The sequence below is a fragment of the Crocinitomicaceae bacterium genome (genome assembly GCA_016708105.1).
GTDB lineage: Bacteria > Bacteroidota > Bacteroidia > Flavobacteriales_D > Crocinitomicaceae > JADJGJ01.
In genome coordinates, this window is the sequence record JADJGJ010000001.1 from 922743 (window position 1) to 1038085 (window position 115343).

The window sequence follows — 115343 nt, forward strand, 5'->3', positions numbered from 1 at the left end:
AGCTGATCACCATTTTCAAGGAGGTACTCTAACAACGCAATGGTTGCATTGATCTCTTCTTCATGTATTTTTCTTGGTTGACTCATTGGAACCATTTCAATTCATTGGAACGAAAATCATTTCTTCAATTTGGTTCAACATTGTGATGCTACCGCCTTGTATTTTTGCTTCAAATTTTTTAGGATCCCATTGCGTATAAACTTCCCATGCAGTGAAGCCGGCAGCTTTTGCATCGGCAGATGACATCATAGAAAGATCAATTACTTCATTGAAAAAATCTTCTTGTTTGGGAATTAGTTCAAAGCTCAGATTTTCTCCTTCAATGATGATATTTTGCATTGGTAATACAAAAAATCCGGCGGCATATTCTGTGCGGTCTGCATCAAATAAATCAGTGACGCCATAATATCTTCCACTATACGTATCATCACTGTTTTTATTCAGAATGATATAGTGGTTATGAATCAGATCAAGTGAATTGTAAGGGTTGACATATTCATACGTTCCGGTATGATCAGCAACCGGAGCAACTGTCTGTGCTGTATCTGTTTTTATTGAATCAGTTTTTTCAGTGGTTGTGGTATCTGATCCACCTGAACATGAAAACATGATTGCGGCAGTTGATATGAGCAGAATTTTGTACATAAATATTTTGATTAGGTTTTTAGTGAATACAAATTTAAGACAAACCAATCAATTGATGACTGACATCATCTAATGCAGCATGGATAGGATTTTAGCTATTGATTACAGGACGATAAGCAGTGATTTATTTACTAATCTTCAGCCAGAACAATAATGTAGTCATCCACGGTGAATGTGACTGATTTTGATTTATCAGGATTCATGTGTACGCCAAAATTGTGTTCTGAACTTTGGGCCTCTGCTGTAATTCGATATCCAATTACAGTTTCATTCAATTCAGTGCAACTTGCTGCTACGGTGTAGAAATTAACAGAAATACCCGGTTTAATATAACGATTTACAGGCTTGAGATAAATTTCAGAACCTTCAGCTTCAAAAAGAACATCGTACACTTTTTTGAGTTCTTTGTTTTCACTCAACTGAGATAACATGAGTGAAATTAGATTGTCGCTGACAATAAAATCATCTGCTTTGGCTACAACGCCTAGTTCACGATTCTGAATATCCAACATTTCAGAAACAATCGCATAGTCTTTATTTGCCTGCTCACTCAGATTGCGCAAATGAAGAAGACAAATTAGTGTTTTTGCATCACTTTCCTGAATGTCAATATGTGTATAGCTGAGCAAAATGATGTGATTGTAGGTTTCAGTTTTTAAATCAATCAGTGTTTTAGAATCGTTGATATCTCCTTCAATATGCCTGATGGATTGGCGAGACAAATTCTCTTGCAAGTCTTTTAAATCATCAGCAAAATCAACTCCCTCTGAAACAATGAGTACTTCAGATCCTTTGGCCACATAATTGTCAAGTTCTTCAATGATACGTTTTCCTTTTTGGTTCCAGCCAAGTATTAGGGTACGTTCAATTTCAGGTTCACTTGGCGCCTGACGTTGGAATGAATCAACTGAAATTTTATAATCTGTTTTACCGCTAAGCACTACCGTATCATCATCTTCAGAAATTGCGATAACCTGATCACCTTGCTGATAAACATAGTCCATAGCAGGATTCATCAGTACATTTTCATCTTTCGTAAACACACCTAACACAGCTGAAGTCTCATACATCAGGATAGATTCTTTATAAGTTTTGCCAATCAATTTTGGTTCATCCTGAAAATAAATTTCATCCCCTTCAAATTGTAAGAGATCACTGTACACAACACTCAAACCTGATTGTCTGCAAGTTTGTGCGGTAATGCGTGAAATAAGATCAGATGAGAGAACGAATATGGTTTCATCATTACCAACCAATTCTGCCGCTTCCATGTTTTTTGGATCTTTTAATTCTGCCACAATGTGGTAAGCATCTTTTTTGCGATTTTTTCCGTTTGTAATGGCAAGTACGGATTTAATTACATAGGTGTCCGTATTTTCTTCTTCACCGGCAAGTACAATGATTGAACGCGCTTCATTAGGTGATACTACTTCAATTGCGTTTGATGATAAGGGAGAACCGCTGCGCACAATAATACGTGTGTTTTTTAGATTGGGAATGCGTTGTCTGATTTCATCATCCATTTCTACTTTGTCACGGTTAGCAAGTATGACAATGCTTGGTCTTTTTTGGTTTGAGTTGGCTTCAATCACTTCAGTCAGAATAGAAAATATTTTTTCAGACCAACCTAAAATGAGTGTGTGATTGCTTTCCAGAACTTTGGATTTCCCTTTTTTTAATTCGCCCAACTTGGCATCAATGCCTGATGAAATGGTACCAATTAAAATAGAGAGTAAGAAGAGAGATCCAAGTGTTGCTACGAAACGCACTGCGCGGAAAGCCCAGCCTACATCACCTGCCATGGCTCCCTGATCTAAGGTTGACATCAGAATTTGCCACGCACCTTCAACAAAACCTAATCCCTGTTGATCATCCGGTGTTCCTTTGATACCTGCAATGGCAATGACAATACCCAAAATTACAACAACGAAGAAGGAGAGAATAGCCAGCCATTTGATAACACCCATTGGGCCTCTTGACATGGTGTTCTCAAAATAGTAACGAATGCGTTGTTTCAAAGGATATTTAGCCATACTTCTGATTTTCTGTCTTCAAATTTGCAATTTTTTTCGCTGATTCACAGTCTTATCATGCTAAATATCTCATGATCTGAAATCAGAATTTGATGCTGTACTGAAAGACAATACTTCGCATTTGCTCTATTTTCAACGGACGCAGAGAGAATGTTGTGTTCAGAATGTTCTTGCCAACCAAAGCAAATTTATGTTGAATATTTTTTCCAATGGCATACGAAATTCGCAAATCATGTATGTAACTTCCGGTATTATGCTCTTTGTAAAAATCACTGAAATAAATAGGCTGAATGGTGCCTCCTGTATTTTGTGTCACGGTTTCAAAATCAGAAATTGCTTTGTCAAGATTTTCCATTTTACTGAAATATTTGATCGTATATCCAATTGAGAATCCGTAAAAATTTAATTCAACATCTGCTTTAAAGGTATGTCTGAAACGATACTTCAAAATATTTGTTGTAGTATCTTGACTGGTTTCTCTGAAGCTGAAATTGGTTGGATCAATGGGGTTGAAATCTTGGGCAAATACCAAATCAGGCTCTAGTGTAATTGGATTAATATAGTTGTATCCAACTGTGGTTACAAAATCAACATGTTTTCCAATTTTCCCCATGCCGTTGAGGGTAATATCAAATCCGGTGACTTGTGATCTTCCGGTGTTGAGGAATTTAAATCCGGCAACGGGGCCGCCATCAAGCATTCCATACGTTGGATCCCAGAAACCAAATAAATATTCAATGGTATTTTCATATTGTTGAATGAATGCGGCAATGTCAAGTTGAGCGAGATATTTTCCAATTTTAATTCCTTGGTTAATTCCTACCTCTGCATTCCAGCTTTCTTCAGGTTTGAGATCAGGATTTTCATAAACCCCAAATGAACCAACGGCGGTGCGTATATAGCGTTCAGTAATGGTTGGAAAACGATAGCCCTGCCCATACGACGCTCTTAAAAAAGTTGCCTGACTCAGTTTTAAATTAACTCCTGCTCTAAATATTGGATTCCATGCCGTAATCGTATCGTTGAGTTTATAGTATTCTCCTCTTGCTCCTAATGAAAAATTAAGTACATCTTTCATCTCTTTTTGTATTTCAGCATAACCAGATAAATTAAAAAGATAATTCGTAGGATCTCCGTTTGAACCGCCGTAAATTAACGCATACGAATTGTTGTATTGTGAAGTAACACCACCAATAAAATCAAATGAGCGATCTTTTAAAAAATTAAATTCTTTTTTGAATTGGTAATCGGCATAATATACTTGTGATTGGTTTGACTGATTCATAGACATTTTATTATCAGCTGAAAGATATCGCATACGCAAACTGTGTCTCACACCAATTTTAGAATGGAAAGTGACAAAGGGATCAATATTATAAATGAGCTGTTCTTGCAATAAAACCGCACCGGGGTATGCTCTGAAAATTCCCGTTGAATCATCTAGCCAAGCAAGTACCATGTTGGTGTTTTGGTACATGAAGTTTCCATTAATTCCATACTGCAATCCTTTAAACCTAACTGAACGTTGCCGAAGATTAAAATTGAGCCGATATTTTTCTGATCTCATCTGTTCGTTAGTAAATTCTTCCGTTATTGTATCTACAACTTCAGGTCCTTTTATTGGGCCACCAATATAACCGTGGTCTAAATTCAGGTTGCCGCCAATTACCAAATCTGTATTTTTTTTGATGATACGACTGTGTAAAAAATTTACTCCGTGAATGTAAGGATAGTCACTCCACCATTGAGCAGAATCATCGTCAGGTATTGAATAAAAACCAGAATACACATTGATTTTTGTCATGGGTTTTTCTTTTGGATACGCCGTGCGAATATGAATAGCTCCGCTAAGCGCAGATGATCCTGAAAGCACAGATGAAGCTCCTTTTGTAACTTCAATTTGTTCAATATTTTCAACCGGAACAAATCCCCACTCCGGTCTTCCGGCATCACCGGATAACATAGGCATGTCATCAACTAATACTGCAACTTTACTTCCAACACCAAAAGTGAAACCGCTTCCTCCGCGTATTTGCGGTTCTCCATCCATGATATTTAGTCCCGGTGTTTGATCTAAAATGGTTTCTATGCTGCGTGTATTTTTATTGTCAATGATAGATGGTTTAATCACCTGCATAGAAAATGTTAATTCTTCAATGGGCTGATCAAATTTGCCAACAATGATTTCAACTTTATCTAGTGTTTTTGGATACATGGAGATGTTTAATTCTTTCTTTTCATTTGCTCCAACTTCAACAGCAATGGTATCATTCAACATGCCGGTGAATTTTACAATGATTTCATGTTGACCTGCATCTATGTCTATTTTATAATTGCCGTCAATATCTGTCACGGCGCCAACTGATGGATCTTTTTTCAAAATAACATAAGCACCAATGAGCGGTTCATTTGTATTCCCATCAATCACTTTTCCAAAAATTTGTGATTGGCTGAATGCATTTGGGGCAAACAATAAAATGCCTGTCAGCATGATCAGTTTTTGAATGCCGGACATTCGTTGAATACTATAAAATTTAAACATGGTCAGATGAAAATTTTGAATTAACTCCAATTGAATTTGATTTTGATCTTTCTCAACTTTAAAAAAAAAGCTATTCGCTCAATACAGAACGAATAGCTTTAATAATCTTCAAATATTATAGTTGAATTTTACCGGTGATAACTCGGTCTCCTTTGATAATCTGGTAAACAAATACACCAGATAAATTCACAGGGTGTAAAGTGTTTTCAGCGTTCACGAAAGAGGTATACACTTCTTTACCATCAAGGGTGAATAATTTGAATGTTGTATTTGAGTCAAAATCACTCAAACTGATTTTTATTCCGTTACTTGTTGAGTAAATGTTGAATTGCAGATTATCTTGATCAATACCGGCAGCTGAAGGAACCATGATAGTTACCTCATTTGAAATTTGAATGTCACCTGCAAAATCACTTTCACAAATGATATAATAAGTTCCTACTGAAGCAAAATTTGGTGTGTAGGTTGTTCCTGTTTCGGGTGTTCCAAAAGAAACATAACCAGAACCGGATGTGGTAGAATATTGCCACTCACGTGAACTTGCTGCTGAAGGTGATTCAGTTGCTGTCATGGTTGTACCATTGGTGTTGGCAAGAATGTTTTGAGTTGCAGATGGAGAAATAGTAACCGAATTTGAACCCGGATCAGTAACCACAATTTCAACTTCATTAGATGTCACTACTTGTGTTCCAAAATCAACTTCACATACCACATAGTAAATTCCGGCAGCTGCAAAATTTGGAGTATAGGTTGTTCCTGTTTCAGGTGTTCCAAATGAAACATAACCAGAACCTGATGTAGTAGAATATTTCCACTCTTGGGTAATTGGACTAACAACCGCAGCATTTGGTGTTGCGTTCACGGTAAGTGTTGTACCATTCACACCCATATCAATATTTTGTGTTGCAGATGGTGTAACATCTACCAGCAATGGATTATAAATTAATTCCAAGTCATCAATGTACATGGTGCTTCCAACTTCAGCTTGTGTAGAATCTCCTGAGGTAAGAACTACCAGAATGTAGTCAGGCGTATTATTATTGAAATAGTTGAACGGCACTGAAAATCTTACCCAAGTGGTGGTTGAAGTGGTTACATTATATCTTGCTTTACCAACCCAGTTTGGTTGTGGAGCAGTTGCTTCAGGTAATTTTCCGGTTTGGGTATCATCATGCAATAACACTTCTACTTTTCCTTTGTCAGTTGAGGTAGGTGTATATTTAAACCAGCCAACCAAACTGTCAGGACGATCCGTGAAAGGGGTATTCCAGTCTGCATTGCTGGTAATAGTAGAAACGTAACCCAATTCAGGATCAAGATCGGCATGTACTTGGCCGTTTGTCATGATTCCGTTTGGTACAACACCAAATGTTAGAGGCCCATTCACTAATTTTATACAGTAAGTTCCAGAATGAGGAGTACCTGTTTCCTGAAATGCCACAACAGGCGCAAAAGTTGTCCATGCATCAGCTGTTTTAAGGGAACTCCATTCAATGGGTTCGTCTTCAGCGCCGGCTACATCTTGCCAAGCTCCTTCAAAGCCTGGGTTTTCAATTTGTCCTTGGGCAAAAGAAAAGCCCGAGAGTAACGCAGTTGTTACAATGAGTAAAGTTTTTTTCATAGTGTTAAGTTTAGCTTAAGGTGGAGCCAAAAATACGGATTGTTTTGAAAATAGCCAATTTTAACTGCTTGGCTGCATGTGTTATGCATTCACAGAATATTAGCCTTTCACGCGATTGCGAAGCGCCAATACAGTATTGAAGGGATTGTCTACGATAAACATGTTGATGATCCATGCCGGAATACTTCCTGCGGGATCACTTAGATATTGATAACGCACCACGGTTGTTTCTCCTTTGGTAGTGAGTTTCCAGAACCCTTTGCCTCGTGTCATGCGAACATACCCTTCTTCTTTTGCCTTATATTTTGAACAAACATCCAAATTAATGGTGGTTATTTTTTCTGTCTCATTATGTTCAACTGTAATATGACATTCACCATCACGGTCATCTGATGGCCAAGGAATATCAAGTTTTGAATAACAATAATATTCTGTATCACTCACTTTTTTGCAGAGTTGTGATTCAATAATATCAGGATACCATTCAGGATATTTTACTACATCAATCAAGGTGCTATAAATGGTTGATCGCTTTGCTTTGAAGACAGAGATTACTTTGAACTCTTCCACGTCCCAACCATCTACTTCACGGGTGTACACTTTGATACCATCTTCATCTTTTGCCAGTTCCCAATCGGTATCAGCAAAAAGTGCATGACTGAACAGCATGCAAAGGAAGAATGAATAACTATTTATTTTCTTCCAAAATCGGCGGGAATTTCTCCCCAGACTTTTGTTTCCCATTTCAGAATTTTATTTTGATATGTATTTTCTCTCAACCATTTTTCAGCTCTATGAATCAAGTTCATCACATCTGCACCCGGTGTTTTGTTGGTCAGACATTTTTTTATTTTAACCCATTTCATGGCAATTCTTGAATCAGTATAAACAGGCAGGGTGTGTAATTTTTCATCCCGTTGTTTACTCAGGTATGCCAATGCGTGTACTAACGCAAGAAATTCTCCAATATTATTTGAGCCGTTTGGATAAGGACCTACACTGAAAACTTTTTCGTTATTAAAAGTCCATACTCCTTGATATTCAAATTGACCTTTGTTATTGCACGCAGCATCTACACATAAACTCAGCTCAACGGGTTTGCCAATTTTTTCTAATTCTTCAGGGCTGAGATTTTTTGTTTTTTTAAAATTTCCTTCGCGGTATTTTTCAGGGCCTTCTAGAAAAGCTTTTTCGGCAAGTGCTCTGCTTCCAAAAGTTTTGTAAAGTGCTTTAGGGAATCCCGAGATAGATTTTTGAGCTTGTGTCCAGTCTTCATAAATTCCCGGTTTGAATCCATACCAAACAACATAGAAATAATTTTTTTCAGTGCGTTTAGTGTTTTCAAATTTTTCAGGATGCTGCATAGCTTCGCGTGCTTCAGCAAGAGAACCGAAAGATTTAAATTTTGCTGCAGGATATCCTTTGATTTCACGTTGACATGCATCCCAGTTATCATAAATACCGGGTTGATGTCCATCCCATACCACGTAATATTTTTTTGCTTTTGCCAAGGTTGCTAAGTTAGGTTATTTGCAATGAGAATATCAAGGGAACGTTTTTGGTTTCTTATAATACTTGCTTAAGTATCATAAAATCAGTAAAATAAAATTTAACAAAATTTAAGGAAACAAAAATATTAAAAAATGTTTCCCATGTAAAAATCTGTATATAACTTTGTTGCCGTGGAAGAGAAAAAACGTGAAATTATAGAAAAAGCAACCGCCATTTATCTCAAATACGGGATAAAAAGCATGACCATGGATGAAATGGCAAAGCAGTTAGGCATTTCTAAAAAAACGCTGTACTCATTTGTATCAGACAAAAATGAGCTGGTTGAGTTGTGTGTTTTATCACAACATGAAGGAGAGGTTTGCCGTATGGCAGAAGTTAGTCGTCAAAATGAAAATGCCATTGATGAAATGCTTGGTATCAGCAAATCAGTCACTGATACCTTAAAAAAAATTCACCCATCAATCTTTTTTGATTTGGCTAAATATCATCCCAATGCCTTGCGCATGATGAATGAGCAGAAAAGAAATTTTATCAGAGGTTGTGTGATGGATAATTTAGAGCGCGGTATTAAGCAAGGATTGTATCGCAACAATCTCAATACTGAAGTCATTTCTACTATCTATCTGGCAACGCTTGATCATATTATGCTTGGTGATCTTTTCCCTGAATCCCTGAATAGCATTGATAATATTTACCGTGAATTTTTCAGATATCATGTCAGAGGAATTGCAAGCAGCAACGGAATTGAATACTTAAATGAATTAATTAAAAACGATGAAAATTTCTAGACCCAAATTAGTTTTAGCCACCATGGTTATTACTACGCTGAGTGTGTATGGTCAAGACCAGACTAGTTTTACACTCACTGAAGCCGAAACGTATGGCGTAACCAACAATGAGAAAATGAAAAATGCCATGTTGGATATTGAAGCCGCCCAGAAAAAAATATGGGAAACCACTTCTATTGGTTTGCCTCAGGTTAGTGCCAACGGTCAGTTTCAAAATCTGGTTGATATTCCTACCCAAGTGGTTGATGCAACACTGTTCAATCCAATGGCTCAGCCGGGTGACGTGATGGAGTTTCAAATGGGACAAAAATATAGCACTTCACTTACCTTTAATGTGAGTCAGCTGGTTTTTGATGGCTCATATCTGGTTGGTTTGCGCTTTGCAAAATTTTATGGTGAAATGGCACAAACTGCGTTCACGAATACTGAAAACCAGGTTAAAGTAATGGTTCGCGAAGCATATTACAATGTTTTAGTTGCTGAAAAAAATCTGGCACTGGTTGATTCCATGATGGTGAATACTGAAAAAATGTGGAGTGAAGTGCAGATACTTGAAAAAAACGGCATGATCAAAAAAGAAGAAGTTAGTCAGCTTGAACTTGCCTACAATCGCATTCTTGCAACCAAACAAAATGCCACCAGACAAGTGAGTGTTGCCAGAAATTTGCTCAAGATGCAAATGGGTTATGATTTGGATAAAGAATTGACTTTGACTGAGACACTGGATGATGTAATGAAAATAATTCTTGAGTCAAATCCGGCATTGCAAGAATTCGCTCCTGCTCAAAATCAAACTTATATTCTGCTTGATCAACAACAACAACTGGATGAATTCAATCTGCAAAATGAAAAGTCAAAATACATGCCTTCTGTTGGTGCCTTTTTTACGCATTCACAAAATGCGTATCGCAATGAGTTCAATTTTTTTGAAGATGAACCTTGGTACCCAACTACAGTTTGGGGTGTGCAAGTGAATATTCCTATCACAAGCAGTGGTCAAAAAATGATGCGGGTACAACAGGCAGAAATTAAATTAGAACAAGATCAAAATAATATTGACAATCTTGAACGTACGTTAGAATTTCAGGACATGCAATTGAAAGCTGCGTTTTTGAATGCACTTGATTTGCTCAAGATTGAAGAAGAGAATATTCGCCTTGCAAATGAAATTTACAACAATGAAGTGCGCCGCAAAGATTTAGGAACGGGCTCTGGCCTAAAATTGACCCAACTGCAAACACAAGTTTTGACTGCACAGGGAAATTATATTGGCGCTGTGCTGCAATTATTGTCCGCAAAAATTCAACTTGATAAACTCTATAATCAATAAAAATAAACTACATCCGATGAGTTATCTCATCAAACTAATCCAAATTATATGCAACTCAAAATGAAATACCTATTTGCACTTTCAGGCATGGCGCTGCTCGCAGCTTGTGGAGGTGAAGGAGAAAAAAACGAATCCCTTGAGCTACTGATTGAAAAACGTGATTCACTTAAGCAAGAATTGGCATTGTTGAATGAGCAAATAGCAGCGTTAGATACTGCAGAAGCTGATCTGACACCCATTGTCACATCTACCAAAGTAGAACAAAAAGATTTTGTGCACAAAGTTGAAGTGCAAGGCTCTGTAGAAACTGATGAGAATGTGATGCTCACTGCAGAATCACAAGGAACCATTCGTGTAATTCACGTGCGTGAAGGTCAGAAAGTTTCCAAGGGTCAAGCACTCATGACAATTGATTCAGAAATTCTTCAATCAACCATTGACGAAGTGGAGACATCTCTGGAAATGGCCAACTACATGTTTGATAAACAGCAGACATTAATGGATGAAGGTTTAGGTGTTGAAATTGAATATGAGCAAGCCAGAAATCAGAAAAAAGCTCTGGAACAAAAACTGAAAACGCTTCGTTCACAACAAGGTAAAACGGTAGTGCGCGCACCGTTCTCCGGAGTGATTGACGATATTTTTGTAGGTCTGGGTGATATGGCGTCTCCCATGAATCCGCTATTGCGTTTGGTGAATAATAAAAACATCACCATATCGGCAAGTCTTGCTGAAAATTTATTGGGAAAAATCAACTTGGGTTCACCGGTTGAATTGGTCATTCCGGCAATGAATGATACCATTATTCAAGGAGTTGTTTCTTATAAGGGGAATTTTATTGATCCGGTAAACCGCACGTTCAGAATTCAAGTTGCAATTAAAAACAATGAAATCTTGCTGGCTAACATGTTGGCAAAAGTAAATGTGATTGATTTTTTGAGTAAAGATGCATTGGTTGTTAATTCTGAATCTGTCATGCAAGACACAAAGAATAATAATTATGTCTACAAATTAATACGTGGTGATGAAGAGCTTTATACCATTGTAAAAGTATTTGTAAAAGTTGAAAAAACTTACAACGGTGAATCATGTATCAAGCCGTTGAATGGGGCTGATTTAAAAGCCGGAGATGAGTTGGTACTTGCCGGTGCAAAAGGTATTACTGAATCAGATCAGGTTAAACTTCAATAATACATATTTGTCATGAGTAATAGTAATATTGAAAACCAAAAAGAGTTTGGTATAACCACCTGGGCGGTGAATAACCGCAAAACGGTTTACCTTATTTCGTTCATCATTTTCGTTGCAGGTTTCATGGCCTATAAATCCATGCCCAATGAAAGTTTTCCTGAATTGCAGATTCCTGAAATTTATGTGGGGATTGCCTATCCAGGAAATTCACCTGAACTCATTGCTGAAAAAATTACTGATCCCATTGAGAAAGAATTGAACTCCATAAAAAACGTAGATGAAATTACGTCGACGTCAATTGATGGGTATGCTTCTATCAGGGTGAAATTTGATTTTTCTGTCAGTCCCAAGCAAGCCTTACAAGATGTAAAAGATGCCGTTGATAAGGCACGCACAGAAAAAGATTTTCCGCGTGATTTACCGGTTGAACCCAACATTTTTGAAATGGATATTTCTGAAATGCCAATCATGAATGTCAATCTTTCTTCATCATCTCATAATATCACGCAATTGAATGAATATGCTGAGTTGCTTGAAGACATGATTGAAGATTTTGAAGAGATTAGCGGGGTTGATATTCGCGGTACGCAAGAACGTGAAATGATCATTGAAGTAGATCCACAAAAAGCAGAAGCAGTAGATGTGTCTTTTCAAGATATTCAATCGGCAATTCAACAAGAGAATCTCACCATGTCAGGTGGTGAATATTTGGATGGTAGTACAAAACGTACCGTTAAAATTGAAGGAGAATTTAAAAATGCCATTGACCTGGGTGGTGTCATTGTAAAGCAAGAAGATTATAAGCCTGTTTACTTGCGTGATGTTGCCTATGTACATTTTGGTGATGCTGATACAACCTCATACGCTCGTGAACGTGGAAAAACTGTTGTCATGCTTGATGTGAAAAAACGCAGCGGACAAAACCTGCTTACTGCTTCTCAAAAAATCAGGGAATTATTAAAAGATGTTCGCAAGAAAAAATTGATTCCTGATTCGGTTGATATTTCTATTACCAATGACCAGTCTGATAAAACTATTGACATGGTTTCCAACCTTGAAAATTCCATTGTGTTTGGGGTAATATTGGTTGTGGGTGTATTGTTGTTTTTCCTTGGAGTACGCAATTCTTTGTTTGTAGGTATTGCCATTCCAATGTCTATGCTGATGTCATTTATGATTTTGAATGCTATGGGAATTACGCTAAATACCATGGTGTTGTTTTCATTGGTATTGGCATTGGGTATGTTGGTTGATAACGGAATTGTGGTAGTTGAAAACGTACAGCGTTTGATGGAAGAAGGACATGATGGATTTTACGCTGCACGCAAAGGAGTAGGGGAGATTGCATGGCCAATCATTGCTTCAACTGCTACAACTATTGCTGCCTTTTTACCTCTTGCTTTTTGGCCTGGTATTATGGGTGAATTTATGCAGTATCTGCCTTTGACTCTGATTATAGTTTTGAGTTCATCTCTCTTTGTTGCATTAGTTGTGAACCCTGTTATGACCGCCATGTGGATGCGCATTGGTAAACCTAAATCTAATAAAAGAAGAACCAATATGCTAAGTGGTATTTTTATGACCTTAGGTTTGATTCTGATTCCAATGTCAACGGTATGGAGTAATTTATTTATTACCGCTGCAGTATTAACTTTTACTACGGTTTATTTTTTGAATCCTTGGGCTGATAAATTCTCCAACAATTTTCTACCGAAACTTGAAAATTTCTACGAAAAAGTAATTAATAAAGCCCTTGTTGGCAGACGACCACAACAACTATTTTTTGGTACTATTGGCTTGCTAATTTTTTCCGGAATTATTCTTGGAGTATTTACACCAAAAGTTCTTTTCTTCCCGGAAAATCAACCCAATTATGTAAATATTTTTATTCAGCATCCTATTGGCACTGATATTAAAGTGACTAATAAAACAGCACTTGAAGTAGAACGTATTTTGACTGAAGAAATACTTACACCTTATCTTGCCGATACTGTCGGTAAACCTACTAATGAATGGATTATTCAATCACTCATTGCGCAGGTGGGAGATGGAACCAGTGACCCTACACAAGGCCCTGTAATGGGTAACACTCCGCACAAAGCAAGAATTACAGTCAACTTTGCTGAATTCAAATATCGGGATGAATACAAAACCGGAACCATCATGGAAGAAATTTCTGAAGGATTGAAGGGGAGATTTCCTGCCGATGTTCAGGTTTCAGTAGATAAAAATAATGATGGACCACCAACTGCGCCGCCAATCAATATTGAAGTAAGTGGTGAGGTTGAGTATGATCAACTCATTGAAGAAGCTGAAAAAATCAGACTCTTTTTGGATAGAAAAAATATTCAAGGAGTTGAGAAATTGAAGCTGGGTGTAGAGACAGGAAAACCGGAATTACCAATTGTCATTGACCGTGATAAGGCAAGATTATTCAATGCGTCAACCGGGCAGATTGCTCAAGCAATTCGTACCGCTTTATTTGGCGCAGATATTTCAACCTATAAATTGGGTGATGAAACCTATGACATGGCAATTAGATTCAATGATGCAAACCGAAATGATATTGATGCGCTTTTAAATCAGCGTCTTATTTTTAGAAATAATATGGGACGATTGTTGCGTATTCCTATTCGCGCTTTAGTGAAAGAGCCTGTGCCTTCTAATACATACAGTGCGGTAGTTCATAAAGATATGATTCCGGTGGTTACCGTGTACTCAAACGTGAGTGAAGGATACAATGCCAACGAGGTGGTTGAAGAATTAAAAGCCTTGATGGACGATTATAAATCTGAATACGAAATGCCAAAAGGTGTGGAATATAAATTCACCGGTGAACAAGAGGAGCAAGCAAAAGAAATGGCTTTTCTGTCAAAAGCTTTGGTGATTGCAATGTTCTTGGTACTCTTGATTATTGTTGCTCAGTTCAACGCATTCACGTCTCCGGTGGTTATCATGTTTGCAACTATTTTTAGTTTCATTGGGGTATTTCTTGGTGAAGTAATTTTTCAAATGGATTTCGTGATCATCATGACTATGATTGGTATTATTTCACTGGCGGGTGTTGTAGTGAATAATGCCATTGTGTTGATTGACTATACCAATTTGTTGCGTCAGCGCAAACGACAAGAATTAGGCTTGAATGAATATCAACTTTTACCAATGGAAGAGGTAATTAAGGCAACCGTTATGGCTGGTAAAACCAGATTGCGCCCTGTACTGCTTACTGCACTAACTACGGTCTTAGGTCTGGTTCCTTTGGCAACAGGGTTTAATATAGATTTCATAACCTTGTACACTGAGTATGATCCGAATATCTTTATTGGCGGTGATAATACCATTTTCTTTGGACCTATGTCATGGACAATTATTTTCGGGTTGACTTTTGCTACTATACTTACTCTTGTCATCACGCCATCAATGTATCTTGTGTTCTACAAATTCAAACTCTGGATTTATAAAATATTCAAAATGAAAATGCGTACAGATATCTAACGATTTCGTTTAGGACAGATTTGATTTATTCCATACTGTCCAGAAGTATAAAAATAACAGGGGTTTGGTGAAACAGACCCCTGTTTTTATTGAAACCCCGGGTAATCCTTTAACCCAAATTAAGCAATAGAATCTTAAGGTCAATGAAGGGTTGCAAATCAAAATCATCACGTAGGCTCAGGTCGCGACCTGAGCCTACAGAACGATAATAAATTGCAACCCGCTGGTTCAATCTTCATTCAAATGATTAATTTGGGTTCAATCTGTTGTGAAATGCGCTTAATTTTTAATTAAATGTAACATTTAGTACTAATTCTCTGTTATATAGTCGTTCCTTACCAACCAAATTTTATTTGAGTCCGAACCATTAAAAAATCGACTCTGAACCAATTTGAAAAATCACCAAAAATATCACGAACTAATTTATCCATTAGTTTCTTTAAATTCCATCCGGTGGCTGCGAACATTGCATTGATTTTTGATGAACTTTCGCGCCCAAGTAATTTTCCATTCTGTGATCTGTCTTAAGATGTCCTATTACTGGCTCATGGCTGCTCTTCGACGGAATTTCGGGTCGTAATTTTTGTAAGGCGTTGTTTTTTGTAGGTTTTGTTGGTGTCATATTTCAACTCCGTAAATTGTTTTCTTCTCCACCTCTGTCATAAACAATTTCTTTGGTAAATAGTTTGATTATTTTTATTTGATTAAGCAGAGGTTCTATTGTGTTACTGTCATGCGGATTTCCAGAAAACTTTCTATCCCGATAACTAATGTTTTGGATTCACCATCAATCCAATTTTTTACCAAACTCAATTGCTTGTGCGCCTTCCTTTAGCAATACAAGTGGTAAACGGTTTGTGAAGACTGTAAACTTTTTTTATCGCCGCGTTTGTGTAATTGCTCTCCAACATAAATCAAGGCCTTTGTATTGTAGTGTTTCTTGTGGAAGCTCGCCTGTCCGTGGTTGTTGCGTTGTACCGTTTTTATTTTGCCCCCCCTTTTGGGTGGTGAATGAGTGCGTTAGCAACAAGTTGTTTACTTGTTCTAGTGTACGTTTGGCGTTGGTTAATCCCTTCTTCCTGCAATGGCATTGCACCTGTCAATAACTTTTTGCCAGTTTTGCATCCGTTGGAAAAGTGGTATTGTTTTCTTGAACAGTTGTATCAGATAACAGCATCTGATTTTTTGCTTTGTTCCGTGAAGATTTATTGAATGAACAAATATTTTTCCACCCCGGCTTCACCAATTCGTTTACGAAAATGTACAAAGTCGCTTGGATCCATGGGAAAATATGTTGAAAGTTTGATGCACCACAAAAATACTGCATGTAAGGATTCATCACCCATGCCTTAGCCAGAGTCTCATCTCCCAAATTGTAAATGTGCTTTAACAAAAGACCCAATCATAAATCTTATTGGCATTGATGGCTGACCGGTATTTGAATAATGAACTGAGAATTCTTTTCAAAATATTTCCAATCCATTTTATTTGATAACAAAACCAATTCATGACGCATATCGATAAATCCGACAACAGTGGCGAGAATAAATTTCGTTGGTTTTGATCTGAGCTTTTCCTAACATATTCTGCAAGATTTTTAGCCAATATCTAAAATATCTTGCAATTTATATCACACAAAAAGCACTAATTATCAACATTATATTATTGAATGTCAATATTTTGAAGAGTTATTAAGGAACGACTATATAGTGTGATTACATGCCACGTGAACACACAACAACTAATTCTGGCTTGATTTTCGTAGATTTGAAGCGCTGTGATGGATAAAATTTGTGTCAGATTAATTTTGTTATTACTCCTTAGCTGCCCTCTTTACGGTCAGCAGGGTAAAAACTATCCGAGTTTTGACCGGAAAAAAATTCACTTTGGTTTTGCACTTGGTGTGAATACTGCTGACTTTAATTACACTCTTCAAGTTGATTCTACTTCATCTGATTCGTTAACCGGAATCACCATTAGAAAACAACCGGGTTTTAATCTTGGAATTATATCTTCACTTAATTTTCATGAGACACTTTCTCTGAGATTTGTTCCTTCACTCAGTTTTCAAGAAAGATTATTTCAATACTCTTATATCAAAAAAGGCGAACAAGAAATGAAAGAAACCCGCCTTGAATCTACCACGCTTGATTTTCCATTAATGCTCAAACTACGCACAAAACGACTCAGTAATTTTGCTGCATATGCCATTGGAGGATTTCAGTATAGCCTCGATTTAGCATCACAGAAAGATGTTGATCAAACACTGGGTGACCCGATTGTAAAAATCAAACAACATGATTTTGCTTATCAGGTTGGCGGAGGATTTGATTTTTGGATGCCCTATTTTAAATTCGCTATTGAAATTAAACTTTCAAACGGTATAAAAAATGTCATCATTCAGGATCATACATTTTTTATGGATCCTTTGTCATCTCTAAAAACAAAAGTGTGGTGGTTTTGCATCACCTTTGAGGGATAATCTGAAATTTTCAAGTGATCTATTATTGATGGCATCATGCTGAAATCCGGTTGGGTCTCATTCCATTCTCCGGGCGGGGGCGCGGCCCGCGGGAGACGCAGACAGAAAAAATCACCCAAACCAAATGGTTAGGGTGATCAATTAATTCTAAAAAAAATGGATTAAACATTTTCCCAAGCGGGAGATCTTTTTTCTATAAATGCGTTGATGCCTTCATTTGCATCTTTTGTTTGCATGAGTTGCTGCACGTAAATATATTCCAGTACCGGAAGTTTGTTCCCCATAATGTAGTTAAACGTAGTGCGCGCCGCCTTGTTAGCGTACCTCAGTGATGAAGCACTTTTTGGAAGAATATTTACCGTGATCCATGCATCAACTGCTTCGTTCAGGGCATTTTTATCTTCATACATTTTATTGACTAAACCAATGTGTTCAGCTTCATCAGCTTTGAATGAACGACCGGTAAGTAAAAGTTCTTCAGCTCTGGCGGTACCAATTTTGAGCGGTAACATCACCGATGCCGGAGGAGGAAAAACTCCAAGCACAATTTCTGGTTGACCAAAAACGGCCGTTTTGTCGGCATAAATAAAATTGCAAACCAATGCCAGTTCCATTCCTCCGCCTAAGCATTGTCCTGAAACTTTTGCCATTGTGAGAATACCTGCATCTGCAATGGTTGTAAAAATTTTGTGGAATGTTTTGATCATCGTTTCAGCCAATTCTTTTGTATGCTCAGGCACGCTGGCACCAAAAGAAAAATGTTTGCCTTGTCCTTCAAACGTAATCAATTTGATGTTTTTATTCTCACGGCATGTATTTACCAAATCAATAATTTCAAGCATCATGACATTGTCTAAAACATTGCCTTTTCCGTCATCTAAAATAACGCGAGCAACGGCACCATCATGCGTGTATTCAACTTTAATCTTTTCCATAGTTATGCTTTGGTAGTATTATATTGAGGAGAAATTATTTGATGCATTTCTTCATTCCATTCTTTGCCTTCAGCAAGTAATTGTCTGAGCTTAATGAAATCTACTTCACGGTTTTCTTTTGGTCCGTCATTGAATGCTTTGAAACCAGCTTTGGCTTCAGTCATCATATTTAACGCTAACCATTCACGACTACTTTCTTTGTTTTTATCCCAATGCTCTAATTTGAATTTGCGCACTTCACTGATGGTTTTATTCATACAGTTAGGGAATGTGTAAAGAATTTTAGTAGCAAGTTTATCAACGGCTGCATCAAGCATGGTGAAATCTGTTTCACAACCTGCCATTAGTTCTTTTGCTTTTTTCAGTTCATCACCTGATTTCATGCTGCCAAAACAAATACGTCCAAATTCATCGGTGATTTTTTCTAACTGAATCATTGGATTTGGAATAAATTTTCCGTTTGATTTTAATACCGGAGCAATGTCTGTAATCACACCATAATAATAGGCTTGATGTGCTGTCCATGGATCACACAAAGTCAAAGAGGCCATGGCGCGTTCAATACCAACGTAGAGTGGTAAAAAATCTGTGGCTCCACCAATAGGGGCACTTCCATGTTTTGGTCCGGCTTGTCCAAATCTTGCTACATCACTTGAAATACTGAAATCACATGCCATTCCAATTTCTTGTCCGCCACCAATGCGCATGCCGTTCACTCTGCATATCACCGGTTTTTCACATTTTAAAATAGCACTCACCATGTCATTGAATAAGCGCATGTATTGCGAATATTCTTGTGGATTTCCGGCGTAGTATTCTGCATATTCTTTGGTGTTACCACCGGTACAAAATGCTTTGTCTTCAACACCTGAAAAAACAACGGTAACAACTGATCTGTCATTAGATGCTTCACCAAAGGCAAGAATAATTTCTTTCACCGCAGCCGTTGTGTATGAGTTGTATTGCTTTGGATTATTCAGCACAATCCACGCGTTAAATAATCCCGGTACCGCATTGCCTGACCAGTCTTTTACAGGTTTTTTTTCAAAAATGATCTCCGTGTATTTGTGATCAACGAGGTTGTGATTTTTCATAAGAGTATTTAATTATTAATGAATTTCAACTTTTTTATTATCCGGCTAACTAATTAAAATCGGGAACAAGAACTGAACGTTTGTCGTATTTGTGATGTAAAGTGTTTTCAAATACTTCATTGATTTGTGACATTGGAAACGTTTGTACAAAATCTTTGATTTGAAGTTTCCCTGAATCAATTAACTCAACTACTTCACTATACAATTCTGGTTTACAACCCCAGGTTCCAATTAATTTTGCATCAAAAGCCATCAGGTTGCTCAGTCTCACTTCCAGTTTGTCCATGGTGAAACCAACAATGCTTAAGGTAGAGGTAAATGTAATCAAACTGAATGCTAGATCTTGTCCAGGAGCAGTGCCTGAGAATTCAAAAATTTTCCATCCATATTTTGATGTACCCAATTCTTTTGCAAGAGTTTTTACTTTCTCTTTAATCTCTTTTTGATTTAGGCCTTTTGAATTAATGGTTGCATCAATTCCTTTGGATTTTGCCAATTCTAATTTTGTATCGTTGATGTCAATGGCAATTACTTTTGCGCCCATAATTTTTGCAATCAAAGCACCATAAACGCCAACGCCACCAACTCCGATAACGATTGCAAGATCATTATTTTCCAATTCTGATTTTTTCATCACCTGATATGGTGTAGAAATAGCATCAGCAATTACTGCCAGTTGTTCAAGTGAGTAATTTTTTAACACAGAATCAGGCACAGGGCAAAGATATTTTGCAGGCACCACAATGTGTGAGGCAAATCCACCGTGAAAATCATTCCCCGGCATCAATTGATTCTGACACATATTGCTTCGCCCTTTGTTGCATAGTTCACAATTTCCGCAAGGCAAAACGGCAGGAATAATTACCTTTTGATTAATCATATTAGCAGGACCTTTTAGAACAACGCCACTAATTTCATGTCCCAAAGTCAGAGGCATTTCTTTTTTTGTGCGCACTCCGCTATGCCAGAAACTTAGGTCGGTGTGACATACTCCGCATCCTGCAACTTTGACAAGGGCTTCACCTTCTTTTGGTTCAGGCATGGGTGATTCAACGAGTGAAAATTTCTCGTTGAGTTTGGTCATGTGCCATTGTTTGATGGTTTCCATAGTATGATTTAGATATTTGTGTTTTCAAATAAAATGGCTGTTCCTTGTCCACCTCCAATACATGCTGATGCAATACCGTATTTTACCTTGCGCATATTCATGTTGCGAGAAATTGTTAATGAAAGTCTTGCTCCGGTGGCAGCTAATGGGTGACCCAATGCAATGGCTCCACCGTTTACGTTACACACATTGCGATCAAGTCCTAACTCACGTTCACAACCAATAAACTGTGCTGCAAAAGCTTCATTGATTTCAATCAGTCCAATATCTTTTACAGATAATCCGGTCATCTCAAGTATTAATTTAATTGCAGGTACCGGTCCTAATCCCATTACATTTGGATCAAGCGCACTGGTTGCTGATGCAACAATTTTAGTGAGAGGTTTTAAATTTCTTGCTTTAACAAATGCTTCACCGGCAACAACTACTGAAGCTGCACCGTCAACAATTCCGCTTGAATTGGCTGCCGTTTGAACACCATCTCTTGCAAATACTGATGGTAATTTTGCCATAGCTTCAAGATCAGCTGGACGAACATTTTCATCTGTAATAAAATCAACTGCCTTATTCAGTAATATAACTTTTCTAGGTTTTAATCCTTCCCCTTCAAATACCGTTGAATTCATTTTGATGATTTCATCATTGTAGTATCCTGCCGCTTTTGCTGCGAGATAAGTATCAATTGAACGTTTAGCAAAAACATTCGCATCTTCTTTGGTGATTTTATGTTTAGCAGCTACATTTTCAGCAGTGCATCCCATAGGCACAGCGGCTGTATCGTTCAGCGCCTCCCATAACATATCTTTGAAATCAATTTTACCCAGCGCATAACCCATGCGATTTCCAAAACTAACTGTTGGGGATAAAGTCATGTTTTCTGTTCCGCCGCACAAGCCAGTATCTGCTTTTCCAAGCGTAATTTGTTCTGCCCCGGCAATGATGGTTTCAAAACCTGATCCGCAAATACGTTGCAACATAACAGCCGGAACTCCAACCGGAATACCGGAATACAAACCAATATGTCTTGGTAAAAAATACGAATCAGCAGATGACTGACCAATGTTTGCATAAAATAACTGATCAATGTCTTCAGCTTTTATACCTGACTTTTCAATTGCTGCGCGAGTGGCAAAAATTCCTAAATCAGTAGGTGAAACATTGCCAAGTGTTCCGCATAATTTTCCAAATGGGGTGCGAGCTCCGTTGATTAGATAGATATTATCATATACAATACCAATCCCTTTGTTTTTATCGTGATATGCTTTCATTGTTGAGTTTATTTTCTTGTTTGATTTGATTATTTTCTCTGTGCCATGTTTTGTGTGCAATTACCGCTGCTCCGAATGAAACTAAATGTTGCGGTTCATCAGGTACCAGAATCTGCAAATTAAATTTTTCATTTAATAATGATTGCAAGTATGGATGATTTGCTATCACACCACCAATCATAACAGTTGGAATGCCGGGCACCAGTTTCATTTTTGCTACTCTGTTTGCAATAGATAAATAAACACCACGTGCAATGTCTTCAATGGCAATTCCATCAAAAATCCATTTCATGATTTCTGTTTTTGCAAACACGGTACAGAATGAGTTCAATTCATTTTCATAATTTGAACGACCGGCTAAATGACTCATTTCTGAAACCGGAATATCTGCGCGTTCTGCAATCTCTGCCAGAAACGATCCTGTACCAGCTGCACACTTGTCATTCATGATAAAGTTGACTACGTTTCCGTCGTTATCACAATGAATTATTTTGATGTCTTCACCGCCAATATCAATGATGTTTTTCTCACCATGAAATTCACGCGATACACCTGCGGCGGCACAGTTTATTTCAGTTTTAATGATGTCTGATTCAATAAAATGTTTACGCCCATAACCAGTTGCACAACTGTACTTAATATCAAAGTCAGAATGAATAGCCTGCATTACTTGACGATGCAAAATTCTCTCTTTATTGAGTGTAGGAATTATGTATCTGAATACTGCATTTTGTTTGTCGTCTATGACTGTAAATTTAATGTATGCAGATCCCAAATCAACGCCAAGAAAGCATGGTCCACCTTGATATGTGGCAGCTGATTTTTTATCTTTTATGATTCCTTTTTTAATAATATTTCTGCTCACTGCACCTGCTGCACCCGGAATACGAGACGAGATATTTTTATTGGTCATAGCCTTCACCATGTTGGTAAACGCCAAATTAAGAGAGGTGCGCACGTAATGTTTTTTTCCGTACTCAACAATTTTTCCATTGAAGTAATCAATTTCTGTTTGTCGGTTGTTGATTACATCACCGGCAAGTGATGGAAAGTGATTACCTCCTTTGCGCAAATAACGCATGCAGTTGCGAATGAAATCATCAGGGAACCTTATTTTTTCAGATTCAGCAACTACCACCGCTTCGTTAATGATTTGTTCAATCAATTCTACCGTGTCAGGATCTGCCATTGCTTCAGCCATGGTTAATCTACCAACACCGCAAAGGGCACTCAGTGCGGCGTTAAGAATAGTTTTTTCCCACGTGCGTTTCAGAATTTCAAATGAATTCACGTCAACAGTAGTCAAACCTGCATCTGTAAGTAATTTTGCAAATTCTTTTGCTTGAGCTGAGCGATTATCATCAATAGAACCAAGATAATTTGGAGGGGTGAAAAAAGTGACATTCACAATATTCGGCGCAGTCAAATTTCCGGCATAATTAACCACCATGCGCAATATTTTGTCAATGCCAAAAACAGGAATCAACAATTCCTCAACATCAATTCCATTCTGTGCAGATACAATAGTTACTTTGTCTGAGTCCATGCGCAGTGCTTTTGCAGCTGCATCTTTAATTTGATATGCTTTCAGCGCAAAAACAATATAGTCAGGGTCAATTTTTGCATCAGCAAGATCATCAATAGTTTCAAAAACATGATCAAAAAATACCACTGATTTCATTTTGCCCTCAAGTTTGATACCTTCACTTTTAATGAGGTTCATCTTGATTTTATTGCGCACGCAAATACTTACTTCGCAACCTTGTTCCTTGAGTAATGACGCCATAATCATACCCACCGGTCCAATACCGATAATGGCAACTTTCAATGGTTTTTTCTGTTCCATATTATCGGCTTACTTTAAGATCTTGCAACTGCTCAACAAATGTTTCAATTTTGGTGATGCTTTGTCCTTCACTGAAAAAACGCAAATCACATAAGTCACCTTCAATTACTAATGCGGGTACTCCGGTCATTTCTTTGAGTCGTTGAGGCATCCCGAATTTTGCGTTAGAATTATTGAAGCAGGTTTTTGTATCGTGAAAAACTATACCGTCAATTTTATACTCATCAAACCAGTTTTTCAGCATTTTCATTTTTGCTTTTTCACTTCGGTTAATGAAAATTTCAGTGTATGCAAGTGCGGTAGAATTAAATGGATCATTCTCATCAAAGTGATCAAAAACCCAACTGCTGCAGTAGGTTGATGCAACAACTGCAGCTTTGTTTTGCATGAATAAATCACTCAGCATTCTGAGTTTTCCCCAGATAGGCATCCCTTCCCAAAAAATGCGGGTGGTTGCTTGTGGTAAAAATCCTTTTGCCTCACGCACGTTTGCTTCAAGTTCAGCTAAGAGATGAGTGTAATAATCTTTTGCAGTTTGCGTGCCTCTTAAAACAACAATCGGCCCCATGTGAATAGTGCCGTCAAAAAAACTGAGTGGAGCAATGTCTGCTGTAGATGTTTTCAAAACTTTTTGCCATAACAAGGTGGCTTCTTTACTTAATTTCACCACCTCACGAAAACGATCAATGTCAAATTTTTTTCCGCTTACCTGTTCACAAACCGGAATCATTTTTTGGAATTGTTTTACCACAAGATCAATTTCATCCTGACTTACTTCATCCAAATGTCTCGGAGGTTGAATACCTACAATAGGACACTTGAAATGATCGGCGTAAAAAGTAAACCAGTCTTCAACTTCTCTGCATTGATTTGTATTGTATGCAATGATGTCCGGTTTTGGAACACCTTGCATGTTGTAGTGACTTTGAAGTGGTGATTGTTTTTTTAAAAATGCTCCAATATCAGCTGTAGTATATGAACAAACATGACCTGAGTAACCGCATTTAACTGCTTCTGGAATAAAGTCCATAGCCGTGCGTGTTGCACCTAAAAGTGCTCCATGGTTTTCAGGAAAATAAACTTCAAAACCAAATGAGCGCAACAATTCAGCCGGACCAACACTGGTACACCAGGCAATTTTTTTTGAACCGGATTCTAATGAAAGAAAATATTCTCCCATCAGATTTTTCATCAGGTCAGTAGATTTTATTTTGTACATTTTTTTTCGTTTTCTTTTTCCAGCTCAATAACATAAACTTCTTCATCAACCGGTACTTTATCACCGTAGAGATTTTTTAAGTGAGCCTTGTATTTTTCAAGAACATTTTTAGGCGCCATCTTCATGCTTGGCGTCAGAGTTTTGTGATCAAGTGACAGCTCATCCATGATGATAGCAGCTGACTTCACTTTAGCAAATTTTTGACCGATAGAATTGTTCGCTATATGAAGACATCCGGTTAGACATCTTCCCAATTCATTTAAACTTCTTGGGCAAAAACATCCTTGCTCAGGCGTAAGTTCGTAATCAGGATTTTCCAATAATTTTTTATTCGGAAAAATCAATGCTACAGGATATTCTTCTCCGCTGCCTGAAACAACAGCATATTGAACGTAATGACATTTCAATTCAATTTGTTTTTCAAGATCGGTAGGAATAACCTTCTCACCATTTGACAACTTAAAAATTCTATCTTTTCTTGAAATCAATTTCAATCCATTTTCTGTAAAGGTTCCAACATCACCGGTGCGGTACCAACCGTCTTCAGTAAAAGCTCCTTCATTGGCTTCAGTGTTGTTGAAATATCCCGTCATCACATTTGGTCCAAGCACTTGAATTTCGTCGTCATCTGCAATTCTAAGACTCACACCCGGAATTGGCATACCAACCACACCTGCTTCACGTTTCAAATTTGGATCTGTTAGAGTACAACAAGGGGATGTTTCAGTGAGACCCCAACCTTCAATTACGGTGATTTTTCTTTTTTCAAATTCCAGTGATAATTTTTCAGGTAATGCCGCAGCAGCTGTAAAAATAAATTTCAAACCAGAGTTGAAAAATTGGTCTTCAGCTTCTTTACTTTTTCTGGTGAGATCAAATAAAGACTGATAAACTTTTGGTACACTAAAAAATACGGTTGGTTTTATTTTTTTCCAATTTTCAAAAATAGATGCAGGATCTTTTCCATAGCTGCTTTCAAGAGAAAAAGTTGCACCGTTATACAGGGCTGTGAACAATTCAAATATTCCTCCAAAGCTATGATGCCATGGCAGGTATGATAAAAACCGATCTTCTTCAGTGATATCCCACAAAATATCTAATGCCGCTTGTTGTGATAAAATATTTTCATGGGTGAGTTGAACGCATTTAGGAATACCCATAGTACCTGAAGTATACATATTCAGGCAAATTGTAGAAGTCAGCAGTTGATTGTCAAGAGATGATTGCATTTTATGAACATCGTTGCGCAACGCATCAATATGAATCAAGTCAGGAAAACGTGAGTCAGTAATTTTATCAAAACAAATTATTTTTTTTATTGCAGGTATTTTACCCACGTTGTCTAATTGACTTGCACCAGCCACTGCCAGCCAGGTTGATGCTGAGTGATTGATGAGTAGTTCTGCGGTATCTTCTTTAAAATTTGCAAAGATTGGAACTGCAACACCACCACTTGCCATCACAGCAAGTTCAAGTTCAAGCATGTCTAAACCGTTGCGTGAAAACACAACCATTTTTTCTCCTTTCTCAAAACCTAAGGTCTTTAGATTGGCAGCAATATTTTCAATGTTATTGTAAAAATTTTTCCAGGTGATCCCGTGATAGTTTCCATCACTTTTTTTCTCCTGATAAACGATACGATCTGCAAAGCGTTCTGTATTTCTTTGCAACATAAGAGCCAGATTAGTTATAACCGGCCCCAGTTCAATATCTGATTTTAAAAATCCTTTCACGTTTAGGGCAAAATTTGAATGATACCTGTTGCGATAATTTCGTTGTCTTTCATCACAGTATAGTTGTATAATCCAGGTGAAGTTTTAACTGAAATATCGTTTTGATTTTCTGATAAATTACTCTGATAAATTACTCTACCGTTGAGGTCAGTGATGATTAGTTTTGTGTTTTCAATTTGTGAATCTTCTAAATTGATTTGAAAGTTTCCTGTTGATGGATTTGGAAACACGTTCAATTGAGAAATGACTTCAACATTTGAAATCTCAGTCATTGAATATCCTTCGTAATATTCTACATACAATACCGTATTGTTTTTATCTGCGTGTACAACACATACCGGATAATGAGTATTGTTATCAAGGAAAATATAATTGTTCAATGTATCACGGTTGAGTTCCATGGCATAAACCGGAACGCTCATAAATTCTGCATAAGCACTGTCACTGGTGATGACATATTCATGTAAGCGAATTACATTGCTGAAAGTTCCGGTTGGGGTAATCAATTCACCAAATGCATCTGCTGTCAACACTTTTTCTACGTTGTTCACATACGTTGTGTCTGCGTTGGCAGAATTTTCATCAAACAATAATTCCCATCGTGCGGTATTATTGAAAACATCATTGTACGTTGCAGGACAACCCACGAGCAATTCTTGTTGAAGAAGTGTTACATTTTTATTTGCGTAATCACCTTCTTCAGCTCTGAAACCAACAATCCAAAATCCGGTAATGTCGCGTCTCCAAAACATGTATCCATTATTCATGCCTTGTGTGCCAACCGGTGCCCCGCCATGTAACCCGCTGTAGAAAGCGGCAGGTCCATAAGTATAATGTGTTGATGCCGGAAAGTCTGCAGCGTATGATGTATTGATGGTACTGTCATAAGTTGGTACTTTAAAATAGTGCAGCAATAACGAACTGTAATCCCAACTTTGAGAAACTGCTGACGGTGTACCCAAATTAACAGCGGTAGTAGTATCTGCAGAAACAAAATAGGTGTAGCCTGCTTCAGGCAAATCAGTTTCAGTTACGGTGATTTGCGCACCTGCAGCGAAACAAAGCAGGTTGGCAATGACTACACATTTCCATTTCATACAGTAGAAATTTTTTAGGCAACAACCGCAGTTTGTTTGTCTTTCAGTTTATAATAACGATAACCGCCCCAGATTGCTGCACCAACTGCACCAGAATAAATTGCATCAGGATGCGGGATGAATTCAAAAGAAGCTTTTTTATTTTCTTGCGATAATTCTTCAACTGCCTGAATCATTCCAACGTTCATTCCCATACCGCCCACCAAAGCAATTGGTGTTTCAGCGTTCAATGCACCAAGTAGTTTTACAACGCGTTGTGCAATGGAAAGATTAATGCCTTTTACAATGTTTGGAGTTGAAAGTCCTTTTGAAACCAGGTTGATGACGTCAGTTTCTGCTAACACAGCGCAGATACCCGATGGTACTTCAGGGTTATCAGCTTTGAGTGAAATTTCACCAACCTCTTCAATAGCCAAACCGAGATAACGAGAAATATTTTCAATGAACTGACCAGAGCCCGAAGCGCATTGTCCTGTCATTTTATAGTCAATTACTTTTCCTTTAGAATCAACTTTTACGGCGCGCACGTAAAGACCACCCATGTCAACAACTGTTTTAGCATTAGGTGCAAAAAATATACCTCCTTTAGCATGAGTTGTCATGGAGTAAAAATGACCGGTTTTCTTTTCAACCATTTCTCCTTCACCTGTAGAAGCAAGATATTTAATGTCTTTGTCGTAGTTTAGGTTATTTCTTTCAAGTAAGGTATCAACCAATTCAACAACTACATCTTTTGGATTTCTTTTTCTGATTTTTTCAGTTTGTTTATCCACGATGGTATGTTTTTGAGTGGCATCATCGTATGCAAGCAGAACGCCTTTTACATAGCTTCCTCCTACATCAACACCCATGGTATATATTGTATTGCTCATAATTTTTTTATTAATGATTAGACAATGAAATTATGCCGGTAAAGCGGCGGTTACATTTCTGCGTGCAAACATGGCTCCGCCAAGCGCACCCATAAAAATTGAATCTGTGTGAATATTCATGGTTACTTCACCATACGACTCAGTGACCATTTGTTTTACATATTTCAACACGGCTTGATTTCTGGCAACACCTCCGGTAAATGTAAATTCATTTTTTACTCCGCCTGAGCGTGCAATCAGAGACATGGCGCGTTGTACAATTGCTTTGTGCAGACCGGCAAGAATGTTTGGACGCTCTTCACCATTATGAATAAGCTCTTTTACTTCTGCACCTGCAAATACGGTACAAGTTGAACAAATGGTTGTTTCTTTTGTAGCACTCATTGCTTCAGGTCCAAGTTCATTTAATGAAATACCAAACTCATCAGCAATATAACCAAGGTATCGTCCGCAACCGGCAGCACAACGGTCATTCATGTGGAAACTAGTTACCAAGCCGTGGCTGTCAACCTGAATTGCTTTGGTATCTTGTCCGCCAATATCAAGCACGGTACGGGTGTTTGGAAACACGGCGTGTGCACCAAATGCGTGACAAAGAATTTCAGATTTAATACATTCTTCAGGGAATGGTAACAAGGCACGTCCGTATCCGGTGCCTACCATGTTGGCAATATGAATTTCTTGCTCAGCTACCAACTCAAAATGTTCACGCAATGAAAGCTCAACGTTTTTATAATTGTTACGCACGGCATTCAATTCAGCATAATACCAATCTTCTTTTGAGCCATCTTCTTGTTCGTCTGCAAGACCTTTATATTTTTCTTCAAGTACTTTCATTGACTCAAGAATCAGTTCTTTGAAATTGTATTGTACCATTTCGTTTTCAACCGGTGTAATACTCTTATCAAAAGCCAGCATCAAGGGTTCGTAAAATTCTTTTCCTGCTTTAGCAACTTCAAGATTATATCTTTCACTTACAATATCACGGAAGAATTGATTTTTTGAACCTAAGCCACCGTGTACAAACTCATGTCTGATTTGCGGACGAATTACATTCAAAATTGATTTCAATCTGTCAATGATTTCATTTTTGTTTGGATAAGGAAAAGCTTCAGATGTTTTCACCAGTTTTTCTTCCAAAATTTCCATTCTGCGTTTAAATTGCTGATATTGAAAAACGGTACGAATGTCTTCCATGTATTTTTTAAACTCAGGTTTTGCTTCCATATCTGTTTTGATGATATTTGAAAGCAAGGTGAAACGCGCATCATAAATGGCTTCTTCACGCGCAATATCTGCAGCTACTTTGTAGTTAGCACGTGTATTGGTGATTCCTCTGCCAATGATTTGATCGTTCTCATCGATGATAACGGCTTTTGAAGTAGTTGAGCCGAGATCTATTCCAAGATAATATTTGTTCATAATTGAATTTTAGGGGTTAGACAGTTTCGGTTTTTACAATTTTTTTGCGTTGCTCCAACATTTGAAAGAATGATTCAAGACGATTTTTAATATTAGAGTAAGAGAAGTAACGCGGGTCAACCAAGTCAGATTCAATAAATCCTACAGGTATTTCCAAACGATCTTCAATTTCACGCATCATACCAAGCTGACCAGCAGAGAAAGAATTACAACTTTTAATTGAGTTGGTAACATATCCATCAGCTGAGTATTCAGTAATACATTTTGACAACAAATCAATACGTTGAGGAATGTTCAGATTGGTATAACAATTCATACAATATTCTGAAAGAGATTCCAGTGGACGCGTTGAATCATGTCTCCAGCCGAGGTCATATACACCACCAACTTTGGTATAAGATGAAGCAACGATAACTGCACCCATGTCATAGAATAACTTCCAGAATTCACGGAAACTTGTCCAGTTTGGTGGCCCTTCAACAACTAGACGATATTTTTCTTCCTTCATCTCTCCTTCCGGTGTGATTGGTCCAAGTCCTAATCTTACGCGCTCCATGATTTCTTCATAAAGTGCTTTATAGTATTCAACCGCTTCAGGTGTACCTCTGAAACCGATATTGATAGGTCCGATATAATAAACGCCGGCAAAATAAGCGTCAATAGGAGACGGTTTGTGTTTGGTGGTTTCAAATATTTTTGCAATCCAGTCTTGCGCTTCTTTTGCAAGATTCAAGTGGTATTTCAGTTTTTCTTCATCGTATTTGATGCCGGTAACTTTTTCCATTTTCGGAATCACTTCTTCACGGAACTGACGAACCATGTACTGAGTCATTTCAGGAGTCATTTTTCCGGCTTCCTGATATGGCGTATGAATCATGATTACTTCAGCATTTGGATACAATCTTTTTAAAGTTTCAAACCATTTGAGAAAGGTAAAGCATCCGGTGTAGCTGAGGAGTAGAATATCTGGTTCAGGAATTTTTTCTCCGGTAGGACCGAAGTTTCCTTTCATCATCATACCTACATCACATTTTACGTAAGTACAAACATCTTCAGAGTGAGCGTTTTTTTCAGCTTCTTTGATGTATCCTGCTGATTTTTTACGCATAGCACTTTGCAGCGCATTGATTTCAGGATAAACAGGTAATAAATCAAAGGTGCGTATAAGTTCTGACAAGTTACCGGGTACAAATGTGTAGCACACTTTTCTTCCGGTTTCTTTAGCACGTCCAAGTTCGTTGAAAAGGCCACTGACCATTTCTTTCTGTAGGATCATGCTTCTTTCTTTTTGAGCCTCCATAGTGTAGTTGAGATATTTTTTTTATTAAAAACTGATCTGAATTATGCAGGCTCTCCTTCCCAGAGTTTGATAGAGTCTGAGAATGTTCCTACTTGTTCTTTGATTACTTTATATTGATTGATGTTTTCGCTGAACTGGAATGCGATGTAGCGAATACCCATTTTATTGAATGCATTTTGGAAAATTGGCGCATCAAGCAAGCTCGGGTCACAGAAACTGGCTGATGCAAAAATTACTCCGTCAGCTCCTCTTTTCTTAACAATTTTTGCCAGGCGATGTTCTTTTGGATCATCCACATCATAAATAGAAGATGAGTATTGACTTTGTTTAATATAAGAATTTGCAATTGCCTCTAAGCCATTTGATGTGTAGGAAGCAATGTCTCCTAAAATCATTCGTGAACCAAGCATGTAATCATCATCAACCACATAGCATCCGGCATCTTCAATTGCGCGAATCAAGCCAACTGCCGGTTGCTCACAAAATGCACCAGAGATAACAACTTTGATTTTATCTTGTGGTATACCCACGTTACCACTCATGTATTCTACAACATCTTCAAGAATTGCGTTGTGTTCTTCAACCGGAATGACAGTACCTGCGCGTACAATATGATACACATCTGTGATACTAAGTCTCCATGGAAATTCTTGTCTGATATCGTAAATTTTTTCAATCAGACTGCGGTTGGTATTGTAAAGCGCAATGGATTTATTCATGTCCTCATTGGTCACTTTTTTACCCGTTAACTCAGTGACATAATCCATCACGTGTTGCATTTCTTGTTGGTAAAATACTCCACCAATAGAAGGCATGAAATTTTGAGGAAAATCCATGTATTTGACAAATTTTCCAATTTTTTGTTGTCTGAAAATACCTGATAAATTGCGAATAACATCACAAATAGAAGGAAAGATAAAACCACTCATGTGATCAAGGTGTTTATCCAATGCCAACTCCATAATGCTGCGCGGTATGTGACAGATATATGATTGATAGTAGGCATCTCCTTTGATGATTTCTTTGCGGTCACCGCCACCAAAAATTGCTACTGGTAATCCACCTGCTGCGTGAATCACTTCACGCGGAAAGTAGATAGGCATATAACCTACAACAACTCCTTTTGGGTTTTCTTTAAGCCAATTTCTTGACCTTGTAAATTTCAGATCAAATGCCAGTTCTCTGCACTCTTTCAAGATATCCTCAATTGATTTTTTCATGCGTTAGTTATTTGTTTTTTCGGTCCTTTTTTTTGTATTCTTTTTGATTCTTTGAAGTGATCGTATTCATTCACTTGTTAATCAGGTAATCAAGTTGGATTATGGACTGTTTTTAAATGCTGAAATCCACAATTCTCAACACCGGAGATAAAATTACGTCGCCTTTGTCGTGTCAAAATATGACCGAGATCATAAAACAGGGATAACTGACTTTTATTCAGATACCAGCCTCAACCTGTTTGTAAGTCTGAAATCCTTTTATTGATAAGGGTTTATAGAGTATTTTGTAAGGCTTGCTGTTGACAATAGCATGTTGTTGTCTGATATAAATCATAAAAATCAACCAGATGCAAGATTCAATTTCTTGGTCAGATATCTCAGAATTGTATAAAAATAGCGTGTTTGGCGCAGGTTGAGCCGTTAAGAACCTGTCAAAATCCTGAATAATCGTTATTTTTGTCCAAACACAAAATTCAATGGTATTACCAATTGTTGCTTACGGGTCACCTATTCTTAAAAAAGAGGCTGAAGAAATAGATGAGGATTATGAAGGATTATCACAACTCATCGCTGATATGTTTGAAACCATGTATGAAGCCAGTGGAGTAGGCTTGGCCGCACCGCAAATTGATCGCTCTATTCGTTTATTTATTGTTGATGCTTCTCCTTTTGCTGAAATTGAAGAGGGAGAAGAACCAGACCCCAAGGCAGCTGGACTTGAAAATTTTAAAAAGGTATTTATAAATCCGATCATTGAAGATGAGTCAGGCGATGAATGGCCTTTTGCTGAAGGTTGTCTCAGTATTCCTAAAATTAGAGAAGAGGTGATGCGCAAGCCAAAAATTAAAATCAGTTATTATGATGAGAAGTGGAATTTTCATGAAGATGAATTTGATGGCTATGCGGCGCGGATTATTCAGCATGAATATGATCACATTGAAGGTATTTTGTTCACAGATCATCTCAGCCCGCTCAAAAGAAGAATACTGAAGAAAAAACTCACCAATATTTCAAAAGGAGAAGTTGACGTACCTTATCGTATGAAATTTCCGAATCAACAAAGAAAAAAATAAGTTTCACAAATTAAATGCACAAAAGTATGAAGCGTTATATCATGATGAGTTGTTTTTGTTTTTCCATTGCCATGCTGAGTGCATGCGCAGGAAATGATGATGAAGTAATTTATGACGAAAAGCAAGATGATTTTATCTCACGTGTTGATTACGATGAATTTTCAAAAGAACTGGTTGATCTTGAAAATAAAATTCTTTCACAGACACCGCCTGATGAAAACTTGCTGATTGAAGCAACTACCAAATTTCAGGATTTCGCAGGATATTTTCCTGAAGATCCTAAAGCGCCTGAATATTTATTGAAAGCATCTGACTACGCATATACGCTTCAACAATATGAAAAAAGTGTAAAAATATTAGACCGTATCATTACAGAATATCCTCAATACAACCGCATGGAGGATGTGATGTTCAACAAAGCAAGTCATCTTGATTTTGAATTGCGTGACACCACTAGAGCTAAAGAAGCATATCAGCAATTCATGGATAAATTTCCGCAAAGTGATTTGGTTGATGACGCTCAAAGCAGAATTGAAAATATTGAGTACTCAGCTGAGGAACTCATTGAAAAGTTTATGAAAGAAAGGGATTCTAAACCGCAATAGTTTTTGGTCAAAGTATTTTTTAAAACGTATTATTCTATTCCTGATAAATTAAATCGGGTTGATGTAGCATTTGAGAGAGGTTATCGCAATATTCGTGTGCTCTATAATAATAAAGAGGTTGCGCACTTTCAGACAGCATCAGAGATTTTAACCTCAAAAGAAATTTTGTTGCCTGATGATGGTGTTATCAATATAAGACTTCTCAAAGAAGATGAAGTTGATTTTGAAATCTTTCTGAATGGAGTTCAAATTGATAATTCTTCTACAAGTCCGGCTAAAGTTGCAAAAAGCTTGCGGTTTCCGGTTAATATGGGGCTATTATGGTATGGTTTGGCTTTACTTTTTGGATTTTTTACTTTCAGAGAATTGATTTGGTCACTGATAAAGTATCAACCATCTGAATTTATTTTTAATCCCATCATTGTATATTTTTTCACCAGCACGGTGGTTGTTCTTCTGTTATTGACTACCAATTTATGGACCATTCAAAAAGGGAACATGGTACTCTATTATATCATGTTTATCGCGGTGGTGTTAGATACCTTTTATAGTTTTATAATTCGTCTCACTGAATTTGTTGACGCAGTGTCTGCCTATCATCTGGCAATACTTGTATTTTTTGGTGTTCTGCTTCCGCTTTCTGTGAAAATATTTATGATAATTTCATTTTATCGCAGCATAAAAAAATATCAATTGTACGCCAATACTCAGGCAAGTATGAAGCGCAAATTCAATTCTGATTTGGTAGACGTACAATGAAAATATTTCTCACATACGACTATGAATTGTTCTTTGGTAATCCGCCAGGAACAGCAGAAAAAAGTATTTTGCAGCCAACAGAAATGTTACGAGATATTGCGCACCGTACCAAGGTGAAATTGGGGTTTTTTATTGATGCCGGATATCTTGTAAAACTAAATGAATTTGCTCACCAGTTTTCTGTTGTAAAAGCTGAACGAGATGCGGTTTTTAATCAGATAAAAAATCTGGTGGCTGATGGACATGCATGTGATTTACATATTCACCCGCACTGGGAGGATTGTACTCACAATGGTGAGCAATGGATCATGAAAACAAATAGATACAAACTAGATGATTTTTCTGATTTTGAAATAGAGCAAATTTTTATTAAATATCATCAAGCACTCACTTCTATTACCGGATATTCTTCTCAGGTTTATCGTGCGGGCGGCTGGTGTATTCAGCCTTTTTCAAGAATTAAAAAAGCGTTTGATTCGGCCGGAATTTTGATTGACTCTACCGTTTTTCCGGGCGGCAAATCTATTGTGGGAAATTATAGTTATGATTTTACAAATTCACCCAAAAAATCATCGTGGAAATTCTCACAAGATGTTTGTGTTGAAGATAAACAAGGGAATTTTTTAGAACTGCCAATTTCATCTCATTACTATAATCCACTTTTTTTCTGGAAACTATTTTTACTTGGGCGTTTGGATAAGTACAATCACAAACCACTGGGTGATGGATATCCTATGTCAACACCAGGTTTGAGAAAAAAAATGCTCACAAAAGGTATGTTGTTGTCTGCTTCAACAGATGGTTATTTTGTTACACGACTTGATCAGATTATACAACAAAATACAAAAAGAAATTTTGATGAAATGGTTGTGCTGGGTCACCCTAAAGCATGTACACGCTATGCCTTAAAAAAATTAGAAGAATTTATTGAGCGCAATAAAAATATGCATCAGTTTACAACGTTCAATGAACTGATACTTGCTTCATGAAATTGATCTTATCCAAAGATATTGACCAAGAAAAATGGAACCGCCGCATTGCCAATTGGTCGGGTGAAAATATTTTTATGTACACTTGGTATCTTGATGCGGTGTGCAACAATTGGGGTGGTTTGGTTGAAGGCGATTATGAAACTATTTTACCGATTTCATTTACATCTCGGTTAGGTATAAAGCAATTTGTTCAGGCACCGTTTACAAGAGAATATGATATTGTTGGTGACCAGTACAATTGGGAGCAAGCTCTTCAGTTTTTGTCCAAAGAATTTAAAACTATCAGATTCAGAAATGGAAGCGCTGAAATTCTGAAAAACAAAAAGTTGCGCCGTCACCAGTTTTTATCTTTGTTAGCGGGTATTGATGAGGTGAAAAAAAATTACAGCACCAATGCAAAACGTATTCTAAAAAAGTGTCAGAATTTTAAAATTGAAGAGTCATTTGAACCTGAAATTCTACTTGAACTATTTAAGAAATATGTGGCGCCAAAAATTGAAACCATAACGTCAAAAGATATTCGGTTTTTACATCGGTTGATGCTTGCAGCAATTCAAAATAAGTCGGGTGAATTATTGCTTGTCAAAGAACAAAATGAGATTGTTGCGGGAGGCTTTTTTCTGAAAGATAAAAACCGAATCACCTATTTAAAGGGAGCAGGATCAGAGTCCGCAAAAAAAGCCGGTGCGCTTTATTTTCTCATTGATCAGGCAATTGTAAGGTATCAGAACTATGGTATGCTGGATTTTGGCGGATCAGATATTGCGCCGGTGGCAGAATTTTATCATAAATTTGGATCAACTGATCGGGTTTATTATGAGTATGAAATAAGTGATTTGCCGGTTTGGTTTAAAACATTAAAAAAAATTCGCCGATGAATAAGACGGTATTACTGGTTGGAAGTTCAGGTGGACTTGGCCGTGCAATTGCAAAAGAATTATCTGAGAAAGGATACACACTTGCTTTGCATTATTACAAAAACAAACCTGAACCTATAGGCTCTTCAGACAAAACTTACTACGCCGACATCACACGAGAAGATGAAGTGCGAGAAATGATTACTCAGGTAGTAAGTGACTTCGGAAAAATTGATTTTGTCATCAACAATGCAGGCATTTCTAAAAGTGAAATGAGTTGGAAAACAAGCGCTGATAGCTGGAATCAAACACTCGGAGTTAATCTAACCGGTCCGTTTTTTGTTGCTAAACACGTTTTGCCTCACATGAGAGAAAATGCTGGGGGCAGAATCATTTTTATTTCATCAGTTGTTGCTGAAGCCGGTTTTCCGGGAACGTCTGCTTATGCCGCTTCTAAGGCAGGTTTAATTGGGTTAACCAAAACTCTTGCACGTGAAGTGGCTCAAAAAAATATTACAGTGAACTGCATTGCGCCAGGATATTTTTCAACAGGGATGATTCAGGATGTAACACCTGAAATTCAAGAACAACTCAAAAAACAAATTCCGGTTGGTCGTCTCGGTGACCCGGCAGAAATTGTGGCATTAATTGAATATATCTTTTCTGAAAAATCAGCCTATCTCAACGGTCAAACCATTGGTCTAAACGGTGGCTTGATGATGCGGTAATTTTTGGATTTCATTTTTTATTGGGTTGAACTATGCGTTAGAACATTTGCCTATCTGGGAGGATTTTTTACCTTAGCAGAAATTCAAAACCCACTTATGAAAAACAAATTTTTTCCGCTTAAAGCAGGCATCCTCTCTGTTGATTCCACTGAGTATTTTTCTCAAGTGTCATTAAAAGCTTTATTTTCAAAAATCAAAAATGTGAAAAGAAATGGTGTTAGAAATATGCTGTTGTCATTGTTACTTCTGATAATAACCGGCATGATTCAACATGCCCATGCTGAATTTGAAGGGTATATCACGTATAAGGTAGTAGCAGTTCCACTCAGTGACGGAATAAAGAAGGGCGTTCTGTACAAACACATGGGTAAAACACATACTTTTTATTTTAAGAACGGAATGCACAAATGGCTCAATAAAAAAGGAGAATTCAAATCTGAAATTTATAATCCGAATATTGATTCAAACTATATTTACACTGACTACTACACGCATGATACCATTTATAAAAGCAGTGTTTTGAAAGATCAGGATTCTTTGTATGATTTTGATGAAGAAGAAAGTGTGGTTGTGATGGGAAGAATTTGTCATGGAGCTACAGTAAGATTTTTGAATAAACGGAATAAGGAATCACTCATTAGAACATGGTATTGTCCATCAACCGGCACAGAAATTAATCCTGCGCATTATGCTCATTATAAGATGATGGGTACACATAAACTGGTTGAACATTTCAAATCGTTACCATACTGCATTTTTATACAATATCCTCGCCAAGGATATGCTTTTATCTATACAGCAGAGGCGGTAATTCCAATGAAACTTGATGACTCAGTTTTCGAATATGATAAAAATAAAATCATCAAATTGAATTATGAATAGAGTTAATTGAATGCATTCATCTATCTTAACTTGTAATTAGCACTAACGGTGATAAAAAAATATGCTCGTGAAATAGTATTGATTGCAGAATATATCATTTTGCTCTGCGGTGTGTATTATTGGGATTGGTCAGTTTTTACAATCTATTTATCATTTGTAGTTGAGTATTTTGTTTTGTTCATTTTCTTCATTGCGCTGTTGTATTTTTATCCTGCAATGAGAGATAAAAAACTTGTCGTTGGTAATGTGTTATATGCCGGATTAGGATTGGGTATTGTACAAGGAGCCTTTGTGCTTTTAACGGGTATGCATATTGATCCTGAATTTGAATATTCAAGTGAAGATTTTCCGTGGATATCTGCAGTTCTTTTTTTAATACTGCCTGCAGTTTTAATTAATCTATTTTCTGTTTTGCAAAAACCGGTATCCCAAGCATATATTGACAATCAGAGATCAAGATTATTCGTCACCGTATTGGCCTTGACGGTAACGGTTGGGGCTTCGCTGCTTAGTGATTCATTCTTGGGAGAATGTAATCTATTGGCAACATTGATGCTGGTGGTCACCGGAAGAATAATAGCCGAAATCTGGATGCACCGATATCAGCAATGAGTTCCTAAGATTATTTCGTGATTAGTCTCTTTATTTTTGCGACCTTTGTACATCCTAAAAAATCATAGGTCATGGTGCATGAAATAAGCAAAACCAATTCTGTATTCAACCAGTTCATTGCTGAAATCAGAAATAAAGATATACAAGCTGATCCTTTGCGTTTCAGAAAAAATTTGGAGCGTATGGGTGAAATCATGGGTTATGAATTAAGCAAAACACTGCAGTATGAGCTAACTAAAGTTCAAACACCGTTGGGAATTGCTGAGGTGTTTCAATTGAAAAAACAACCGGTAATAGCATCAATTTTACGTGCCGGTTTGACTTTACACACAGGCTTACTTGGAATTTTTGATCGTGCTGAAAATGCGTTTATCTCGGCATATCGTGAAGAAAAAAATGGAGGACAGTTAAAGGTGCACGTTGAGTACTTGGCTAGTCCTGACTTGAATGGCAAAACATTAATCATTGCTGATCCCATGCTTGCAACCGGACAGTCTATGACATTAGTATATGAAGCAATTCAGCGAAACGGAAGTCCTGAAAAAATTCATGTAGTTTCGGCAGTGGCTAGCAAACAAGCGATTGATTTTGTAGAAAAAATTCTGCCGTCAAACGCTGAAATTTGGGTAGGTGTGGTTGACCCTGAATTAAATGACCAGGCATACATTGTACCGGGCATCGGTGATGCCGGTGATCTTGCCTTTGGCTTAAAATTGTAGTATGAATGTAGGTTTGGTTATTTCCGGTTTCTGGCTTGGTACTTTCAAGTTTTTATTTGCACACTGGCTCACTTATTGGACTGCTGTTGCTATTGATCACAAAGCCCATTTTCTTGAAATTTTTGTTTCAGTTACTGCCGGTGCTTGGGTCAGTATGGCCGCATTCTATTTTATGAGTGAACTTTTCATGAAAATTGCGGCGAAAAAACGTAAAGAAAAATATCTTGAATCAGTTAAAACCGGCATTCCTCTTAAAGCAAAAAAAAAATTTACACGGGTTAATAAGGCCTTGGTTAAATTGAAAACCGGAATAGGCATTTATGGAGTTACATTAATTGCTCCTCTGCTATTGTCTATTCCAATTGGTTCTATTGTTTGTGCCAAATTTTTTGGACATGATCGTCGTACATTTTTTCTGATGATGATTAACACCGCTGCGTACAGTGCGTTTATGTGCTTTATTATATGGCTCATTCAATAAAAAATATCAGACACGTTTTCTTTGATTTGGATCACACCTTATGGGATTTTGAAAAAAATTCATCGGCGGCTATTGCAGAAATATTTGGTGATTTTGAGCTGCACCGGTATGTGAATTCTTTTGAGAAATTTATCAGTCAATACCAACAAATCAACGCAGAGTATTGGCATCGGTATAATAGAGGTGAAATTGACAAACGAAGGGTTCGTTATGGCAGATTTTATGACTTGTTTGAATTGTACAAAATAGATGATCATATAACAAAGGCTGAGTCGTTTGCTGATGCTTATCTTGCTATTGCGCCTGCTAAGACACATCTTTTCCCACACACACATGAAATTTTATCTTACCTAGGTGAAAAATATAAATTGCATCTTATATCAAATGGGTTCAAAGAAGTGCTGGAGATAAAAATGACACGCACTGATTTGAAAAAATATTTTGACGTAATTCTTTCTTCAGAAGATGTGGGTGTGAATAAACCTGATATCAGGGTGTTTAATCATGCACTGAATTTATCAGGTGCTAAAAAACATGAGTCCATTATGATTGGAGATAGTTATGATGCAGATATTTTAGGCGCTCATAATGCCGGCATGCAAGTGATTCATTTTAACCCAAAAGGTGAGGCGTTTGATCATGATTTTGTTCAAATAAGTTCACTAATTGATTTGCGGGACTTGTTGTAAACATGAAACATCTTATTTAGAATCGGTCTAAACTAATTAAAATCAGTCTAAAAAAACGTTAAAATTGGCAAACTGATTTATACATTTGTTCGCTATAAAAACAACCAGATAGATATGTCTAAGACTATCACCATCAGAAAAGGTCTTGATATCAAATTATTAGGTGAAGCAGAGAAGGTAAAGAGCGGGGTAGAATTCGCAGATAATTTTGTTATCAGGACAACCGACTTCCATGGGTTGATTCCAAAACTCACAGTAAAAGCAGGAGACCAAGTAAAAGCAGGAAGCACAATTTTCCTGGATAAGGGTAGACCGGAAATTCGGTTTGCATCGCCTGTTGCCGGTGAAATTACGGATATTGTCCGCGGAGAAAAACGGAAAATTTTACAAATCAACATCAAGGCAACTGCTGAAAATGCTTATGAAGATTTTGGAGTGAAAGATCCTTCAAAGCTTTCTAAAGATGAAGTTAAACAGCAACTACTTGCATCTGGTGCTTGGCCGTTTATTAAAATGCGCCCAATTGATATCATCGCTAACCCGGCTGATGAACCAAAAGCAATTTTTGTTTCGGCTTTTGACTCGTCTCCACTTGCACCTGATTATGATTTTATCATGCACGGTGAGGGAGCAGCTTTTCAAGCAGGTATAACTGCCTTGTCAAAATTAACCAGCGGTAAAGTGCATTTGACCTTGAATGGAAATACCACCGCTGATGTTGCTTTTTCAAACGCAAAAGATTGTCAAATCAATAAAATAAATGGTAAGCATCCTGCAGGTAATGTTGGTACACAAATCCATCATATTGACCCCATAAATAAAGGTCAAGTGGTATGGACAGTGAACGCGCAAGATGTTGCTATCATCGGACGAGTTTTTCTTACTGGTAAATTTCAGGCTGAACGCGTAATTGCGCTCGCAGGTTCTGAGGTGAAAAATCCGAAATATTATAAAATGACCATTGGTTCTTCCCTGAAAAAATTATTGACCGGTACAATCAATGAAGGTAAGGTGCGCATAATTTCAGGTAACGTATTGACAGGTGATAAAATCACAGCGGATAGTCATATTGGATATTACCATAATCAAGTTACCGTAATCCCTGAAGGAGACGAACCAAAATTCCTGATCACCAAAGGTTGGATGGGACCCGGACTTGGAAAATTCTCCATCAATCGCTCATACTTCTCATGGCTGATGCCGGGTAAAAAATATGCGCTGGATACCAATCTCAATGGTGAGCGCAGAAATTTTGTGGTAACCGGTGAGCTTGAAAAAGTTTTCCCGTTTGATATCTATCCAATGCAACTCATTAAATCAGTCATGTATAAAGATCTTGACCTGATGGAGAAATTAGGAATTTATGAAGTTGCTCCTGAAGATTTTGCTTTGTGTGAGTTTGTCTGCACATCAAAAATTGATATCCAAGATGTCATCCGTAAAGGACTTGACGAAGTATATACTGAATGCATGTAATTATTGTCTAATCTAATACTGAATCAAATTGAAGGCAATTGAAAAAATGATGCGTAAGATGGAGCCCGACCACCACGGTAAATGGGCCAAATTCCACCCGGTATGGGATGGATTTTTTACTTTCCTCTTTACGCCAGGAGAAACTACTAATAAAGGTGCTCATATCCGTGATGGTATTGACTTAAAGCGTACTATGTTCATGGTGATTGTTGCCCTTTTACCATGTCTGCTTTTCGGAATTTACAACACCGGACACTGGCATTATGTGGCAGAAAAAGGTGACTTGAATTTACCTTACTGGGACATGTTCGGTGATAAAGTTATTTATGGGCTGATTAAAGTTCTTCCTTTAGTAATTGTGTCCTATGCCGTTGGTTTGGGAGTTGAATTTGTTTTCTGTATAAAAAATCAACACGCAATTCAGGAAGGATATCTGGTAACAGGGATGTTGATTCCGCTCATTGTGCCTGCTGATGTTCCGCTTTGGATGGTAGCTATTGCTGTTGTTTTTGCGGTAGTGCTTGCCAAAGAAGTTTTTGGAGGAACCGGAATGAACGTGGTAAACGTTGCGTTGACGGCGCGTGCGTTCTTATTCTTCTCTTATCCTACCATGATGTCAGGTGATAAAATTTGGATGAGCGGATTACAAAATGTTGCTTCTACACCTGATGGATTTAGTGGAGCAACTCCACTTGGTGAGCTTGCGTCAATGGCAACCAATGAGCCTGTGCATGCCTCAATTGATGCATTTCAGGCAAAATGGACTCTCATGGATTCTATGATTGGAAGCATTCCCGGATCAGTTGGTGAAACATCTTTTATCGCCATCATGATTGGTGCTGCCTTTTTACTTTATACCGGAATAGCAAGTTGGAAAGTGATGTTCTCATTTTTTGCAGGTGGATTAGCGATAGGATATCTTTTAAATGGAGTTGCAGTGAATCCTTATTTGGAACTTGATCCAATTCATCATTTAATGCTTGGTGGATTTGCTTTTGGAGCTGTGTTTATGGTGACTGATCCGGTTACTGCGGCACAAACATCTTCAGGTAAATATATTTATGGATTTTTGGCAGGGGCAATGGCAATTGTTATTCGCGTATTAAATCCTGCTTTCCCTGAAGGTGTCATGATGGCAATTCTTTTGCTTAACGTGCTTGCTCCACTGATTGATCATTACGTGATTCAATCAAACATCAAGCGCCGAATGAAGAGACTTAAGACAGTTGCTCAATAAGTGTAAATTAAATTCACGAAAGCACTGAACTGAAATATTAATACTTTGAGTATGAAATTTGACAAAAACAGTAATAGTTACACATTTATTTTCGCCATTTGTCTGGTGGTTGTAGTTGGGGCGGCATTGGCTGCCGTTGCTATGGGATTAAAACCAATTCAAGATGCAAACGGAACGATCAAAAAGAAAATGGATATTCTCACGGCACTAGGTATTGAGTGTACACGTGCAGATGCAGCTGAGCTTTATGACAAATATATTGTTGAAGAAGAATGTGTGGTAATTAATTCAAAAGGTGAAATTGTAGAAGGTAGCGCATTTGATATTGATATCCAAAAAGAATTTCGCGATAAAAATCGACCTGCTGAAGACAGAAACTATCCCTTATACGCTGCCGACATTGACGGTGAAAAAAGATATGTAATGCCAATGGTGGGTAAAGGATTATGGGGGCCAATCTGGGCTTATATTTCGCTGAAATCAGATATGAATTCAGTGTATGGAGCTAACTTTTTCCATAAATCTGAAACACCTGGTTTAGGTGCTGAAATTTCTACTTCAAGATTTGGAGATCAATTTAAAACTGAGACCATTTCTGATAACGGAACATTCAAAGAAATTAAAGTGGTGAAAGACGGAAGCGGAACTCAACCATTCAAAGTTGATGGGATAACCGGAGGTACAATCACTTCTAAAGGAGTAGAAGAAATGGTAAACCGCACCCTGCAGGTTTATGTGACTTATTTTTCGACTAAAAAACAATAAATCATGAGCGAGAAAGTAAAAGAACCTTTGTTCTCAAAGAAGAATAAAAAGCTGATCACTGATCCTCTTTCTGAGAATAATCCCGTTACCGTTCAGGTATTAGGAATTTGCTCTGCACTTGCAATTACCGTTTCAATTGAGCAAGCTGTGGTAATGTCTTTGAGTGTTTTATTTGTTGTGGCAACCGGAAACGTAGTTGTTTCCCTGATGAGAAATTTGATTCCTGACCGAATCAGAATTATTGTACAGCTTGTTGCGGCAGCATCTCTAGTAATTATTGTAAATGAAGTATTGAAAGCGTATTTGCCGGACATGGCTGAAAAACTTTCTGTATTTGTTGGTTTGATTATTACAAACTGTATTTTGATGGGGCGATATGAGGCATTTGCGATGGCAAATAAACCTTGGCCATCTTTCCTTGACGGAATTGGTAACTCATTAGGTTATGGATGGATATTGGTGGTGGTATCAATTTTCAGAGAACTTTTTGGTACAGGTAAATTATTCGGAGTTCAGATTATGGGAGACGCTGTTGAAGGAACCGGGGCATACAGTGTTGGATACATGAATAATAACTTGATTATTTTGGCTCCGTTTGCGTTATTCTGCGTGGCCATTGTAATTTGGGTACAACGCTCAATCAACAAAAATCTTATTGAACATTAATAGCCAAGTGGTATGGATTTAATAAACATTGCAATAAAAGGGATATTCGTTGAGAACATGATTTTCGCATACTTTTTGGGTATGTGTTCTTATCTGGCGGTATCAAAAACTGTAAAAACTGCTACGGGTCTTGGAGCGGCTGTAATATTTGTACTTGCCGTAACTGTTCCTGTCAACTGGCTTCTTGAAAACTACATTCTCAAAGAGGGTGCTTTATCATGGATGGGTGAAGAATATGCAAGCCTTGATTTAAGTTTCTTATCATTCATCATGTTCATTGCGGTTGTTGCGGCAATTGTACAATTAGTTGAGATGTTGGTTGAAAAATTTGCACCGGCCTTATATGGCGCACTGGGAATTTTCCTTCCTCTTATCGCAGTGAATTGTTCAATTTTGGGTGCTGCGCTATTCATGCAAGAACGTCAGTATTCAACCATTACTGAGGCAACTGTGTTTGCAACATCTTCAGGTATTGGTTGGTTTATTGCAATTGTTGCCATTGCGGCAATTCGTGAAAAAATAAAATACTCACACGTGCCTGCTCCACTCAAAGGGTTGGGAATTACTTTCATTATCACTGGCTTAATGGGGATTGCATTTATGAGTTTTAGTGGTATCAGTTTTTAATATTTGAAGGATGGGAAAAGTTATCATCATTACAGTTATCGTATTTACCATTGTAATTCTATTACTGGTAGGTTTATTACTCTACGTAAAAGCGAAAGTATCTACTGCAGGGAAAATTAAAATCAACATCAATCATGGTCAGCGTGTTATTGAAGTAGATGGTGGTTCAAGTTTGTTGACAACGTTGAGTACTCAGGGCATTTTCTTACCGTCTGCTTGTGGAGGTGGTGGCACTTGTTTGCAGTGTAAATGTCAGGTTAATAAAGGAGGTGGAAATATTTTACCAACTGAAGAACCTCACTTCTCACGCAAAGAGATTGCTGATCACTATCGGTTGGGTTGCCAAGTGAAAGTGAAAGAAGATATGGAAATTCACATCCATGATGAAATTTTAGGCATCAAAGAATGGGATGCAACCGTTGTATCAAACTATAACGTGGCAACATTCATTAAAGAATTCATTGTAGAAATTCCTGAAGACATGGATTACAAAGCGGGTGGTTATATCCAGATAAAAATTCCTGCCTGTGAAGTAAAATACAGCACCATGGACATCACTGCTCACCCTGTTGATCATGCCGGACAGCCTGATAAATTTAAAGCTGACTGGGATAAATTTGGATTGTGGTCTTTGGTGATGAAAAATAATGAAGAGGTTGTGCGCGCATATTCGATGGCTTCTTATCCTGCAGAAGGAAGAAGAGTAATGTTGAACGTTCGTATTGCAACTCCTCCTTTTGATCGTGCAACAAATGGTTGGATGAAAGTGAATCCGGGTGTTGCATCATCGTATATTTTCAATTTGAAACCGGGTGATAAAGCAGTTGTTTCTGGTCCTTATGGTGAATTCTTCATCAACGAATCTGAGGCTGAAATGCTTTATATAGGTGGCGGTGCCGGTATGGCTCCAATGCGCTCTCACTTGTATCATCTTTTCAAAACCATGAAAACTAACCGTAAAGTTACTTACTGGTACGGTGGTCGTTCTAAAGCTGAACTCTTTTACATTGAACACTTCAGATCATTGGAAAGAGAATTCCCTAATTTCAAATTCTATCTTGTATTGTCTGAACCAATGGAATCAGATAATTGGAAAGTAAAAGCTGATGTCAATGCTGAAGGTGATGGTTTCCTTGGATTTGTGCACAATGCTGTAATTGATCAACATTTGAAAAAGCATGATTCACCTGAAGATTTGGAAGTGTACTTCTGTGGCCCGCCAATGATGAATAACGCCGTTGTTAAGATGTGTGATGAGTGGGGAATTCCAAAAGAAAACGTAAGATTTGACGATTTTGGAGGATAGATTCTCTATCTAACACGATTTACTAAAACTCTCGAAAGCCCCGTCACAACGGGGTTTTTTTATGATTCAAATCAACCTTTTTTGTTTTTATTCGTAATACTTTTATAAACAAAAATTTACCTATGAAAAAACTCTTACTCGTATTCTCTTGCGCTTTGGCTTTACGTGCAAATTCGCAAGTTCAAACTACCACCGCAAACGGATTATTTTACAATCCGCTAATTTGGGATTGTCTTTGTGTTCCGGCAAGTGGTGACTCGTTAGTGATTAACCATGATTTGGAAATGAATGTGGATATCTATTATACATCTGGACAGATTAAAATTAATTCAGGCGGTTCATTAATAGATGACGGTAATGATTTTGACGTGTGGATTGATGGCACAGGTTCATTGATTAACAATGGTACATTTGATTGTTATCGTTTGTGGATTTCAAGTGGTTCATTTGTCAATACTTCAACTACCGTTTATTTTGATAGCTTGTGGAATCAAGGGAATGTTTCAAATAGCGGCTTGCTAACAGTATATGACATACTGAATGATCAAACCGGAATTTTTACAAATTCTGGTGACTTTATGATTGATAATAATTTTAATAATCAGGGTGAATTCCTGAATACTTCAGCAGGTGTAATTGATCTTGAAAATGATTTTTCTAATTGCAATATTCAGACTATGGATGCTATGTTTGTGAATGATGGTGTATTCTGTATTGCCGCTGATATGACCAATTGTCTTGATGATACCTTGGCCGGTTCAGGTGAATATTATATCGGTGGATCAAGTTCTAACTTTGGAGTATTTGATGGTACTTTTACATTTAATACTCCTTCTGGAACTGTTGGTGTACCGGGTAATATTCAGGCTGGAGTTACTATTGGAAACGATCCATGTTATTTGAATTTAGCTGAAGACAGACAAACTATTTCTGTCTATCCGAATCCTGCGCATGAGCAACTTTTTGTTTCTCCTATGAATATGCCGTATACAATTTCTGATATGAGTGGTCGTGTTATAATTTCTGGTCAGACAATGAATTCTGCTATAGATATTTCTTCATTAAATTCAGGTGTATATCTCATCAGCGTGATGTTGAGTGATGGTACAACCAGTGTCATGAAATTCATCTGCGAATAAAAAATATTTTCTTTCAATTGTGAACCAGAGAGCCTTTTTCTCTGGTTCTTTTTTTTTGTTCCAATATAAATTATCTTTTTGAGTTGTATCTTGCAGTGCTTTCTGCAATTACTGATGCTTGAACAACTAGACCGCGATTTGTTTCTATTCCTCAACAGCCTCCATGCTCCGTGGTTAGATGTGCCTATGTGGTATATCAGCTGGACAGCAACATGGATTCCACTTTTTGTATTTATTTGCTGGTATGCATGGAAAAAATTCAACATCAAGTTTATGTTGCTATTGTTGGTTGCGGCAGGCATCTCCGTTGCTATTACAGATCGTGTTTCAGTAGTTGTTTTCAAGAATCAAGTTGAGCGTTACCGACCAACCCATAATCTTGAAATTAAAGATAAGGTGCATACTGTCATCACACCGGAAGGTAAAGAGTATCGTGGTGGGTTGTACGGTTTTGTTTCATCTCATGCTGCCAACTTCAGCGGCATTACCTTGTTGATGGTATTGTGGTTCAGAAAAAAATCTCGTTGGTGGTATTTGTTGTTTTTATGGTTATTCCTTATTGCATATAGCCGTATTTATTTGGGAGTTCATTATCCCGCTGATTTGCTTGTGGGTGGATTGGTTGGGCTAGCTTCAGGTTTGCTAGTGTTTTCTCTGCAACAATGGCTTTTGAAAAAATATAAAATTTATCCTGAACAGCAGTCAGTCTAAATTTTAGCCTTGAAAATATTTTCCTTGAAATAATTTTTTTTCTTTCATCACTTGTTCAATCAGTCTTCCTGTTTGATGATTTTTTAGTCCTTTCCAGTCCGGCGCAATAAGTAAGTTTTGTGGTGCCTGACTTATAAATCTTTCAATTGCAATATTGGGTCTGAGATGTGCAATGAATTCTGCAATCAAATCAAAGTACTGTTCGCTCTGCATCAAATTGAAATTCTGCCTTGAGGTTTCAAACTGATGCGCCATGATGGTGCCCTTTACAATTTGTAAATGATGCAGTTTAAGTGTGTCAACCGGTAAGGCTGAAATGTTTTTTGCATGAGAAATAATGATTTCTTTTGATTCACCAGGCAGCCCGATAATCAAATGTGCACCTAAATGAATTCCGCGATTCGCTGATCGAAAAAAAGCTTCTTGCGTTTCTTCAAAGGTATGTCCGCGGTTGATTCGTGCTAAACTTTTGTTGTCTGTGCTTTCAACACCAAATTCTACAGCAACGTATACCTGTTTTGATTTTTTCTGAAGATAATCCAGTATTTCATCTGATATGCAATCTGGACGCGTACCAACAATTAATCCAACAATATCATCAAATTGCAGAGCTGATTCAAAGTATTCAATTAGCTTGTACGATTCATCATACGTATTAGTATATGCCTGAAAGTAGGCAAGAAATTTTGGATTTTTTTTCTTGCCCGCAAAAAATTGCATGCCTTGTTTAATTTGTACATCCACTGAATTATTTTCAAGACAATATGCCGGGGTAAAAGTAGATATATTGCAATAGGTGCAGCCACCATATCCTTTGGTGCCGTCTCTTGTTGGGCAAGAGTTTCCGGCATTGATGGAGATTTTTTGTACGGCGCAGCTAAAATTCTTTTTCAGGTAATCTGCAAAGTGATAAATGATTGGTTGATTAACTGAATCAGTTTCCACAATCAAGAATTCAAAATCTCAGCCAGCTTTTTCAAATGGCTTTCACCGGCTTCCATGTCAATGTCTTTAAAAAGAAAAAACATTTTTTCTTTCTCTGAATCATCCAGAAGATTTTCTGCAAGCACAAATAATTCTTCATTTTCTGCTGCAATATGATCACGCAAATCCATTGAGTAACTTCTCAATAATTTGTATGCTTGCTCATAATTTTTTTTGCTGATTGCTTCCTGGATATTGCCTACGTAACTTCTGAACTCTTCATGATGATTTTCAAATTCTCTAATAATCTCATGCAAGGTGAATTGTGGGTTGTCCATCAAGGCTGGAAAAAGAACTTCCTCTTCTTTTCTGTGATGCAGTCCATCAGCATATTCTTGAAAAAACGTGAGAAGTTTATCAACGGTTTCTTCAAATTGTGATGGATGATCAACCCATGTATTGTTGAGTTTTAATATAGCATCTTCGGCTTTTGAAATTAGTTCGTGTTCTTTGTATAAAACGTCAATTGGATTATTTTGATTCATAGTTGTATGTATTAATATTAATAATTAAGCTGTAACTTTTTCAATGCCACGACGAATGTAAACCCCAATCATTTCTCGTCTGTATTTTCTGCTGTACATATCATTGTCAACGGTGCGTGCGCCTTTCACTGCTTTAGATATTAGATCATCTATCGCATCTGAAATTTTACCTTCAATTACCACAGGTTTAGGATCAACGCCTGCAAGTGCAATGCGCAAATTATCTTGTTCATCTCTGACTAAACAGCAGGTGAGTGAGGTAAATTCCAAACTTTCACGTTCACGTAATTTTGCAAAAAATGCGCGATGTTTTTTCACCGGAACTAGAAGAGCTTTGACGATAGCATTGTACGGCAAATTTCTTGGTTTTACCCCATCTCCGGTATAAATTGATTCAAGCGGAACTTGTTTGGTTTCATTGCCAACTTGATATTCAATTGAAGCACCTAATGCAATGAATGCCGGTGCAGTATCAGAAACTAATTCTGAAAAACACGCATTTTTTCCTTGCGTTGCAATACAAATATCACCTTCACATTTGAGGCAATATCCAACTGATTCACGCCACCATTCAGATTGATTATAGTACAAACAGCGGTTTTCACACATCACGTTACCACCAATGGTTGCCGCTTGTCTTATCAAGGGTGATCCAACAGTAAGAATTGCTTCTGCGAGTACCGGTACGTGTTTTAAAATCAATTCGTTTTTTGCCAGAGTTGCCAGTTTTTCTAAGCTGCCTATTCGAAGCGTATTGTCTTGCAGGGCAACACCTTTAAGTTCATCAATTTTTGAAATATCTATCAAACATTGTGCAGTTTGATTTCCTTGATATTTATTTACCATCACATCGGTACCACCGGCAATAAATTTGAAATCATTTTTATACTGGTCAGCAAGTTGCATTGCTTCAAGTACTGTTTTGGTAATAATATATGTTTGTTGACTAATCATGATATGTTATTTTGTAACAGGTTGATTTTTTTCTTTCATTCCATTGAGCAACGTTTCTGCGTTGATAGGTAAAGAAGTAATTCTTACTCCAACTGCATTATAAATTGCGTTTGCAATTGCCGGAATCACCGGGTGAATTGCACCTTCACCGCATTCTTTTGCGCCAAAAGGCCCTTCAGGATCAATGGTTTCGATGATGTTAGTGTGAATTGGCGGCGTGTCTTTTGAAGTTGGAATTTTATAATCAAGTAAATTACTATTCACCAATAATCCGTTATAAAATTTCATTTGTTCGCTCACTGCCTGACCAAATCCCATGTGCCATGATCCTTCCAACTGACCTTCAACAGCCATTGGATTAATTGCTTTTCCTGCATCATGTGCACCCCAGATATTGGTAACTTTTACTTGTCCTGTTTCCGTATCTACATCAACTTCTGCGATTACTGCGCCAAAACTATACGAAGGACTCAAGCCTGCGCCTGCGCCTTTAAAATCTCCTCCAAGTTTAGGTGAGTTATAAGCGCCGGTTGCGTTAAGTGCTCCAACTTTTCGTGTAGCAATTTCTACTGCTTCATACCAAGTCAACTTAACTTTACCATCTGTACTGATGACATGATCGTTTTCAAAAGAAATTTCTGCAGCGTCAACTTCCTTAATGCGTGCAATGTTTGCTGACATTTGTGATTTTAAATGTTCAGCAGCTGTTTTTGCTGCATTACCAGCCATGAATGTAACTCGACTTGAATAGCTGCCAAGATCAATAGGAGTGAGTGTTGTATCAGCTGCCACAACAAAAACTTTGTCCATGTCAATGCCTAAAACTTCTGCCACAATCATGGCAAGCATGGTATCACTTCCTTGTCCTATATCGCTTGCGCCTGACAATACCAACACCCTACCATCCAGGTCTAATTTTAAATGCACCACAGATTGAGGATATTCATTCCAGTGAATAGGAAGCGCACTGCCGCTGATAAAAAATCCGCAAGCAACTCCAATACCTTTTCCAAAAGGGAGTTTTTTATAACGATCTTTCCATTTTGATTGATCCATTACGCGCTGAAGTGATTCTCTGCTTCCGTTTGATGTAATGCGATACTGTCCAACGGTGAGTGAATTGCCATCCAGGAAATTTTTCATCCGCATGTCACAGGGATCCATTCCTATTTTTTCAGCAAGTCGGTCAATCATGGTCTCAACAGCAAATCTGGAATTCACTGCTCCGTGTCCTCTCATTGCGCCGCATTGCGGTTTATTGGTGTAAACACGTCTGGTGCGAAATCCGAAATTGTTGATCTTATAAGGTGCTTGTAATAGTACTCCATTGTAATAGGATGTAACCACACCAAAACTTCCATATGCACCACCATCAATGATGATGTCTGCATCAAGCACTTGAATTTCTCCGGTTTTTGATGCACCCATCTGAACGGTCATTTTTGTTGGGTGTCTTCCATGATTGCTAATAAAGACCTCTTCTCTTGAAAATCTTACACGCACCGGTTGACCTGTGATGCGTGACAAATGTGATATAATCATTTCATGTGGAAAAGGATCTGATTTTCCGCCAAAACCTCCACCAACGTATGGTTTGATTACACGCACTCTACTCATTGGCACTTCAAGCACTTTGGCAAGAAAGCGGTGTAAATAGTGAGGTACTTGTGTTGCTGTAATAATGGTTAATCCATTTTCATCCCACCAAGCAGTTGCCGCATGTGGCTCTGTAAATCCATGGTTAATTCCCATGAAATCAAAATCAACTTTTACTGTGTGATCAGCTTTTGAAAGACCTTCTTGCTGATCGCCAAAACGAAGCTCTGCTTTTTTGTGAATGTTGTTGTTGAACTTGACAAAGCTGTGAATTTTTTCATGTGAACCAATATCTTCTACTGATTCAGTCATGTCAAAAAACGGGTGCAGTTCTTCATACTCTACTTTGATTAAACTGCATGCATGTTCTGCAATATATTCTGTATCTGCAGCAACGGCAGCAACTACTTCACCAATGTATCTGGTTTTATCAGTTGCCATTGCCGTCTCATCTTGTGAAATTGGTAACACGCCAAACGTGAGCGGAAGCTCTTTGCCGGTTACAACCGCCTTAACTCCGGGAAGAGATTTTGCAGCTGAAATATCAATTGATTTGATGCGTGCATGTGCATACGTACTTCTCAGAAATTTGCAGTGAAGTGCATTTTTGACACGGTAATCATCTGCATATTCTGCTGCACCACGTACTTTTTTTTCTGCTTCAATATAGGGTCGTGATACCCCAACAGTGCCTTTTCCAGATTCTTTTTTAGTTTCTGTTTTATGCACATATGATTCAACGGCGTCTATAATTTTTTTATACCCGGTGCAACGGCATAAGTTTCCTGAAAGTGCTTCTTGAATTTCTTCACGACTTGGCTTTGGATTTTCATTCAACAGGTGTAGTGATGACATGATCATTCCTGGTGTACAGTATCCACATTGTATTGCGCCATGTTCAACAAATTTTTCTTGCAAACCATGCAATTTATTCATGTCTGCCACTCCTTCAATGGTAGTGATGGTTGAACCGCTGACTTTCATCACCGGCGTGATACAACTTTGTACTGCAACTCCATCTACAAATACTGTACATGCGCCGCAGCTTCCTTGTTCGCATCCGGTTTTTGTACCGGTGAGATTGATGCGGTTTCTCAGTGTGTATGCAAGTGTTTCATGTGGTTCAACAGCCAATTGAATTTCCTGATTGTTTACATGAAGTGTTATTAGTTCCATTTTTGTTTTCTTTTCGTTGAATTGATAATTATAATCCGGCACCTATGCTTTTTCCGCCGTCCACGTAAATAGTTTGTCCTGTAATAAATTTGGTTTTATCATCACAGAGAAAGGCTACCGCTTGTGCAATGTCTTCTGGCGTTCCCATGCTTTTGGTTGGTTGTGCTTCAATTAATTTTTCTTGAACGTCAGCAGGTAGTTTTTGAGTTAGCGGAGTATCAATCAAACCCGGTGCAATAGCATTCACCAAAATTCCGTTTGCGCCTAATTCAAGTGCCAGCACGCGGGTCATTCCAACCACTCCTGCTTTTGATGCAGCATAATTTGATTGACCTCTGTTACCAAGCCATGCGCGTGATGAAATATTGACAATTCGTCCTTTGTTTACCGGACGCATTAACATAGCTGCTTGTCTGCACATCAGCCAAGTGCCTCGCAAATTTATTTCTATCACTTTGTCAAAATCTTCAACGGGCATTCTCCAAATTACGTTGTCTCGGATAATACCCGCATTATTGACTAGTGCATCAAGGGTATTGTATTTTTCTTTGATATATGAAAACAGCGTTTCAACTGATTTTTCATCACTGATGTTGCAGGTTTTGAATTCTGCTGATTTGCCTAAAGCTGCTGCCTGTTTTTGTCCGTTTTCTTCATCAACATCGGCAAGAATAGTGAAATAGCCCTCATTCACCAGCCTGGTGGCAATTGCCTTTCCAATTCCGTTGGCAGCGCCTGTTACAAGTGCTGTTTTTATTGGTGTACTCATTTTACTTGTTCTGCTTTTTTAGTTTTTGTCTCGTTGTTTTTTTTCGCTTTGAGATCTGTCGTGCTATTCTTGAAACTGATCAATTCTGACATAATGCTGATAGCAATTTCAAAAGGATCTTCGGCGTGGATGTTGATTCCAATTGGCATGTGTACTTTTTCAAGTTGTGATGATGTTGCAATGCCTGCATCAGTGAACATTTTTTTAGTAATTAAAATTTTTCTCTGGCTGCCAATCATGCCCAAATAGGCATGTGGTTTTCCAATACAATAACTTAAAATATCTCTGTCAAGTGCATGTTCATAGGTTGCAATAACAGAGTAAGTATATTGATCAAATGGGAGCAGGGGCAGGGTGTTTCTAATTTCAGCACAAAGTTTATTGATGCGTGAATCACTCACCTGATCCATATACTCTTTTCGGTCATCAAAAAGATATACTTCAAAATCAGTATTCAGGGCAAGTGAAGCCAAAGCCTGGCCGGTATGACCGGCACCAAAAATGTACAGTTTTTTTTGTGGCATAAGTGGTTCGATAAAAATTTCAACTGTTCCTCCACAGCACATATTGTGTTGATGCAACAAATCATGTCTAAATAATTTTGGCTGATTTAGGTTAAGCTGTAGCAAGGCATTCTGAATCACATTTTTTTCCAGATTTCCTCCACCTATCGTACCATCAATAGAGCCGTCTTCGTATACAATCATTTTTGCACCGGCATGTCTGGGCGTAGATCCACTGACTGCAACAACCGTGCATAGTACAGCTTTTTTACCTGATGAAGGTACGCTTGCTATTTTATTCCACACGTTCATGCATTAACTGTTCATATTGTTCAGGCGAATTAATATTGTCAAGTATCGCAGGATCGTTGACATGTACCTCAATAAGTTCAACTGTACTTATCAAATCACGCAGGGTAGAATTTTCTGGTGCAGCTTGAATTGCATTACGCAGCCAATTTGCTTCCATCAGAACAGGGTGTCCGCGGTGCGAATTAAAAACCGGAATACATACAGAACCAGCTTTGGCATGCTCCATCAAATATTCAATGGTAGATACTTGCAGAAAGGGCGAATCTGTATTTTGAATAAAAACATAATCATCATTCAGATGCTGTAATCCCAATTTAATACTGTGCAACCTTCCAAGTTCAGGGTTGTGATTTGGAATCACTTGAGAACTGAGTTTCAGTCTTTGAACCAGAGGTTCGAATTCATCAATACAAAATGATCCGTTTAAAACGGCAATCACCCCGCCGTTTAAAGCGAGGTGAAAGGTATCTGCAATTTGTTCAATAAAAGTTGTGTTTCCCGGAATAGGGAGCCAGGATTTTGGAGCTTTCATCCGGCTGGATTTTCCACCGGCAAGAATAATTGCTCCACATGTTTTCCCATCGTCGGTACGGGAGGTGTTATTCACCGTGAAGCATTGCTTTTTTAGCCAACAGCTGATCCGCACTTTCTGAGTTGTCAGCATCTGGTAGACAACAATCAACCGGGCATACACTTGCACACTGCGGTTCATCATGGAATCCTTTACACTCAGTACATTTTTCAGGTACAATGAAATAAAAATCATTTGAAATAGGCTCCTGATCTGCGTAAGCATCTATCTCTGATCCGTTTTTCAATTTAAAAGATCCTGAAACTGCAGTACCCTGAGCCGCGCTCCAGTTTGTACCACCTGAGTAAATAGCATTGTTCGGACATTCTGGTTCGCATGCTCCGCAATTAATGCAATCATCTGTAATTTTTATGGCCATAGTATTTAGAAAAATAATTTGAGGAATAAAGTAAGGTAGTTTTGAGAGCAGTGCCTATGACATGTATCATATTTTTATATAAAAATTCTCATGAAACGCTTATCTGGCATAGCCTGTCAGGATTTACAACGCTTGAGTGACTTAAGACACAGGAAGAAAGGCCGAGCTTGAGTAATTTCGGGCACTTGAACATTGCATAGCCTTGAGCCACAAAAATAATTGCCATTATAAAAAAAACGACGAATGAAATATCTGAATGACATTTTCAAATTTGCTTTGATAGCCAGCCTTACTTTGGGTTTGGCGCCTTTTAATCCCCCTCATATTATTGGTAAATTACAATGGTTAGCCGGTGGCGGAGCCTTTAGTGGTGAGCAACCCATGCAAGCAGACGATTGGTTTGATTTATTTTTACACGGCACACCTTGGTTGGTGATGATTGTATCCGGACTAATTATCTTATTTACAAAACTGAAATCAAATCAACCGGGTATTCAACGTTAATCAAATTAAGACCCTGTGCAGGTACTGAAGTTCCTGCTTTGCCTCGGTCTGCTGATTGCAGAATAGTTTCAAACTCCTTCAAATTTATTTTACCTAAACCCACGTCAATCATTGTGCCTGTGATTGCTCTTACCATATTGCGCAAAAAGCGATTGGCACTTATGGTAAACAAATAACCATGCTCGGTAATTATCCATTCTGCCTTAGTGATGTTGCAGAGAAAATTACTCACATCGGTATTTACTTTGCTGAAGCATTGAAAATCTTTATGACCAATCATAATTATACAAGCCTGATTGATTTTATCAATATCCAAATCAGCCCTGTGATACCATGAAAATTCAGTAAGAAATGGATTTTTTTGTTGATGAATGGCGTACTCGTATGTTCTTGAGATTGCTGAAAAACGCGCATTAAAATCAGAGGATACTGCTTGGATATTTCGAATAGCAATATCATCAGGCAGCATGAGGTTCATTTTGAAGCATAATTGTTCAGTTTCAAATAGTAGATCACTGTCAAAATGTGCAAAATAGCAACTTGCATGCACACCGGTATCTGTGCGCCCGCATCCGGTAATTTCTATTGGTTGATTACTGTGAAGTTGACTGAGAACTGATTCAATTTTTTCTTGCACAGAAATTTGTCCATTTTGTCGTTGCCAACCAAAATAGTGCGTGCCTTTATATGATAATTGCAGAACGTATCTTTGCATTTCAGTTCTTTTCTACAACAAAGTTATTTGTTTCTTCAGTCAAACCAGAATTTTTTTTCATACTAAATTCACAACATGAAACGCATTGGGGTGTTATCAGATACGCATGGATATCTTGATCCAAAGATTTATACATACTTTAAAGAGGTGGATGAGATATGGCATGCGGGTGATGTTGGTGATGTATCAGTGATTGATGAACTTGAGCGCTTTAAACCTGTGCGCGGGGTATACGGTAATATTGATGATCATCAGGTAAGATTAAAATGGCCTAAACATAACCGGTTTATGTGTGAAGACATTGAAGTACTCATTTCTCACATTGGCGGACGACCATTTAAATATAATGCGGAAGCCTGGCCTGAGTTGTCACAAAAATCTGCCGGCATTTTTGTTTGTGGACATTCTCACATTCTACTTGTGCAGTTTGATAAAAATCTTCAATGTTTATGGCTCAATCCGGGTGCATGCGGATTCAAAGGATTTCATAAAGTTAAAACCCTGTTGCGCTTTGAAGTGCATGGAAAAGAAGTTAAAAATATGGAAGCCATTGAATTGGGACCAAGAATAGCAAATGGTACAATTGATTCTCCTTAATAAAATATTCATTCGTTAATTCCGTTATGAGGATATGATTTACAGATTTGTTTTTCTGAGTATGTTTTTTTCTTCAGCTGTTTTTTCACAAACCGGTGGAGAAAATGTTTGGTCTTTTCTTGATTTGGATTTTAGCGCGCGCTCTCTTGCCTTGGGTTCTGAATTTATTCCCTTGCGTGACGGTGATATCAACTTGGCTGTTACTAATCCTGCAAGCATCACCAATGAATTGGACAATCAGTTAACCATGAATCATTTTATTTATCCTGCAGGCATTAATTATGGCATGTTAGCATACGGAAAACACTTTAATAAAGTCGGAACTTTTACCGGTCATATGCGCTACGTGTCTTATGGCAAATTTACCCGCACCGATGCAACCGGTATTGAACAAGGCACGTTCACTGCAGGTGACTATGCAATAGGCAGTGGTTATGCAAAAGACTTAAATAAATATTTTTCACTTGGTGCAAATATGAATTTCTTATTCTCACATTATGAAACTTATTCTGCTTTTGGAATGAGTGTTGATGCGGCGGTTTTATTTCATCATGATGAAGCAAACGTTACCATGAGTCTAGTTGCTAAAAATATTGGGTATCAATTCAAGGGTTTTACCCAAGACAATCATGAACCTTTGCCTATTGAGGTAGTTGCCGGTATCTCGTACAAATTTCATCATGCGCCGTTCAGACTTAGTCTTGTTGGTACTGATTTAACGCGATGGGATCTTACTTACAATGATCCTTCATGGGAGCCAACCATAGATCAGCTCACGGGTGATACCATTCCAATACCTGAAGCGGGCTTTGCAAAAAAACTTGGATATCATGCAAATTTTGGTCTTGAAATTTTACCTACTGAGAATTTTTTTGTGCGAATTGGATTCAACTATCAACGCAGAAATGCCTTGGGCGTAATAGATCGTATGGGTATTGGCGGCTTTTCTTTTGGCACCGGATTTAAGATTAAAAAATTCGCGTTCAACTACGCTATTTCATTCTATTCAGCCGCCGGATCAGTTAATGTTTTTAGCATCACAACAAATTTCAATGAGTGGAGAAAATCTGCTACAGATGATGTCAAGAAGGAGTAGTTATTGTGATAGTGAATGTCTGAAGAAAATTTATTCCGAAACTTTCACATGCTTTTTTGCTTTCATATTCTTCTCACTGGTATCCTTTATAAATACATAGTGAATTCATAGAAGTACTCGTAAATTGATACAGTATTGCTTAATGCCAAACCAACAATAAAAAAAAGCAGTATGCAAATAGTTGATGCGGGATATTGCTTTTTTATACTAAGAAAAATTGCCGGTACCAAACTTGCCAAAACAAAACAGAATACATTGATCTGGTTTCCATTCTTGAATATAACGGTGTACTTTGGCAAAAGCGGCGAAACAAGCAGTTTGGCATCTAGATAGATTTTCATCAACAATAAAACTGCGGACAGCCCAATCACAATGTATGACAGGAGATTTATATTTTTCCAGAGTTTTGTTTTTTTGTCATCTGCATCTCTCATGCTCTTCTGAATTAGTTCAGTAGTTATATATTATTGATAGTTGGGCAGGATTTTTTTTTTAAGAAGAAGATGAATATACTGAATTATCTCTTGTTGATGAGTTTTGGTGAAATAGCTATAAAATAAAAATCCGCCCTTTCGAACGGATTTTTAAGCAAAGAAAACCATCCCGGATTAACCAGGACATGAGGAAGATTTTATCTGGTGATGATCACTTGTCCTTCGTATAATTCAAGTTCACCATTTGAATTTTTAAACTGAACTTTCCAAACGTAAGCTCCTTCTTCAGCGGGGCTGTTGTCAGTTACATTAGTTCCATCCCAAGGTAAATTCACTTCATTAGTTTGATACATGAGTTTACCGGCTTTATCGTATATAACCATAGTGAAATCAACATCCATCAAGCGCAATGCTTCAGGAATGAAGTAGTCATTCATGTTATCTCCGTTAGGTGTGAACGCTGTTGGAGCTAACAAGTTATAATCATTTTTAATTTCGATATTTTTCTCAGTAGTTGAAGTACAGCCATACTCATTGGTAGCACTTAAAGAAACAACGTATGCTCCTTTTTTGCGGAACGTATATTCAAAACTGTTCTCAGTTGATGTTTTTAATCCCTTGATATCCCAATTCCATGTTTCAGCAGATTCTGTAAGATTGATAAATGTTACAGTAGGAATCAGTTCATTTGATTTTTCCCAAGTAAATGCAACGGCAGGTGTTGGATTAACCGTGATTTCTGTACTTGTTTTGGCCAATGTTTTATTTGTTCTGCCATCTTTCATTGCTAGAGTTACAGTATAAGTTCCGGCTTCAGCATAAACATGTTCAGACATTTTAGCTGCGCTGAATGATCCATCACCAAAATCCCACACATAAAGTGCAGACTGATTCATGTCTTCAGGAGTAAACAAAAATGCAGTACCTGCGCATGCATTCGTATTGCTAACATCAAAGCGCGCATTCACTTTTGAGGTCACAACATGATGCTCTATTACTTGTTGGTTGTCATCTGGATTTACCACGTGATGATTGCCCTGTGTTTCATCTGATGCAGTGTTGTCTTGAGAAGAATTTGCGTTGTGATTAGCTGATGTATTGTTGTTCTCAGAAGAACTTTGAGTGGTGTTATCTGATGAATGAATACCATCAGTTGCTAGGTGGTCAGTATTTGTACCGTTAGAATTTTCTGATGCGTTATTGTTGTCAGCATCAGATTGATGTTCAGGTAAGATATTACCGTTAGACTCTGGCTGAGTTGGAGTTTCGTTTTGAGTGAGCGTATTATTAATATCGTTTTGAGTATCATCCTGAGCAATATAAACCGCCCCGGTGATAAGCACAACCGCCGCCGCTGAACCAATGATCCATTTCATTGCTCCGCCTTTGTTACCGAGTTGACCACTCACGTTAGCCCATACCTGAGCATCGTAAGGAGCCTCATAACTCTCAACCGCCTCTTTAATTATTTTATCAAATTTATCCATCGCAGTGATGTATTAATGTTCAAATTTTAAACTCAGTTCTTCTTTTAATTTCATTTTGGCTTTCGCCAGATTTGATTTAGACGTACCTTCAGAAATGCCCAGATATTCAGCAATTTCTTTATGACTCATCCCTTCAATCACATACAAGTTAAACACCGTGCGGTATGCCGGGGATAAAGCGCTTATAGCTTTGATAGCCGTTTCAGCTTTTATCTTGACCTCCTGTTCGTCATCTTCAGCAAAGGGAACATCTTCCTCTATGTTTGAAATGCGCGAATCGTCTTCAATTGAAAATGGGTCACGTTTGTTTTTCCTGATCTGATCAATGGCAGTATTTATCATAATGCGTCTGATCCAACCTTCCAAAGAACCTTCAAAATTGTAAACGTCCAGTTTGTTGAAAATCTTGATGAACCCATTCTGTACCATGTCCTGTGCCTCGTCTCTGTCTTTGGCATAGCGCATACATACCGCCATCATTTTCCCGTAGAAAAGTTTGAACAGTTGTTGCTGATACTTGCGTTTACCTTTTATGCAACCGTCAACAATGGTTCGTAAATCTTCGCTTGTTTCCACTGGTTTTTACACTATAAAGACGTTGAGTTGTTTAACGGGTTGCCAGTTAACCTGAAAAAAAAGCATTTTTTTTGACTTCTCCCTGTTACAATTAACTGAAAAGTATTGTTATCACTGATTTTATGAGCAATATCATTCATGGCAATGAGGATTTGATTTTTTTTAAAAAATAGGGTGAACCCAGACAAAAATCAGTAAAAAAAACGGGCTTCGGTTCAAAATCTTTCTAAATTCGTGCCTGTCTCAGAAAAGAGTCTGAAATAATCATATTACTAACATTAAATAATAAATCCGATGAAAATTACCGTTGTAGGAGCAGGAGCAGTAGGAGCAAGCTGCGCTGAATACCTTGCTATTAAAAACTTTGCCTCTGAAATTGTTTTGATTGATATTAAAGAAGGTTTTGCTGAAGGAAAAGCGATGGACCTTATGCAAACTGCATCATTGCTTGGCTTTGATTCTAAAATTACCGGCACCACCAACGACTATTCTAAAACTGCCGGATCAGATGTAGCGGTGATTACTTCTGGTATTCCTCGTAAACCGGGTATGACTCGTGAAGAACTGATTGGAATCAACGCCGGAATTGTAAAATCGGTGTGTGAAAATTTGATTAAACATTCTCCAAATGTGATTTTGATTGTGGTAAGTAATCCAATGGATACGATGGCTTACCTTGCACATAAAGCAACTGGTCTGCCTAAAAACAGAATCATTGGTATGGGTGGTGCATTAGATAGTGCACGCTTTAAATATCGTTTGGCTGAAGCACTCGGTTGCCCGCAATCTGATGTTGACGGTATGGTAATTGGCGGTCACTCTGATACCGGTATGGTACCATTGATTGAAAAAGCAGTTCGCAATAGCGTTCCTGTTACTGAATATCTCAGTGCTGAAAAACAAGCTTGGGTTGTTGAAGAAACAAAAGTAGGAGGTGCTACTTTGACAAAATTATTAGGGACTTCTGCTTGGTATGCGCCTGGTGCAGCCGTTACCGCAATGTGTCAGGCTATTGCTCTTGACTCTAAAAAAATGTTCCCTTGTTCAGCTATGCTTGATGGTGAATATGGTTTGAAAGATATTTCTTTAGGCGTGCCTTGTATCATTGGAAAAAACGGAATTGAAAAAATCGTTGAAATTAAATTGTCTGATGCTGAAAAAGCAAAGGTTGCTGACAGTGCAAAAGGTGTTCGTGATGTAAACATGTTGCTTGATGCGGTTGCAAAATAATTGATCAAATAGTTTAATTGGAAAAACGCTCTCAGATTTTGGGAGCGTTTTTTTTTGATGATTGCTCTCATGAATTACCCTGTTACTTTCTCCCTTTTTTGTATTCAGGGTATATGCGATTTTTGTTTATTACCTCATTTGTCTTACTCATTTCATGTGCTCATCAAAACCAACATGGACAGTTGAGTAATTCTACATTCTATTTCAAAAAAGGTGGTTCTATAAAATATCATGACCACACATGGTTGCAGCCCTTTGAAAGAGATGAGCAAGTGACATTTTTAAAACAAAAAGCAGAGAGCAGAGAACCGTTGATTGTGCATACAATGGTACCGCTTTGTGATAATGCGCATCAAGGAATTGTTCCGGTGAGTCCTTCATTGGGTGATGGATTCAATCTGAAAACTAATTTGTATTGGGCAACACGTCACGGAATGAAAAAGTACTTTGAATTAAAGGATGAATGGATTAGTTTGAACTCAAATTTTATAGCCAACGATACCATTCTTGAACGCGCAATTTTTAAACGAAGTTTTAATGGCTATTCTGAAGTTATTTTAATCTGTGATGCCTACCGAGGCGACCAAATGGATGCCTGCGTAAAGGATTATCTAAATAGTCTTGCCGGTTTTCACTCGGATTCTGTATTGATTGATTCAACATGGATTTTATGCGGTGATCAGGCAGACATGTTGGTCTTTAATGGTCATAATGGATTGTACGAAGTTTATCCAGATACTATCTATGCACAACACACGCGTAAAAAAGATGCTGTGGTTTTAGCTTGTTCAAGTTACTGGGGTTTTACGCCATTTATCCAAAACGCCAATTGTTATCCCTTGGTTACGACAAGTTCATCCATGTATCCGGGTGCAACAATTCTTGATTATATCATTGAAGCTTGGGTCCAATTTAAATCAGGAGAAGAAATACGTTTGGCAGCTGCCATGGCATATCATGAAATGAAAAATTGTGGATTGAATGCTGCAGATGGTTTGTTTGTTTCGGGGTGGTGAATGCTATATCCCTTCCCTCAACCTGTCTAGTAAAATTTGTGCTTTAGCGTCACTTTCTCAACATGATAAATTGTGAGAAGATGAGTTTTTATTGATTGTTGATTCCTTCTAGTTGCTTTAGTAGCATCGGTACATCCTTTTCAACAGTAGTCCATACAATCCAAATGTCCACATCAACATAATCGTGAATTAATTTGTCTCTCATGCCTGCCATGTCTGACCAAGGAACATCAGAATATCTTTTTTTAAATTCCGACGATAATTTTTTTGATGCTTCTCCGATTATTTCAAATTGTCTGATCACTGCATCTTGCGTAATTTCAGATTTTAGGAAACTTGATTGACTGTGTATTTCAGTATACGCAATAATCTTATGCAGGGCATGAAGTATGTGGTCAATAAAAATACTGTCGTCTTTTTTCACTCAAGAAGCATTTTTAAATCGCGCTGAACGTAGGCCTCAATTTTCTTATTGACAAGTGAACGATTTGTGACAAGATCAACTTTTCTTCCTAAAATCAAACTCAGCTCTCTTTCAAATTTAACTAGTTCAAGGAGGCCGATGTTGGTCTTAAAAGTCACTAGTATATCAACATCACTTGTGTCATTGTAGTCACCTCGCGCAAAAGAACCAAATACACCAATCTTTGAGGCGTGATGACTTTTTAGGTAATCTACTATTTGCTGACTTTGAAAGCTGTTCATGCTCCAAATTTAAGATTTATTTAGGTAAAAATCAATTGTTAAAAGCTTACATCTCTACCGGTTCTTTTTTAGAATCATTTATTTATATAGAATCTACGTCTTTTGCAATTTATTCTAATTACCATTATGCCGATACCCATCGGTATAATGGTAATTGAAAACGTATCAGTTTTTGTAATTGTATTATGGATTCAATTGTTAAGACAAGAATCTATTTCAGAATAAAAAAAACTCAGACGAGATAAAACTATATCCCCTCCCTCAACCTATCCAGCAAAACATTTACTTTGGCGGCCTCAGCTTCAGAGAGTTTATGCAGGCGTTTATCCATTTGCTTTTCCCAGGTATCAATTTCTTTGAGAAGTTGTAAACCTGCATTGGTGATGACAACATCTTTTTGCCTGCGATCAGCAGCATTTTCACTGCGGGCTATCACTTTCTTTTGAACTAGCCGATCAATAATTCGGCTAACATCTGAATTGCGATCTATCATTCGTTCTTTAATCAAACCAATGCTAGCCGGTTTTTGTTTTTGCCCACGTAGTATTCTTAACACATTATATTGCGCAGGGGTGATGTGGTAATCTTTGATGGTTTGATGAAAACATTCGCCAAGGCGTGAACTGGTCAAAAAGAGGTTTACCGCCAGTTTATGAAATTCATTCCGGAATTTAGATTGCAGCTCGTCTTCAATTTTCATGAAACAAAAGTACAGATTTCATTTAAAAGTAAGCTTGCTCCAAAACGGCATCTAAATATCGGTTGAGGTCTGCATCAAATTCAGCACCGGCGCTTACAACACCGGTTAGTTTTATTTTGTCTCCGGGTTTTAATGATTGTGCTTTTTCTTTTTGATCATCCATTAGTGTGAACCGGGCACCGGCTTCTTTTTTACCCTGAATAGTAATCACGGTTTCATTCAGCATATTATTTGTGATATGCTGAATGGTTCCACTCATGGTAACAATCTTTGAATCGCCATCATCTGCAAGGTATTTATTTTTTGCAGCTTTAGAATCTTCCAAAAATTCTGAAGTAAAATCATCTACATCAAATTCATCAAAAACCGGTGCAGTTTTCACATCACGATGTGGTTTAAACCATGTGTCTAATCCAATGCCTGCGCCAAGCAGCAGAACACAAAAAAAAGCGAGTAGGGGATACTTTATCTTATTCATAATTTACTTTTACTTCTACATCTAACATCTGTGAAATGGAGTCTGCTATATCAGTTACACCAAATAAAAATCTGTCGAGTATAAATTTTGCTGATGCTGATATTTTACCGTTTTCTACTACAATGGTAGCTTTTGTTTTTACTTCTTTTGTTACTCCTTTCATGGTAAGGTTGCCTTCAACTTGAATTGAGTAGCTACCGTTTTGATTGTATTGAATTTTGTCATGATTGAGAATGTTACCCACAAATTTGGCACGAGGAAATTCTTTGGAATTCATAACATCTTTTTCATTGAAATGCTTTTGCATCGTGGCATTATCAAAGCGGAAACTTTGAATGCATGCAATGAAAATTATTTTCCCGGTGCTTGTGTCTAATTCACTTTCTACAGCATAGTTTTGAGCTAGCACCTCTTCCATTTCTGAATAGAAACTGATGTATCCTGTTTTTGTTCCTATTGCTTGTGCGTGACTGCTATTTTGTCCGACAACTATTAAAAATAGGGTAATCATAAAGATATTACCTGTTTTGTGACGAATCAACTCTAGAATCTTTTTCATTTTAATTTACATTAGAAATTTTATTTATTGGCTTTTTTCGGTTTAATAAACCACTGGTTAATGCTAGCAACAATTGCTATGGCCAAGGGTGCAAAAAAAGGCTCGTCATGTGCCACATGAGTGTATACTGCACCCGCCATCATGCCAATTAACATAAGTGTGGAAATACCTGAAATTTTTCTGATGAACAAGCCCAGTACAATGAGTATTTCAGCTATTGCTATCCATTGCATATACTCGGTTAAATTCCATTTTGCAAAATTTTCAACCAAGGTTTGATCTTTGCTTAATTTCATAAATGCGGCACCAAGCATCATCAGTGCCAGTATGCCTGCTATAACATAGTAAGACGCAATTTGTATCCAATGAGGTTTAGTTATTTGTTTTGTTGTTGAAATCATAATCCATTTTTTGTACAAATATATGTTATAACAAATAAAGTTACAACAAATAAATGATAATTTTTTTAATTTTGATGAATACTGAAGATTGATAATTAAAGATTTTTCAATTCATCTGCAGACTTTAACACCTCATCTCGGAGTTTGTTTTTGTAGTCTGTGATTTTTTCCAATACATGTGGATTAGCACTGCCAATAATGCTGGCGGCAAGTATGCCGGCATTTTTACCACCGTTGAGTGCTACGGTTGCAACCGGAATTCCGCCGGGCATTTGTAAAATAGACAAAATAGAATCCCAGCCATCAATTGAATTACTTGATTTTACCGGAACACCAATAACGGGCAGTGGGGTAAGAGAAGCGGTCATTCCCGGTAAATGAGCTGCGCCACCCGCCCCGGCAATAATGACTTTTAATCCGCGTGATACAGCGGTTTTGGCATATTCTACCATGCGTTCAGGAGTACGGTGTGCTGATACTACCGTGATTTCATAAGCTATTCCAAATTCTTTCAGTATCTCAGCTGCCGGCATTAAAACCGGTAAATCTGATTTACTTCCCATGATGATTCCTACTTCTGCCATAATCTCATTTTACAACAAATTTACTTTTTTGTTTCATTTCGCTTGTATTGAATAGATGCTGACCAACGTAAACAAGGTTTTTCAATGAGTTGATACAAGATAAATGCTCCAACCCAACTAATAGCTAATGCAAGTAAAAAATAAAGCCATGGGTAGTTTGACCAACTTGGTAATGATGAGGTGAAATATAAAAACCACCCACCTAATAAGCCATGGATCAAATAATAGGAATATGAGATTTTCCCGGTTGTTTTAAATAAAGTAAGCTTGCGAGGCAACCATAAAATCAAAACAAAACCTAAGATGCTCACAAATAAATCAGGCCATTGAAAATACCGGTACAAACAAAATAAAATGCTGAGTTGAATAAGTCCAGATATCCATTTATTTCCATTCTGCATCAAATAAAACACGTTGAATCCGGTGAGAAAATATGGCATGTTCACCAGGGCTGTATCTGTGTCTCTTGTTAGCATTCCGAGTAATAATAGGGCAGCGGATATCAATAAATAAAATCCGTTATTTTTCATCATGAAAGGGAAAAGAATACCAATAAGTAGATAAAATTGAATTTCAACTTCAAGGGTAGCAAAAACAGGATTAATCCATCCCCATTCAGGAAAAAGATCTGCAAGAAAAAACACATTCACAATAACTTGCTTGAAATGGATATCAAAATCAATATGCCAAATAAATTTACATAAGATAAAATTCATGCTGATAATTGCCAGTATGGTGATGAGATAGGGAGGATATAATCTACTCAATCTTTTTCCAAGATATCTGAAATAATCAGTGATTGCATAACCTGCCCGATGCAGGGCAAAAGGAATAATAAAACCAGAAACAATGTAAAACAACTCTACTCCTTGAGCCCCATGTATGGTAATGTTTCTCGCATCATCTGAGTTGATCAAAAAATTAGTGCCATTTGTGTAATGAGAGAAATGAAATACAGCAACTGACAAGGCCGCCAGCGCACGCACGGTTTCAATATGTCCAAGGTCACGCCCCGCTACTGATGACACGAATAGTTTGTTTTACAACATGTGCTTTTTCTTTTGCCTTCACCATGTCATGGTCAAGTATGGTGACATGACCCATTTTGCGAAACGGTTTTGTCGTTTTTTTTCCATATAAATGAAGATATACTCCAGGAATTTGAAGAATTTCATCCAAACCTTCATACGCTGCCTGCCCACTGTAATTAATTTCTCCCAGCAAATTCACCATAACAGACGGCATAACACTCTCAGTTGCTCCAAGTGGCAAGTTCAAAATGGCTCTAAGGTGTTGCTCATACTGCGATGTAATGTTTGCTTCAATTGTCTGATGTCCGCTGTTATGTGGCCTTGGAGCAATTTCATTCACTAGTACCTGATCATCATGCGTGACAAACATTTCCACAGCAAGTACGCCGGTTAATTGCAATTTTTCTATAATGTCCACGGCAATTTTTTGGGCTTGTACTTCAACCGCTGAGCTAATATCTGCAGGTGAGAATAAAAATTCAACCAAATTAGCAACAGGGTTAAATTCAAGTTCAACTACCGGAAAATTTTTAATTTGTCCGACACTGTTGCGAGCTACAATAACTGAAATTTCTTTTTTGAAATCAACAAATTTTTCCAATACACTTGGGGCATCAAAACCCTTTACAAAATCTGCACTTGTTTTCATTACTTCAACTCCTTTGCCATCATAGCCACCAACACGCAACTTTTGTACAAAGGGTAAATAGCTTGTATTTTGATGCAACTCAACATGATTTCTAATTAACTTGAATTCTGCTGTTGGAATACTATTTTTCAGGTAAAACTCTTTTTGTAAACCTTTATCCTGAATCATTCGAATGATATGGGGTTGCGGAAAAACATGAATACCTTCTGAAGCTAATTTTTCAAGGGCATCAACATGAATGTTTTCAATTTCAATAGTAATAATGTCACACGTTTTCCCAAAAGCATAAACCGTGTCAAAATCTTGTAAACTACCGCAGTGAAAAGTATGGGCTAAAGATTTGCACGGGGCATTCACGTCAGGATCCAGCACTGCAATTTCTAGATCATACCGGATAGATTCATTGATTAACATGCGTCCCAGTTGTCCGCCACCAACTATTCCAATTTTCTTTTTGAGCATAAAATCTGATTCACGCAAAGGTATCAAGATATGAAGATATAAAAAACCTATTCACCGCATTAAAGAGAAAGAAATAGATAATGGACATCCTCATTTTTAAAAAGACAGTTCTGCTATACGTTGACTATTTTGGTGGCAGCCAGAGATTGATTTAACAACCTGCCACAGAGTATATTTTATTTCTGTTGATTTATTTTGGTATGCTATCACAACCAAGATGGTTTAGAATGAACTTTAGATGTCACAAAATTGATGCTGCAGAAAATGGATATTAAGCGTTTAGTACTGCTAGTCTAAGTACAAAGAGAATGAATTATTTGCGGATTGTACTTTAATCGCTTATATTTGCCTAAACTACTTCTTACTTGACCCATGATACGAAAATTTTTTCTCGGACTAATTTTGATGATTGCGTCCTTAGGCGGGAGGGCTCAGTCGTTTGATCTTACTATTACTACATTGGTTGCACCAGCTAGTGGGTGCTCGCTCCCAAATTCGGCGGTAATAACTATCTTGGTTTACAATGCCGGTCCGGCTGGTACTGGTTGGTATGCTCAAACTTCTTTTGACGTGAGTTATTCATTAGACGGAGCACCTGCTGTTGTTGAAACTGTGCCACTTGCTTCAGGGTTGAATGGAGGACTAGTCTATTCGTATTCTTTTATAGCTCAAGGAGATTTCTCGGCTTGTCAAGTGCATACACTCGATTTTGAAGTAATAGCTGTTGTGGCTGAAACCAACACAGCCAACAATACCTGGAGTACGACCGTGACTTCCGATTGTCCACCAACACCCGGTACCATTACAGCGCCTGCCACAGTTTGTTCAGGCATTAATTCTGGGAACTTTGTGATTACAGGCTACAATGGAAACCCTGAAGATTGGTATTATTCAACAGATGGCGGTGCAACATATCTAACAACCGGGAATATGTCAGATACACAGCCGTACACTAATATCAATTTGCAAATGTATTGGTGGGCATTGATGGGCAGTCCTTATGGATATTGCGCAGATGATTCTACCCCTGTGGTAGTGATAGATGTGGTTCCGCAAACCGTTGCAGGAACATTGCCTGCAAGTTATGATATTTGTGATAATGGAAATGGTGGTCAAGTTGATCTCTCCGGTTATTTGGGTAATATTCTTCAATGGGAATATTCTTATGACGGTGGGATTGATTGGGATACACTTGCCAATGTATCAGACTCTCTTGAATACTGGAATCTCAATGATACCATCACGTATCAGGTTTTAGTTCAAAACAGTATTTGTCCAGCTGCTTATTCAAATCAAATTACCTTAACACTGATTCCGGGTACTGATGCCGGCGCTATTGTGGGTGAATTGTTGGTTTGCAATTTTGAAAATGATTCTTCATTAGAGGTAAATCCAATTGTAGGTTCACCAATTGATTGGATAGTTTCTTATGATAACGGTACAACATGGACAAATACAGGCGTAACAGACACAATTTATGATTATAATGGACTTTTAGGATACACGGTGTTTGGTGCAGTTATTCAAGAATCAAGCTGCCCTACAGACACTGTATTTCATGCCATTGTTGTTCTTCCTCTTGCGCCAACTGGAGGGGCTGATGTTTCAATTTTTGAAGGTGATTCAACGCAATTATCAGCATCAGGAGGAATTAACTTCTTGTGGTTCCCTGTTTATAATATGAGTGATGAAACTATCTACAATCCTATAGTGTGGCCTGAAATTACTACGGTCTATAACGTGCAGGTAACTGATATCAATGGATGTATAGATACCGCTTCGGTGACAGTTACCGTATTGCCTAACGTTACTGAACTTGTTGTCCCTAATCTGCTCACCCCTAACGCAGACAACTTCAATGACATTTTGGTTATACCGAATTTAGATACCTACCCAAATAATGAAATAGTTATTTTCAACGGCTACGGACAAGTTATTTACAAGGCTCAGCCATATTATAATGATTGGGATGCCACATTTAATGGAGCTGTTGTACCTGATGGAACTTATTATTACGTCCTTGACCTGCATGACCCTGCCCTAGTACCTGATCCATTTAAAGGAATTATTACTGTTATTGGAAATGAATAGAGTACTACTGTGTCTGCTGGGATTTATTATATATACAGCAGGTTTTAGCCAACAAGCACCGCTTTATAATCAATATCACCTCACTCCGCTGGTGTTTAATCCATCGTACACCGGCTTTAATGATGGGGTAGATGTTACATTAATCAGAAATCAAAAATGGGGAAATTACGGTGAAGGTTTTAATGCCAATAGCCTCAATGTGAGCACGCTCTTGCGTGATGAAAAATCAGGATTAGGAATTTCATTATACAGTGATTTTGTTGGAATAACCAGTAAACTCAACGCACATGTTTTGTATTCATACAAGATAAAATTTGGAGAGAAAGCTTTTTTACGAGCAGGCATAGCAGCCGGTGTTGTTGATAATCGCATTGATTTCAGTAATGCTATTGTTACTGATCCCAATGATCCTATCGTTATCAATGCTGTTGGAGACCGTAAAACTATGTTTGACATGAACGTTGGTTTAAACTTTAATTATGCTGATTTCCGTGTTGGTGTCAGTGTACCGCAAGTTTTAGGTTCCAAATTAATTTATTCTGATAATAATTATTCTTACTATACTTTAGAAAGACAATTAGTTTCAACGCTTGGCTATTCTTGGTTCATTAGTCGTGAAAAAGGAATAATTCTGAATCCTGAAGCGCTTGTTATTTATTCTTTTCCCGGTGCACCCTTGCAATATTCTGCCAATCTTTATTTTGAAATGCAAAAATATGGATGGATTGGAGTAGGGTACAAGAGTGATTATGCTTTGAGTTTTTCACTTGGTGTGAGTGTAGTAAAAAATTTCAAATTTGGTTTGGCGTATGATTTTATCATCAATGATATTGCAGGTTTCAGCACTGCGCCCAATGCTGAACTTTTATTGAAATATTCAATTCCGCCTAAAGTACAGCAGGTGCAAGACAATTCAGAGTATGAGAGAATGTTGGCAGAGCAAAAAAGAATCATGGATAGTTTAAATAACGTAATTGTTGAAGATGGAAAATATATTCAGGATTTGGAAGACTCATTGAAAAAATGGCCAAAAACTGTGGCGGTTACTGTTGATACCACAACTAAAGATACTATTCCACAAATTTCTGACGCAGACATGACCTCTAATCCGCAAGATTATTTCATTGAATTAAGTGGTAAAGACACACCAAACGGATATTATGTAATTACCGGTGCATTTGCACAAAAATCTAATGCTGATGCGCTTATTCGTAAGATCAAGCCTAAATACCCGAATGCCAGAATTATTCAAAACAAACGGAATAATTTGTATTACGTTTTACTCTATCACTCCACTGTGCGTGATGAGAAACTGGCATACGCATCATTTCAAGCAAAATCTGACTTAGTCGAAGAGACCTGGGTGCTTCATTATGTTAAGCCTTGATCAATTCTAAAAGTTTTTAGTTAAGATTCCATTAAATTTGCCAACAATTTTGCTGTTGATATCATTTTGCAATAGTTTTAGGCAACCATTGCATATTGTTTCCGTCTCAAAATAAAAACCCAAGGTATGAAGACTATTTTTTTCTCACTTTTTGCACTTTTAATTTCAACCATTTCTTTCTCTCAAGAAGATAATTGGATACTCTATAAATCCGTAGACGGAGTAAACGTGTATTATAAACAAACTGATTGTGTAACTAATGATGCCCCATCTCAAGTTGCATATATCATCAAGATTGAAAATACCTTATCAGTAAACATTTCAGTTGAGTGGGATCTGGCAGTTTGGTATAACAATCAAAAACAAACTGAAGATATTGCTGACGGTGAAGAACATTACACCATTCAAGTGAAATCATCTGAAACAATAGAAGGAGATTGTACCGTACCTTATGGGGCACTGTATATTTTTAAGGATTTTATCACTTATGTAAGTCCTACAAAACTTACCCGTTTTGAATTTGAAAACATCAAAGTTACTCGCCAATAATATTAACCCAAGACAAACCCAAGCGTCATGAAAAAATTAGTTCGTAACCTCGCAAAAGCAACCTTGCTATTCGTCTTATCGGGAGGAATCAGCTATGGTCAGACTATAACGGTAGGTGCCTCACCAACCAGCTTACCATGTGGTGGCGGTAACGTCAATCTAACGGCAAATGGTACTTCAACTGTACCTGTGTTTGGTGATAATTTCAATTCAGGTACCGTTGCACCCGGTTGGCTTGCATCACCAGCTGCTCAGTTCAATAACCCTTGCGGTGCTTCCATGGATGGCACCACGTATCTGTGGATGGGTTCAACTACAGCTGCTCCGCGTACCATGCAAACCTCAGCGGTGAATGTCGCTTGCGGTGGAACAGTGTGTTTTGATTTTAAATTTATGTGCGAGCTCTGCGGAGATGTTGCACCTTGTGAAGGCGCAGACTTGTACAACGAAGGGGTGAGTTTGCAATGGTCAACCAACGGCGGTGCTACATGGACAGATATGGCATATTTTGCCCCAAATGGAAATCTGCTTGGAGCCTATCCTGGCGCAGTAACTAGTCCGAGTGCATCAGGCGCAACGGCATTCACTACCTGGCATAACTACTGCTTCACAATTCCTGCCGGTGCCTACAGTGCTAGTACCATGTTTCGTCTAAGACAATGGGGTTCTTCTGGTAGTGCTTATGACCACTGGGGAATTGATAACTTTTATGTCTATGCTACACCTTGTACCCCGTTCTATTATGACTGGGCGCACATCCCAGGTTTCCCAGATGCCCAAAACGTAACTTCAAATATTACCTCTACCACTACGTTCACATGTTGCTATACCAACGGAACATTGTCTGCTTGTCAAAGTGTTACAGTGACAGTGGCTTCAATGAACATCACTTCATTAAACTATACTTCACCTACATGCCTTGGTGGTTCAAACGGAACAATGACCGTTGCGGTTTCAGGAGGTACTGGTCCATATAATTACGTGCTCACGGGACCTGTGAATATTACGCAAACCAACGGAAACTTTACAGGCCTTCCGGCGGGAATGTACACTATAACGATAGATGACGCAACAACGTGTGTCACTTCTCAAAGCTTTACTATCAACCCCGGTCCACCTTGTTGTACCGTTACTGCAAGTTCAACTCCTGCATTGTGTTTTGGTGGTGCAACCGGGACAGCTACTGCTAACCCATCAGGCGGAACAGGACCATATACCTTTGTTTGGTACAATGCCGGTATGGCACCAATTGGTCAAACTACGCAAACTGCAAGCGGACTGGTTGCAGGCACATATAATGTTACTGCCACTGATGCATTGGGTTGTACAGCTACTGTTTCTGTTGTGGTTGGGCAACCGGCTGCAGCTTTATCAGCAACTGCCTCTGCGGTAAACACATTATGTTTTGGTTCTTGCAATGGTTCAATAACTGTGAATGCTCCTTCAGGCGGAACATCACCATACACCTACAATATTAACGGAGGCGCATATCAATCTGGTGCAACCTTTAACTCTCTTTGTCAAGGAACATACAACCTGTTAGTGAAAGATAATAATGGTTGTACTTTCCCAATCACGCAAACAGTGAATCAACCAACCGATGTTACGCTTGCACAAACTGCTATTACGCCTGCAACCTGTGGGGCAAACAATGGTACAGTAACCGTATTAGCTGCGGGTGGTACTGCACCTACCTATACCTATACCATTGGAGCATCAAGCAATACAACAGGTTCATTCACAGGTTTGGCTGCCGGTTCTTATACCGTAAGCGTGAGTGATAATAATGGGTGTACTGAAACTTTACCAATAACAATTACGTCCTCGGCAGGCCCGGTTCCGTTTGTGGATGTTTTAAATAACGTAGCTTGCGCAGGCGCATTAACAGGTTCAGTTACCATCGGTGTTACCGGGGGTACCGCTCCAATCCAATATCAATTAGATGGTGGTGCGTATCAAGCAAGTAATACATTTAATAGTGTTGCTGCCGGTGCTCATACCGTAACTGTAATGGATGATAATGGTTGTACAGGTTCTGTAAACTTTACTATTACACAACCAACACCGCTCACATTTACTACAACTGTCGTGAATGCGTCATGCAATGGTGTTTGTGATGGTCAAATCACGGTTAACGCATCAAACGCAACTCCGCCTTATGAGTACAGTTCAAACAACGGGTTAACATTCCAACCTAGTAACATCCTTACAGGTTTGTGTGCAGGTAATATCAATGTGGTTGTGAAAGACGACAACGGATGTCTTGCGAACGCAGTGGTTGCAATTACTCAACCTCCTGTGTTGACTTTAACAAATGGTTTTGTTGATCCAGAATGTTATCAAACTCCAACCGGTGAAATATCTTTTACTCCCGGTGGTGGAACACCAGGATACACGTACAGTGTTGACAATGGTGCAACCTTTACCGGAACTTCGCCTGTTACTGGTTTGATGGCTGGTGTGTATACGGTGGTTGTGGAAGATAGTCATGGTTGTCAAACAACCAATACGGTTACGTTAACTGATCCTCCTCCATTCACATTTAACTTTATTGCTAACAACCCATCTAACTGCGGTGCGCAAGATGGAAGTTTTGAAATTATTGCAACTGCCGGTTTAGCTCCTTATTTCTATTCTATTGATGGTGGCGCTACTATTCAGGTGAATGATGGTTTCTTTGGAAGTCTTTTTTCCGGTTTATATAATCTGGTTGTTACAGATGCCAATGGTTGCGTTGACTCAGTTTATTCTGCCTTGTCTGACAACGTCATGATAACTCAAGTAGACATTGCAGTAGACGCAACGTGTTATAATGGAACAGATGGATTAGGTATTGTATCACAAACTTTTGGTGCCGCACCATTCACATATACAATCACTCCTGGTGGTACGGTGAATGGTACCGGTGTTTTCCCTGGTCTTTCTGCTGAAACATATTATGTAACTATTCAAGATGCCGGTTTGTGTCTTGGTATTCAACAGTTCACTATCAATCATCCTGATTCAGTTATTGCTACCTTATCTTCAGTAGATGTAACTTGTAACGCAGGTGCAGATGGTCAAATTAACGTGACCGGTGTAACAGGTGGTGATGGTGGTCCATACCAATATTCAATTGATGGTGGGGCAACTTATCAGGGAGGTACAAATTTCTCTGGTCTTGCAGCCGGTACATATACTATTACGGTTATGGATGGTAACGGATGTTTAGGAACAGTAACAATTGATGTTGATGAACCTACTCCATTCAACGTAATAATCAATGCAACTGATTTGACATGTAACGGAAACAACTCAGGGTTTGCACAAATTGTAGCATCAGGTTCAAACGGTACACCATATACTTATCAGTTTGGTGCGTCAACTAATGGTACCGGAATTTTTCCTGCCCTTGCTGCAAATACTTATAACGTAATTGTGACAGACCCACTTGGTTGTACCTACACTGGAACGCAAACTATTAATGAACCAGCTCAGCTAACTGCAACATACGTGGTTACAGATGCGCTCTGTAATGGAAGTTGTGATGGAACAGTAGCTGTTACGGCAAATGGAGGTACAGCACCTTATTTATACAGTTCTGATGGTGGTATTACTCTACAATCAGGATCAACGCTTAATGGCTTATGCGCAGGCGCATACGCTATTTACGTAGTAGATGATAACAATTGTAGTATTACTGCAGCGCAAACAGTGAATGAACCAACGTTGATGACAATGGCGTTTACAACAGTTGCTTCTACATGTGGTTTGAACAATGGTGAATTAACAATTACCGCTGCAAACGGTACTCCGGGGTATGACTACTCAGCGGATAACGGAGCTAATTTCCAACTTGCTAATCTTTTCACAGGGCTTGCTCCAGGCAACGTATTTGTTGTTTTACAAGATGATAATGGTTGTCAGATTTCTGGAACAGCAGTGATTGCTGCTGATGCAACACCGGTAATTGATAACGTAGTGCCTGTTGATCCTTTATGCAATGGTGATGCTAATGGTTCAATTACTATCTCATCTTCCGCAGGGGTAGGAGCTCACCAATATAGTATTAATGGTGGCGCATATCAGGCATCAAACGTATTTAACGGATTGGTTGCAGGTACTTATACTATTACGGTTCAAGATGCAAATCTTTGTACTGCAACTACCAGCGTTACACTGAATGATCCGGCATTGCTTACATATTCTGCTGTGCTTACAGATCTTACTTGTAATGGAGATTTCACAGGAGCAATTAACCTAACAGGTAGCGGCGGAACCGGTTTGTTGTCATACAGTATTGATGGTATAACTTTTCAGGGTGGAGGAAACTTTGGTTTCATAGCTGCAGGAGTTTATAACATTACTGTCGAAGATGATAATGGTTGTCAAGCAACCGGAACAGAAACGGTGAATGAACCTGCTGTTTTAGACTGGACATCTTTTGTAATAACTAATCCAAGTTGTTATGGAGTTTGTGATGGAACTGTCACAACTACAACAGGCGGTGGTACTGCTCCATATACATACAACTGGGCAGGTAATATCGCTTCATCAACTGATCCAAATGCAGTTGGTATTTGTGATGGAACTTATTCGTTAATACTTACTGATGATCACGGATGTCAGATTGACTCAATGAACTTTGTGTTGACTCAACCTGCAATGGTTCCTATTACATCCGTTGTGACCACAGATGTATTATGCAATGGCGGTAGCACTGGTATTATTACCATTACTGCGCCGACTGCAGTTCAATATAGCGTTGATGGTGGTGCAACATTCCAAGCGTCTAATATCTTTAATGGTCTGCCAATTGGAAATTATGATATTGTTGTTGAGGATGCAACCGGATGTCAAGCATTGTCAAATACAACAGTATATGAACCTATGGCATTGTATTCAATTGCGCCAAGTGATTGGTTTGGTTGCTATGGATCAGATGTAGTAGTTCAGGCTTTCTCTAATGGAGGAGTTCCGCCGTATACTTACTTGTGGACAAACAGTTTGGATGCAACAACATGGACAACCGACATGTTCAATTATACTATTACAGAGCCTGCACCAGGAATCAACTTCACGCTGGTTGTTACTGATGCAAACGGTTGTGTTGCTGCGCCGGTATCATATAACGTGTCATCTTCTCCGGCATTAGTTGCAACAGCGGGAAATGATACAACCATTTGTCTTGATGGAACTGCAACCTTGTATGTGAATGCCAGCGGTGGTGAATTGATTGACTTTGGTTCTTATATGGGCTATTCATATTCTTGGGATACTGGCAATGCGGCTGATACCTTAGAGACAACCACTGTAAGCCCAACTACTCAAACCATGTACACTGTAACCGTGACAGATTTATGCGGACAAGTTGTAACAGATTCTATGTTAGTCAGCCTTTATGTTGAACCAATACCATCTGTTGTTGGAGGTGGAAATGGATGTTTACCAGAATTGATGTCGTTCAATAATCCGGATTATATCAGTGGTACTTGTTTCTGGGATTTTGGAGACGGAACCACTTCTACTGACTGTGGCAACACAGATCATATGTATACGCAAACCGGATGTTTTGACGTAACGCTGACTCTGACTTCAGTTGAAGGATGCGTTGAAACATTATCTTATGATGATTTGGTTTGCATTAGTTCTCTTCCTATTCCTGGTTTCTATTGGAACCCGGATAGTCCATCAATTCTAGATCCAACCATTACCATAGTAAATACCGCTGAGAACACTGAGTTTTACATGTATAACTTTGGAGGGGTTGGAACTTCTCTTGAAGAACAACCAACGTTTACTTTCCCATCAACCGGAGAAGAAGAAACTTATGAAGTTTGTCAATATGTGACTTCACCTGATGGTTGTATGGATACTCTTTGTCAAGAAGTTTTTGTACATGAAGAAATTATCTTCTATGTGCCAAACGTATTTACACCTGATGGAGACCCACACAATCAAACATTCAAACCTGTTATTACCAGTGGAATTGATATGTACAATTATCACTTAACAATTTTCAACCGCTGGGGAGAAATCGTATTTGAATCTTATAACTACGAATTTGGATGGGACGGAACCTACGGAGATCAAGGATTAGTTGAGGACGGGGTTTACATTTGGCAAATTGAGTTTGGAGAAAAGCTATCAGACAAGCGCCAAAAACATAGAGGCCACGTAACAGTACTAAAATAACAAACATGAAAACCAGACTAAGTGTCTGGTTTTCATGTTTTTATAAAAAAATCAAACCTTTTATAAAAAAATCACGTATATTGGAGCATGATGCACCCTAAAATCATATTCAGCTGCGCAGCGTTTATTGGCTTTTCAGCATTTGGACAGAATCTGGAATTGATATCTGCCGGAGGTACGTATACCGAAAGTTCAGGCGGCAGTGTAGCCTGGTCAGTAGGTGAAGTGGTTATTGAGACAGTAGGATCAGGAAGCTACGACTATACACAAGGCTTTCATCAAGGCAATGTGTATGTGGCAAGCATTGAGCCAGCTCCGGAATTTGAATTTAAGGTTTATCCAAATCCGGCGGCTGATATCGTTTACATAAATACTGATCAATCACTTGATTTAGTTATTACAGATGTATCAGGTAGGGTGATTGCAGAATATAGTATAACATCAGGCACATTTGAACTGAATGTAACTGAATATTCTCGTGGGACGTATAACTTGTCGTTTACATCATCATCAGGACAGATGTTGAGTTCACGGATTGTGGTTATGTAATTAAAAGAGGCAAAAACAAATCGAAATAAAACCAAACTTATGAAACTGAATTTACTTTTTGTGTTTTTAATAGTGAGCACCGTTGGGATTGTTCGTGCGCAGGCACCGGATAAATTCAACTACCAGGCGGTTGTTCGCAATACTTCTGGAGCCGTGGTTCAGAATCAATCTGTTGGAGTGCGTATTTCTATTACGCAAGGTAGTGCAGGAGGACCAACTGTTTTTACTGAAACGCACAATCCTACCACAAATAATTACGGGTTGATCAATCTGATTATTGGAAACGGAACCAACTTTGGACCCCAATTAAATTCTATTGATTGGTCAGATGATATTTATTTTATCAGTGTACAGATTGACCCAAACGGTGGAACATCATATTCTATCACTTCTACCACACAATTAATTTCAGTGCCTTATGCCCTTCATGCAAAAACAGTTGAAGAGAATGATGATGCGGATGCTGATCCAACGAACGAGTATAATACCGGAGCCGCACTCAGTGGCACTAACCTTCAAATCACAGATGGTGGCGGAACTCAAACGGTAGATCTATCATCGCTTGAAGATGATGCAGATTCTAATCCTTTTAATGAGATGCAGACACTTACTAAAGCTAGTAATATAATTACGTTGTCTGGTGGTGGTGCTGTGACAGATGATGTTGATGATGCGGATGCTAATCCCGCAAACGAGTTGAACACCGGAATATCTTTGACAGGTACAACATTGAGCATTATGGATGCCGGTGGAACCCAATCAGTGAGTTTGGCAACACTTGGTAATGATGCTGATGCTAACCCTTCAAATGAATTTAATACCAGTGCAAACCTTTCAGGTACAACTTTAAATATTATTGACGGTGGCGGAACAATTTCAGTCAATCTTTCATCATTAGGAAATGACGCTGATGCAAACCCTTCAAATGAGTATAACACGAGTGCAAACCTTTCCGGAACAACCCTTAATATCATTGATGGTGGTGGAACAATTTCAGTCAATTTATCAACTTTAGGAAATGATGCAGATGCCAACCCATCAAATGAGTTTAATACGAGTGCAAACCTTTCAGGTAGTACGTTGAATATTACAGATGGTGGCGGAACAATTTCAGTGAACCTCTCTTCACTTGGGAATGATGCAGATGCCAATCCGACAAATGAGATTCAAACACTTTCATTAGTTGGTTCCAACCTTTCTATATCAGGCGGTAATACCATTACATTAGGTGGTGGAACAGACAGTCAGGTTCTTTCACTTTCAGGTGCTGATTTAAGTATATCAAATGGAAACACAATTACGCTTCCGGGTGGTACAGATAGCCAAACTTTATCTATCTCAGGAAATGACATTTCTATTTCAAATGGAAATACAATTACAATTCCAGCAGATACGGATGATCAAACATTGTCTTTAGTTGGAAATAACCTTTCTATTGCCGGTGGAAATACCGTTGCACTTCCTGCAGATACAGATGATCAAACTTTATCACTTTCAGGAGCTGACCTTACCATTTCTGACGGAAATACTATAACGCTTCCAATTCAATCACATTTTGTGGGTGAGCACTTTGGTGGTGGTATTGTAGTTTTTGTAGATTCAACCGGACAACACGGTTTGATTTGTGCTTATGCAGATTTAGCCGGAACCTATAAATTCCAAGATGTAAGTTCTATGAACCTGCTTGCAACAAATTTAACTGATGGTTCTGTTAACACTCCTTTACTAGTTGCCGGTATTAACGGACCTTATCCTGCTGCGGTTGCTGCTGATGCTTATGCAGGTGGTGGACACACAGATTGGTATTTGCCATCAGTATATGAGCTTGAACTTTTATTGCGCAGTAATTATATATTAGGAACGTCTGCACTAACTTGGGGTGGAACCAATTTTTATTGGTCATCAACTCAAGATCCAACTGCGGCCGGAATTAACGCGTACCGCTGTTTAGGCGGGCCGGTGGCTATTTCAAGTTATGGTGAAGCCAATGCATTCAAAGTGCGTTGCGTGAGAAAATTTTAAATACTCTTTCGCGTTCCGCTTCGGATGAAAAGATTTTATTCTGAGATAAAAAGAAAAAACCTGCTGAGCAAGCAGGTTTTTTTCTTTCAACATCTTTATTTATCCTGATTTTGTAATTCTGCTTGCAGGTAGTATGCTCCTTTAGTTACAAAAATCATGTCTTTCAAATCATGCGACAAGAGATGAATTTCAGTGTAATCACCTTGGATATTACCTACTGAAATCTCAATTTGCCGAAATTCATTTTCAGCTTGATTTGTTTTGGCAAACACATAGTATTTTCCACCAGATTCAGTTATTGCAGAATTTGGAAGAACAGCCGTGTGATTGCTATCTGTTTCAATAAATGCGTTGACATACATACCTGACATAAGATAATCTTTTTTATCTAAAATATCTGCATATACCTTCACCGCCTTCATATCTTTTTCAAAAGCTTTGCCAACAGCATAAATTTTTCCGTTGAATACTTCACTTGGATTTGATGGTGTAAAAAAATGAATTTTCTGACCCGACGCTACTTTTGGAATATCCTGTTCATAAACTAAAATTTCAAGGTGCAAATGATTGTTATCTACTATGTCAAAAAGTATATCACTGACTTCAACATATTTTCCAATATTCACATCAACTGAACGAATATGTCCGTCAATAGGGGATTTAACCATGATGTAGGGATTTATTTTTCCTTCATCCAATTTGTCAAAGGCAGTACCCAACAATTCAAGTTGCGCTTTGATGCCTTCAAATTTAAAACGAGCATTGTGTAAATCACTTTCTGTTTTTTCAAATGTTTTTTCAGAATTGATTTCATTTTCTCGCAGCGTTTTTGCGCGTTCATATTCTTTTTCAAGTAAAGACAGATTTGTTTTTGCCGTGAGATAATTTTCCTGCATTTCTAAATATTCAGGATTCTCCAAAACAGCTAATGTTTGCCCTTTCTTCACCGGATCACCTTGCACTACATGAATGGCTTTTACACGTCCACCAATAATTGCACTCAAAGTAGCAGTGTTTTGAGGAGGCAACGAAATGTTTCCATTGGTTTCAATGGTGTGAGCCATGTTGAGATATTCAACCGGTCCGGTTTCAATTTGCATTAACTTCATTTGTTCTTCAGTAAGCAGTACAGAAGAATTAGATTCAGGCTGCTCTGTAGCCACTTCAGGCTGATTTTCTTTTACCCCACTGCAAGATGCTGTGATTACAACGGCGCAGAGGATCATTAGATTAATTTTAAATGCTTTCATAATAATTGAATTTTATATGCATGTTTATATGGTGCGTGTTTTTAATTTCCGGTAAGAAAATTTATTCGCAACGTGATTTGATTCTGCTGATTTATCAGAGCCAGATGTTCAAGTTTTATTTTACTTGCCTGTTCAATCCCTGCCAGAAATTCAGTATACATGATATCACCAGAAGCATACCCCGTGACTGCACTTGACTCAAGATTTGAAGCCAGCGAAAGTCCAATGTTTTGGTAGTACATCAAACTTGATTGCACGGCGTTGAACTGAGAAAATAAACTGTTGAGTTCGTTTTGCAGTGCAGTGGTAATTTCTTCTGATTGCAAGAGCGCAATATCATGCTGAATTTTTGTTGCTTGAACCGTAGCGTTTTTTTGATTGATGAATAGAGGAATACTTAAGCCAATACTATATGCATGCAAACCGCTGACCCCTTCAATTTGTTGTTGCGTAAATCCAAAACTGATATCAGGCAGATATCCGGTTTTGCTCAATTCAATTTTCTTTTCCGCTAGTTTATTCATGGCTTCATAATAAGTTACCAGTAATGCGTTTTGTACATTGAGCGTATCCGGATTTATCAAATCAATCAACATGAGATTTGTATCTATGAGTGCAATATCAGATTGAGTTTTTGTCAGGTATTTAAGGTTTGCATAATAGATTTCACGGTTTGATTTTTCAGAACGCAAGAGTAATTCTATCTCTTCTTTTTTTGCCAAAGCAAGATTCCATTCTAGCAGTGTTGCATCACCGGCCTGATATCTGATTTGTGCTTTATCTGCAAAATCAGTGTATTGATTTTTTAAATTAGATAATGCATTGAGCACTTGATATAGATAAATCAGATGTTGACAAGTTGCCCGTACTTCATATTCCAATTCACTTTTGGTTAAATCTAACCATGCCTGAGCAACTTGCTGTTGTTGCATATTCACCTGTTTTTGTTTGACGTACACTGTAGGGAAATAGAATTGCTGGACCAAATTGAGTTGATAATCATTCATTGTACCGTTAATTTGACCATAACCAAATGTCACGTTCAATTTTTCAGACAAGAGAGCAGTTTTGTTGAGGTATCTTACCTGTTCTGTTTGCAATTCAGCTATCAATAAATTAGAATTATTAGTAAGCGCAGAATCCACAGCTTGCTCCACGGTAATATTCATCTGACTGAATGTTTGTGGCACAAGTCCCATCAACAAAAGTAGGGTGAGCACCATGCCATGACGTGCACGTTTTTTCATAAGTTCTTTTTTAGAAATAGAAAGATGATAAAGTACAGGAAGAATAATTAGCGTTAAGAGCGTTGATGAAATTAAACCACCAATTACAACCGTTGCAAGCGGACGCTGCACTTCTGATCCGGCAGAGCCTGACAAAGCCATAGGTAAAAAACCAAGTGCGGCAGCAGATGCGGTTAAAAGCACCGGTCTGATTCTCTGTTTTGTTCCGTGAATGATCATTGATTTTAAACTGCCCTGGTGGTTGTGTCTCATCTCTTTGAAATGTTCAATTAAAACAATTCCATTTAAAACCGCGATACCAAATAATGCTATGAAACCAACCCCGGCAGATATGCTGAATGGAAGATCACGCAAGTAAAGAAGTATAATGCCTCCCGTTGCAGACAAGGGAATTGCAGCATAAACCAGCAGAGCTTCTTTAACCGAATTAAACGTGAAATAAAGTAAAATAAAAATCAGCACCAATGCTAAAGGAACAGCCATCATCAAACGCTGCCTGGCATGATTCAGATTTTCAAATTGCCCACCATAGTCTACATAATATCCATCAGGTAAATCCAATTTCTCATTTAATATTCCCTGAATTTCTTCAACCACAGATTGTAAATCACGGTTGCGCACATTGACACCAATGACAACGCGACGACGTGTATTATCACGAGATATTTTTGCCGGACCTTTATCATACGAAATATCTGCAACTTCTCGCATTGGTATTCGGTTTCCATCAGGTAGTTCAATGAGCATGTTCTCAATGTCACTGATGTCTTTTCTCTCACTTTCTTTGAGACGCACTACCAGATCAAATTTGCGCTCTCCTTCAAAAACTTCTCCGGTTTTTTTACCGCCAAAAGCAATCTCAATTAACTCATTCAAATCTGCAATTTGCAAATTGTAATGTGCAATTTTTGCTCTGTCATACCGCACCAACATTTGAGGCAATCCTTCCGTTTTTTCTACTGTGATATCTTCAGCACCTTCAACATGTTTGATGAGTTGTTGAACTTCGTTGGCTTTAGCGGCTAGAACATCAAGATCTTGTCCGTAAATTTTGATGGCAAGATCAGCGCGTACACCCGTGATTAATTCATTAAAACGCATTTCAATGGGTTGAGTAAATTCATATTCAATACCGGTTAAACCAGCCAATTTATCTTCCATCATTTCAATGAGATCATCTTTTGTATCTGCATTAACCCATTCTGATTTTGGTTTCAATTTAATAATGACATCTACCTCTTCCATACTCATTGGATCAGTGGGAATTTCTGCTGCTCCTATGCGCGATACTACCTGATCAACTTCAACAAAATTTGTTTTCAAGATGCTTTCTATTTTTGTTGTTATTTCAATGGTTTCAGTTAATGATGTACCGGTAGGAATGACAGGTTGAATTACAATATCACCTTCATCAAGAGTTGGAATGAACTCACCTCCCATGGTGGAGAAAAGAAAAAAACTGAAACCTAACCAGCCCAGTGAAAGCGCAATCACCGTTGTTCTCCAACGCAAGGCAAGACGGATAATGGGTTCGTAAATTTTCATTAGAAAATCCATGATGCGATCAGAGAAAGATTTTTTATCTGCCGCAGGTTTGAGAAAAAGAGCGGCCATAACCGGAACATAGGTAAGACACAGAATCATAGCGCCAATCAACGCAAATGAAAAGGTCAGCGCCATAGGTCTGAACATTTTTCCTTCAACACCGGTGAGAACAAGAATGGGAATAAAAACAATCAGAATAATGAGCTGCCCGAAAATGGCAGAGCGCATCATTTTGTTTGCACTTTCAATCACAATTTCATCTTTATTATCTGAATAATTTTCAGATGAACTATGAGTCAAGATAGATTTTTTAGCAGTCATGGTGAATAGCACGAATTCAGCGATGATGATGGCGCCGTCAATGATGATGCCGAAATCTACAGCACCTAATGACATGAGATTTGCAGAAATTCCAAAACTGTTCATAAGTGCAATGGCAAATAAAAGACAAAGCGGAATCACCGATGAAATAATTAATCCCGCGCGGATATTGCCCAGCAACAAGATCACAACTAATATCACGATAGCAGCACCCAGAATTAAATTTTCAGCAATCGTAAAAGTTGTTTTGCCTATCAACTCACTGCGTTCAAGAAATGGATTGATATAAACTCCTTCAGGCAACTGAGATTGAATTTCATCAACCCGTTTTTTTACACTTTCAAGCACGGTATTTGTTGAGGCATCTTTGAGAAGCATCACTTGCCCCATCACTTTCTCACCTTCGCCGTTGCCGGTGATGGCACCGAATCTCAGCGCACTGCCAAACTCCACATCGGCAACATCTTTTACATAAACCGGAATTCCATCACGGTTTGCAACAACGATATTTCTTATATCATCTAAAGAAGTAATTAATCCTTCACCGCGGATAAAATAAGTCTGGTATTCTTTTTCAATATAACCACCGCCACCCACTGAATTATTTTCTTCTATTGCCGTGAATACTTCATTGATTGAAATGTGCATGGCATTCATTCTGTCCGGATCCAATTCAACTTCATATTGCTTGAGCAGGCCTCCCCAGGTATTTATTTCTACCACGCCTGGGATTCCTGATAATGCGCGTTTCACTATCCAATCCTGAATGGTTCGTAAATCCATGGGCGTGTACTGATCTTTGAACTCAGGTTTAACCTCAAGGGTGTACTGATATATTTCACCTAAACCGGTAGTGATTGGTCCCATGAATGGTGTACCAAATCCGGTAGGAATATTTGCTTCAGCCGTTTTTAGTTTTTCGGTGATTAACTGTCTTGGTAAAAAGGTGCCAACCTCATCTTCAAAAACCACAGTCACCACTGAAAGACCAAATTTTGAAATAGAGCGAATTTCTTTCACACCGGGTATGTTGGCCATTTCTAGCTCCACCGGGTAGGTGATAAATTGTTCTACATCTTGCGTAGATAAATTTCTACTGGTTGTAATAATTTGCACCTGATTGTTTGTTACATCAGGAACTGCATCAACTGATATTTGTAAAACAGAATAAGATCCCCAGAGAATTAGTCCGGTCACAAATAAGAGTACAATAAATTTATTGTGTACTGATGCGGCAATGATTTTTTGAATCATACCTAATAATTTTATTAATGATTGAAATGATTAAATTGACACAACACATAGTTGTGTTTATCTCAGAAAGAGATAGAAAATTTAAATTGCAGGGGGACCTCTCCGGTTGAGTGATTGTTGATTGATCTTGCAGATCAATGGAACATCAACTGACTCAATGATGGAATTTTGTTCTGAAAAAAATTGAACTACAACTTGTATGCTAGTCTGGTTAACTGCGGCAAATAAATCAGGAATCTGAATGTCATCTCCCGTATTAAATTCTTCTAACTGACCATCAGTTTGCGTGACGTGAAAACCAAAGGCAATTTGTTCAATCAGGTTTTCAGGATTTGTGTGATGAGTAATAGTATCACCCGCACCATGATGGTGGCTATGCGGCACCAGGCTGTGCATTAAAACAACCAAAAATGCTGTGATGAGAGAGAATGATCTTACTATTTTCACATAGCAAAGGTACAAAAAGTAGTTGATATGAACAGTGACTTATGTCATGCTGAGAATATAAAAATTGTTAACCAGGTGCGCACCATTTAATTTACAGCGTAGTTGCGCAGGATATTCCTGTCTGCGTGTTTGAAAGAAAATGAATTCAAATAACTGACAGGCGAGCATTCTTTGGTTTTGTATCAAATTTAGCCTGGACAATGGATGAATTTTGGCAGATGGCTTGATGCGGATACATATCCGTTATATTGGGTTTTAGTGAAAGATACATATCCTTCGAAACACATTACAAGTGAAGCGCAGCGCGGTAAATAATAAGTGATTCTGCAAACGAATCAAGGATGTTCACCAAGTATTGTGCAACGATGTTGTATATTCGCAACGCTAAAATTGGTAAGACTTTTTTTTGACAATATATTTTCAAAAAAATTTAATAAAAAGGAAAGATGGCAGAGTGGCTGAACGCGCACGCTTGGAAAGCGTGTTTACGGCAACGTAACGGGGGTTCGAATCCCCCTCTTTCCGCTGAAGGGGATAAGTTAGATTTTTCTGAACTATCCCCTTTTTCTTCTCCTGAAAAACATCAATTAGTATTTGTGTAAATCCAGAGAATAGATAGTTGACATTCAGCGGAAGTTATACTTGAGACCGGGAATGTGAGCTGATATCCCTTCATTTGATCAAGACTTGCCTGGAAGGGTTGATAAATGTCACCAGGAGAGCTATGATTCAATCATGTGCATTATAAAGTGGATAAGGTAACTTTGTTGAAAAGGTGCAGAATGAAAAAATTTATTTCTTTGCTGGTTTTCATTTATGGAACACTATGCTTTGCTCAAGGTACGGATAGTCTCTATGCAAATGGACAACCAAAATATGGTGGGACAAAAACTACCGGAATTTTTTACTCTTATTTTCAGAACGGACAAGTGAAAGAAGAATCCAATTATTTGGATGGAAAATTACATGGTGATCATTTTGAGTACTTTGAGAACGGACAGTTGCACCACAAATGTACCTATGTGACCGGGAATGTGGAAGGAGAGTCTGTTTATTATTATGAGAACGGAAAACTGAAGTTAAAATACAAGTCAGAGACCGGTTGCATTCACGGGGGCTATGTGCAGTATCAAGAAAATGGTCAAATACAAACCAAGTATACTTTTGTGCAAGGCGTACCTGAAGGACCTGCGGTGAGCTATTATGATAATGGAAAAGTTGAAACGAAATGTACATACCTGGCCGGTGAACTACATGGTAAATACGTACGCTATTACAGTAATGGCGAAATTCATATCAAATGCAACTACCATAAGGGTAAATTAGATGGATCATACGAAGAATATTACTCTAACCAACAAGCAAAAATTGTATGCACCTACGTGATGGGCAAACTTGAAGGAGACTATCTGGAGTATGATGTGGACGGAAATGAAATCAGAAAACTTCATTACCACGACGGACAAAGCACAGATTAATGCAAGTTGAAAAATCCGCTATATTGGGTTTTAGCGAAGGATCGCTGCCTGTCTGTTATTAGAATTAAATTTATTTCAGACATGCAGACAGGAATGTCCTTTGCAGCATATTACAAGTGATGCGCAGCGGGGGGGCATGCATGCGGTAATTGTAGTTGATTGAGTTGTTGTAGCCTTTTATTTCGTTGTCTTTTTCCTGGCCTTGGAAGGAGAAGCGGTAGTTTGCGTTGGTGGCGTTTCTGCCTGGCATTGTCATGCCGTAGTGGTAGTAATCTAACTCGTAAAAAAACGAGCTGCAATTATCTGTATAGGTTTTTAAAGTGTGCATTGATAGAGGAAAGATAGTGAATTTTTATTTCACAACTACTCGATAAAATGACGGCATGTTTTTTTACATGGCATTAACTCCGTTTGAAGCATTTGTTATATAAATAGCTGCGAATTGTCACCTATCTTTTTTGATGGCCGGGGAAGCTTTATCTGAATATTTTACTTTTTCCCCGGACAATAGTGAAATCGTATAAAAACAATTTTTTGATTTTCATTTTGGATTTTTTTCGGAACAAAAAAAGGGAACCGAATTCAGTTCCCTTTGATTGAAATAATTGTATAACTGATTAGTACTCTTTAATAAGTGCTTCGAGTGGAATGTTCAGGTGATAGTGTAACTTTCTCACCATATTCAGATTCAGCTTCCGGTGCAAATTAAAAATATCAGTCACCCGGCTTTTGTAACCCAAAATTGTTGCAAGCTCCTTATTGGTTATTCCTTTTTGCTCCATCCGAAATTTAATTGCTTCAATAGGAGAAGGAGTTTCAAAAACGTAATGCTCGTCTTCGTAATTTTTGATCAGCATAGACAATACATCAGCCTCATCACTTTCCTTTGTTCCGGCTTTAGCCTGAAAAATCTCTTCGAAGCGTGCCAGTGCTTCCGAGTAGTCTTTCTTTGTTTTTAATTTTCTGAGTTGCATTTCAATTGATTTTAAGATTTATATATTTCGTATCAGTATCTATTCCTATTAGTATAACTTGTTTCTTAAGTAGATTTTTTTGTTTTCTTTTTTCCTTTATACAGTTCGATTTGCTCTGCATCGATCTTATCATACTCTGCATGGGTTCCTATGAACTTAATGAACCCCCTGCCTTTTTGATAATTGAATTCGACTATCAATCTGAAGTCGTTTCCTTTTATGTTAAAGACGATCCGGTTGTTTCCAATGATACTCGCAGAGGCATAATCCTTCTTAACGTCATTTGGTTTCTTCCAGCCCTTAGACGATACATCAAACCACCAAAGCTCTAAAGGCTTTTTTGCTGTGTTATGTTTCGTCCAGTATGTAATCAAAGAACTCTTGTTATGAATATTCATCCAATTTGTTTTATTTCATTTATACTCTTGATTTTGTTAGACAATAATTTCTACAAAGATACGTAAAAGTAACCAAATTGGTTACCACTAGTGAGAATATTTTTTCTCACCCCAACCGATGAAACTGATTAATCTACCTCCCACGCTCTTCACCAGAACTTTGGCGATACCTTGCCGTTGTCGATGTATCGGTGGCTTGCCATCAACTGAGCAGTCCTCTGCGGAATTTTCTTTTCATTGAGCCAGTTTGCAATGATGCTTTGCCGAATGGTCAACGGGTTAAGTTCCATGTCGGGGAACAGAGGTTTGAATTGAATGGGAAGTTAGGCGCCAACGGATCAACCGCAAAAAACCTCCCCAGCCTTGGGTCATGCATGCGGTATTTGTAGTTGATTGAGTTGTTGTCGCCTTTTATTTCGTTGTCTTTTTCCTGACCTTGGAATGAGAAGTGGTAGTTTGCGTTCATTCCGTTTCTGCCTGGCATTGTCATGCCGTAAGGGTAGTAATCTAACTCACAAAAAAACGAGCTGCAATTTTCTTGATATGCTTTTAAAGTGTGCATTGATTGAGGAAAGATAATCAATTTTTATTTCTCAACTACACCACAAAACAACCGCATGTTTTTTTACATGGCTTAACTCCGTTTGAAGCATATACCAAACCGTCAACATCATTAAATTTCACAAATGAAATGACCAAAGCCAAAGTAAATCGAATTCAACAAAATCGAAAAGTGAATTGTGAAAATTGCAACGGAAAATAGAATTCAAAATCAAACGAAGAATGGTTTTAATCAGTTCTGGTATAATAACCTTTACTTTTTTTATTTCAGTAAAAACTCAATCAAAAATCTTGGTCTTTTGAATAAAATTTCTAACCTGTTGATTTTTATTTACTAATCTTAACCAATGAAAATGCCTTGTTGTAGTAATCCGGCGCTACAAAAAATACTGACCCCAAATTGTCTTGAAATGAAGAGAGCGGAGTTATAACCTGAGCATTTTTTGGTTTTTTTTCTTTTGGATATTCCATCGCTTTTTGTTTTGATTTGTTTCCGTTCTGATCTATCACAACTTTAGTGAGGAATGCTTTGCTAACTTCTGTTTCTTGATTGAGTGTAGTACCATCATAAGGTTCAAGCATTCCCTTAGCTGATTCAGTGAAATATATATTTAGTTTGTTTTCATCTATGCAAGCCCAGTAACCGCCAAATTTTTGTATATCACCTATCTGGAATTGCTGAATCACTGTTTGCCAGATTAATTCTCCATCGCCATTAAATTTTAGTGCTAAAATATTTCCAATTAAATAGTTAACCGTTACTACTCCATTAGAATAGTGTATAAACGGCATTATTTGTTGTATCAACAAATGCTTTGCTCCATGATCTCCATCTTTCAAAAACTCATAAGAGTTAGTCCAAGACAAAACTTGTGAACTTGATTTATCAAGATCTTTTTGTTTTTCGTTAAAGGTTGAATTTATCAGTTGATCCGGTGCATCAGCCGTTGATGTTTTCAATAGATTCAAATTCTTATCATACCATTCTGTAGTGAAATGAATCATTCCATTTGGATCTGCTTCACTCACTCCGAAACAAACAAAACCAGATGATGTGGGCCATGTGAATGAATGGCTTAGCGTTGTATTACCAGAAAATATTTCACGCTCAATCATTGTACCATTATGAACATCATAGAGAAAGATATCATGTTTATACGGAGCCCAACTGATATGGTCATTATCAGGGAAATACGATGTGTCTTCTGATCCACAAATTAAAAGCGTATCATTGTTGTAAACATCAACTTTTGCTACGGTAAAATGTTCACTTGAAGGTTTGAATGATAGCGGTTCTTCTACTTCAAGATTTTCATTAATACGGTAAATTTTAAAATCATTTGAATAAGTTTGATTCATTTTTGTAAGCCCATGAAAATACCTTGCTTCATTGACTAATATATGAATACTATGATCATCACAGCTCTCAACCAATCTTACTTCATTTGATAAAATTGTATTTTTAAAGTGCTGCCAAAGGTTTGCACCTACTGCTGGCAGTGGAGAAGAATTTTCTAGATAGGGACGTTTTGAAATAAGTTTTAATGAAGACAAGGAGTGCGTTTCAAGATCAAGTGTCTGAGCGTAATAAAAGAGCTCAAGCCGGGAGCTTTCAATTCCGCCATAAAGTATGATGAATTTATTATTTAACTTTTCAAAACCGATTGGACCTAGTTGTAGATTTTCAACTTGTCTTGGCAAAATTATTGATTCACTTAATGTCAAACCTTGCTTATCAAAGATTTCTACAACGTCACTTTTAGGTTCACACCTGTATACAAAGACAGTTTTTTCATCTGCACCAATAATAACGGGTGATGACATGCCAATGGCTGATTTATTCTTTGGTCCCCATTCAAATTGCGCTTTTACAGTGACAAAACTAAGACCAACAAGCAGACATGATAAAATACATTTTTTCATAGTTTGGATTTTGGGCGAAATTAACTGAATTAATTTAATGGAAACATGTGGTGGTATTTTTTAGCAAAATTTTTATGTTAAAAAATCAAACCGTTTTTTCATGAAAGATATTTTGGGTTGATTTGATGTAGCGTTCTGTTTAGTTTAGAATTGACAAAGAAGCATCAGAGCTGCGCAGGTATTTGATGCGGATACATTTCCGCTGAATAGAGTTTTACCGAAGGATTTCTGCCTGTCTGTTGATAGAATTTATTTCTTTCAGACATGCAGACAGGAATATCCTTCGGAGCATATTATCAATGATGCCGAGCGGGGGAATATTTGCCATTTTTCAAGTCTAGATCCATTTGATAACTGTTATATTCAATAACAAATATGTAATTACTATCCTTAGACTGGTTTTTTAAAAATAGTGGATGATTCTTTTCTGATGTCTCTCCAAAATTAATAACTATACTCCCTCTCTTTCTTGATGTTGAAATCTCTCCTTTTAGAATTTCATCTTTCGAGTATTCGTCCAAGTAATGTTGATAAATGATAAAGCCCTGCTCCTTTGAAATGGGTTCACTGGATAGTTTGACCAATCGAAGTTCACTTAAATTTGGGATTGAATCACTAGGAAAGTGGCGATAACTAATTTCAAATTCTATTTCCATTGTATCATAGACCTCTTGATACTTATATTGAGAAATTAGAATAGAGGCTTTCACTAAACTGTCACTCACCAATGAGACTTCTTCAGGACTCATACCTTCCCAAAAATCAAGAAATATTCGCCGGTTTCTGTTGACAATCATTAACGAGTCTATGTTTAAATTTACAGTATGATTCTCTACTGTATTGATTCTGTTCCTCTCTTTTTTTTCTACAAATTCCATATCTTCATGAGCACAACTATAAATCGAATAGGCAACGAGTAAGTACAGTCCTATTCTTATCGGTTTGCGCTGAATTTTAATTTCCATAAATAATTATCCGTTTGTTAATGGGTGGAAATGAATTTAGTATTAGTGTCAAATTTATTTTATTTTGTCTTCGTATGGAATGTAAATCAAATCTGGGTATTCCTTTTTCACGGCCTGAATAAATCTGAGATACTCTGCTTTATTGTTAAATCTTACCGAAAATAATTCTCTGCCTTCTTTATTGTAGAATTCCAAAGTATAATGCGAGCCATATGGCGAAGGCCACCAACCACCGTCTACTTTCGAATCACTAAAACGGTATGAATGTATCCCGTTATCACATGCATATGGAGTAGTATAGAACCAAACTTGATCCGCAATAAAATCTTCACCTCCTATTGTTAAATCAACATTTAAATAAACTTCTGGAGCACTAGGATCAACCCTTGCGTAGTATGCTCCTGAAACGGTAAAAATATTTGTTACACCTTCCAAATCAATGTTAGTACCAACCTCATTAATTTTGCCATCAACGTAATTCTTTGTCCGGTCATGAGTATTTTTATCAAGTGTATTCATAGATTCTAAGCCTTCTTGAAGAGCATAATTTACATATTCTCCGACTGGAATTTGCTCTTGAAAATCAATGCTTTTGGATCAATAGCGTCCTAAACGATCAATTAAAAAAAGTAAGAGAAGGATAGTTTCTGTAACTCAAATTATCTTTGAGGGCCACAACAAAAAACCAACACCTTCTCCTATGGTAAAATTAACCTTGTTTTCTCAAATAATCTCCAAACTGGATAGATTAAAATTCAATAAGATTGTAAAGGAAAAACAAACAGACAAGCATCAAAAGGGTTACAATAGCTGGACACATCTGATTTCAATGCTCTTTTGTCAATTTGCAAAAAGTCAATCAATACGGGATATTAGCAACGGTTTACGATCAGCAACCGGTAACTTAAATCATATGGGCATAGAAAGAGCTCCTTCTAAATCAACCATAAGCTACCAAAATAAACACAGGGATTGGGAGCTATTTAGAACATACTATTATCATTTGCTGGGAAGTTTAGGACAGCAGGTGGGATTTAAACAGGTTAAATTTAAAATCAAATCCAAAATATTTTTAGTAGACTCAAGTACCATAAGTTTGTGCCTCTCATTATTTGATTGGGCAAGATACAAGACGGCAAAGGGAGCTGTGAAAATGCATACAATGCTTGATTATGATGGCAATTTGCCGGCTTATGTAAATATCACCGATGGAAAAACAGCCGACAATAAAGGCGCATATGATATTCCTTTACTCAAAGGAAGTGTGATTGTAGCAGACCGATATTACAACGATTTTTCATTGTTAAACATTTGGGACAGCAGCGGAGTATATTTTGTCATCAGGCACAAAGAAAACATCCAATACAAAACCAAAAAGAAAATCCTCTACCAGATAATCGACATCAGCATATACTCAAAGATGAACTCATTGAACTAACGGGTGTCCTTTCGAAAAAGAAATATCCCAAACCGTTACGGAGAGTATCTGTTTGGGATGAGGTAAATGAGCAGGTAATTGAAATCATCACCAATCAATTAACTGGACTGCCAATACCATCGGGGAACTCTATAAAAGCCGGTGGCAAATCGAAATTTTTTCAGAGAAATAAAACAACTCCTTCACATTAAATCGTTCATTGGAACAAGTCATAATGCCGTAATGATTCAAATATGGACGGCATTAATAACAATTCTGATTTTAAAAGCAATGAAAGCAATGGCCAAATTTAAATGGCATCTCTCAAACCTTGTCGCTTTTCTGCGACTCAATTTATTCGTGAAAATTGATCTTCAGCAGTGGATCAATAAACCATTTGAAGAAAGCAAACCTCCGGACAAAGAAATTTATCAGGGGGTTCTGTTTTGAATTTAACCATTTTCTATATCGAAACCCGGCAAATTCAATAACTTTAAACTAAATAAAATTCGTTTAGGACGCTATTGCTTTTGGATATATATATTATCTCAAATTCACCTGGCATGGTAGCAGATTGAATTAATACAGGTACTTTATAGATTATTGTTACATTTCTACTATTATGTCCATTAGTAATATCGTCGACAATTTGAACTTTTTCTACTTGTCCCTTTTGAGATAAAATAAACAGCTGATGGTCCGGAATGGAAAATAGCGAATTGAGAATTTTTGCTCCGACTGTTGGGTCAGACTCGTTGCAAATGATTGTTTCAGGAGAAGTATCTTCATATTCATAGTAATCTCCTTTGTTATCATAATCAGATCGAATTCTTTTTACTTTATGGTGAACAGCCTCACGCCCCTCGAGTTCTACCATATGGATTAAAATATTTTCACTGAAGGCGTACGGACTATTATGCGGATACTTCCACCCCAACGGATCCACCGCAAAAAACCTCCCAATCCTTGGGTCATGCATGCGGTACTTGTAGTTGATTGAGTTGTTGTCTCCTTTTATTTCGTTGTCTTTTTCCTGGCCTTGGAAGGAGAAGCGGTAGTTTGCGTTGGTGGCGTTTCTGCCTGGCATTACCATGCCGTAGGGGTAGTAATCTAACTCGTAAAAAAACGAGCTGCAATTTTCTTGATATGCTTTTAAAGTGTGCATTGATAGAGGAAAGATAGTCAATTTTTATTTCACAGCTACTCAACAAAATGACCGTCTGTTTTTTTACATGGCATTAACTCCGTTTGAAGCATTTGTTATATAAATATTCAGTCTGTTTTCATTGAAGTGAATTTGGGACGGGTTGTGAAAGTTGCCCCAGTAATTCAATGACGATTTACGTAAGGCACGAGCGTGACGCTCGCGCCAGCGGGGGGACAGCTTGTGAAAGTTGCCCCAGTAATTCAATGACGATTTACGTAAGGCACGAGCGTGACGCTCGCGCCAGCGGGGGCTTTAGCGCAGCATAAATATACTGCGCAGCGTTCTCAATTACTGCGAATGGGGGGCTACTTCATCGCTTTTTCTAAATTCATTCGTCCACTGAGAACGGTAATAATTGTTACCTGATTATTTTCGCATTCAGGATAGTAAATAATTCGATAGCCTTTAAAAATGACTTCCCGTAAATCACCTAAAGGAGTATTGATAAATTCAGGAACACGTCTGCCGATATCTAAATAATCCTGCAATTCATCTTCTGTATAAAGTACAAGACTGGTAACAAAACGCCTGGCGTAAATAACAGAGTCTTTCGATATGTAATCAAATATATTTTGCAGGTTTGTTTGTGCCCGCTGTGACCAGACTATTTCTGTCGCCATGTATCAATCTTGTTTAAGAGTTCTTTTGTTGTAATTGTTTTTCCCTCTTCTTTGTCTTTTAAACCCTCCAACACCTGAGCCGTCAGATTTATTTCATACATGATTTCCTCCAATGTACATGACTGAGGTAAGTTTTTTATCACTTCAATACTCGTGTCTCTTAACTGACGTGCTTCCATACTTTCCTAATTTTGATTAGCTCAAATTTACGCTATTTTCGGCTGTTTTAAAAGGAATACTTTAAATATCCGGCATCATCCTTTCAAGTTGTTCCTAGAGTGAATCTAATTTATTGGTGCTGTATCTTTCTGTTGAACTTACGTAGGGGTAGTAATCTAACTCACAAAAAAACGAGCTGCAATTTTCTTGATATGCTTTTAAAGTGTGCATTGATAGAGGAAAGATAGTCAATTTTTATTTCACAGCTACTCAACAAAATGACGGCATGTTTTTTACATGGCATTAACTCCCTTTGAAGCTTATACAAAACCGTCAACATCATTAAATTTCACAAATGAAATGACCAAAGCCAAAGTAAATCGAATTCAACAAAATCGAAAAGTGAATTGTGAAAATTGCAACGGAAAATAGAATTCAAAAATCAAACGAAGAATGGTTTTAATCAGTTCTGGTATAATAACCTTTACTTTTTTTATTTCAGTAAAAACTCAATCAAAAATCTTGGTCTTTTGAATCAAGTTTCTGACCAGTTGAATTTTAAAGGCTTCGATGTATCGAAGTCTGTATTACGGAATACTTGTAGAAGTAGCGGGGGAGGCTGTTAGCCAATCTGGATAAACAAGAGATTTCGTGGTGTCATTTACATCAAACTCCATTGGAGTGGAGTCCTTCAATTCAAGGATATAGTTGACAAGTTTCAATGCTTTACTGTTAGAAAAGAATAATGTACTATTACCAAACAGAGTTTTGAAAATCTGAATTTTCGCAAATTCCCTATTTGAATCTCCACAATCCAATAAAAAATCCTTACGAAGATATTGTAAGAAAGTAGGATATTCATACCACATTGAAGTGTCAAATAACGAATCTTCCAAATATCTACTGTGTTCAATTATTTCATCAAAATGGGTGAGTACCTTAGAAGTATTTGTACGCATAATATACCTAAGAATTTGATTATACAAATCATCAATACCTTGATACTCTTTTCGCAAGTTTTTGACATCTTGTTTATCTGCCCGGTAACGTTTTAATCCAAACTCCGGATCAGGTAATTGTATTTCCAGTATCACTGAATCTGTTACATCAGTAATTTGTTTATCCATGGATCTAATCATCATTTCATTATAAGCAATGATAAATTCCGCGTGAGCATACTCGTCAATTTCCCAAAAAATTCTTAGTTTATTTATTCCTTCAGTGTCACCATATAGTACATTCAATGCATTGATTTTTATACTGTCTTCTCTTGCATGAGAAATGAAATGATTTCTTACATCATCTCTTACTTGCTCAAACGCGTCAACTTTATTTTCAATTATACATGAACATATAAGTGCGATCAGTCCAGTCAAAAAAATATAATATCTATTCATAATCTGATTCAATTACCGCCCGTAGCTGGTGTCATCGGGGGGGTGATTTCCAAATTTCCATCCAAGGCATCTTGGTATAGTGTAGGATTTTCAATCTTCAATATTTTAAAATAACAACTATCTCCATAATTTATTTCCATCCAATTTAAAAAAACTGGATCAAATAATACATTATCTGCAGCTGATACTGAACTATCAATTGGTTCTGTTGTTGTCCAAGAAATGACTCCAACCACTCCTACCTCTATACCTGCATATAGACCTGCAACATACGAGTGCGTTGTGGCTTTATAAACTACCGTTCCATTGTCGGTTTGTCCCTCCTTTATTGTGTATGAATAACCTCCCACTGCTGATGCACCTATTGATACTATATCTGTTGATGTTGCCTTGTTTAATTCATCTGTTACACTAGTCACCCCCCTCCAATACGAAAATGTCAATGTTCCTTTACCAGCGCTACCACTCATTCCATAACCAGACTTCGTAACACCCGCTTGGATATCAACACCTTGAACTTTGACACTAGCACCATTTTCCCAATTTCCCGATTTTGGACTAGTTAATACTTTGTCCCCCCCAATGCTTGCACTGACAGGTCCTATGCCTCCTGCAAAACTTCCGCTTTTTATAGGGAATGTTGCCGTTGGCTCATAGGGAGCAGTTAGAATATATGATCTAATTCGAGCCTTCAACTGATCTGCAACGTAATAAGATCCCTCACTGTGTAACTGAACGTATGCAGCGAGATACCAGTTTAATACATTATTTGCATCATGAACATTTCTTATAAGCGGGTAATATTTTTCTGGCCCCTCTGTGTAATCAAACCCAGGTGGTGGTGTCGGAGAGGTTTCCAAGCCTTCCAACTCAACCCAAGCAATCACTTTATTCTCACTAAACGCATAAGGTGAATTGTGCGGATATTTAGGCGCCAACGGATCAACCGCAAAAAACCTCCCAATCCTTGGGTCATGCATTCTGTACTTGTAGTTGATTGAGTTGTTGTCACCTTTTATTTCGTTGTCTTTTTTGGCCTTGGAAGGAGTAGCGGTAGTTTGCGTTAGTGGCGTTTCTGCCTGGCATTGTCATGCCGAATGGGTAGTAATCAGAGTATGAAACAATATCAGATTCATAACCTGTTTGCAATGCGTTTGGAATTTTTCTATCTGTTATTACTTCAAGCACGTTGTTGAGGTGGTTTGAAAGTTCGTAGAATTTTTCACCTACTTTTCTTTTTTCTTTTTCAAAGTTAGCAGGATAATCTGTTTGTGATTCTTCACTTAAAATTGTTGGATAAAAAGTTGAATACGCATCATCAATGGTGAACTCTCGTTTTGTGAGTTTGCGGTTTTCATTTTTCATACCTATGCGGTTACTGCCATAGATACCGCGCTCTGATAAATAAAGGTTGTCATCAACCCAGGTGTAGGTTTCTGTTGATAGGGTGTGGTTGGCATCTTGCGTGCGCTCGTAAGTAGCCATCAGATTACCAACTGCATCATAAACGTAGTAGGTATATACTGCGCCCAGGTGATTGATGCCTTTTTCTACTTTCATTAAACGGTTGCCTTGGGCATCATACACAAATTCAATTTCAATATTGTCACTTTGTGTTATTTTACGCACCTTGCCATCTGGTGTCCAATCAATATTTGTGATGTTTTCCTGGGCATCAGTTTTTAACTGACCAATGGCATCATAGGTGTAATTATTAGTTAGCTGATCATCTACATCAAGGGTTGAAATGACTGTGCCTGCTGCATCATCTACGCTAAGCAACCGGTGACACAATTTAATTTTAAACTCTCAGTTCAGTTATTCATTTTTTCTTCTGTTCACTAATTACAACACCATTTTTATATGTTTGAACTAGGTAAAGTGTTCCATTTTCATCATAATAATTAAGAGTTCCATTTCCATCTTTTATTGTACCCTTTTCAAGACTATTGCCGTTCTTGTCGAATAGCTGGGTAACGTTAAAAAGTTTGTTTGCTTGATAGATCCTTTCAACCCACAAATTTCCATTGGTATGATAGTATTGATAAACCCCATCCATTTGACCGGATTTGTAATTAATAATTTCTTTCAAAGCTCCATCAGTGTAATACTGAATGTACTCTCCGTTAAGAGTATCAGAAAGAAAGGACATAGAAATTTTTTTTGTTCCTGACGAGTAGAAACAATGCTGCTCACCTTCTCTTAAATTATCGATATAATTGTAGGAACAGTAAATATTACCATCTTGATAATAAACTACTCTATTATTTTGAATCAGACCACTTTTATACGTGCCTGATTCAGCTTTTTCACCTGTTAAATAGTAGGCATTGTAACTACCTTCAAGTGTATCTTCTTTATAAAAATATTCTCCAATAAGTAATTTTTCAAACGAATCATCTTCAACGCAATAAAATTTCCACAGTCCTGTCCGCTTTCCTAAACAATATTCACCTGTTGCGTATATCAACAAAACACAGGGTTGTGAGAATGGAATTCCCTTCTGTATTGAATAGTAATAAAAGTCTATTACATCATAATCTTCCCAAAATCCAATTTTTTGCCCTTTTTTCATTTTTCCTTTTGGAACAAAAAATTTATCTGCTGTTCCAGAAACTAAATAACCTGTGAGGGTTGAATCTTTCACTATCTCTTGAGCACCACAATTGTTGTGATACAGTGAAGCAATTAACACTATTAAAAGGGTAGTATAGTCTCGCATTTTTCTCATGATTATTCCAGATTAAATTAGGGTGATCCAATAGTCATTTGTTGATCATTCAATATTTTTTAAATTATCAGTATTTGGTTTGGTTTCAGTGATAGCGATAGGTTTGTCGTTCTTATACTTTACCAATTGAATCAAAACACAAAAAAGTATTGTCAGAGCTAAACCGAGATCAATAATATAAAAGACATCATTATAAAAAAATAACATTTTGAAAAAAGTCAAAAGTGCAGAAATAAAGAGTGAAAACGCAAGTAAGTTTTTCCATTTTTTCAATTTTGAACTCAAGATAAAGAAATTTGATAATAAAATTAGTACAGGCAGCCCTCCAAAAAATATAAATATATAGTCATTCCAAAAGAAGAGCACTATTTCAAATATCAGCATGATTGATGTAACACAAATTGTAAAACTTCTAAGTAGTTTTGACTGAACATCCTGCTTATCAATTAAAATACGTTTAATTAAGGTAAGAGTATTCTTATTCTCATCAGCAGTAGGGGTTTTATACTTATAATATAGAAAGTGTGCGAGGCTGGTTACAGCGCCGATGACACTAAATGTAATCCCTTGTATTATGTACGAATCAAACGGTATTCGGCGGAATAAAGTGGCATCAATAATAGCCAAACAATTTCCTCCGATTAGTACTACATATGTTCGCTCCTTGCCGAAAAGAAATAGAAGAGCCGCTAGATTAATTAGTGTATTAAATGGCAACAGGACTCCATGGAAAACAACTCCATAAATATCGAATATTGCTATGATAGCCAAAACGACAAGTAAAATCGAATTCTCACGTAAAATCTGACGTTTGGTTTTCATTAATTACTGGAAACTTTTATAGTAGCAAAATTACAAATTTATTGTTGCCAAGAGAATTTATTTTTCCCTCCTAAACTGTAATCAATTCCAGTACCAATACCATGTCCAGCTAATTGATATGACCAATAAAATGGGTTCGTAATATCACTTGACCCAAAGGCAGTGCCAGTGTATCCCAAGAAAGCGCCTGTACCTAGTTGGGCATAAAACTCACCCCAAGATTTGTCTTTAGTACCTGCAATCTCCATTTTTAAACCATTGCTGCTCAAGTTCCAATCGAACGCAGCATCAATTGGCGCTGTTATAGACCAATGCGGACTGACCATTTGTGTAATAGGTTGAATTAAATCAACCTTACCTGTTGTCCAACCTTGGTAGATTATATTAAACGTAGAAGTAACAGCATTAATCTTCCAATTACTTATTTGCCACTGCGCATATCTACTAACTAACATAGGTGTATAGGTTGCAACGTATGTTCCCCCCACATAAGCACCATAGGCACCATAAGCTCCGATTTCAAAGATTGCTGGTAATGCAACCGCGGCGGTAACCATAATTGCTGGAGCACCAATAATCATTAAAATACCACGTCCCATATTTTCATAAGCATCGCGATTCTGGTCTCTTGTATATTGAAAGAGAATATTATTTCTCTGGCCTTCAGTCAACTTTTTCCAATCACCAGATTTTTGTAAACCACTTACATAGTCGTGATAGCCATTAGTTGCATTCAGATAAGAAATGATTGAAGGATGATCCCTTGTCTCAAGATATCGCATTCTACGGGCATTGTAGTCCCAGTTTGATAATACTTCAACCGGTGCAGCAGTTATTAACCATTGTCCCGAAATATTTGTCCAAAGTCGATTATGAAATTGTCCTTGCAACGGAGCATACAAAAATGTGCCTTCAGGGACGGAAGTTGGATCTGTTACTGGCTCTAATCCTTCCAATTCTCTTGAATCAATTACCCTGTTACCACTGAATAAATATGGAGAATAATGCGGATATTTAGCCGCTAATGGATCCACCGCAAAAAACCTACCAATGCGTGGGTCATGCATTCTGTACTTGTAGTTGATTGAGTTGTTGTCGCCTTTTATTTCGTTGTCTTTTTCCTGGCCTTGGAAGGAGAAGCGGTAGTTTGCGTTGGTGGCGTTCCTGCCTGGCATTACCATGCCGTAAGGCGTATAATCACACCAAGATGTAACATCTGCACTATAAAAATCAACATAGGTGTCAGAGTTTCCATCAACCGTTAAAAGTCTGTCTGAAATTACATTCAATACATTGTTCAGGTGGTTTGAAAGTTCGTAATCACGTTCACCTATAATTCTGGTTTCTGTTGATGGTGGTGTGTAGCTTGCTTCCATGTCAACATTGCGGGTGTAAATACCTAAGCGTTTGCCTCCGTAAATATGACTTTCTTTTAGAAAACAAGTTGCATCCATGCCATCATCAAAATAATCATAGACCGCCATTACATTGCCTGATGCATCATGCGTGTAAATTGTTTCTTCAATTTCTCCGCTTAATTGAACAACTTTTTTAGCCACACGGTTTCCAAATGGGTCGTAAAAAAATTGTATGTAATTTGTTGTTGTCGTTTTGGATGGGTTGAGTGTGTAGTCAAATATAATCTTTTCGGGTATTGGGGTTTGTGTGGAGTTCTTGTTGTAATGACTCGGATAGTTTCGATTTGAGGAGATGTGGTCCGGTATTTTATAATCCAAATTTGATAATTGTTTTATATCTTATTTCAGATAATACATTCAAATGATTTCCTCTTTTATACTCCTCGTGCAACAACAAAATATCTGAATGAATAGACTTTTCCCAATCACGGTCAGGCTTGGCTTCATTCCAAAAAAAATAATATTCATCGAATGAATCTTCAATGGCAGATTGGGAGCCGATAAGTAGGTTAGTTGAGATAAATGCCCTAAAGTAGTGAATACCTTTTTTATAACGATCTGAACCTGATAAAAGGGAATAAAGTGATTTTAAATCCTGAGCAGGCTTGATATGACTTTTTTCCCTCAAAACATCAATTATTAGTCTTTTGGAATTCTCAATTTCAGTAAAAGTATCACACTTAAATAAATTGCCAGTTCGATTTGCGCTTGAGGATAACAATTCTCCAAAATCGAATGAAATCACTTCCTGTGGAACAAAAGTCGGCATCATAAAATCACAAACATATAAATGTGTATTGACCGTATAGAAACTAAAGGCATTTAATAAATAGTTGTCGTTCTTTAATTCATAATACAAGCCTCCCTTTGATTTAAAACCTTCATAAGCCACTTTCTTACTTATGTCGTTGACAAATTTTGTAATATTCATTTTATTCTTTTTTTCTAATTTCAATTATAGGCAAATTTTTTAATTCATCAGGTAGATGCTGCCTTATTATTGCTATCCGTTCAGGTGAAAGACCTTCTTTACCGGTTTTCAAATCATAAATGGCAATAGGATTTCCATCACCATCATACTCAATAGCATCAACTCTGATTCCACCGCGATTTTTTATCCCCCCTTTATTCCATTGGCCGTTTTTATAATTCTGCTCTACCTTGAATCTATCTCCATGTGTTTCCTTTATTAAATCCGTCCATTTTTTATGGATTCTTGAACCTCTTGTCGTTGCATTTTTAAAAATTTTCACTTCGTTCGTTGCAATTGTTGCCAAGTCACTCAAGCTTGATCCAGCAGTGATTTCAACGACCTTTTCTGTACCCTCAGTTAAAATTCTACATGATAATTGCCTTACAACAAATGTAATCGCTGTTGATGTCAATATTTCAAATCCTGCACTAGCAGTTAATTCCATTTGGTTATATTCTCCCATTGCTGGACCATAATGGAAGTCAAACAATCCATCAGTATGTATATAATAAGGTGTAAATGGTTCATATAAATATCCATCTGCTCCGAACCCTGGAGCAGCATAACTTGGGATGTTCATGACGCTACCAACTATAATTGTCGATCCTAAATTGTGGACTGCAATTGGAAGACTTACCAAACCATGCGCTAAAACTTTGGCACCAAATAGTTTTGTTTCTATATAGTCATCAGTTGTGATTTCACCGCTTAACAGACGCTGATCAAGCTGTCGAAATTGAATTTCCTGAACACTCTCCAGACCTTCTAACTCCAGAGCATCAATCACCCTATTCTCACTAAAAGCATAAACTGAATTGTGCGGATATTTCGGTGCCAACGGATCAACCGCAAAAAATCTCCCAATGCGTGGGTCATGCATGCGGTATTTATAGTTTACAGAATTTCCATTTCCTTTAATTTCGTTATCGCGTTCTTGTCCTTGGAAACCGTAGCGTGCATTGGCATTTGCGCCCTGCCGTCCTTCCATTTCAACACCGAAAGGTGTATAGTCAGTCCATGATAAAATTTGACTTAGATAATGATCGGTGTATCCGTTTGAATTATCATCAATTGTCAACAATCTATCAGAAATTACTTCAAGTACATTGTTCAAATGGTTAGTCAACTCGTAACTTCTGTTGCCTAAAATTCTTTGCTCAGTTGATGGTGGAGTATAGGAGGCTTCCATGTCAACATTGCGGGTGTAAATACCCAAGCGTTGACCTCCGTAAATATGACTCTCGGTTAAAAAACATGTTGGGTTTACTCCGTCATCTGTGTATTCATACACTGCCATTGCGTTGCCTGATGCATCGTGTACATAGATGGTTTCTGTGATATCCCCACTTGCAAAATCAAAAACAATTTTTGAAACCCGGTTGCCAAATGGGTCATATTTGAATTCAATGTAATCTCCGTTTCCTTTGGTGATTTTTTTCACCTTACCGGTAACGGTCCAATCTATGTTGGTGATGTTTTCCTGGGTGTCAGTGATTAACTGCCCAAGCGCATTGTATGTATAATTGTCAGCATTTTGATCATCAACATCTACCGTTGAAACACCCACACCATCGGCATCATCAACATGTCTTAACTGATTATTTAAAATATTGCCGCTGCCGTCAATTTTGTAATTATATACAAAAGCATCCATGCCGGTTGCGTTTTCATTGTTGCGGTTTAGCGTAAGTAAATTTCCGTTGCCGTCAAAGGTGTAGCTTTCTTGGTAATCTCCGTTGTTTGATGAGTTGTAGTCGGTTACTTCATTGTTTGTACGCAGAAAATCAGGTGAAGCGGCTTTATACACTTTGTATGATTTGATGCGCTGCAACTGGTCATAACGGTAAGCATTGGCGTGTACCCTAACTGCGTTTTCATTTTCATCAGACAATGACACCACCATTTTTGAAATATTGCCATTATACAAATCAGGTGAATCAGCATTGTATGCCGTGCCGGTAATGTCAATGAGTAAATCACCGGTGCCTGTTGTGGTATTAGCGGTGGGCAAGTGGGCCTGCTCACTTCTTTTTATATGTGTGATCTAATTTACCATCCCTGTCGTAGGAGTACACTATGCCTCCAGTTCCTCTTCTATTTGGAATCCATACTTTCATGGGCTTTCCATTCTCGTAGAATGCCGTATCAGGTACTGAAGAAATGGAATCACAAAGAATACATGTGATCAGAAATGGCGCTCCACTTTCATAATAAGATTTAAATTCACCAACAATAGATGACTCCCTGATTCCGGTTTCTACAGAGTGTTCGAACGGATAGATGAATAAATCATCCTGACCAAGAAAGTATGGAATTATCAGTTTTTCATTTCCACAGGGTAAGTTGTCTTTTTCGGTTTGAATAATTGGGCAGAAATTCCTCTTACCAAGATGAGATGATTTTTCGATAAGTGTGAATGAATTTGACAATAACCCATTTGAGTGATATATGGCCCATTTTCCAATAGGAATTCCATTTTTCAGAAAACCAGAAGCAACCAAAGTATCTTCATTCAAACAAACATATCTGCCAGTGCGAGAATTATAGACGTAATCTATTGTGAACGAATAATACGGCCCTCTGCCATCATAAACATAAGAAAAGTCACCAACCCCGTGTTTTTTAAATTTGAAATTCCATTCTCCATGAAGAAAGCTATCAATGAAACGCCCCTTAGCAATCGTATCACCATTGATTGAAAAGAACACGGCATCTCCATTTAATCTGTTGTTTATTAATTTGAATTGAGCAAATGCACGGTCAAAAATCCATGTGGTGTCAACCAGACTATAATAAGGTTGATACATCACACAATATTCTCCATCAACATAATTATTATCACCAATAAATTCCGAGAATTTCTCTATTTTCTCAATTGATACCGGCGACCTTGGTAGATATTCTATCTTACTCGTACTAATACCTGTTGCAAGTCTCAACTGCTGGTTGCAAAAACTAGTATCCAGTTGAACATGAAATATACCTTTATAATTGTAGATAATTTTATCAGCAATAGTAAGGCAAGCTGGATTTTCTTTGTATTTATTATTGACCAATAAATCAGACACCTCAAAACATATCCTTTCCCACTCCTCGTAGCTTAAATAGTAAGACACTGGAAATCGCTTTGGATGAATTTGGCAATTAGGAAAAGTATTCCAAATATCTTGACTCAAACCATTAAGTGTTACAGAAAAAACTATATAAAGAACGATGCAACGCATATAAAATCAATTTATGTTAACTATTGTCCATTCACCGATTTTCTTGCCTCTTTATTTTCTTCAAGGTGCACTGCTTCTGATGACCAAGTCCCATTCTCAAAATAGTAAATCCGTTGTATTTTGCTGTCACCACCGTAAGAAAAAGAATAGGTTTGGCCGTTGACACCTCGAGTGTTTCGTAACACTTTTCTCTCATTCCTATATTGTTCTCTATCATAGGATTTTTTAGTTTGTGAACTGAAACTAAATTCACCAGTTGTATAATTTCCTCTTGAATCTTGAGTAACTGGAGAAGCGTTCTGTCCAACAAGATTACCTGATATTGTTTTGTCAATATAGAGTCCAGCATTCACAATTGTACCACCTGCTGTAACGGTTACGTTTACTAATTGTCCAACTATTACCTCATAGGAAGACATATAGCAAGTAAACCCCCGTGCACCAGCTATATCCATTGGAACACCATTTATTATTGAAGCTCCAGCGGCCAATATACTCGGGTTGTATTCCCAGCTCGTTGCATTTTCATTCCAGACGTACTCATCAGATGATAAAAGACCGCATGAAACTTCACCAGCGGTTCCCGTTCTATAAACAAGTTTACCATCAACTGTAAAGGTTGTCAAAGTTCCGCTACCAGATAATTCTATTGGATTCTGGAAATTCCAATTTATTGTCACCGGATTTCTTACCATGCCGTTAGTGAGTGTTACATGTAAGTTTGCAAAATTAGCATCGCGCTGAACAACTGAAGAGTGCTTGAGATTTTTAAATTCGCTTCTTATTTCATTCTTAAACGATGTCGCATACTGATCTTCAACTTCCCGATTGTGTTGCCATCCTGTAACCTTTTCCCAGTTATTGAAAAATGACAAATATGATTGCGGTTCCAAGCCTTCATACTCAACAGCGTCAACTACACGATTTCCACTAAATGAATATGAGGAATAGAAAGGATATTTAGACGCCAACGGATCCACCGCAAAAAACCTCCCCACTCGTGGGTCATGCATGCGGTACTTGTAGTTGATTGAGTTGTTGTCGCCTTTTATTTCGTTGTCTTTTTCCTGGCCTTGGAATGAGTAGCGGTAACCACCACGCAACATTTCACCAGTATTTCTAAAAGCTTTTGGCATTTTTTGGTTTTTTCAGATAGTGCAAGGTAGGGAAATTCTTTTTCATGCGCTTGTGATTTTTTTAATGACATGTATTGAAGAGTTTAATACGGAATTGTCGTGGAAGTAGCAATGAAATTTTAAAATTTGGATTAACGGAATTCAACCCTTTAATCCTGAAACTCATAACTTGCGGGGGCATGAAATTCCTTTTGTAAAATTCCTTCTAAACTATATTCTTTCCAAATACCAACGGGAACAAATAGACTATCCAATGATACATGTTGAAATTTCATCTCCGTTTTGATGTTTCCATTTTCATGGTAAACATTATACGAAAATTTGAAGTTGTCTTTTAAGTCACGAACCAATATGTTTTTTGGTTTGCCACTCTCATAAAAAGTATTGTACAAAGTTTGTGTTGATGAATACGAGGTGCCTTCTCCATTGCGGATTAAAAAATAATTGTACGTATTAGGTTGGATCTCTCCGAATTCAATCTCATTGTCAATATATTTACCATTCGCCAATGACTTAATGTTTTGGCTTCGGTAAAATTCTATGATTATCATCTCTGTTCTGTCATGAACCGTTATAAACTGTATAATATTTGAAGAGTCAAAGTATGAGATGGTTAAATCACGAAAAGTCTGGTTTGCATATGGAATAAAAACAGTGGAAGAGTTACCAATAAAGACTTCTTTTTCCTGACAACTCCAAAAAGTCGACGTACTTAAAAGTGCGACGATAAAAGTTCTAAAACGGATCATATTCTAAAAGATTATATCACACATCTATCTATTCAAAAGCTCACGGTTACAGTGGTTCTGCGGGTTCCCTCGCCACCAGATCTGCTATGAACCTTTGTTGCAGCAGTATTGCTTGTAATAAACTTCGCAACAGATGCCGCACGATTCATGTCAAGTGCTGTATTCCCAGTGGCGCCTGCATCAGCGGCAGGTGTGCCTGTTGGAGGCGTATAGGTCGAGGGCTCTGGCGAATGATAACCAGTGACAGTTATTGTTGCGTTTGCGGGATTTAATCTCACATTACTGCCGCTTAGTGGATTGGTCAAGATAAGCGGAGAGTTTAACAATGTAGCTACATTATCCAATTCTGTCATTGCGGTGTTATAATCCTCCAAATCTGATTGCGTCAGGTTTACTTTATCTGGTTTGAACTCGAATTCCAAGTCAAAAGAAAAACCATAGCCATTTATTGGAACAGAAGTTGCGTTCGGATCACAATAATACTTAGCTTTAGTTGTTGTATTAATGTATTTATACATTTCACCTTCGAAGGCTTGCCCTGATTTATTATAATATGTGCCAATTTTCGAAAGGGTTGCGCCTACTCCAGAGTTTTTGTCCAAACCATTTGGATTTGTGGCAGATTGCCAACCTGTTACTAATGTTGGTGTGGTAGCACCAGGCTCATAGATCTGAAATACGAGTTTTGAGCCAGCTTCTGAAGTTTCTTCTATCTTATAGTAATTATACACTTTCAAAGTAATTCCGTTGTGTTCCTCATAACTATAACGAATCGCAATTACGGTGTCAGCTCCCCCAATATCCTTAAACCAAACAGGATTATTAGAATGTCCCGTATAGGGTGATTCATTTGATTTAATTATTGGATCAATTGAATGCCATACGCCAACTCTACAATCATAAATCCTAGCCCCAAAATCAATAGAATTTCCGCCACCTGAAACCTCATCTATTTTTTCTTTACCATTGAAGGAGTAGCGGTAGTTTGCGTTGGTGGCGTTTCTGCCTGGCATTGTCATCCCGTAAGGCGTATAATCACACCAAGATGTAACATCTGCACTATAATAATCTACATACGTATCGGAGTTGCCATCAACCGTTAAAAGTCTGTCTGAAATTACATTCAATACATTGTTCAGGTGATTTGAAAGTTCGTAATCACGTTCACCTAAAATTCTGGTTTCTGTTGATGATGGTGTGTAGCTTGCTTCCATGTCAACGGCGCGGTGGTACATACCTAAGCGTTTGCCTCCGTAAATATGACTTTCTTTTAGAAAACAAGTTGCATCAATGCCGTCATCAGAATAATCATACACTGCCATTACATTGCCTGATGCATCATGCGTGTAAATTGTTTCTTCAATTTCTCCGCTTAACTGAACAACTTTTTTAGCCACACGGTTTCCAAATGGGTCGTAAAAAAATTCTATGTAATTTGTTGTTGTCGTTTTGGATGGGTTGAGTGCGTTGTCAAATATAATCTTTTTTAGTTTTCATTCTTGCGCTTGACATCTGCAGAAGTTTATTGTGAAAATGACACCCAAATGAAATTCATGAAAATCAAAACTTCATTTACCTGCTCAGTTTTGCAATGAAAAGTATAACCGGTTTTTAAACTTATTGTAGCATTTGTTTTGTAAAGCTTCAGATCGTTTTCATTGAGTTGAATTTGGGACAGGTTGTGGAAGCTGCGACTCTCATAATCAAATATCACCACGTGCGATTCTATCTTTGATATTCTGTTTCATTGTTTCTCTCTCTATTTTTTTATTGAGTTTAATTTGTTCAAGTGATTTTCTCAACTTAATGGGTAATTCAATTTTCAAGTAATCAGTCAAAATGCGATTAAAGAGTTCAACTTGTTAAGAAGAACATCTATCAAGAATAGCTTCTTCCGTTTCGAGGATAATTTTTTCTATATTCTTATCATCTATTAACTTAGCATAAAAAAGTGCCTTCATTATTCTGTGCCCTCTAAAAGGGTATAAGGGATGATTTTCACTAAAGTTAAAATAATAGACATCTTTCAAGGAATTAATGGTAACTATAGTGTAAATTGTATTTAATAGTGCTATATATTGCACTATATAATGCCAATTCCAAAATATTTCATATATTTACAAAACAAAGAGCCGTATAATGCACTTTAAACCACTAATAGAAATAATAAAAGCCAGACGCGAAGCCCTCCGAGTAACACAGGAGGCTCTGGCAGAGCTGTCCGGCGTTGGATTACGAACATTAAAACAGTTTGAAAGCGGAAAAGGAAACCCAACGCTATCAACTATTCAAAAGTTGGCAGATGTGCTTGGCTTAGAAATAACACTAAAAATTAAAAATACAACCGGTAAGAAATGAGAGCCGCAAAAATACTATTTAAGGATGAAGAGGCCGGCCTGTTGACTCAGCTAGATGATGGCACATTTACATTTCGTTACAATGATGGCTGGGTTTCCAACAACGATAAACCGGTCATCAGCCTTACTTTGCCTAAAACCAAAAAAGTGTTTCAGTCAAAATATTTATTCCCTTTTTTTTTCAATATGTTACCGGAAGGGTCTAATAAACAGGTAGTCTGTAAACATCATAGAATTGATCAAGATGATTATTTTGGTCTGCTGATGACAACCGCAAAAAGTGATAGTATAGGCGCAGTAAGAGTGGTTAAAATAGAAGAATAGTGAGTTTACCAAAAATAAAATATTGCCCGGGCACCTTGTCAAAAGGTTTTGATACATACAGTAAAACCTGTTTGAATAAAGTATTTGGTGGTAAAAAAGTACATCACGTTTTGCCTTATGATTCGCCAAATGATGAAACAGATGAACTTTTTGAGGAGAATCGAAAACTTACTTCCATTTCCGGTGTTCAAGAAAAATTCTCAATGATCCTTGAAAAAAATAAATTGCGACTCATCCATGAAGGTGAACGTGGAACTTACATTCTAAAACCAATTCCGGGTGCCGGAAAAAAAGCTGATCAAATGCCGGCGAACGAACACCTCACAATGCAAATTGCACGTCAAGTTTATGGAATAGAAACGGCAGAAAATGCGCTGATTTTTTTTAAGGATGGAACGCCCGCTTACATTACGAAACGCTTTGATGTAAATGAAAAGGGAATGAAATTGGCGCAAGATGATTTTGCATCACTTGCCGGAAGAACTCCACAAACTCACGGTGAACATTATAAATATTTTGGAAACTATTTGGAGTTGTTTCAATTGATGCAAAAACATTTACCGGTTTACAAATTGGAAGCACCAAAATTGTTGAAGCTGCTAGTTTTTAATTATTTGTTTTCAAACGGAGATGCACATTTAAAAAACTTTTCGTTGCTCGAAACTCCAATGGGTGACTATCGCCTGAGTCCTGCGTACGATTTGCTGAATAGCCACATTCATGTAAACGATAAAGAATTTGCCTTGAGCGATGGATTGTTACCAAGAAATTTAGCGAAGGGAAAAATGATTCAGCAATTTGCCATCCTTGCAAAACAAGCCGGAGTGAGTGAAAAGATTTTTAACGATATTTTTTCGTTCATGATTTCAAAATCTGAGTTGGTGGAAAAATTGGTTGCTGCTTCTTTTCTAAATGATACGACAAAGAGAAATTATTGGCAGGCATATATGGGGCGGTTGAAACAGTTGATGAAGAATTGAAAAAATCAGAAAAGAAAATAATTGTCTTCGACTTAGACGAAACTTTAATTCATGCCACCAAGCACAAGCTCGACGTACCGGAGAACTTTGTGTTCGAAGATTTCTATACCTATAAACGACCAAAGCTCGACGAATTTTTGACGAGTTGCTCTCAAATTTGTTCAATCGCCATCTGGCCATAGCAAGTGGTGCGATGCGGATGAGTATTACAATTTAGCCAAGCGAAAATTGTTATTATTTCTCGTCTCCGATTAGCATTGTTTCTTTAGTTGGCAAAGTAATTTCTTCTTCAAAAAATTCTACGTAGCCGCTATCCACATCGTACATGCCGCCAACCATAATGATTTCTCCCTTTGCAATCATTTCTGCCAGGATAGGACTTTTCTGAACAACTAACTGAATTGATTCACGCACGTTTTGGGCTGATACCAGTTCAATAGATTTTTGGTCTTCTATATTTTCAACCTGCAATTTTATTTTATTTACCGCAGGTTGAATTTTATTCAATAGTGATGTGATATTACCAATTTCAACATGTTTGCAAGCTGATGTAACAGCACCACATCTAGTATGCCCAAGTACCACAACTAATTTGGATCCTGCTACTTTGCATGCATATTCCATAGAGCCAAGTATATCTTCATTCACCACGTTGCCGGCAACA

At 37.7% G+C, this 115343-nt stretch carries 106 protein-coding genes, 1 tRNA gene and 2 pseudogenes (2 of these 109 cut by a window edge); 42 read left to right on the forward strand and 67 right to left on the reverse strand.

The window, feature by feature from the left end:
- The 8 genes and pseudogenes from IPH66_03900 to IPH66_03935 all read right to left on the reverse strand — a co-directional run.
- A protein-coding gene (locus IPH66_03900) for an SDR family oxidoreductase (protein ID MBK7128496.1) crosses the window boundary here: on the reverse strand, nucleotides 1–95 show its start. The gene continues 1456 nt to the left of window position 1, outside the view; the window shows 95 of its 1551 coding nt (coding positions 1–95); it begins with the start codon at nucleotides 93–95; the stop codon falls past the left edge of the window.
- A gap of 1 nt (nucleotide 96) precedes the next feature.
- Nucleotides 97–645, reverse strand: coding sequence for a hypothetical protein (locus IPH66_03905; GenBank protein ID MBK7128497.1), 549 nt, complete (start codon nucleotides 643–645; stop codon nucleotides 97–99).
- A gap of 131 nt (nucleotides 646–776) precedes the next feature.
- Nucleotides 777–2678, reverse strand: coding sequence for an NAD-binding protein (locus tag IPH66_03910; protein ID MBK7128498.1), 1902 nt, complete (start codon nucleotides 2676–2678; stop codon nucleotides 777–779).
- An 82-nt stretch (nucleotides 2679–2760) separates the two neighbouring features.
- Nucleotides 2761–5220, reverse strand: coding sequence for a TonB-dependent receptor (locus IPH66_03915; protein ID MBK7128499.1), 2460 nt, complete (start codon nucleotides 5218–5220; stop codon nucleotides 2761–2763).
- A gap of 115 nt (nucleotides 5221–5335) precedes the next feature.
- Nucleotides 5336–6841 (reverse strand): PCMD domain-containing protein, encoded by a 1506-nt coding sequence (locus IPH66_03920; protein MBK7128500.1) that lies wholly within the window; start codon nucleotides 6839–6841, stop codon nucleotides 5336–5338.
- Nucleotides 6842–6940: 99 nt separating this feature from the next.
- Nucleotides 6941–7510: a hypothetical protein gene (locus IPH66_03925; protein ID MBK7128501.1), complete on the reverse strand. Its 570-nt coding sequence runs from the start codon at nucleotides 7508–7510 to the stop codon at nucleotides 6941–6943.
- Nucleotides 7511–7533: 23 nt separating this feature from the next.
- Nucleotides 7534–8205 (reverse strand): ribonuclease H family protein, encoded by a 672-nt coding sequence (locus tag IPH66_03930; GenBank protein ID MBK7128502.1) that lies wholly within the window; start codon nucleotides 8203–8205, stop codon nucleotides 7534–7536.
- Nucleotides 8206–8352, reverse strand: a pseudogene (locus tag IPH66_03935) (RNase H1/viroplasmin domain-containing protein).
- A 171-nt stretch (nucleotides 8353–8523) separates the two neighbouring features.
- On the opposite strand from IPH66_03935, the gene IPH66_03940 reads away from it, so the two are divergent.
- From IPH66_03940 to IPH66_03955, 4 genes are read left to right on the forward strand one after another with little or no spacing between them, the layout of a single operon-like run.
- Entirely contained in the window at nucleotides 8524–9141 is a 618-nt protein-coding gene (locus IPH66_03940) for a TetR/AcrR family transcriptional regulator (protein MBK7128503.1), read from the forward strand.
- A complete protein-coding gene (locus IPH66_03945) occupies nucleotides 9128–10471 on the forward strand; it encodes a TolC family protein (GenBank protein MBK7128504.1) in 1344 nt (447 codons plus the stop codon). Before IPH66_03940 ends, IPH66_03945 begins: the two co-directional genes overlap by 14 nt.
- A gap of 60 nt (nucleotides 10472–10531) precedes the next feature.
- A complete protein-coding gene (locus tag IPH66_03950; GenBank protein MBK7128505.1) occupies nucleotides 10532–11662 on the forward strand; it encodes an efflux RND transporter periplasmic adaptor subunit in 1131 nt (376 codons plus the stop codon).
- Nucleotides 11663–11674: 12 nt separating this feature from the next.
- The gene (locus IPH66_03955) at nucleotides 11675–15157 is read left to right on the forward strand and encodes an efflux RND transporter permease subunit (GenBank protein ID MBK7128506.1); all 3483 of its coding nucleotides are present in this window, start codon (nucleotides 11675–11677) and stop codon (nucleotides 15155–15157) included.
- A 1099-nt stretch (nucleotides 15158–16256) separates the two neighbouring features.
- Here the strand turns inward: IPH66_03955 and IPH66_03960 are convergent.
- Complete coding sequence (locus IPH66_03960) at nucleotides 16257–16529, reverse strand: hypothetical protein (GenBank protein MBK7128507.1); 273 nt, start codon at nucleotides 16527–16529, stop codon at nucleotides 16257–16259.
- A gap of 405 nt (nucleotides 16530–16934) precedes the next feature.
- On the opposite strand from IPH66_03960, the gene IPH66_03965 reads away from it, so the two are divergent.
- The gene (locus IPH66_03965) at nucleotides 16935–17639 is read left to right on the forward strand and encodes a PorT family protein (protein MBK7128508.1); all 705 of its coding nucleotides are present in this window, start codon (nucleotides 16935–16937) and stop codon (nucleotides 17637–17639) included.
- Nucleotides 17640–17800: 161 nt separating this feature from the next.
- Here IPH66_03965 and IPH66_03970 read toward each other — a convergent pair whose 3' ends face one another.
- Genes IPH66_03970 through bcrC form a run of 12 tightly spaced genes read right to left on the reverse strand, consistent with a single transcriptional unit; the run spans nucleotide 17801 to nucleotide 32753 of the window.
- Nucleotides 17801–18574, reverse strand: coding sequence for an enoyl-CoA hydratase/isomerase family protein (locus tag IPH66_03970; protein MBK7128509.1), 774 nt, complete (start codon nucleotides 18572–18574; stop codon nucleotides 17801–17803).
- A 2-nt stretch (nucleotides 18575–18576) separates the two neighbouring features.
- The gene (oah, locus tag IPH66_03975; protein MBK7128510.1) at nucleotides 18577–19668 is read right to left on the reverse strand and encodes a 6-oxocyclohex-1-ene-1-carbonyl-CoA hydratase; all 1092 of its coding nucleotides are present in this window, start codon (nucleotides 19666–19668) and stop codon (nucleotides 18577–18579) included.
- A gap of 49 nt (nucleotides 19669–19717) precedes the next feature.
- Nucleotides 19718–20776 carry a 6-hydroxycyclohex-1-ene-1-carbonyl-CoA dehydrogenase gene (gene had / locus IPH66_03980; protein ID MBK7128511.1) on the reverse strand — a complete coding sequence of 353 codons (1059 nt, stop codon included), beginning with the start codon at nucleotides 20774–20776 and terminating at the stop codon, nucleotides 19718–19720.
- Nucleotides 20777–20784: 8 nt separating this feature from the next.
- Nucleotides 20785–22044: a thiolase family protein gene (locus IPH66_03985; GenBank protein MBK7128512.1), complete on the reverse strand. Its 1260-nt coding sequence runs from the start codon at nucleotides 22042–22044 to the stop codon at nucleotides 20785–20787.
- On the reverse strand, nucleotides 22025–23890 hold the full coding sequence (locus IPH66_03990) for a 2-dehydropantoate 2-reductase (GenBank protein ID MBK7128513.1): 1866 nt from the start codon (nucleotides 23888–23890) through the stop codon (nucleotides 22025–22027). Before IPH66_03990 ends, IPH66_03985 begins: the two co-directional genes overlap by 20 nt.
- A 1-nt stretch (nucleotide 23891) precedes the next feature.
- A complete protein-coding gene (locus IPH66_03995; protein ID MBK7128514.1) occupies nucleotides 23892–25109 on the reverse strand; it encodes a 2-hydroxyacyl-CoA dehydratase in 1218 nt (405 codons plus the stop codon).
- On the reverse strand, nucleotides 25097–26842 hold the full coding sequence (locus IPH66_04000; protein MBK7128515.1) for an AMP-binding protein: 1746 nt from the start codon (nucleotides 26840–26842) through the stop codon (nucleotides 25097–25099). Before IPH66_04000 ends, IPH66_03995 begins: the two co-directional genes overlap by 13 nt.
- Before the next feature lie 2 nt (nucleotides 26843–26844).
- The gene (locus tag IPH66_04005; GenBank protein MBK7128516.1) at nucleotides 26845–27939 is read right to left on the reverse strand and encodes a T9SS type A sorting domain-containing protein; all 1095 of its coding nucleotides are present in this window, start codon (nucleotides 27937–27939) and stop codon (nucleotides 26845–26847) included.
- Between the two features lie 14 nt (nucleotides 27940–27953).
- Nucleotides 27954–28811 carry a benzoyl-CoA reductase subunit D gene (locus IPH66_04010; GenBank protein MBK7128517.1) on the reverse strand — a complete coding sequence of 286 codons (858 nt, stop codon included), beginning with the start codon at nucleotides 28809–28811 and terminating at the stop codon, nucleotides 27954–27956.
- Between the two features lie 30 nt (nucleotides 28812–28841).
- Nucleotides 28842–30233, reverse strand: coding sequence for a benzoyl-CoA reductase subunit A (locus IPH66_04015; GenBank protein ID MBK7128518.1), 1392 nt, complete (start codon nucleotides 30231–30233; stop codon nucleotides 28842–28844).
- Nucleotides 30234–30249: 16 nt separating this feature from the next.
- A complete protein-coding gene (bcrB, locus tag IPH66_04020) occupies nucleotides 30250–31533 on the reverse strand; it encodes a benzoyl-CoA reductase subunit B (GenBank protein MBK7128519.1) in 1284 nt (427 codons plus the stop codon).
- Nucleotides 31534–31574: 41 nt separating this feature from the next.
- The gene (bcrC, locus tag IPH66_04025; GenBank protein MBK7128520.1) at nucleotides 31575–32753 is read right to left on the reverse strand and encodes a benzoyl-CoA reductase subunit C; all 1179 of its coding nucleotides are present in this window, start codon (nucleotides 32751–32753) and stop codon (nucleotides 31575–31577) included.
- Between the two features lie 476 nt (nucleotides 32754–33229).
- Between bcrC and IPH66_04030 the strand changes: the two genes are divergently transcribed.
- The 19 genes from IPH66_04030 (at nucleotide 33230) to IPH66_04120 (ending at nucleotide 49077) form a co-directional block, all read left to right on the forward strand.
- On the forward strand, nucleotides 33230–33826 hold the full coding sequence (locus IPH66_04030) for a peptide deformylase (protein MBK7128521.1): 597 nt from the start codon (nucleotides 33230–33232) through the stop codon (nucleotides 33824–33826).
- Nucleotides 33827–33852: 26 nt separating this feature from the next.
- Nucleotides 33853–34431, forward strand: a complete 579-nt coding sequence (locus IPH66_04035; GenBank protein ID MBK7128522.1) for a tetratricopeptide repeat protein — start codon at nucleotides 33853–33855, stop codon at nucleotides 34429–34431.
- A 3-nt stretch (nucleotides 34432–34434) separates the two neighbouring features.
- Entirely contained in the window at nucleotides 34435–35190 is a 756-nt protein-coding gene (locus IPH66_04040) for a hypothetical protein (GenBank protein ID MBK7128523.1), read from the forward strand.
- Complete coding sequence (locus tag IPH66_04045; GenBank protein MBK7128524.1) at nucleotides 35187–36179, forward strand: hypothetical protein; 993 nt, start codon at nucleotides 35187–35189, stop codon at nucleotides 36177–36179. Before IPH66_04040 ends, IPH66_04045 begins: the two co-directional genes overlap by 4 nt.
- Nucleotides 36176–37060 carry a GNAT family N-acetyltransferase gene (locus tag IPH66_04050; protein ID MBK7128525.1) on the forward strand — a complete coding sequence of 295 codons (885 nt, stop codon included), beginning with the start codon at nucleotides 36176–36178 and terminating at the stop codon, nucleotides 37058–37060. The genes IPH66_04045 and IPH66_04050 overlap by 4 nt, the downstream gene beginning before the upstream one ends.
- A complete protein-coding gene (locus IPH66_04055; GenBank protein MBK7128526.1) occupies nucleotides 37057–37767 on the forward strand; it encodes a 3-oxoacyl-ACP reductase FabG in 711 nt (236 codons plus the stop codon). The genes IPH66_04050 and IPH66_04055 overlap by 4 nt, the downstream gene beginning before the upstream one ends.
- A gap of 96 nt (nucleotides 37768–37863) precedes the next feature.
- A complete protein-coding gene (locus IPH66_04060; GenBank protein ID MBK7128527.1) occupies nucleotides 37864–38649 on the forward strand; it encodes a hypothetical protein in 786 nt (261 codons plus the stop codon).
- A gap of 48 nt (nucleotides 38650–38697) precedes the next feature.
- Nucleotides 38698–39261: a hypothetical protein gene (locus tag IPH66_04065; GenBank protein ID MBK7128528.1), complete on the forward strand. Its 564-nt coding sequence runs from the start codon at nucleotides 38698–38700 to the stop codon at nucleotides 39259–39261.
- A gap of 71 nt (nucleotides 39262–39332) precedes the next feature.
- Nucleotides 39333–39980, forward strand: a complete 648-nt coding sequence (gene upp, locus IPH66_04070) for a uracil phosphoribosyltransferase (protein ID MBK7128529.1) — start codon at nucleotides 39333–39335, stop codon at nucleotides 39978–39980.
- Between the two features lies 1 nt (nucleotide 39981).
- Nucleotides 39982–40461 carry a hypothetical protein gene (locus tag IPH66_04075; protein MBK7128530.1) on the forward strand — a complete coding sequence of 160 codons (480 nt, stop codon included), beginning with the start codon at nucleotides 39982–39984 and terminating at the stop codon, nucleotides 40459–40461.
- On the forward strand, nucleotides 40446–41150 hold the full coding sequence (locus IPH66_04080) for a noncanonical pyrimidine nucleotidase, YjjG family (GenBank protein ID MBK7128531.1): 705 nt from the start codon (nucleotides 40446–40448) through the stop codon (nucleotides 41148–41150). The genes IPH66_04075 and IPH66_04080 overlap by 16 nt, the downstream gene beginning before the upstream one ends.
- Before the next feature lie 114 nt (nucleotides 41151–41264).
- Nucleotides 41265–42626, forward strand: coding sequence for a Na(+)-translocating NADH-quinone reductase subunit A (locus IPH66_04085; GenBank protein ID MBK7128532.1), 1362 nt, complete (start codon nucleotides 41265–41267; stop codon nucleotides 42624–42626).
- 28 nt (nucleotides 42627–42654) lie between these two features.
- Nucleotides 42655–43863, forward strand: a complete 1209-nt coding sequence (locus IPH66_04090; protein MBK7128533.1) for an NADH:ubiquinone reductase (Na(+)-transporting) subunit B — start codon at nucleotides 42655–42657, stop codon at nucleotides 43861–43863.
- A 51-nt stretch (nucleotides 43864–43914) separates the two neighbouring features.
- Nucleotides 43915–44628 (forward strand): NADH:ubiquinone reductase (Na(+)-transporting) subunit C, encoded by a 714-nt coding sequence (nqrC, locus tag IPH66_04095; GenBank protein MBK7128534.1) that lies wholly within the window; start codon nucleotides 43915–43917, stop codon nucleotides 44626–44628.
- A gap of 3 nt (nucleotides 44629–44631) precedes the next feature.
- On the forward strand, nucleotides 44632–45294 hold the full coding sequence (locus tag IPH66_04100; GenBank protein ID MBK7128535.1) for an NADH:ubiquinone reductase (Na(+)-transporting) subunit D: 663 nt from the start codon (nucleotides 44632–44634) through the stop codon (nucleotides 45292–45294).
- 12 nt (nucleotides 45295–45306) lie between these two features.
- Nucleotides 45307–45921, forward strand: a complete 615-nt coding sequence (gene nqrE, locus IPH66_04105) for an NADH:ubiquinone reductase (Na(+)-transporting) subunit E (protein MBK7128536.1) — start codon at nucleotides 45307–45309, stop codon at nucleotides 45919–45921.
- 10 nt (nucleotides 45922–45931) lie between these two features.
- Nucleotides 45932–47227, forward strand: coding sequence for an NADH:ubiquinone reductase (Na(+)-transporting) subunit F (locus IPH66_04110; protein ID MBK7128537.1), 1296 nt, complete (start codon nucleotides 45932–45934; stop codon nucleotides 47225–47227).
- Nucleotides 47228–47349: 122 nt separating this feature from the next.
- A complete protein-coding gene (locus tag IPH66_04115) occupies nucleotides 47350–48366 on the forward strand; it encodes a T9SS type A sorting domain-containing protein (protein ID MBK7128538.1) in 1017 nt (338 codons plus the stop codon).
- A gap of 114 nt (nucleotides 48367–48480) precedes the next feature.
- Nucleotides 48481–49077 (forward strand): phosphatase PAP2 family protein, encoded by a 597-nt coding sequence (locus tag IPH66_04120; protein MBK7128539.1) that lies wholly within the window; start codon nucleotides 48481–48483, stop codon nucleotides 49075–49077.
- Between the two features lie 3 nt (nucleotides 49078–49080).
- Here the strand turns inward: IPH66_04120 and IPH66_04125 are convergent, their stop codons facing one another.
- Genes IPH66_04125 through IPH66_04160 form a run of 8 tightly spaced genes read right to left on the reverse strand, consistent with a single transcriptional unit; the run spans nucleotide 49081 to nucleotide 56806 of the window.
- The gene (locus IPH66_04125) at nucleotides 49081–50022 is read right to left on the reverse strand and encodes a TIGR01212 family radical SAM protein (GenBank protein ID MBK7128540.1); all 942 of its coding nucleotides are present in this window, start codon (nucleotides 50020–50022) and stop codon (nucleotides 49081–49083) included.
- A gap of 2 nt (nucleotides 50023–50024) precedes the next feature.
- Nucleotides 50025–50546 (reverse strand): hemerythrin domain-containing protein, encoded by a 522-nt coding sequence (locus IPH66_04130; protein ID MBK7128541.1) that lies wholly within the window; start codon nucleotides 50544–50546, stop codon nucleotides 50025–50027.
- 24 nt (nucleotides 50547–50570) lie between these two features.
- Nucleotides 50571–51500, reverse strand: a complete 930-nt coding sequence (locus IPH66_04135; GenBank protein ID MBK7128542.1) for an FAD binding domain-containing protein — start codon at nucleotides 51498–51500, stop codon at nucleotides 50571–50573.
- A gap of 6 nt (nucleotides 51501–51506) precedes the next feature.
- Nucleotides 51507–54272, reverse strand: coding sequence for a molybdopterin-dependent oxidoreductase (locus IPH66_04140; GenBank protein ID MBK7128543.1), 2766 nt, complete (start codon nucleotides 54270–54272; stop codon nucleotides 51507–51509).
- Between the two features lie 28 nt (nucleotides 54273–54300).
- Entirely contained in the window at nucleotides 54301–55041 is a 741-nt protein-coding gene (locus tag IPH66_04145) for an SDR family oxidoreductase (GenBank protein MBK7128544.1), read from the reverse strand.
- Nucleotides 55038–55856: an XdhC family protein gene (locus IPH66_04150; GenBank protein MBK7128545.1), complete on the reverse strand. Its 819-nt coding sequence runs from the start codon at nucleotides 55854–55856 to the stop codon at nucleotides 55038–55040. Before IPH66_04150 ends, IPH66_04145 begins: the two co-directional genes overlap by 4 nt.
- The gene (locus tag IPH66_04155; GenBank protein ID MBK7128546.1) at nucleotides 55840–56463 is read right to left on the reverse strand and encodes a nucleotidyltransferase family protein; all 624 of its coding nucleotides are present in this window, start codon (nucleotides 56461–56463) and stop codon (nucleotides 55840–55842) included. Before IPH66_04155 ends, IPH66_04150 begins: the two co-directional genes overlap by 17 nt.
- Nucleotides 56456–56806: a 4Fe-4S dicluster domain-containing protein gene (locus tag IPH66_04160; protein ID MBK7128547.1), complete on the reverse strand. Its 351-nt coding sequence runs from the start codon at nucleotides 56804–56806 to the stop codon at nucleotides 56456–56458. The genes IPH66_04155 and IPH66_04160 overlap by 8 nt, the downstream gene beginning before the upstream one ends.
- Nucleotides 56807–57049: 243 nt before the next feature.
- On the opposite strand from IPH66_04160, the gene IPH66_04165 reads away from it, so the two are divergent.
- On the forward strand, nucleotides 57050–57310 hold the full coding sequence (locus tag IPH66_04165; protein MBK7128548.1) for a hypothetical protein: 261 nt from the start codon (nucleotides 57050–57052) through the stop codon (nucleotides 57308–57310).
- On the opposite strand, the gene truA is transcribed toward IPH66_04165, so the two are convergent.
- Complete coding sequence (gene truA, locus IPH66_04170) at nucleotides 57270–58025, reverse strand: tRNA pseudouridine(38-40) synthase TruA (protein MBK7128549.1); 756 nt, start codon at nucleotides 58023–58025, stop codon at nucleotides 57270–57272. The two genes, IPH66_04165 and truA, sit on opposite strands and share 41 nt — an antisense overlap.
- A 75-nt stretch (nucleotides 58026–58100) precedes the next feature.
- On the opposite strand from truA, the gene IPH66_04175 reads away from it, so the two are divergent.
- The gene (locus IPH66_04175; GenBank protein MBK7128550.1) at nucleotides 58101–58622 is read left to right on the forward strand and encodes a metallophosphoesterase family protein; all 522 of its coding nucleotides are present in this window, start codon (nucleotides 58101–58103) and stop codon (nucleotides 58620–58622) included.
- Nucleotides 58623–58656: 34 nt separating this feature from the next.
- A complete protein-coding gene (gene porQ, locus IPH66_04180; GenBank protein MBK7128551.1) occupies nucleotides 58657–59718 on the forward strand; it encodes a type IX secretion system protein PorQ in 1062 nt (353 codons plus the stop codon).
- An 86-nt stretch (nucleotides 59719–59804) separates the two neighbouring features.
- Here porQ and IPH66_04185 read toward each other — a convergent pair whose 3' ends face one another.
- The 3 genes from IPH66_04185 to IPH66_04195 all read right to left on the reverse strand — a co-directional run bounded on the left by IPH66_04185 (nucleotide 59805) and on the right by IPH66_04195 (nucleotide 62188).
- Nucleotides 59805–60152: a hypothetical protein gene (locus IPH66_04185; GenBank protein ID MBK7128552.1), complete on the reverse strand. Its 348-nt coding sequence runs from the start codon at nucleotides 60150–60152 to the stop codon at nucleotides 59805–59807.
- A gap of 197 nt (nucleotides 60153–60349) precedes the next feature.
- A complete protein-coding gene (locus IPH66_04190; GenBank protein ID MBK7128553.1) occupies nucleotides 60350–61639 on the reverse strand; it encodes a gliding motility-associated C-terminal domain-containing protein in 1290 nt (429 codons plus the stop codon).
- Between the two features lie 12 nt (nucleotides 61640–61651).
- Nucleotides 61652–62188, reverse strand: a complete 537-nt coding sequence (locus tag IPH66_04195) for an RNA polymerase sigma factor (protein ID MBK7128554.1) — start codon at nucleotides 62186–62188, stop codon at nucleotides 61652–61654.
- A 321-nt stretch (nucleotides 62189–62509) separates the two neighbouring features.
- Between IPH66_04195 and IPH66_04200 the strand changes: the two genes are divergently transcribed.
- Together IPH66_04200 and IPH66_04205 are read left to right on the forward strand one after the other, a co-directional pair.
- A complete protein-coding gene (locus tag IPH66_04200) occupies nucleotides 62510–63445 on the forward strand; it encodes a malate dehydrogenase (GenBank protein MBK7128555.1) in 936 nt (311 codons plus the stop codon).
- Nucleotides 63446–63558: 113 nt separating this feature from the next.
- Nucleotides 63559–64461: a hypothetical protein gene (locus tag IPH66_04205; protein ID MBK7128556.1), complete on the forward strand. Its 903-nt coding sequence runs from the start codon at nucleotides 63559–63561 to the stop codon at nucleotides 64459–64461.
- An 88-nt stretch (nucleotides 64462–64549) separates the two neighbouring features.
- Here IPH66_04205 and IPH66_04210 read toward each other — a convergent pair whose 3' ends face one another.
- From IPH66_04210 to IPH66_04250, 9 genes are all read right to left on the reverse strand, one after another.
- Nucleotides 64550–64885 carry a DUF86 domain-containing protein gene (locus IPH66_04210; GenBank protein ID MBK7128557.1) on the reverse strand — a complete coding sequence of 112 codons (336 nt, stop codon included), beginning with the start codon at nucleotides 64883–64885 and terminating at the stop codon, nucleotides 64550–64552.
- The gene (locus tag IPH66_04215; protein ID MBK7128558.1) at nucleotides 64882–65166 is read right to left on the reverse strand and encodes a nucleotidyltransferase family protein; all 285 of its coding nucleotides are present in this window, start codon (nucleotides 65164–65166) and stop codon (nucleotides 64882–64884) included. Before IPH66_04215 ends, IPH66_04210 begins: the two co-directional genes overlap by 4 nt.
- A gap of 247 nt (nucleotides 65167–65413) precedes the next feature.
- Nucleotides 65414–65866, reverse strand: coding sequence for a MarR family transcriptional regulator (locus tag IPH66_04220; GenBank protein ID MBK7128559.1), 453 nt, complete (start codon nucleotides 65864–65866; stop codon nucleotides 65414–65416).
- Nucleotides 65867–65888: 22 nt separating this feature from the next.
- Nucleotides 65889–66344, reverse strand: a complete 456-nt coding sequence (locus IPH66_04225) for a hypothetical protein (protein ID MBK7128560.1) — start codon at nucleotides 66342–66344, stop codon at nucleotides 65889–65891.
- Nucleotides 66337–66903, reverse strand: a complete 567-nt coding sequence (locus tag IPH66_04230) for a YceI family protein (GenBank protein ID MBK7128561.1) — start codon at nucleotides 66901–66903, stop codon at nucleotides 66337–66339. Before IPH66_04230 ends, IPH66_04225 begins: the two co-directional genes overlap by 8 nt.
- A 20-nt stretch (nucleotides 66904–66923) precedes the next feature.
- Nucleotides 66924–67304, reverse strand: a complete 381-nt coding sequence (locus IPH66_04235) for a DoxX family protein (protein MBK7128562.1) — start codon at nucleotides 67302–67304, stop codon at nucleotides 66924–66926.
- 95 nt (nucleotides 67305–67399) lie between these two features.
- Entirely contained in the window at nucleotides 67400–67891 is a 492-nt protein-coding gene (gene purE, locus IPH66_04240) for a 5-(carboxyamino)imidazole ribonucleotide mutase (GenBank protein MBK7128563.1), read from the reverse strand.
- Between the two features lie 17 nt (nucleotides 67892–67908).
- Entirely contained in the window at nucleotides 67909–68916 is a 1008-nt protein-coding gene (locus IPH66_04245; protein ID MBK7128564.1) for an acyltransferase, read from the reverse strand.
- Nucleotides 68894–70030 carry a 5-(carboxyamino)imidazole ribonucleotide synthase gene (locus IPH66_04250; protein ID MBK7128565.1) on the reverse strand — a complete coding sequence of 379 codons (1137 nt, stop codon included), beginning with the start codon at nucleotides 70028–70030 and terminating at the stop codon, nucleotides 68894–68896. Before IPH66_04250 ends, IPH66_04245 begins: the two co-directional genes overlap by 23 nt.
- 405 nt (nucleotides 70031–70435) lie before the next feature.
- Here IPH66_04250 and IPH66_04255 point away from each other — a divergent pair, with 405 nt between their 5' ends.
- From IPH66_04255 to IPH66_04280, 6 genes are all read left to right on the forward strand, one after another.
- Nucleotides 70436–72121 (forward strand): gliding motility-associated C-terminal domain-containing protein, encoded by a 1686-nt coding sequence (locus IPH66_04255; GenBank protein MBK7128566.1) that lies wholly within the window; start codon nucleotides 70436–70438, stop codon nucleotides 72119–72121.
- Nucleotides 72114–73508 carry a PorP/SprF family type IX secretion system membrane protein gene (locus IPH66_04260; protein MBK7128567.1) on the forward strand — a complete coding sequence of 465 codons (1395 nt, stop codon included), beginning with the start codon at nucleotides 72114–72116 and terminating at the stop codon, nucleotides 73506–73508. Before IPH66_04255 ends, IPH66_04260 begins: the two co-directional genes overlap by 8 nt.
- A gap of 126 nt (nucleotides 73509–73634) precedes the next feature.
- A complete protein-coding gene (locus tag IPH66_04265) occupies nucleotides 73635–74057 on the forward strand; it encodes a hypothetical protein (protein ID MBK7128568.1) in 423 nt (140 codons plus the stop codon).
- A 27-nt stretch (nucleotides 74058–74084) separates the two neighbouring features.
- Nucleotides 74085–80231 carry a gliding motility-associated C-terminal domain-containing protein gene (locus IPH66_04270; protein ID MBK7128569.1) on the forward strand — a complete coding sequence of 2049 codons (6147 nt, stop codon included), beginning with the start codon at nucleotides 74085–74087 and terminating at the stop codon, nucleotides 80229–80231.
- Between the two features lie 87 nt (nucleotides 80232–80318).
- A complete protein-coding gene (locus tag IPH66_04275; GenBank protein MBK7128570.1) occupies nucleotides 80319–80780 on the forward strand; it encodes a T9SS type A sorting domain-containing protein in 462 nt (153 codons plus the stop codon).
- A 39-nt stretch (nucleotides 80781–80819) separates the two neighbouring features.
- Nucleotides 80820–82802 carry a DUF1566 domain-containing protein gene (locus tag IPH66_04280; protein MBK7128571.1) on the forward strand — a complete coding sequence of 661 codons (1983 nt, stop codon included), beginning with the start codon at nucleotides 80820–80822 and terminating at the stop codon, nucleotides 82800–82802.
- Nucleotides 82803–82897: 95 nt separating this feature from the next.
- Here the strand turns inward: IPH66_04280 and IPH66_04285 are convergent, their stop codons facing one another.
- The 3 genes from IPH66_04285 to IPH66_04295 form a co-directional block, all read right to left on the reverse strand.
- Nucleotides 82898–84052, reverse strand: coding sequence for an efflux RND transporter periplasmic adaptor subunit (locus IPH66_04285; GenBank protein MBK7128572.1), 1155 nt, complete (start codon nucleotides 84050–84052; stop codon nucleotides 82898–82900).
- A gap of 41 nt (nucleotides 84053–84093) precedes the next feature.
- The gene (locus tag IPH66_04290; protein ID MBK7128573.1) at nucleotides 84094–88419 is read right to left on the reverse strand and encodes a CusA/CzcA family heavy metal efflux RND transporter; all 4326 of its coding nucleotides are present in this window, start codon (nucleotides 88417–88419) and stop codon (nucleotides 84094–84096) included.
- An 81-nt stretch (nucleotides 88420–88500) separates the two neighbouring features.
- Nucleotides 88501–88866 (reverse strand): hypothetical protein, encoded by a 366-nt coding sequence (locus IPH66_04295; GenBank protein ID MBK7128574.1) that lies wholly within the window; start codon nucleotides 88864–88866, stop codon nucleotides 88501–88503.
- A 440-nt stretch (nucleotides 88867–89306) separates the two neighbouring features.
- Between IPH66_04295 and IPH66_04300 the strand changes: the two genes are divergently transcribed.
- Nucleotides 89307–89391, forward strand: a tRNA-Ser gene (locus IPH66_04300).
- Nucleotides 89392–89648: 257 nt separating this feature from the next.
- The gene (locus IPH66_04305) at nucleotides 89649–90344 is read left to right on the forward strand and encodes a toxin-antitoxin system YwqK family antitoxin (protein MBK7128575.1); all 696 of its coding nucleotides are present in this window, start codon (nucleotides 89649–89651) and stop codon (nucleotides 90342–90344) included.
- A 617-nt stretch (nucleotides 90345–90961) separates the two neighbouring features.
- On the opposite strand, the gene IPH66_04310 is transcribed toward IPH66_04305, so the two are convergent.
- The 6 genes from IPH66_04310 to IPH66_04335 form a co-directional block, all read right to left on the reverse strand.
- Nucleotides 90962–91318 carry a transcriptional regulator gene (locus IPH66_04310; protein ID MBK7128576.1) on the reverse strand — a complete coding sequence of 119 codons (357 nt, stop codon included), beginning with the start codon at nucleotides 91316–91318 and terminating at the stop codon, nucleotides 90962–90964.
- Between the two features lie 65 nt (nucleotides 91319–91383).
- Entirely contained in the window at nucleotides 91384–91716 is a 333-nt protein-coding gene (locus IPH66_04315) for a type II toxin-antitoxin system HigB family toxin (protein ID MBK7128577.1), read from the reverse strand.
- 271 nt (nucleotides 91717–91987) lie between these two features.
- On the reverse strand, nucleotides 91988–92278 hold the full coding sequence (locus IPH66_04320) for a hypothetical protein (protein MBK7128578.1): 291 nt from the start codon (nucleotides 92276–92278) through the stop codon (nucleotides 91988–91990).
- A 326-nt stretch (nucleotides 92279–92604) separates the two neighbouring features.
- A complete protein-coding gene (locus IPH66_04325; protein ID MBK7128579.1) occupies nucleotides 92605–94200 on the reverse strand; it encodes a hypothetical protein in 1596 nt (531 codons plus the stop codon).
- A 296-nt stretch (nucleotides 94201–94496) separates the two neighbouring features.
- Nucleotides 94497–95165 (reverse strand): hypothetical protein, encoded by a 669-nt coding sequence (locus tag IPH66_04330; GenBank protein MBK7128580.1) that lies wholly within the window; start codon nucleotides 95163–95165, stop codon nucleotides 94497–94499.
- 54 nt (nucleotides 95166–95219) lie between these two features.
- The gene (locus IPH66_04335; GenBank protein MBK7128581.1) at nucleotides 95220–95684 is read right to left on the reverse strand and encodes a hypothetical protein; all 465 of its coding nucleotides are present in this window, start codon (nucleotides 95682–95684) and stop codon (nucleotides 95220–95222) included.
- A gap of 181 nt (nucleotides 95685–95865) precedes the next feature.
- Here IPH66_04335 and IPH66_04340 point away from each other — a divergent pair.
- Nucleotides 95866–97032, forward strand: a pseudogene (locus IPH66_04340) (IS4 family transposase).
- Between the two features lie 43 nt (nucleotides 97033–97075).
- Here the strand turns inward: IPH66_04340 and IPH66_04345 are convergent.
- The 15 genes from IPH66_04345 to IPH66_04415 all read right to left on the reverse strand — a co-directional run bounded on the left by IPH66_04345 (nucleotide 97076) and on the right by IPH66_04415 (nucleotide 112415).
- Entirely contained in the window at nucleotides 97076–97747 is a 672-nt protein-coding gene (locus IPH66_04345) for a hypothetical protein (protein MBK7128582.1), read from the reverse strand.
- 347 nt (nucleotides 97748–98094) lie between these two features.
- Nucleotides 98095–98409, reverse strand: coding sequence for a type II toxin-antitoxin system RelE/ParE family toxin (locus IPH66_04350; GenBank protein MBK7128583.1), 315 nt, complete (start codon nucleotides 98407–98409; stop codon nucleotides 98095–98097).
- Complete coding sequence (locus tag IPH66_04355; GenBank protein MBK7128584.1) at nucleotides 98394–98588, reverse strand: hypothetical protein; 195 nt, start codon at nucleotides 98586–98588, stop codon at nucleotides 98394–98396. The genes IPH66_04350 and IPH66_04355 overlap by 16 nt, the downstream gene beginning before the upstream one ends.
- Nucleotides 98589–99155: 567 nt before the next feature.
- A complete protein-coding gene (locus IPH66_04360; GenBank protein ID MBK7128585.1) occupies nucleotides 99156–99944 on the reverse strand; it encodes a hypothetical protein in 789 nt (262 codons plus the stop codon).
- A 29-nt stretch (nucleotides 99945–99973) separates the two neighbouring features.
- Entirely contained in the window at nucleotides 99974–100945 is a 972-nt protein-coding gene (locus tag IPH66_04365) for a hypothetical protein (protein ID MBK7128586.1), read from the reverse strand.
- 28 nt (nucleotides 100946–100973) lie between these two features.
- A complete protein-coding gene (locus IPH66_04370) occupies nucleotides 100974–101747 on the reverse strand; it encodes a hypothetical protein (protein MBK7128587.1) in 774 nt (257 codons plus the stop codon).
- Between the two features lie 40 nt (nucleotides 101748–101787).
- A complete protein-coding gene (locus IPH66_04375; GenBank protein ID MBK7128588.1) occupies nucleotides 101788–102696 on the reverse strand; it encodes a hypothetical protein in 909 nt (302 codons plus the stop codon).
- A 45-nt stretch (nucleotides 102697–102741) separates the two neighbouring features.
- Nucleotides 102742–103518, reverse strand: a complete 777-nt coding sequence (locus tag IPH66_04380; GenBank protein MBK7128589.1) for a hypothetical protein — start codon at nucleotides 103516–103518, stop codon at nucleotides 102742–102744.
- 38 nt (nucleotides 103519–103556) lie between these two features.
- Nucleotides 103557–104699 carry a hypothetical protein gene (locus IPH66_04385; protein ID MBK7128590.1) on the reverse strand — a complete coding sequence of 381 codons (1143 nt, stop codon included), beginning with the start codon at nucleotides 104697–104699 and terminating at the stop codon, nucleotides 103557–103559.
- A gap of 544 nt (nucleotides 104700–105243) precedes the next feature.
- Complete coding sequence (locus IPH66_04390) at nucleotides 105244–105891, reverse strand: hypothetical protein (protein ID MBK7128591.1); 648 nt, start codon at nucleotides 105889–105891, stop codon at nucleotides 105244–105246.
- The gene (locus IPH66_04395) at nucleotides 105869–107920 is read right to left on the reverse strand and encodes a hypothetical protein (protein MBK7128592.1); all 2052 of its coding nucleotides are present in this window, start codon (nucleotides 107918–107920) and stop codon (nucleotides 105869–105871) included. Before IPH66_04395 ends, IPH66_04390 begins: the two co-directional genes overlap by 23 nt.
- A 10-nt stretch (nucleotides 107921–107930) precedes the next feature.
- On the reverse strand, nucleotides 107931–109133 hold the full coding sequence (locus tag IPH66_04400; GenBank protein ID MBK7128593.1) for a hypothetical protein: 1203 nt from the start codon (nucleotides 109131–109133) through the stop codon (nucleotides 107931–107933).
- A gap of 20 nt (nucleotides 109134–109153) precedes the next feature.
- Entirely contained in the window at nucleotides 109154–110269 is a 1116-nt protein-coding gene (locus tag IPH66_04405) for a hypothetical protein (GenBank protein MBK7128594.1), read from the reverse strand.
- A 149-nt stretch (nucleotides 110270–110418) separates the two neighbouring features.
- Nucleotides 110419–111018 carry a hypothetical protein gene (locus IPH66_04410; GenBank protein ID MBK7128595.1) on the reverse strand — a complete coding sequence of 200 codons (600 nt, stop codon included), beginning with the start codon at nucleotides 111016–111018 and terminating at the stop codon, nucleotides 110419–110421.
- Nucleotides 111019–111050: 32 nt separating this feature from the next.
- Nucleotides 111051–112415, reverse strand: coding sequence for a hypothetical protein (locus IPH66_04415; GenBank protein ID MBK7128596.1), 1365 nt, complete (start codon nucleotides 112413–112415; stop codon nucleotides 111051–111053).
- Nucleotides 112416–113157: 742 nt separating this feature from the next.
- Here IPH66_04415 and IPH66_04420 point away from each other — a divergent pair.
- The 4 genes from IPH66_04420 to IPH66_04435 are packed head-to-tail and all read left to right on the forward strand — an operon-like array spanning nucleotide 113158 to nucleotide 114861.
- Entirely contained in the window at nucleotides 113158–113376 is a 219-nt protein-coding gene (locus IPH66_04420) for a helix-turn-helix transcriptional regulator (protein ID MBK7128597.1), read from the forward strand.
- On the forward strand, nucleotides 113373–113699 hold the full coding sequence (locus tag IPH66_04425) for a HipA N-terminal domain-containing protein (protein MBK7128598.1): 327 nt from the start codon (nucleotides 113373–113375) through the stop codon (nucleotides 113697–113699). The genes IPH66_04420 and IPH66_04425 overlap by 4 nt, the downstream gene beginning before the upstream one ends.
- Entirely contained in the window at nucleotides 113699–114679 is a 981-nt protein-coding gene (locus IPH66_04430) for a HipA domain-containing protein (protein MBK7128599.1), read from the forward strand. Before IPH66_04425 ends, IPH66_04430 begins: the two co-directional genes overlap by 1 nt.
- Nucleotides 114676–114861, forward strand: coding sequence for a hypothetical protein (locus IPH66_04435; GenBank protein ID MBK7128600.1), 186 nt, complete (start codon nucleotides 114676–114678; stop codon nucleotides 114859–114861). Before IPH66_04430 ends, IPH66_04435 begins: the two co-directional genes overlap by 4 nt.
- A gap of 52 nt (nucleotides 114862–114913) precedes the next feature.
- Here IPH66_04435 and IPH66_04440 read toward each other — a convergent pair whose 3' ends face one another.
- Nucleotides 114914–115343: the 3' end of a carbonic anhydrase gene (locus IPH66_04440; GenBank protein MBK7128601.1), read on the reverse strand. The gene runs 1838 nt beyond the window's last position; only the last 430 of its 2268 coding nucleotides appear in the window; the start codon falls outside the window, past its right edge — the gene reads right to left on this strand; its stop codon occupies nucleotides 114914–114916.

Bases quoted from the DNA above. Each gene is read 5' to 3' on its own strand.
- IPH66_03905 (MBK7128497.1), bottom strand. From the start codon at position 645: ATGTACAAAATTCTGCTCATATCAACTGCCGCAATCATGTTTTCATGT.
- IPH66_03910 (MBK7128498.1), bottom strand. From the start codon at position 2,678: ATGGCTAAATATCCTTTGAAACAACGCATTCGTTACTATTTTGAGAAC.
- IPH66_03915 (MBK7128499.1), bottom strand. From the start codon at position 5,220: ATGTTTAAATTTTATAGTATTCAACGAATGTCCGGCATTCAAAAACTG.
- IPH66_03920 (MBK7128500.1), bottom strand. From the start codon at position 6,841: ATGAAAAAAACTTTACTCATTGTAACAACTGCGTTACTCTCGGGCTTT.
- IPH66_03925 (MBK7128501.1), bottom strand. From the start codon at position 7,510: ATGCTGTTCAGTCATGCACTTTTTGCTGATACCGATTGGGAACTGGCA.
- IPH66_03930 (MBK7128502.1), bottom strand. From the start codon at position 8,205: ATGCAGCATCCTGAAAAATTTGAAAACACTAAACGCACTGAAAAAAAT.
- IPH66_03945 (MBK7128504.1), top strand. From the start codon at position 9,128: ATGAAAATTTCTAGACCCAAATTAGTTTTAGCCACCATGGTTATTACT.
- IPH66_03950 (MBK7128505.1), top strand. From the start codon at position 10,532: ATGAAATACCTATTTGCACTTTCAGGCATGGCGCTGCTCGCAGCTTGT.
- IPH66_03955 (MBK7128506.1), top strand. From the start codon at position 11,675: ATGAGTAATAGTAATATTGAAAACCAAAAAGAGTTTGGTATAACCACC.
- IPH66_03970 (MBK7128509.1), bottom strand. From the start codon at position 18,574: ATGGAAAAGATTAAAGTTGAATACACGCATGATGGTGCCGTTGCTCGC.
- oah (MBK7128510.1), bottom strand. From the start codon at position 19,668: ATGAAAAATCACAACCTCGTTGATCACAAATACACGGAGATCATTTTT.
- had (MBK7128511.1), bottom strand. From the start codon at position 20,776: ATGGAAACCATCAAACAATGGCACATGACCAAACTCAACGAGAAATTT.
- IPH66_03985 (MBK7128512.1), bottom strand. From the start codon at position 22,044: ATGAAAGCATATCACGATAAAAACAAAGGGATTGGTATTGTATATGAT.
- IPH66_03990 (MBK7128513.1), bottom strand. From the start codon at position 23,890: ATGGAACAGAAAAAACCATTGAAAGTTGCCATTATCGGTATTGGACCG.
- IPH66_03995 (MBK7128514.1), bottom strand. From the start codon at position 25,109: ATGTACAAAATAAAATCTACTGACCTGATGAAAAATCTGATGGGAGAA.
- IPH66_04005 (MBK7128516.1), bottom strand. From the start codon at position 27,939: ATGAAATGGAAATGTGTAGTCATTGCCAACCTGCTTTGTTTCGCTGCA.
- IPH66_04010 (MBK7128517.1), bottom strand. From the start codon at position 28,811: ATGAGCAATACAATATATACCATGGGTGTTGATGTAGGAGGAAGCTAT.
- IPH66_04015 (MBK7128518.1), bottom strand. From the start codon at position 30,233: ATGAACAAATATTATCTTGGAATAGATCTCGGCTCAACTACTTCAAAA.
- bcrB (MBK7128519.1), bottom strand. From the start codon at position 31,533: ATGGAGGCTCAAAAAGAAAGAAGCATGATCCTACAGAAAGAAATGGTC.
- bcrC (MBK7128520.1), bottom strand. From the start codon at position 32,753: ATGAAAAAATCAATTGAGGATATCTTGAAAGAGTGCAGAGAACTGGCA.
- IPH66_04030 (MBK7128521.1), top strand. From the start codon at position 33,230: ATGGTATTACCAATTGTTGCTTACGGGTCACCTATTCTTAAAAAAGAG.
- IPH66_04035 (MBK7128522.1), top strand. From the start codon at position 33,853: ATGAAGCGTTATATCATGATGAGTTGTTTTTGTTTTTCCATTGCCATG.
- IPH66_04045 (MBK7128524.1), top strand. From the start codon at position 35,187: ATGAAAATATTTCTCACATACGACTATGAATTGTTCTTTGGTAATCCG.
- IPH66_04050 (MBK7128525.1), top strand. From the start codon at position 36,176: ATGAAATTGATCTTATCCAAAGATATTGACCAAGAAAAATGGAACCGC.
- IPH66_04055 (MBK7128526.1), top strand. From the start codon at position 37,057: ATGAATAAGACGGTATTACTGGTTGGAAGTTCAGGTGGACTTGGCCGT.
- IPH66_04060 (MBK7128527.1), top strand. From the start codon at position 37,864: ATGAAAAACAAATTTTTTCCGCTTAAAGCAGGCATCCTCTCTGTTGAT.
- upp (MBK7128529.1), top strand. From the start codon at position 39,333: ATGGTGCATGAAATAAGCAAAACCAATTCTGTATTCAACCAGTTCATT.
- IPH66_04075 (MBK7128530.1), top strand. From the start codon at position 39,982: ATGAATGTAGGTTTGGTTATTTCCGGTTTCTGGCTTGGTACTTTCAAG.
- IPH66_04080 (MBK7128531.1), top strand. From the start codon at position 40,446: ATGGCTCATTCAATAAAAAATATCAGACACGTTTTCTTTGATTTGGAT.
- IPH66_04085 (MBK7128532.1), top strand. From the start codon at position 41,265: ATGTCTAAGACTATCACCATCAGAAAAGGTCTTGATATCAAATTATTA.
- nqrC (MBK7128534.1), top strand. From the start codon at position 43,915: ATGAAATTTGACAAAAACAGTAATAGTTACACATTTATTTTCGCCATT.
- IPH66_04100 (MBK7128535.1), top strand. From the start codon at position 44,632: ATGAGCGAGAAAGTAAAAGAACCTTTGTTCTCAAAGAAGAATAAAAAG.
- nqrE (MBK7128536.1), top strand. From the start codon at position 45,307: ATGGATTTAATAAACATTGCAATAAAAGGGATATTCGTTGAGAACATG.
- IPH66_04110 (MBK7128537.1), top strand. From the start codon at position 45,932: ATGGGAAAAGTTATCATCATTACAGTTATCGTATTTACCATTGTAATT.
- IPH66_04115 (MBK7128538.1), top strand. From the start codon at position 47,350: ATGAAAAAACTCTTACTCGTATTCTCTTGCGCTTTGGCTTTACGTGCA.
- IPH66_04120 (MBK7128539.1), top strand. From the start codon at position 48,481: ATGCTTGAACAACTAGACCGCGATTTGTTTCTATTCCTCAACAGCCTC.
- IPH66_04130 (MBK7128541.1), bottom strand. From the start codon at position 50,546: ATGAATCAAAATAATCCAATTGACGTTTTATACAAAGAACACGAACTA.
- IPH66_04135 (MBK7128542.1), bottom strand. From the start codon at position 51,500: ATGATTAGTCAACAAACATATATTATTACCAAAACAGTACTTGAAGCA.
- IPH66_04140 (MBK7128543.1), bottom strand. From the start codon at position 54,272: ATGGAACTAATAACACTTCATGTAAACAATCAGGAAATTCAATTGGCT.
- IPH66_04145 (MBK7128544.1), bottom strand. From the start codon at position 55,041: ATGAGTACACCAATAAAAACAGCACTTGTAACAGGCGCTGCCAACGGA.
- IPH66_04150 (MBK7128545.1), bottom strand. From the start codon at position 55,856: ATGAACGTGTGGAATAAAATAGCAAGCGTACCTTCATCAGGTAAAAAA.
- IPH66_04160 (MBK7128547.1), bottom strand. From the start codon at position 56,806: ATGGCCATAAAAATTACAGATGATTGCATTAATTGCGGAGCATGCGAA.
- IPH66_04165 (MBK7128548.1), top strand. From the start codon at position 57,050: ATGAAATATCTGAATGACATTTTCAAATTTGCTTTGATAGCCAGCCTT.
- truA (MBK7128549.1), bottom strand. From the start codon at position 58,025: ATGCAAAGATACGTTCTGCAATTATCATATAAAGGCACGCACTATTTT.
- IPH66_04175 (MBK7128550.1), top strand. From the start codon at position 58,101: ATGAAACGCATTGGGGTGTTATCAGATACGCATGGATATCTTGATCCA.
- porQ (MBK7128551.1), top strand. From the start codon at position 58,657: ATGATTTACAGATTTGTTTTTCTGAGTATGTTTTTTTCTTCAGCTGTT.
- IPH66_04185 (MBK7128552.1), bottom strand. From the start codon at position 60,152: ATGAGAGATGCAGATGACAAAAAAACAAAACTCTGGAAAAATATAAAT.
- IPH66_04190 (MBK7128553.1), bottom strand. From the start codon at position 61,639: ATGGATAAATTTGATAAAATAATTAAAGAGGCGGTTGAGAGTTATGAG.
- IPH66_04200 (MBK7128555.1), top strand. From the start codon at position 62,510: ATGAAAATTACCGTTGTAGGAGCAGGAGCAGTAGGAGCAAGCTGCGCT.
- IPH66_04205 (MBK7128556.1), top strand. From the start codon at position 63,559: ATGCGATTTTTGTTTATTACCTCATTTGTCTTACTCATTTCATGTGCT.
- IPH66_04215 (MBK7128558.1), bottom strand. From the start codon at position 65,166: ATGAACAGCTTTCAAAGTCAGCAAATAGTAGATTACCTAAAAAGTCAT.
- IPH66_04220 (MBK7128559.1), bottom strand. From the start codon at position 65,866: ATGAAAATTGAAGACGAGCTGCAATCTAAATTCCGGAATGAATTTCAT.
- IPH66_04225 (MBK7128560.1), bottom strand. From the start codon at position 66,344: ATGAATAAGATAAAGTATCCCCTACTCGCTTTTTTTTGTGTTCTGCTG.
- IPH66_04230 (MBK7128561.1), bottom strand. From the start codon at position 66,903: ATGAAAAAGATTCTAGAGTTGATTCGTCACAAAACAGGTAATATCTTT.
- IPH66_04235 (MBK7128562.1), bottom strand. From the start codon at position 67,304: ATGATTTCAACAACAAAACAAATAACTAAACCTCATTGGATACAAATT.
- IPH66_04250 (MBK7128565.1), bottom strand. From the start codon at position 70,030: ATGCTCAAAAAGAAAATTGGAATAGTTGGTGGCGGACAACTGGGACGC.
- IPH66_04255 (MBK7128566.1), top strand. From the start codon at position 70,436: ATGATTGCGTCCTTAGGCGGGAGGGCTCAGTCGTTTGATCTTACTATT.
- IPH66_04260 (MBK7128567.1), top strand. From the start codon at position 72,114: ATGAATAGAGTACTACTGTGTCTGCTGGGATTTATTATATATACAGCA.
- IPH66_04265 (MBK7128568.1), top strand. From the start codon at position 73,635: ATGAAGACTATTTTTTTCTCACTTTTTGCACTTTTAATTTCAACCATT.
- IPH66_04270 (MBK7128569.1), top strand. From the start codon at position 74,085: ATGAAAAAATTAGTTCGTAACCTCGCAAAAGCAACCTTGCTATTCGTC.
- IPH66_04275 (MBK7128570.1), top strand. From the start codon at position 80,319: ATGATGCACCCTAAAATCATATTCAGCTGCGCAGCGTTTATTGGCTTT.
- IPH66_04280 (MBK7128571.1), top strand. From the start codon at position 80,820: ATGAAACTGAATTTACTTTTTGTGTTTTTAATAGTGAGCACCGTTGGG.
- IPH66_04285 (MBK7128572.1), bottom strand. From the start codon at position 84,052: ATGAAAGCATTTAAAATTAATCTAATGATCCTCTGCGCCGTTGTAATC.
- IPH66_04290 (MBK7128573.1), bottom strand. From the start codon at position 88,419: ATGATTCAAAAAATCATTGCCGCATCAGTACACAATAAATTTATTGTA.
- IPH66_04305 (MBK7128575.1), top strand. From the start codon at position 89,649: ATGAAAAAATTTATTTCTTTGCTGGTTTTCATTTATGGAACACTATGC.
- IPH66_04310 (MBK7128576.1), bottom strand. From the start codon at position 91,318: ATGCAACTCAGAAAATTAAAAACAAAGAAAGACTACTCGGAAGCACTG.
- IPH66_04315 (MBK7128577.1), bottom strand. From the start codon at position 91,716: ATGAATATTCATAACAAGAGTTCTTTGATTACATACTGGACGAAACAT.
- IPH66_04320 (MBK7128578.1), bottom strand. From the start codon at position 92,278: ATGCACACTTTAAAAGCATATCAAGAAAATTGCAGCTCGTTTTTTTGT.
- IPH66_04325 (MBK7128579.1), bottom strand. From the start codon at position 94,200: ATGAAAAAATGTATTTTATCATGTCTGCTTGTTGGTCTTAGTTTTGTC.
- IPH66_04330 (MBK7128580.1), bottom strand. From the start codon at position 95,165: ATGGAAATTAAAATTCAGCGCAAACCGATAAGAATAGGACTGTACTTA.
- IPH66_04335 (MBK7128581.1), bottom strand. From the start codon at position 95,684: ATGAATACACTTGATAAAAATACTCATGACCGGACAAAGAATTACGTT.
- IPH66_04345 (MBK7128582.1), bottom strand. From the start codon at position 97,747: ATGCACACTTTAAAAGCATATCAAGAAAATTGCAGCTCGTTTTTTTAC.
- IPH66_04350 (MBK7128583.1), bottom strand. From the start codon at position 98,409: ATGGCGACAGAAATAGTCTGGTCACAGCGGGCACAAACAAACCTGCAA.
- IPH66_04355 (MBK7128584.1), bottom strand. From the start codon at position 98,588: ATGGAAGCACGTCAGTTAAGAGACACGAGTATTGAAGTGATAAAAAAC.
- IPH66_04365 (MBK7128586.1), bottom strand. From the start codon at position 100,945: ATGCATGACCCAAGGATTGGGAGGTTTTTTGCGGTTGATCCGTTGGCG.
- IPH66_04375 (MBK7128588.1), bottom strand. From the start codon at position 102,696: ATGAGAAAAATGCGAGACTATACTACCCTTTTAATAGTGTTAATTGCT.
- IPH66_04380 (MBK7128589.1), bottom strand. From the start codon at position 103,518: ATGAAAACCAAACGTCAGATTTTACGTGAGAATTCGATTTTACTTGTC.
- IPH66_04385 (MBK7128590.1), bottom strand. From the start codon at position 104,699: ATGGTAATGCCAGGCAGGAACGCCACCAACGCAAACTACCGCTTCTCC.
- IPH66_04400 (MBK7128593.1), bottom strand. From the start codon at position 109,133: ATGCGTTGCATCGTTCTTTATATAGTTTTTTCTGTAACACTTAATGGT.
- IPH66_04405 (MBK7128594.1), bottom strand. From the start codon at position 110,269: ATGCCAAAAGCTTTTAGAAATACTGGTGAAATGTTGCGTGGTGGTTAC.
- IPH66_04410 (MBK7128595.1), bottom strand. From the start codon at position 111,018: ATGATCCGTTTTAGAACTTTTATCGTCGCACTTTTAAGTACGTCGACT.
- IPH66_04420 (MBK7128597.1), top strand. From the start codon at position 113,158: ATGCACTTTAAACCACTAATAGAAATAATAAAAGCCAGACGCGAAGCC.
- IPH66_04425 (MBK7128598.1), top strand. From the start codon at position 113,373: ATGAGAGCCGCAAAAATACTATTTAAGGATGAAGAGGCCGGCCTGTTG.